This window comes from Streptomyces sp. NPDC033270 (assembly GCF_055576575.1).
This window is the reverse complement of the sequence record NZ_JBVIRA010000009.1, coordinates 1-114203: the sequence shown is the minus strand read 5'-3', so window position 1 is coordinate 114203 and position 114203 is coordinate 1. Positions and strand designations below refer to the sequence as shown.

The 114203-nt window shown below is 73.7% G+C and carries 85 protein-coding genes and 2 pseudogenes (1 of these 87 running past the window's edge); 31 read left to right on the top strand and 56 right to left on the bottom strand.

What is annotated here, in order from left to right:
• The 9 genes in view from ACZ5XZ_RS15480 to ACZ5XZ_RS15440 are tightly spaced (at most 22 nt apart) and all read right to left on the bottom strand, a layout consistent with a single transcriptional unit that may run on beyond the window.
• On the bottom strand, positions 1–43 hold the 5' portion of the coding sequence (locus ACZ5XZ_RS15480) for an MFS transporter (protein ID WP_468978026.1). 1223 nt of this gene lie to the left of the window's left edge; the window shows 43 of its 1266 coding nt (coding positions 1–43); the start codon lies at positions 41–43; its stop codon lies off the left edge, out of view.
• A gap of 22 nt (positions 44–65) precedes the next feature.
• The gene (locus ACZ5XZ_RS15475; protein ID WP_468978024.1) at positions 66–1220 is read right to left on the bottom strand and encodes an alkaline phosphatase family protein; all 1155 of its coding nucleotides are present in this window, start codon (positions 1218–1220) and stop codon (positions 66–68) included.
• Positions 1217–2209 (bottom strand): galactokinase, encoded by a 993-nt coding sequence (locus ACZ5XZ_RS15470; protein WP_468978022.1) that lies wholly within the window; start codon positions 2207–2209, stop codon positions 1217–1219. The genes ACZ5XZ_RS15475 and ACZ5XZ_RS15470 overlap by 4 nt, the downstream gene beginning before the upstream one ends.
• Entirely contained in the window at positions 2206–4080 is a 1875-nt protein-coding gene (locus tag ACZ5XZ_RS15465; protein ID WP_468978020.1) for a methyltransferase domain-containing protein, read from the bottom strand. Before ACZ5XZ_RS15465 ends, ACZ5XZ_RS15470 begins: the two co-directional genes overlap by 4 nt.
• 5 nt (positions 4081–4085) lie before the next feature.
• Entirely contained in the window at positions 4086–5348 is a 1263-nt protein-coding gene (locus tag ACZ5XZ_RS15460) for a glycosyltransferase (protein ID WP_468978019.1), read from the bottom strand.
• Positions 5345–6151: an alpha/beta fold hydrolase gene (locus ACZ5XZ_RS15455; RefSeq protein WP_468978017.1), complete on the bottom strand. Its 807-nt coding sequence runs from the start codon at positions 6149–6151 to the stop codon at positions 5345–5347. The genes ACZ5XZ_RS15460 and ACZ5XZ_RS15455 overlap by 4 nt, the downstream gene beginning before the upstream one ends.
• A 7-nt stretch (positions 6152–6158) precedes the next feature.
• Positions 6159–6476, bottom strand: coding sequence for a phosphopantetheine-binding protein (locus ACZ5XZ_RS15450; RefSeq protein WP_468978015.1), 318 nt, complete (start codon positions 6474–6476; stop codon positions 6159–6161).
• Positions 6466–11019, bottom strand: a complete 4554-nt coding sequence (locus ACZ5XZ_RS15445) for a beta-ketoacyl synthase N-terminal-like domain-containing protein (RefSeq protein ID WP_468978013.1) — start codon at positions 11017–11019, stop codon at positions 6466–6468. The genes ACZ5XZ_RS15450 and ACZ5XZ_RS15445 overlap by 11 nt, the downstream gene beginning before the upstream one ends.
• Entirely contained in the window at positions 11012–17980 is a 6969-nt protein-coding gene (locus ACZ5XZ_RS15440) for an SDR family NAD(P)-dependent oxidoreductase (RefSeq protein ID WP_468978012.1), read from the bottom strand. The genes ACZ5XZ_RS15445 and ACZ5XZ_RS15440 overlap by 8 nt, the downstream gene beginning before the upstream one ends.
• Before the next feature lie 395 nt (positions 17981–18375).
• On the opposite strand from ACZ5XZ_RS15440, the gene ACZ5XZ_RS15435 reads away from it, so the two are divergent.
• Both ACZ5XZ_RS15435 and ACZ5XZ_RS15430 read left to right on the top strand, forming a co-directional pair.
• Positions 18376–19269, top strand: a complete 894-nt coding sequence (locus ACZ5XZ_RS15435; protein WP_468978009.1) for a LysR family transcriptional regulator — start codon at positions 18376–18378, stop codon at positions 19267–19269.
• A 102-nt stretch (positions 19270–19371) separates the two neighbouring features.
• Positions 19372–20235 (top strand): hypothetical protein, encoded by an 864-nt coding sequence (locus ACZ5XZ_RS15430; protein WP_468978007.1) that lies wholly within the window; start codon positions 19372–19374, stop codon positions 20233–20235.
• A 4-nt stretch (positions 20236–20239) separates the two neighbouring features.
• Here ACZ5XZ_RS15430 and ACZ5XZ_RS15425 read toward each other — a convergent pair whose 3' ends face one another.
• Genes ACZ5XZ_RS15425 through ACZ5XZ_RS15405 form a run of 5 tightly spaced genes read right to left on the bottom strand, consistent with a single transcriptional unit; the run spans position 20240 to position 26346 of the window.
• Positions 20240–21283 (bottom strand): 2-hydroxyacid dehydrogenase, encoded by a 1044-nt coding sequence (locus ACZ5XZ_RS15425; RefSeq protein ID WP_468978006.1) that lies wholly within the window; start codon positions 21281–21283, stop codon positions 20240–20242.
• A 52-nt stretch (positions 21284–21335) separates the two neighbouring features.
• Positions 21336–21962: a histidine phosphatase family protein gene (locus ACZ5XZ_RS15420; RefSeq protein WP_468978004.1), complete on the bottom strand. Its 627-nt coding sequence runs from the start codon at positions 21960–21962 to the stop codon at positions 21336–21338.
• Positions 21959–23470: an FGGY-family carbohydrate kinase gene (locus ACZ5XZ_RS15415; RefSeq protein WP_468978003.1), complete on the bottom strand. Its 1512-nt coding sequence runs from the start codon at positions 23468–23470 to the stop codon at positions 21959–21961. Before ACZ5XZ_RS15415 ends, ACZ5XZ_RS15420 begins: the two co-directional genes overlap by 4 nt.
• Positions 23463–25034 carry an FGGY family carbohydrate kinase gene (locus tag ACZ5XZ_RS15410; RefSeq protein WP_468978001.1) on the bottom strand — a complete coding sequence of 524 codons (1572 nt, stop codon included), beginning with the start codon at positions 25032–25034 and terminating at the stop codon, positions 23463–23465. Before ACZ5XZ_RS15410 ends, ACZ5XZ_RS15415 begins: the two co-directional genes overlap by 8 nt.
• A 13-nt stretch (positions 25035–25047) precedes the next feature.
• A complete protein-coding gene (locus ACZ5XZ_RS15405) occupies positions 25048–26346 on the bottom strand; it encodes an MFS transporter (RefSeq protein WP_468978000.1) in 1299 nt (432 codons plus the stop codon).
• A gap of 237 nt (positions 26347–26583) precedes the next feature.
• Between ACZ5XZ_RS15405 and ACZ5XZ_RS15400 the strand changes: the two genes are divergently transcribed.
• Positions 26584–27366 (top strand): DeoR/GlpR family DNA-binding transcription regulator, encoded by a 783-nt coding sequence (locus ACZ5XZ_RS15400; RefSeq protein ID WP_468977998.1) that lies wholly within the window; start codon positions 26584–26586, stop codon positions 27364–27366.
• An 11-nt stretch (positions 27367–27377) separates the two neighbouring features.
• On the opposite strand, the pseudogene ACZ5XZ_RS15395 reads toward ACZ5XZ_RS15400, so the two are convergent.
• The 15 genes and pseudogenes from ACZ5XZ_RS15395 to ACZ5XZ_RS15325 all read right to left on the bottom strand — a co-directional run.
• A pseudogene (locus tag ACZ5XZ_RS15395) lies at positions 27378–27509 on the bottom strand (VOC family protein); the annotation flags it as partial.
• Between the two features lie 12 nt (positions 27510–27521).
• Entirely contained in the window at positions 27522–28703 is a 1182-nt protein-coding gene (locus ACZ5XZ_RS15390; RefSeq protein WP_468977997.1) for an acyl-CoA dehydrogenase family protein, read from the bottom strand.
• Complete coding sequence (locus ACZ5XZ_RS15385) at positions 28700–29662, bottom strand: 3-hydroxyacyl-CoA dehydrogenase NAD-binding domain-containing protein (protein WP_468977996.1); 963 nt, start codon at positions 29660–29662, stop codon at positions 28700–28702. Before ACZ5XZ_RS15385 ends, ACZ5XZ_RS15390 begins: the two co-directional genes overlap by 4 nt.
• 120 nt (positions 29663–29782) lie before the next feature.
• Positions 29783–30520: an acetoacetate decarboxylase gene (locus ACZ5XZ_RS15380; protein ID WP_468977994.1), complete on the bottom strand. Its 738-nt coding sequence runs from the start codon at positions 30518–30520 to the stop codon at positions 29783–29785.
• A 41-nt stretch (positions 30521–30561) separates the two neighbouring features.
• A complete protein-coding gene (locus ACZ5XZ_RS15375; protein WP_468977993.1) occupies positions 30562–31359 on the bottom strand; it encodes a crotonase/enoyl-CoA hydratase family protein in 798 nt (265 codons plus the stop codon).
• Positions 31360–31449: 90 nt separating this feature from the next.
• A complete protein-coding gene (locus ACZ5XZ_RS15370) occupies positions 31450–32622 on the bottom strand; it encodes a CaiB/BaiF CoA transferase family protein (RefSeq protein WP_468977991.1) in 1173 nt (390 codons plus the stop codon).
• A gap of 238 nt (positions 32623–32860) precedes the next feature.
• Complete coding sequence (locus ACZ5XZ_RS15365; protein ID WP_468978225.1) at positions 32861–33766, bottom strand: LysR family transcriptional regulator; 906 nt, start codon at positions 33764–33766, stop codon at positions 32861–32863.
• Between the two features lie 22 nt (positions 33767–33788).
• Positions 33789–34310 carry an acyl-CoA thioesterase gene (locus ACZ5XZ_RS15360; protein ID WP_468977990.1) on the bottom strand — a complete coding sequence of 174 codons (522 nt, stop codon included), beginning with the start codon at positions 34308–34310 and terminating at the stop codon, positions 33789–33791.
• A 41-nt stretch (positions 34311–34351) separates the two neighbouring features.
• Positions 34352–35029 (bottom strand): ABC transporter ATP-binding protein, encoded by a 678-nt coding sequence (locus tag ACZ5XZ_RS15355; RefSeq protein WP_468977988.1) that lies wholly within the window; start codon positions 35027–35029, stop codon positions 34352–34354.
• The gene (locus tag ACZ5XZ_RS15350; protein WP_468978223.1) at positions 35013–35933 is read right to left on the bottom strand and encodes an ABC transporter ATP-binding protein; all 921 of its coding nucleotides are present in this window, start codon (positions 35931–35933) and stop codon (positions 35013–35015) included. Before ACZ5XZ_RS15350 ends, ACZ5XZ_RS15355 begins: the two co-directional genes overlap by 17 nt.
• Before the next feature lie 62 nt (positions 35934–35995).
• Complete coding sequence (locus ACZ5XZ_RS15345) at positions 35996–36898, bottom strand: ABC transporter permease (RefSeq protein ID WP_468977987.1); 903 nt, start codon at positions 36896–36898, stop codon at positions 35996–35998.
• On the bottom strand, positions 36891–37847 hold the full coding sequence (locus ACZ5XZ_RS15340) for an ABC transporter permease (RefSeq protein ID WP_468978222.1): 957 nt from the start codon (positions 37845–37847) through the stop codon (positions 36891–36893). The genes ACZ5XZ_RS15345 and ACZ5XZ_RS15340 overlap by 8 nt, the downstream gene beginning before the upstream one ends.
• Before the next feature lie 47 nt (positions 37848–37894).
• Positions 37895–39505, bottom strand: a complete 1611-nt coding sequence (locus tag ACZ5XZ_RS15335; protein ID WP_468977986.1) for an ABC transporter substrate-binding protein — start codon at positions 39503–39505, stop codon at positions 37895–37897.
• 126 nt (positions 39506–39631) lie between these two features.
• On the bottom strand, positions 39632–40849 hold the full coding sequence (locus tag ACZ5XZ_RS15330; protein ID WP_468977985.1) for a S1 family peptidase: 1218 nt from the start codon (positions 40847–40849) through the stop codon (positions 39632–39634).
• 549 nt (positions 40850–41398) lie between these two features.
• The gene (locus ACZ5XZ_RS15325; RefSeq protein WP_468977984.1) at positions 41399–42748 is read right to left on the bottom strand and encodes a hypothetical protein; all 1350 of its coding nucleotides are present in this window, start codon (positions 42746–42748) and stop codon (positions 41399–41401) included.
• Between the two features lie 202 nt (positions 42749–42950).
• Here ACZ5XZ_RS15325 and ACZ5XZ_RS15320 point away from each other — a divergent pair, with 202 nt between their 5' ends.
• Positions 42951–43487, top strand: coding sequence for a hypothetical protein (locus tag ACZ5XZ_RS15320; RefSeq protein WP_468977983.1), 537 nt, complete (start codon positions 42951–42953; stop codon positions 43485–43487).
• A gap of 12 nt (positions 43488–43499) precedes the next feature.
• On the opposite strand, the gene ACZ5XZ_RS15315 is transcribed toward ACZ5XZ_RS15320, so the two are convergent.
• The 3 genes from ACZ5XZ_RS15315 to ACZ5XZ_RS15305 are packed head-to-tail and all read right to left on the bottom strand — an operon-like array spanning position 43500 to position 46869.
• Positions 43500–44693, bottom strand: coding sequence for an acyl-CoA dehydrogenase family protein (locus ACZ5XZ_RS15315; protein WP_468977982.1), 1194 nt, complete (start codon positions 44691–44693; stop codon positions 43500–43502).
• A complete protein-coding gene (locus ACZ5XZ_RS15310; RefSeq protein ID WP_468977980.1) occupies positions 44690–45874 on the bottom strand; it encodes an acyl-CoA dehydrogenase family protein in 1185 nt (394 codons plus the stop codon). The genes ACZ5XZ_RS15315 and ACZ5XZ_RS15310 overlap by 4 nt, the downstream gene beginning before the upstream one ends.
• The gene (locus ACZ5XZ_RS15305; protein WP_468977979.1) at positions 45871–46869 is read right to left on the bottom strand and encodes an NADPH:quinone oxidoreductase family protein; all 999 of its coding nucleotides are present in this window, start codon (positions 46867–46869) and stop codon (positions 45871–45873) included. Before ACZ5XZ_RS15305 ends, ACZ5XZ_RS15310 begins: the two co-directional genes overlap by 4 nt.
• Positions 46870–47086: 217 nt before the next feature.
• Between ACZ5XZ_RS15305 and ACZ5XZ_RS15300 the strand changes: the two genes are divergently transcribed.
• Positions 47087–47983, top strand: a complete 897-nt coding sequence (locus ACZ5XZ_RS15300) for a helix-turn-helix transcriptional regulator (RefSeq protein ID WP_468977976.1) — start codon at positions 47087–47089, stop codon at positions 47981–47983.
• On the opposite strand, the gene ACZ5XZ_RS15295 is transcribed toward ACZ5XZ_RS15300, so the two are convergent.
• Complete coding sequence (locus ACZ5XZ_RS15295; RefSeq protein ID WP_468977974.1) at positions 47927–49006, bottom strand: glycosyl hydrolase family 18 protein; 1080 nt, start codon at positions 49004–49006, stop codon at positions 47927–47929. The genes ACZ5XZ_RS15300 and ACZ5XZ_RS15295 overlap by 57 nt on opposite strands.
• A gap of 111 nt (positions 49007–49117) precedes the next feature.
• Positions 49118–49741: a winged helix-turn-helix transcriptional regulator gene (locus ACZ5XZ_RS15290; protein WP_468977971.1), complete on the bottom strand. Its 624-nt coding sequence runs from the start codon at positions 49739–49741 to the stop codon at positions 49118–49120.
• A gap of 113 nt (positions 49742–49854) precedes the next feature.
• Between ACZ5XZ_RS15290 and ACZ5XZ_RS15285 the strand changes: the two genes are divergently transcribed.
• The 7 genes from ACZ5XZ_RS15285 (at position 49855) to ACZ5XZ_RS15255 (ending at position 58183) form a co-directional block, all read left to right on the top strand.
• Positions 49855–51066 (top strand): pyridoxal phosphate-dependent aminotransferase, encoded by a 1212-nt coding sequence (locus tag ACZ5XZ_RS15285; protein ID WP_468977969.1) that lies wholly within the window; start codon positions 49855–49857, stop codon positions 51064–51066.
• A gap of 342 nt (positions 51067–51408) precedes the next feature.
• Positions 51409–52686: an ergothioneine biosynthesis glutamate--cysteine ligase EgtA gene (gene egtA, locus ACZ5XZ_RS15280; RefSeq protein WP_468977966.1), complete on the top strand. Its 1278-nt coding sequence runs from the start codon at positions 51409–51411 to the stop codon at positions 52684–52686.
• A complete protein-coding gene (egtB, locus tag ACZ5XZ_RS15275) occupies positions 52683–54005 on the top strand; it encodes an ergothioneine biosynthesis protein EgtB (RefSeq protein WP_468977964.1) in 1323 nt (440 codons plus the stop codon). The genes egtA and egtB overlap by 4 nt, the downstream gene beginning before the upstream one ends.
• 28 nt (positions 54006–54033) lie before the next feature.
• Positions 54034–54789 carry an ergothioneine biosynthesis protein EgtC gene (egtC, locus tag ACZ5XZ_RS15270; RefSeq protein WP_468977961.1) on the top strand — a complete coding sequence of 252 codons (756 nt, stop codon included), beginning with the start codon at positions 54034–54036 and terminating at the stop codon, positions 54787–54789.
• Positions 54786–55748, top strand: a complete 963-nt coding sequence (gene egtD, locus ACZ5XZ_RS15265) for an L-histidine N(alpha)-methyltransferase (protein WP_468977959.1) — start codon at positions 54786–54788, stop codon at positions 55746–55748. The genes egtC and egtD overlap by 4 nt, the downstream gene beginning before the upstream one ends.
• Positions 55749–55889: 141 nt before the next feature.
• Entirely contained in the window at positions 55890–56813 is a 924-nt protein-coding gene (locus tag ACZ5XZ_RS15260; protein WP_468977957.1) for a phosphatidylinositol-specific phospholipase C, read from the top strand.
• A 296-nt stretch (positions 56814–57109) separates the two neighbouring features.
• Positions 57110–58183: a trypsin-like serine peptidase gene (locus ACZ5XZ_RS15255; RefSeq protein WP_468977955.1), complete on the top strand. Its 1074-nt coding sequence runs from the start codon at positions 57110–57112 to the stop codon at positions 58181–58183.
• Here the strand turns inward: ACZ5XZ_RS15255 and ACZ5XZ_RS15250 are convergent.
• Positions 58155–59192, bottom strand: a complete 1038-nt coding sequence (locus ACZ5XZ_RS15250) for a phosphatidylinositol-specific phospholipase C domain-containing protein (protein ID WP_468977953.1) — start codon at positions 59190–59192, stop codon at positions 58155–58157. The two genes, ACZ5XZ_RS15255 and ACZ5XZ_RS15250, sit on opposite strands and share 29 nt — an antisense overlap.
• A 153-nt stretch (positions 59193–59345) precedes the next feature.
• On the opposite strand from ACZ5XZ_RS15250, the gene ACZ5XZ_RS15245 reads away from it, so the two are divergent.
• The gene (locus ACZ5XZ_RS15245; RefSeq protein WP_468977952.1) at positions 59346–59999 is read left to right on the top strand and encodes a DUF2165 domain-containing protein; all 654 of its coding nucleotides are present in this window, start codon (positions 59346–59348) and stop codon (positions 59997–59999) included.
• Between the two features lie 21 nt (positions 60000–60020).
• Here the strand turns inward: ACZ5XZ_RS15245 and ACZ5XZ_RS15240 are convergent, their stop codons facing one another.
• Positions 60021–61196, bottom strand: a complete 1176-nt coding sequence (locus ACZ5XZ_RS15240; RefSeq protein ID WP_468977950.1) for an FAD-dependent monooxygenase — start codon at positions 61194–61196, stop codon at positions 60021–60023.
• A 162-nt stretch (positions 61197–61358) separates the two neighbouring features.
• The gene (locus tag ACZ5XZ_RS15235; RefSeq protein ID WP_468977948.1) at positions 61359–64556 is read right to left on the bottom strand and encodes a cytochrome P450; all 3198 of its coding nucleotides are present in this window, start codon (positions 64554–64556) and stop codon (positions 61359–61361) included.
• Between the two features lie 105 nt (positions 64557–64661).
• Between ACZ5XZ_RS15235 and ACZ5XZ_RS15230 the strand changes: the two genes are divergently transcribed.
• The 4 genes from ACZ5XZ_RS15230 (at position 64662) to ACZ5XZ_RS15215 (ending at position 67930) form a co-directional block, all read left to right on the top strand.
• Positions 64662–65375: a PAS domain-containing protein gene (locus ACZ5XZ_RS15230; RefSeq protein ID WP_468977946.1), complete on the top strand. Its 714-nt coding sequence runs from the start codon at positions 64662–64664 to the stop codon at positions 65373–65375.
• Positions 65376–65479: 104 nt separating this feature from the next.
• The gene (locus ACZ5XZ_RS15225; RefSeq protein WP_468977944.1) at positions 65480–65941 is read left to right on the top strand and encodes a universal stress protein; all 462 of its coding nucleotides are present in this window, start codon (positions 65480–65482) and stop codon (positions 65939–65941) included.
• 85 nt (positions 65942–66026) lie between these two features.
• Positions 66027–66242 (top strand): dodecin, encoded by a 216-nt coding sequence (locus ACZ5XZ_RS15220; RefSeq protein WP_399145158.1) that lies wholly within the window; start codon positions 66027–66029, stop codon positions 66240–66242.
• Between the two features lie 236 nt (positions 66243–66478).
• A complete protein-coding gene (locus tag ACZ5XZ_RS15215) occupies positions 66479–67930 on the top strand; it encodes an amino acid permease (protein ID WP_468977942.1) in 1452 nt (483 codons plus the stop codon).
• 146 nt (positions 67931–68076) lie between these two features.
• On the opposite strand, the gene ACZ5XZ_RS15210 is transcribed toward ACZ5XZ_RS15215, so the two are convergent.
• On the bottom strand, positions 68077–68553 hold the full coding sequence (locus tag ACZ5XZ_RS15210; protein WP_468977941.1) for a hypothetical protein: 477 nt from the start codon (positions 68551–68553) through the stop codon (positions 68077–68079).
• A gap of 355 nt (positions 68554–68908) precedes the next feature.
• On the opposite strand from ACZ5XZ_RS15210, the gene ACZ5XZ_RS15205 reads away from it, so the two are divergent.
• Positions 68909–71287: a GH92 family glycosyl hydrolase gene (locus tag ACZ5XZ_RS15205; RefSeq protein ID WP_468977939.1), complete on the top strand. Its 2379-nt coding sequence runs from the start codon at positions 68909–68911 to the stop codon at positions 71285–71287.
• A gap of 85 nt (positions 71288–71372) precedes the next feature.
• On the opposite strand, the gene ACZ5XZ_RS15200 is transcribed toward ACZ5XZ_RS15205, so the two are convergent.
• The 6 genes from ACZ5XZ_RS15200 to ACZ5XZ_RS15175 all read right to left on the bottom strand — a co-directional run bounded on the left by ACZ5XZ_RS15200 (position 71373) and on the right by ACZ5XZ_RS15175 (position 78229).
• Positions 71373–71585, bottom strand: coding sequence for an EF-hand domain-containing protein (locus ACZ5XZ_RS15200; protein WP_468977937.1), 213 nt, complete (start codon positions 71583–71585; stop codon positions 71373–71375).
• 82 nt (positions 71586–71667) lie between these two features.
• The gene (uvrA, locus tag ACZ5XZ_RS15195; RefSeq protein WP_468977935.1) at positions 71668–74130 is read right to left on the bottom strand and encodes an excinuclease ABC subunit UvrA; all 2463 of its coding nucleotides are present in this window, start codon (positions 74128–74130) and stop codon (positions 71668–71670) included.
• 527 nt (positions 74131–74657) lie between these two features.
• The gene (locus ACZ5XZ_RS15190; RefSeq protein WP_468977933.1) at positions 74658–75935 is read right to left on the bottom strand and encodes an NAD(P)/FAD-dependent oxidoreductase; all 1278 of its coding nucleotides are present in this window, start codon (positions 75933–75935) and stop codon (positions 74658–74660) included.
• Positions 75932–76126: a ferredoxin gene (locus ACZ5XZ_RS15185; protein ID WP_018088471.1), complete on the bottom strand. Its 195-nt coding sequence runs from the start codon at positions 76124–76126 to the stop codon at positions 75932–75934. The genes ACZ5XZ_RS15190 and ACZ5XZ_RS15185 overlap by 4 nt, the downstream gene beginning before the upstream one ends.
• 89 nt (positions 76127–76215) lie before the next feature.
• Positions 76216–77436: a cytochrome P450 gene (locus ACZ5XZ_RS15180; RefSeq protein WP_468977931.1), complete on the bottom strand. Its 1221-nt coding sequence runs from the start codon at positions 77434–77436 to the stop codon at positions 76216–76218.
• Between the two features lie 172 nt (positions 77437–77608).
• The gene (locus tag ACZ5XZ_RS15175) at positions 77609–78229 is read right to left on the bottom strand and encodes a TetR/AcrR family transcriptional regulator (protein ID WP_468977929.1); all 621 of its coding nucleotides are present in this window, start codon (positions 78227–78229) and stop codon (positions 77609–77611) included.
• 194 nt (positions 78230–78423) lie between these two features.
• On the opposite strand from ACZ5XZ_RS15175, the gene ACZ5XZ_RS15170 reads away from it, so the two are divergent.
• Entirely contained in the window at positions 78424–79368 is a 945-nt protein-coding gene (locus ACZ5XZ_RS15170) for an aminoglycoside phosphotransferase family protein (RefSeq protein WP_468977926.1), read from the top strand.
• Positions 79369–79455: 87 nt separating this feature from the next.
• Positions 79456–80259, top strand: a complete 804-nt coding sequence (locus ACZ5XZ_RS15165; RefSeq protein ID WP_468977923.1) for an alpha/beta fold hydrolase — start codon at positions 79456–79458, stop codon at positions 80257–80259.
• A gap of 120 nt (positions 80260–80379) precedes the next feature.
• On the opposite strand, the gene ACZ5XZ_RS15160 is transcribed toward ACZ5XZ_RS15165, so the two are convergent.
• From ACZ5XZ_RS15160 to ACZ5XZ_RS15150, 3 genes are all read right to left on the bottom strand, one after another.
• A complete protein-coding gene (locus tag ACZ5XZ_RS15160) occupies positions 80380–82467 on the bottom strand; it encodes a restriction endonuclease (RefSeq protein WP_468977921.1) in 2088 nt (695 codons plus the stop codon).
• A gap of 168 nt (positions 82468–82635) precedes the next feature.
• Positions 82636–83874 carry an ROK family transcriptional regulator gene (locus tag ACZ5XZ_RS15155; protein WP_468977919.1) on the bottom strand — a complete coding sequence of 413 codons (1239 nt, stop codon included), beginning with the start codon at positions 83872–83874 and terminating at the stop codon, positions 82636–82638.
• A 195-nt stretch (positions 83875–84069) separates the two neighbouring features.
• Positions 84070–85632, bottom strand: a complete 1563-nt coding sequence (locus ACZ5XZ_RS15150) for an AMP-binding protein (RefSeq protein WP_468977916.1) — start codon at positions 85630–85632, stop codon at positions 84070–84072.
• Between the two features lie 320 nt (positions 85633–85952).
• Here ACZ5XZ_RS15150 and ACZ5XZ_RS15145 point away from each other — a divergent pair.
• Positions 85953–87781, top strand: a pseudogene (locus ACZ5XZ_RS15145) (alpha-L-fucosidase).
• A gap of 133 nt (positions 87782–87914) precedes the next feature.
• Positions 87915–88490: a TIGR03086 family metal-binding protein gene (locus ACZ5XZ_RS15140; protein WP_468977914.1), complete on the top strand. Its 576-nt coding sequence runs from the start codon at positions 87915–87917 to the stop codon at positions 88488–88490.
• Between the two features lie 52 nt (positions 88491–88542).
• Here ACZ5XZ_RS15140 and ACZ5XZ_RS15135 read toward each other — a convergent pair whose 3' ends face one another.
• Positions 88543–88713, bottom strand: coding sequence for a hypothetical protein (locus ACZ5XZ_RS15135; protein WP_384429709.1), 171 nt, complete (start codon positions 88711–88713; stop codon positions 88543–88545).
• 373 nt (positions 88714–89086) lie between these two features.
• On the opposite strand from ACZ5XZ_RS15135, the gene ACZ5XZ_RS15130 reads away from it, so the two are divergent.
• Complete coding sequence (locus ACZ5XZ_RS15130) at positions 89087–90511, top strand: lipase maturation factor family protein (protein WP_468977911.1); 1425 nt, start codon at positions 89087–89089, stop codon at positions 90509–90511.
• On the opposite strand, the gene ACZ5XZ_RS15125 is transcribed toward ACZ5XZ_RS15130, so the two are convergent.
• Complete coding sequence (locus ACZ5XZ_RS15125) at positions 90405–91493, bottom strand: tetratricopeptide repeat protein (protein WP_468977910.1); 1089 nt, start codon at positions 91491–91493, stop codon at positions 90405–90407. The two genes, ACZ5XZ_RS15130 and ACZ5XZ_RS15125, sit on opposite strands and share 107 nt — an antisense overlap.
• A 319-nt stretch (positions 91494–91812) precedes the next feature.
• Here ACZ5XZ_RS15125 and ACZ5XZ_RS15120 point away from each other — a divergent pair, with 319 nt between their 5' ends.
• The gene (locus ACZ5XZ_RS15120) at positions 91813–93024 is read left to right on the top strand and encodes a lactonase family protein (protein WP_468977908.1); all 1212 of its coding nucleotides are present in this window, start codon (positions 91813–91815) and stop codon (positions 93022–93024) included.
• 87 nt (positions 93025–93111) lie between these two features.
• On the opposite strand, the gene ACZ5XZ_RS15115 is transcribed toward ACZ5XZ_RS15120, so the two are convergent.
• A complete protein-coding gene (locus ACZ5XZ_RS15115; protein ID WP_468977905.1) occupies positions 93112–93882 on the bottom strand; it encodes a PaaX family transcriptional regulator C-terminal domain-containing protein in 771 nt (256 codons plus the stop codon).
• An 82-nt stretch (positions 93883–93964) separates the two neighbouring features.
• On the opposite strand from ACZ5XZ_RS15115, the gene ACZ5XZ_RS15110 reads away from it, so the two are divergent.
• The 4 genes from ACZ5XZ_RS15110 (at position 93965) to ACZ5XZ_RS15095 (ending at position 98379) form a co-directional block, all read left to right on the top strand.
• The gene (locus ACZ5XZ_RS15110; protein ID WP_468977904.1) at positions 93965–95629 is read left to right on the top strand and encodes an acyl-CoA dehydrogenase family protein; all 1665 of its coding nucleotides are present in this window, start codon (positions 93965–93967) and stop codon (positions 95627–95629) included.
• Positions 95629–96393, top strand: a complete 765-nt coding sequence (locus ACZ5XZ_RS15105) for a crotonase/enoyl-CoA hydratase family protein (RefSeq protein WP_468977902.1) — start codon at positions 95629–95631, stop codon at positions 96391–96393. The genes ACZ5XZ_RS15110 and ACZ5XZ_RS15105 overlap by 1 nt, the downstream gene beginning before the upstream one ends.
• Before the next feature lie 80 nt (positions 96394–96473).
• A complete protein-coding gene (locus ACZ5XZ_RS15100) occupies positions 96474–96980 on the top strand; it encodes a DUF1990 family protein (protein WP_468977900.1) in 507 nt (168 codons plus the stop codon).
• Between the two features lie 178 nt (positions 96981–97158).
• Complete coding sequence (locus tag ACZ5XZ_RS15095) at positions 97159–98379, top strand: metallophosphoesterase (RefSeq protein ID WP_468977899.1); 1221 nt, start codon at positions 97159–97161, stop codon at positions 98377–98379.
• A 53-nt stretch (positions 98380–98432) separates the two neighbouring features.
• On the opposite strand, the gene ACZ5XZ_RS15090 is transcribed toward ACZ5XZ_RS15095, so the two are convergent.
• Complete coding sequence (locus ACZ5XZ_RS15090) at positions 98433–100196, bottom strand: coagulation factor 5/8 type domain-containing protein (RefSeq protein WP_468977897.1); 1764 nt, start codon at positions 100194–100196, stop codon at positions 98433–98435.
• A gap of 565 nt (positions 100197–100761) precedes the next feature.
• Between ACZ5XZ_RS15090 and ACZ5XZ_RS15085 the strand changes: the two genes are divergently transcribed.
• Positions 100762–102933, top strand: coding sequence for a SpoIIE family protein phosphatase (locus ACZ5XZ_RS15085; RefSeq protein WP_468978221.1), 2172 nt, complete (start codon positions 100762–100764; stop codon positions 102931–102933).
• Between the two features lie 57 nt (positions 102934–102990).
• Here the strand turns inward: ACZ5XZ_RS15085 and ACZ5XZ_RS15080 are convergent, their stop codons facing one another.
• From ACZ5XZ_RS15080 to ACZ5XZ_RS15060, 5 genes are all read right to left on the bottom strand, one after another.
• Entirely contained in the window at positions 102991–104388 is a 1398-nt protein-coding gene (locus ACZ5XZ_RS15080) for an NADP-dependent succinic semialdehyde dehydrogenase (protein ID WP_468977894.1), read from the bottom strand.
• 853 nt (positions 104389–105241) lie between these two features.
• Positions 105242–107278, bottom strand: a complete 2037-nt coding sequence (locus ACZ5XZ_RS15075; protein WP_468977892.1) for a dipeptide ABC transporter ATP-binding protein — start codon at positions 107276–107278, stop codon at positions 105242–105244.
• 28 nt (positions 107279–107306) lie between these two features.
• The gene (locus ACZ5XZ_RS15070) at positions 107307–108194 is read right to left on the bottom strand and encodes an ABC transporter permease (protein ID WP_468977889.1); all 888 of its coding nucleotides are present in this window, start codon (positions 108192–108194) and stop codon (positions 107307–107309) included.
• The gene (locus ACZ5XZ_RS15065) at positions 108191–109141 is read right to left on the bottom strand and encodes an ABC transporter permease (protein WP_468977887.1); all 951 of its coding nucleotides are present in this window, start codon (positions 109139–109141) and stop codon (positions 108191–108193) included. The genes ACZ5XZ_RS15070 and ACZ5XZ_RS15065 overlap by 4 nt, the downstream gene beginning before the upstream one ends.
• Positions 109138–110937, bottom strand: a complete 1800-nt coding sequence (locus ACZ5XZ_RS15060; protein ID WP_468977886.1) for a peptide ABC transporter substrate-binding protein — start codon at positions 110935–110937, stop codon at positions 109138–109140. Before ACZ5XZ_RS15060 ends, ACZ5XZ_RS15065 begins: the two co-directional genes overlap by 4 nt.
• A gap of 203 nt (positions 110938–111140) precedes the next feature.
• Here ACZ5XZ_RS15060 and ACZ5XZ_RS15055 point away from each other — a divergent pair, with 203 nt between their 5' ends.
• Together ACZ5XZ_RS15055 and ACZ5XZ_RS15050 are read left to right on the top strand one after the other, a co-directional pair.
• Positions 111141–112310 carry an ROK family protein gene (locus tag ACZ5XZ_RS15055; protein WP_468977883.1) on the top strand — a complete coding sequence of 390 codons (1170 nt, stop codon included), beginning with the start codon at positions 111141–111143 and terminating at the stop codon, positions 112308–112310.
• Positions 112311–112351: 41 nt separating this feature from the next.
• A complete protein-coding gene (locus ACZ5XZ_RS15050; protein WP_468977881.1) occupies positions 112352–113893 on the top strand; it encodes a M81 family metallopeptidase in 1542 nt (513 codons plus the stop codon).
• Positions 113894–114203: the final 310 nt, after the last annotated feature.

Here is a 114203-nt window from a genome sequence, read left to right as displayed (position 1 = left end):
CACCCGCCGAGGCGTCGGCGGCGCGGCTGGACGAGAGGTACACGGACGTCTCCTCGTGCCGTGGGTCAGAACCAGTTGACGGTGAGCGGGAAGCGGGCCGTGGCGGTGGCGTTCGCGGCGTCGGTGGCGGTGGCGGTGATCTGGAAGGTGCCGGTCTGCCAGGGCTTGCCGGTGATGCGGCCGCCGGCCGTGTCGGTGGTCAGGCCCAGTGGCAGTCCGGTGGCGCGGTAGCCGATCGGGGCCTTGCCGCCGGAGGCGGTCAGCTGGAGGGTGCAGGGCTGGTTGAAGCGGCAGGTCTGCGGGCCGGGGGTGGCGAGCTTGAGGTCGCCGTCGGGCGGCTGGGTGCCGCCGGTGTCGAACACCTCGGTGACGGGCGTGGCGGTGGCGGCGTTGCCGGCGTGCCCGGTGCCGTACATGTCCTCGAAGGTCCGCAGCAGGTTGTAGTGGTTGTAGGCGCCGCCGACGCCGCCCTGTTTGACGTGGGCGCCGTGGAAGACGGTCGCGATCTGGTTGGAGCCCAGGTAGTTGTCCTCGTCCCAGGTGAGCACGAGCAGGCTGTTGTGGGTCCTGGCCCACTCGGCGTAGGAGGCGAGGTTGTTCTTGACCCAGGTGTCGCCGCTGCCGACGGCGCAGTCGTGCATGTCGTTGCACATGTCGGGGACGACGAAGGACAGCGTCGGGAGCTGGGTGAAGTCGTCCTTGGGGAACTGGGCGAAGGTCTTGCCGGTGCCCACCGGCACGTTCTTGAAGGCGAACCACGGGTTGTGCTTCTGCGCGTAGCGGCCGCTGGTGCAGGTCGTGGAGCCCTCGCCGGGCAGGCCCTCGTTGTAGCTGGCGAAGGTCTTGCCGGCGGCGATCAGTTCCTGGCCGAGGTTGGGGGCGTCCATCGACTGGGCGGTGTAGCAGCCGTCGCCGGTGATGCCCTGGGTGGCGCCGGAGAAGAGGTTGAAGTAGTTCGGCTGGCTGGGGTGGGTGAGCGCCTTCATGCCGGTCAGGCTGGCGCCGCCCTGGGCGAGTTGGTTGATGTAGGGGGCGTTGGCGCTGCCGATGATCTCGCCGTACTGCTTGTTCTCGAAGACGACGATCACGACGTGGTCGTAGGACGGCAGCGCGGCGCCGGTGCCGACACGGGCCTCGGCGGTGGTGGCGACCGCGATCAGACCGAGCGCGCCGAGAGCCGCGGCGAGCGCTCTGCGCAGGCGGTTGGGTCGGGGTTTCATCGGGTCTCACTCTCCTGGTCGGGGGGTGTGGGGGGTGGGGGTCGTCGGTCCTCGCGGCGGGCCGCGTCCGCGACGGCGATCCGCAGGAAGCGCGGCACGGGCAGCCCGCAGCGGCCGAAGGCGCCGGCCACCTCGGCCCGGACCGCCGCGCGCCGGTCCAGGGGCATCAGCAGCAGCACGCTGCGGCCCGGCCGGCGCCCGGGCCACCAGGCGGACCGGGCGCCGGCGCGCAGCGCCTCGCGGATCACCAGGGCGCCGGCGGTGGCGCCGCCGTCCTGGCTCCGGCATTCGGTACCGGCCGTACGGACCGCCACCAGCAGCAGGCAGGGGTCCGGGCCGCCACCGGGGGCCGCGAGCGGCCGGTGGGTGCTGCCGTCGGCCGCGAGGAGGTGGCCGGCCCGGGCGAAGAGCACGGCCCGGCGCAGCGCGTCATCACCGGGCACGGCGGAGCCCAGGAGTTCCGCCAGCTGTGCCCGGGTGGGCGGGCGGACGCCCGGACCGGCGCAGGCGTCCGCGACGGCCAGGGCGAGGGCGCACTCCAGCGGTTCGGCGACGGGCAGCCCCACCGAGTCGGGCAGGGTGGCGTTCAGCTGCAGATCGGCGCCGCCGTGGCCGATCCCGGCGGCGGCGAGCGCGCGCAGCGCCGCGTACGGGCGGGCCGCCCAGCGGGGGGCGGGGGCGGCCGGGCCGGTCAGCGGGAGCACGGCGCTCTCGGCCGGGTGGTTGAGCGAGCCGCAGTGCAGCATCCCGTCGGCGCGCGGGGCGACGGCCACCGCGAGGTGCCAGTTGGCCGCCGCGACCCAGTCGGCCGGTGGCGCGCCGCCACCGCGCACCGGGCCGGGGTGGACGGCGCGGCCGGAGAGGTGGAAGGCGTACGGGGCCCGCCAGACCACCTCGGGCGGGCGCCCGTTGGCCATGGTGAAGCCGTGGGCGAGCAGCCGCAGCACGGGGTCGGCCGCCGGGCGCCGGGCCAGGTCCACGGCTCTCACCCCAGTTCCTTGCGGGCGAGCAGCCGGTAGGCGTTGCCGCCGTCGGTTACCCGGGCGACCGCGGTGCGCAGGGCGTCGAGGGCGGCCGCGGCGCCGTAGCAGGGCAGGGCCAGGGCCTGTACGGCGCTGTGGGCGGCGCGACGGCCCGGGGTGGCGGGGGCGGTGGCCCAGGGGGCGCGCGGATCGGGGGCGAGCCGGTTGGCGGTGAGGGCGACGGCGCCGATGAAGTCGGCGTTCGCCTGGTGGGCGGCGCCGTGCTGCTCGGCGAGGATGGTGAACCCCCGCTCCGCCAGGGCCTGTTTGAGGTTGCCGGCCGGGATCAGATGCTGGTGCTGGGGCTGGAACCAGGGCAGCCAGTGGGAGCCGAGCAGCCGGGCGATACGGGACGTGGGGTCGGGCAGCTCGATGAGCAGATGCCCTCCGGGGGCCAGGACCTTGCCGGCCGCGTCGAGCTCGGCGAAGGGGTCCCGGGTGTGTTCGAGGTAGTGGTGCATGCTCACGGTGTCGTAGCGGCCGGTGAGCCGGTCGGCGAGGGCGGGGAACTGGCCCTGGTACGCGGCGGTGATCCAGCCCCGGCGCTCGGCCTCATGCACTCCGGCGCCCATGTCCAGCCCGTCGAAGCGGGTGGTGGGCCATACGTCGCGGGCGGCGTTGCAGAAGTGTCCCGCTGCCGTGCCGACGTCGAGCCAGGCCCTGGGGGTGGTGAAGGGTTTGAGCAGTTCGGCGCGGGCCCGGTAGGTGCCGTTCATCCGGCCCAGGATCAGGGCGGCGCCCTCACCGCCGAGCCCCTCGTAGAAGTCGCGGTAGTAGAAGTCGAGCCCGTCCACGGTGAGCCGGGGGTTTTGGAAGACGTGGCCGCAGCGCCGGCACTCTTCGAGGGTGAAGCGGCCGGGCTTGCCCTGCAGCAGGTCGGGCATGCGGACCCGGACGACCGGATCGGGTGCCGAGCACCAGGGGCAGTCGGTGCGTCGCGGCTCGAAGAACCGGTCGGTGCCGTCGGCGAGTTCGGCGGTGTACGCGGCGCGGCGCGCCGGGGCGTCGTCCGCGCCGGGCGCCTTAGCGGGCGGTGTCCGCAAGGTGTGCAGGGCGGTGGACACCGCCCGCAGCGGACGTGCCGCGGTGGTGCGGGCCAGGCCGGCGGGCCGCAGCCGACGGGCGGGGGCGGCGACCAGCGCGGGCTGGAGCCAGTACAGCGCGGCCGCCGCCGCTCCCCAACGCGGCGCGGAGTAAAGGCACTTGAGCAGCAGCGCGAGACCGGCGAGCTGGCCGGCCGACAGCAGGACGGGGGGCAGGCCGCGGGCGCGGAGCTCCTCGGCGCGCCGGCCGGGGTCGGGGGGCGGCGCCGCCAGACCGGGGGCGATGGCCCAGCCGGTGGCGTCGGGGGCGTACTCCTTGAGCTCGGCGAGGAGGCGGAGGAGGTCGGCGGCGGAGCGCGGTGGCGCCTCGGCGAGCCGGCCGGGGAGCTGGGCGCGGCGGTGGACCTCGTCGGCCACCAGCACGGCGTGGCCCGCGCCGTGCCCGGGCGCTCCCCGGTCCTTGCGGTGCGCCGCGGGGTCGAGCAGCCGGAGCAGGCCGAGGGCGCTCTCGGCGTCGAGCCGCGCCGGGATCAGGTCCAGCACGCGCAGCCCTTCGTGTGCGGCATGGGCGACGGCGGCGCGCAGGGTCGCCTCGTCGGCCGTGACGCCGGGCGCGGTGATCAGCTGCCAGCCCGCGAGCGGTGGCCGCGCGGTGTCGTACGGTTCGGCCGCCGCGTCGAGCAGGGGCAGCACGGCGAGCCGGCGGCGGGCGCGTACGGTGCCCGCGGCCAGGGCCAGCGCCGTGGCGGCCGCCGCGGTGCGGGTACCGGCACGGAAACGTTGTGCTGGTGCCATCTGCCTCACGACTCCTTCTCGGACGCGGTGCGGTGGTCGGTGCCGATGGGGTACGTGCCGGGGCCGAGCGGCAGCTTCTCCAGGCGGTCGGCCGCGGCGGTGGCACCGCCCGCCGCCGCGAAGGACGCCTGGATGCGGCGGGCCGCGCCGCGGTGGGCCGGGTCGTCGAGCACGGCCGTCAGGGCCTGTCGCAGCTCGTCGGTACGGGCCCGGCCGAAGCGCACCCGTACGCCCGCGCCGGCCTCGGTCACCTGGCGCGCCACGATCGGCTGATCGTCGCGGACCGGCGCCACGACCAGCGGCAGCCCGTACGCGAGCGCCTCGCACACGGTGTTGTGGCCGCCGTGGCACAGCACGGCGTCGAGGTGCGGGAGCAGTTGGAGCTGGGGGACGTACTCCTGGTGCAGCACGTTCGGCGGGAGGTCCCCGGCGAGGTCGCCGGGGGCGGCCAGGATCAGCTGCACGCGGTCGGCGAGGGCGGCCGCGGCGCGCAGCACCGCGGGGTAGAAGCGGGCCCCGGCCTCGCGGTTGAGCGTGCCCAGGGAGACCAGTACGCGGGCGCGTCCGGGATCCAGCCGACGCCAGGGGAAGTCGGCGGCGGGCGGGCGGGGGCCGAAGGCGGGGCCTACGAAGGCGTAGTGCGGGCCCCACTTTTCGGCCCCCGCCCCCACCCCCTCGCCCGCCCCTGACCAGCCCCCCTCCCCCACCAACTCGGGCGTCGAGAACACCAGCACCAGATGGGGCGAGAAGCGCGGGTCCCAGCCGGCGGGTGCGCCGCAGTCGGCGAGCAGGCCAGCGAGGCGCCGCGCCACCCACTCCCCCACCTTCGGGAAGCCGTCGAACGGCCTGGTGAACTCCGCCGAGGTGGTCGCCGAGGTCACCCAGGGCAGGCCGTGCCGGCGCGCCACCAGGGGTCCGGCGAAGGCCTGTTGGTCGGCCACCAGCACATCGGGCGTGAAGGCTTCGACGGCGGCGTGCACCCCGGGCAGCATCGCGTGGGCGAGCGGGACCAGCGCCTCCTCCCACAGGAAGCGCAGCGCCGCGACACCGCGCAGATCGCGCCATCGCCGGTGCAGTACGTCATAGCCGTCTGCCGCGCCCCGGTCTCCCGCCGAGTACAGCCGGGCGCCGGCCGGGAGCAGGGTCGCCAGGGCCGCGGCGGGGCCGGTCCAGGCGACCTGGTGTCCGCGTGCGGTGAGCTCGGCGGCCACGGCGAGCGTGGGGTTGACGTGCCCGGCGAGCGGCGGGACGACGAAGAGGACTCTCATCCGGCCACCGCCCCGGCCCGTACGCGCAGCCGCCCCAGTACGGCGTGGCACAGCCCTTCGGTGGCCTCCTTGAGCACCGTGTGCCCCACGTCCGGCAGCACACACAGCTCGCAGTCGGGCGCGATGGCCGCCAACTCCCTTGCTCCTGGGAGGAGTTCGGACTTCTCCCCGTAGACGGCGAGGACCGGGCGGCGCAGCCGGGCGAAGTCGCCGGCGGTGAAGGCACCGGCGGCCGCGATGTCCTCGATCAGCGTGGTGTGGTTGAGCAGGGCGTCCGCGCCGGCGGTCAGCCGGGCCTCCTTGCGCCGCCCGAGCGCGGCGAGCTGCTCGGTCATACGGCCGTCTTCGAGGCCGAGGGCGGCGGCGGTGAGGGTGTCGGTCATCTCCTCGACCCAGTCGCCGGTCAGCTGGGCGTCGATCAGCACGAGCGAGGCGACGAGGTCGGGCCGCAGGAGCGCGGTGTGCAGGGCCACGGCGCCTCCATGGCTGTTGCCGATCAGATGGACCGGGCCGAGGTCGGGCCCGACGGCGGCGAGCAGCGCGATGAGGTCGGCCGCCGCGGTGTCCCGGTCGTAGCCGGTGGGCGGGCGTTCGCTGCGGCCGTGCCCGCGCTGGTCGTAGAGGAGCACCTCGTGTCCGGCGTGGCAGAGCGGGCCGGCCAGGGTGCAGTAGAAGCTCGACAGGTTGTCCATCACCAGCCCGTGGAGGCAGACGACGGTGGGTCCGCCGGGCCGGGAGCCGGCGCCCCGGGCCGGCAGCCGTTGGGTGTGCAGGCGCAGTCCGCCCGCGTCGGTGTGGGCCATGGCGCGCTCAGCCCGCGCAGGCCCGGTCGGCGGTGGTGACCCGGTCGATGTGGACGGCGAGTTCGCCGACCGTCATGGCCAGGATCTGTTCGATGTCCTTCTCGGCGAGCAGGCCGAGGAGGTCCACCCCCGTGCCGTAGCGCTGCTGCAGCAGTTCGGCCAGGGCGACGAACTCGATGCTCTCCAGCGCCAGATCGTCGTTGAAGGTGGTCGCGGCGGTGATCGGCCCGACGACGAGGAGTTCCTCGCCGGCGACGCGCACCAGCATGTCGGTGATCTCGTCCAGGATCGGACGGATGCGCTCGGGGTGGGCGTCAGCTGGCATGGGTGGCCTCCGTGGGGGTGAGGGTGTCGGTGCCCGCAGGGTCCTCGGGACGCGGGCCGGTCCAGGCGACGACATGGCGCGCGGACCGGTCGTGGACGGAGTCGAGGTGGACGAGGTGGTCCCGGCCGTCGGGTGCGGCCAGCAGGAGCGCGCCGCCCGGTGCGGAGGTGACGGCCCACTCCTCCGCCCGGACCCCGGTGCCGCCGCGCGTCGCCCGGGCCGCCGCCCGCTTGGCGCACCACAGCGCGGTGAGCCAGTGGGCGCGGTCCCCGCCGGGCGGCGCCTCGCGGGCGAGGAGGGCGTCGGCCAGGCGGTGTTCGGCCGGGGTGAGGGCGAGCCGTCGCAGGTCCCGCGGATCGTCGGTGACGGTTTCGACGGCGATTCCGGCGGGGCCCGACCGGCGGGCGAGGGCGACCGCGAACCGCTCCCGGCAGGCGACGGCGAGCCGGATGCCGTCGGCGAGCGGGCCCTCCGGGCGGGGCCGGCCGCCACCGTCCTCGACGAGGGGGATCTCGACCGGGAAGACGGGCCCGGCTCCCGCTTCCCACAGCAGCTCGCGCACCGCGTCCTTGGCCGCGATCCGGCCCAGCAGCCATGCCGCGCGGTCCCGGGGCGCGCAGCGGTCATAGCGTGCGCGTTCGGCGGCGCCCAGATAGCGGCGCATGACCAGCTCCTGCGACGCCGGGTCCGGCCAGCGGCGCCGGGCCAGGGTCCAGCCGCCCGGCCGGGGTTCGCCGATGCCGCAGACCTCCGGTGTGAACTTCATCGGCCAGACCCGCTCGTCGGCGGCGAAGCGCCGGTACGTCCAGCCCTCCAGGTGCGCCCACACCCGGCCGTCGGCGCCGCACAGCTCGACGTCGCCGCGCACCGAACCGGGCCCCACCTCGCGGATCCGGGCGGTGGCCGTCAGCAGCGCGCCCTCGCGGGGCGGCGGCCCGTGGAGCCGTACCCGCTCTAGAGTCGCGGGGAAGACGAGCCGGTCGCCGCTCAGTTTCAGCTGCATCCAGTGGCCGAGGAGCTGCCCGGCGGCGTCCAGGAGGGCGCCCGGCGCGGGCAGTGCGCGCAGCGTTCCGCGGATGCCGTCGGCGGCGAGCGTGGTGACCTCGTGGACCCCGGCGAACGCCGGGCCGTGGAACATCCACCGGTCGCGGTAGAGGGCCTGGGCGCTGACCGGCGCGGGGCCGCCGGACGTCAGCGGCGCGGGGTCGGGGGCCGGCGGGGGCGGGTGGTGTGCGGCGAGGTGGACGGTGACGGCGGCGTACTCGCCGAGGTCCACCCGGATACGGCCGGGCCCGGCGGGGGTGGCGGTGACCGTCAGGTCGACGGGTGGGGCGACGGGCAGCCAGCGCAGCGCCCGTACGTCGGAGTAACCGGTGACGGTGTGCCCGGGGTCGGCGTCGCGGGCCGCTTCGGCGGCCAGCTCCAGCAGGGTGGTCATGGGGACCACGGGGAAGCGGTCGGCGGGCTCGGGCCAGTCGTCGGGCTGGAGGTAGACGCAGTGGTCGCGGACGTAGGGGAGGGTGTCGAGGGAGAGGCGGCGGACGCTGCGGCGGGGGCCGGGGCGGGGCGACGCCGCCGGGGCGGCCGCGGCGGCCAGCGCGCGGGTCGCGGCGGCCGTTTCGGCCAGGACGTCGTCCAGGGCGCGCCGGACGGGGTCCGCGGCGGGGGACGACGGTGGTGGGGACGACGGTGGTAGGGACGACGGTGGTAGGGGCGGTGGTGGGGACGGCGTGTCGGCGGGCGGGTGGAGCGGGGTGCGCGGCGCCGCGTCGCCGAGGCGGACGAGCGGGGTGCCGAGGTCCAGCCGGACCGCACCGGCCGCGCCCGCCCGCGGCGCGAGCCGGTCCCAGCGGGGGCTGAGCCCCTCGGTCCACAGCGCGGCGGCCAGGCGGCGCAGTTGCGCCCTTGCAGTGTGGCGGGGGTCGGCGGCCGCCACGGCGAGGTGGTCCCGGTCGTGCAGGGTGTCGGCCACGAAGCCGGTGAGGCTGCCGGCTCCGGCCTGGACGAAGACGCGGACGCCGGTGTCGTACAGCCGTCTGGTCAGTTCCTGGAAGCGGACCGGTTCCAGCAGGTGCCGCAGCACCAGGCGGCGCACGGCGGAGGCGTCGTGCGGGAAGGGGGCGGCGGTGGTCGCCGACCACACGGGCAGCCGTGGGTCCCGCAGCGGCAGGGCGTCGAAGGCGGCGCGGGCCTGGTCGAGGTAGGGCGCCCACATCGGCGTGTGGAAGCCGGAGCGGAAGGGCATCTCCTGGGCCCGTACGCCCTGGGCGGCGAGCCGGCGTACGGCCTCGGCCAGCTGCGGCCCGTCCCCGCAGATCACCGACTGGTGCGGGCAGTTGTCATGGCTGACCGCGACCCGCGCCAGGCCCTCCAGCGCCGCGGCGGCCTGCCGCGCACCGCAGCCCAGGGCCGCGTAGACCAGGTCGGGTACGGCGAGGGAGGTCGGCCGCAGCGAGTCGAGGAAGGTGTCCACGGCCTGCGCCGGATACATGCCGGCGCAGACCATGGCGGTCCATTCGCCGAGGCTGTGTCCGGTCAGCAGGTCGGGGGCGATGCCCAGTTCGGCCAGCGCGCGGGCGAGCAGCCGGCCGACGGCGACGCTGTCGACGGCCCGTTCGACCAGGCCGTCGCCGCCACTTCGCCGTGGGCGGGGCAGCCCCAGCTGGTCGGCGGCGTCGTCGACGCGGGGCGGCGGCTCCGCCTCCAGTCCCGGGAAGAGCAGGGCCAGCCGCGCCCCCGGCTCCTGGCCGTACGGCCCGAAGTACGGGCTGGGGGTGAACCAGATGTCGCCGCGGCCGCGCCAGGGCAGTGTCCGCGCCAGGACCCGGGCGGCCAGGGCGCGGCGCTGGGGGGTGGGGTCGATCAGGGCGAGGCGGCAGGGGGCGTGGCGGGGCGGGGTCGGCGCGCCGCTGTCCTCGTCCCGTGCGCCACTGTCCCTGTCACGTGGACCGCTGTCGGCCTCACGCAGGGCGTGTGCCAGTTCTTCCGGGGTGCGTGCGGCGAGCAGAACGGTGCGTTCCGGTTCCGCGACGCGCAGCGCCGCCCTGTGCGGCGGGGTGCTGGGCGGTGCGGGCGGCGGGGCGGCGGGGCTCCGGTGTCCCGGCGCCTCTTCGAGGACCGCGTGGGCGTTGATCCCGCCGAACCCGAAGGCGTTGACGCCGGCCCGCAGGGGGTGCCGCGACCCGGCGTCCCAGGGTTCGGCCTCGGTGACCGGGCGCATGCGGGTGGGGGCCAGGCCCTCGTGCGGCTCGTCCAGGTGCAGGGTGGGCGGCAGGGTCCGGTGGTGCACGGCGAGGGCGGCCTTGATCAGCCCGGCGATGCCGGCGGCCTGCATGGTGTGGCCCAGCATCGACTTCACCGATCCCAGGCCGACCGGCGTACGCCCCCTTCCGGCGGGCCCGAACACCCGGGCCAGGGTGTCGAGTTCCGCCGCGTCACCGACCGGTGTTCCGGTGCCGTGCGCCTCCAGCAGCCCGAGCGCCGCCGGGTCCTGCGGGTCGAGCCCGGCCTCGCGCCAGGCCTGCGTCAACGCGGCCACCTGGCCGTCCACCTGAGGGCTCATCAGGCTCGCGGTGCGTCCGTCGCCGGCCACTCCCACGGCCCGGACAACCGCGTAGACCCGGTCGCCGTCGCGCTCGGCGTCGGCCAGCCGTTTGAGGAGGACGACACCGGTGCCCTCGGACAGCAGGGTGCCGTCGGCCCGCCGGTCGAAGGGGCGGATGCGCTGGGTGGGGCTGAGGGCCCGCAGCTGGGTGAAGACGCTCCACAGGGTCGCGCTGTGGCAGTGGTGTACGGCGCCGGCGACCATCAGGTCGCAGCGGCCGGCGGCCAGCAGTCCGGCGGCCTGCTCCACGGCCAGCAGCGAGGAGGCGCAGGCCGCGTCGAGGGTGTAGGCGGGGCCCCGGAAGTCCAGCCGGTTGGCGGTCCGGGCGGCGGTGAAGCTGGGCACCAGGCCGATGGAGGCCTCCGGCTGTTCGGGACCCAGGCTCTCCTGGAAGGCCTCCCGGACCGCCCGGATTCTCGACTCGCCCAGTTCCGGGGCGAGTTCGCGCAGGGTGGCGGCGAGCTGGTGGGCGGTGCGGACGCGCTGGTCGAGCCGGGCGGTGGCCGCTCCCATGAAGCCGCCGCGGCCGAGGATCACGCCGATCCGGGAGCGGTCGGCGGGCAGCCGGCCCTGGCCGCCCGCGTCGGCGACGGCGGCGGCGATGGCACGCAGGGCGAGCAACTGGTCGGGCTCGGCGCCGGCGACGGCGGCGGGCATGATGCCGAAGCGGGTCGGGTCGAAGGCGGTCGGCCCGGCCAGGAAGCCGCCGCGCCGGCAGTAGAAGCGGTCGCTGCGGGCGGGGCCTTCGGCGCCCGCCGGGTCGTAGTAGACCTCCGGGTCCCAGCGGCCGGGCGGCACGTCGGTGACGCAGTCCGTGCCGGCCACCAGGTTGCGCCAGTACGCGGCGAGGTCGTCGGCGCCGGGGAAGATCGCCCCCATCCCGACGATCGCGGCGTCCGTGGGCCGGGGGCCGGCCCGGTGCCCGTTGCGCTCACTCATCGCCCGCCGCCTCGCCGGCCGCCTCCGCCGCCAGTACGACCTGGGGCGCTGTGCCATGGGCCAGTTCGTCCAGGAGGGCGGCGACCGCGGCGTCGGGGTCCAGCAGCGGGATGCCGCGGCGCGCGTAGGCGCGGGCCAGCTCCGGGGTGACCATGCCGCCGCCGGTGGCCGCCCACGGGCCCCAGTCGACGGCGAGCACACGGTGCGCCGTTCGGGCCGACCAGGCGCGCGCGAGGGTGTCCAGGGCGTCGTTGGCGGCGGCGTAGTCGGCCTGGCCCCGGTTGCCGAAGACCCCGGCGACGCTGCCGAAGAGGACGAGGAAGCCGGTGTCGTCGCCGGCGGCGGCGAGCAGATGGCGGGCGCCGTCGACCTTGGTGGCGAAGACCCGGGCGAAGGAGTCCGGGTCCTTGTCCCGCAGCAGCCTGTCCTCCAGCGTGCCCGCGCCGTGCACGATCCCGTCGAGGCGGCCGTGCCGGTCCCGGATGTCTCGCGCCACGGCGCGCACCGCCGCGGCGTCGGTGACGTCGGCGGCGTGGTAGCGCACGGAGGCGGCGTGCGGTTCCAGTGCGGCGAGCGTCGCGGTGATCTCGCGCCGGGCGAGGATCTCGGTGGCCGCCGCCTCGATCTCGGCGGGTCTGCGCAGCCCTTGGGAGATCAGCGCGGCGCGCAGGGTGATGCGGTCGGGGGCGTGGGCGAGGGCCGGGTCCTCGGGGGCCTCGGATCGGGGCGTACGTCCCAGGAGTTCGATGTGGCAGCCGTGGGTGCGGGCCAGCGCGAGGGCCGTACGGGCGGTGATGCCGCGGGCGCCGCCGGTCAGCAGCACCACGGAGCCGGGGCCCAGCGGTGTGCGGTCCGCGGCGGTGCGGGCCTCCGGCAGCGGGGTGCGCACGGTGCGCAGGGTGGTGCGGGTGCCGTTGGTACGGCCGACGACGACCGGCTCCCCGGGGGCGCAGAGTTCGTCCATCAGGTGGGCGGCGATGCGTTCCGGGCGGTCCTTGGGGTCGATGTCCACGGCGCGGATCAGGGCGTCGGGGTATTCGAGCGCGGCGGTACGGGCGAAGCCGCGCAGTCCGGCGCCCGGACAGGGGTCTCCCCTGCTCGAACGGAGTTGAGAGCTTGGGGAAGGGTCGGGGGCATGGGCGGCGTCGTCCTGCCCGAACGTGCCGCCGGCCGCGGTGGCGAGCAGCAGCCAGCGGGCGCCGCCGGTCAGGGCGGTGCGCAACCCCGCGTACTGTCCCGGCAGTACGGCGGTGCGGCCCGCCCGCAGCGCGCTGAGGTCGACCACCCCGTGCGCGGTGATCTGGGCCAGCCGCTCGGCGGGGACCGTACGCACCCGGGCCCCATGGCTCTCCAGCAGGGCGGTGAGCGCGAGCGCCACGCCCTGTCCGTCCTCCACCACGGCGAATTCGGCGCCCGCCACCATCTCGGCGGGCGGGCGGCCCGCGGGTGGGCCCAGCGGGGCGATGCCGACGAGGTGGCGGGTGGGGGGCCGCCCGGCTGCCGGGCCGGCGGCGGGCGCGGGGACGGCGGGCGGGCCCGGTACGGGTTCGGGGGTCGCGGACGGCCCCGGCGCCGGTTCGGGGGTCGTGGGCGGATCCGGCGCGGGTTCAGGGGTGGCGGCGGCGATCCGTTCGACGATGCCGCTGATGGTCTTGACCCGGGACAGCTCCTCCACCACCGACTCCACGGCCCCGTCCGCGTCCTGCGGCAGCCCGATCCGGTCGGCCAGCGCCCCGATGATCTCCACCCGCTTGATGGAGTCCACCGAGAGGTCGGCCTCCAGGTCGAGTCCGGCGTCGAGCATCTCCCGGGGGTAGCCGGTGCGGGTGTGGATGATCTCGCGTACCGCGTCGAGGAGTTGGTCGGGGGTCAGGCGCGCCGGCCGGGGGTCCGGGGCGGGCTCGGCCCGGGTGGCGGCTCCGGTCTCGGCCCCGGTGTCGGCTCCGGCCGGGTCGGTCCCGGCCAGGTCGGCCCCACCGTACGGCGGGAGCGGCCGCTCCGACGCGGGCGCGGTCCACGGGGCCGCGGGTGCGGTCCGCGGGGCCGCGGGTGCGGTCCGCGGGGCCGCGGGCGCCGTCTCGCCCAAGTACCGCAGCACCACGTCCCGTTGCGCCACCACCAGCTCGCGCGCACCGCGCAGATACTCCAGGACCGCGTCCTGCCGCGCCGCTTCCCCCGGGGCGGCGGGGCCGTCGTCCGGTGCCGCCGCCACCCGCCGCGCCGGACGCAGCCCGCCCGGCAGGCAGGCGCCGTCGGCGGTGCGCACCAGGTGCCCGTCCACCAGCCACCCGGGGCGGCGCGGCGCCTCCTCGGGCAGTGCGCGGGTGCGCCCGCGGAACAGCGCCTCCGGGTCGACGGGGACGCCCGCGGCGGCGAGCCGGGCCAGCACATACGGCAGCCGGGCCAGGCCGGGCTCACCGGGCACGTCCAACGCCACGGCGGTGTGTGGGCGTTCGCCCAGGATGCGGCCGACGAGACCGGTGAGCACCCGGCCGGGCCCGGCCTCCACGAAGGTGCGCACCCCGGCGGCGTACATGTCCTCGATCTGGTCCACGAAGCGCACCGGCGCGGCGACCTGCCCGGCCAGGGTGTCGCGGAGCGCGGAGGTCTCGCGGCCGTAGGGGCGGGCGGTGGCGCCCGACCAGACGGGGAACGCGGGCCCCGACAGCCGCGTGGCGCGCAGCTCCTCGGCCAGCTCCGCGCCCGCCGGCTCCAGCCGGGGGCTGTGGAAGGCGCAGGCGACCTGGATGCGCCGCGCCTCGGCGCCGGCCGCACACAGCGCCGCCACGGCCTGCTCCACGGCGTCGGCGGGTCCGGAGATCACGCTCTGTTCGGGCGCGTTGTGGTTGGCGACCACGACTCCGGGCGTGCCGCGGGTCAGCTCCCGTACGCGGGCGGGAGCGGCGGCCACGGCGGCCATCGCCCCGGGGTCGTCCCCGGCGGCCCGGACGATCGCCGCGGCACGGCGGTCGCTGAGCCTGAGCAGCGCCTCGGTGTCGTAGGCGCCGGCCGCCCACAGCGCGGTCAGCTCGCCGAAGGAGTGGCCCGCCGCGCAGTCCGGGCGCACCCCGAGCGTGGTGAGCAGCCGGTGCGCGGCGACGGAGGCGAGGCCCAGGGCCGGCTGGGCGACGCGGGTGTCGGTCAGGGCGGCGGACTGGGCCCTTCGCTGCTCGGCGGTGAAGGCGGTGGGCGGGAACATGGCCGCGACGCAGTCCGGGTCGGCGTCGTCCAGGAGGCCGCGCAGCGCGGGGAAGGCGACGAACAGTTCGCCCAGCATCCCGGTGCGCTGACTGCCCTGGCCGGGGAAGAGGAAGGCGACCAGGCCGGGGTCGGCGTCCTCCTGGCGCGGGTGGACGCCGTCGGTGGCCGCGTAGCGCCGCGCCGCGTCCAGCCGGGCGGCGAGCTGGTCGAGGTCCTCGGCGACGACACAGACCTGTAGGGGCGCGTCGGCCGCGGTCGCGGCGGTCGCGGCGGCCAGATCGCGCAGCGGCCAGGGCCGCCCGGCCGCGTCGTTGTCCGCCAGGCGCGCGGCGAGTCGGTCGATGGCCGCCATGGCGGCGGCGCGGTCGGCCCCGCGGAAGCAGAACAGCTCGGCGGGCCACTCCTGCAGGGTGTGGGCGGGCTCGTCGGCGCCCGGATAACCGGCGAGCACCGCGTGGTAGTTGGTGCCGCCGAAGCCGAAGGCGCTGACCCCGGCGACGCGGCGTTCGACGGGGGCCGTCCAGGGCCGGGCGCCGCCGGCCTCGAAGCGGAACGGCCCGGTGTCGGCCCCCGGCCGGGTCAGATGCAGGGTCGGTGGCCGCACCCCGGCGTGCACGGCGCGTGCGGTCTTGATGAGTCCGGCCAGCCCGGCCGCGCATTTGGTGTGTCCGATCTGCGACTTGACCGAGCCCAGTGTGCAGCTGCCCGGTGCGGCCCCCGCGGCCTGGAACAGGTCGGTGAGGACGGCGAGTTCGGTGGCGTCACCGACGACGGTGCCGGTGCCGTGCGCTTCGAGGAGGCCCACCTGGGCCGGGCTGATGCCGGCGCGGCGGTAGGCGCGTTCCAGGGCGCGGCGCTGTCCCTCGGGCCGTGGCGCGGTCAGGCCGAGCGACCGCCCGTCGCTCGCGCTGCCGACGGCCTTGACCACCGCGTAGATCCGGTCGCCGTCCCGCTCGGCGTCCTCGACGCGTTTGAGGACCAGCGCGCCGACGCCCTCGCCGAGCGCGATGCCGTCGGCGGCCGCGTCGAAGGGGCGGCACCGGCCGGTGGGCGACAGGGCGCGCACGGACGCGAACATCAGGTAGTCGTTGATGCCGTTGTGCACGTCGGCGCCGCCGCACAGGACCATGTCGGCGTCCCGGTCGCGCAGTTGGCGGCAGGCCAGGTCCAGCGCGGCGAGCGACGAGGCGCAGGCGGCGTCCACGGTGCAGTTGGCGCCGCCCAGGTCCAGGCGGCTCGCGATCCGCCCGGCGATGACGTTGGCGAGCACTCCGGGGAAGGAGTCCTCGGTCAGCCGGGGCAGTTCGGCGTCCAGGGCGGGCGGCAGGTCGCCCAGGTAGGCGGGGTGCAGTGCGCGCAGGCCGTAGGCGCCGGCCAGTTCGGTGCCGGCCTCGGCGCCGAAGACGACGCCGGTGCGGGCGCGGTCGAAGTCGCGGTCGGCGTATCCGGCGTCCGCCAGGGCCTTGGCGGACGCGTCCAGGGCGAGCAGCTGCACGGGTTCGATGCCGGTGAGGGAGGCCGGCGGGATGCCGTGGGCCAGGGCGTCGAAGGGGATGGGAGGCAGGAATCCGCCCCACCGCGAGGGGGTGCGCTCGCCCGCCCGCGCGGGGTCCGGGTCGTGGTAGGTGGCGGCGTCCCAGCGCTCGGCGGGCACCTCGGTGACGGAGTCGACGCCGGCGACGACGTTCGACCAGTAGCGGGCGGTGTCGGGCGCGCCCGGATAGCAGCAGGCCATGCCGACGATGGCGATGTCCAGCGGCGCCGCCTGCCGGTCCTGGTGCCCGGCGGGTGGCCGAAGCTGCTTCGCCCGGGCGTCGAGCAGTGCGCTCGCCCCTTCGGTGACGTCGGTGTGCAGCGCGGCGAGGGAGGTGGTGGCGCCGCGGGCGGTGGCGGCCTGGCCCAGCATGTACAGGCCCTCGCGCAGCTGGTCCGGCTCCCCCACCGGTGCCGGCGGACCGCCGTCGGTGTGGCGCAGGCCCTTGCTCGCGATCCGCAGCCGCCCGAGGTTGCGCCGCTCAAGCTCCTCCCACCGGGTCCGCGGGTCCACGCCGTCCGCCGCGAGCCGCTGCTCGGCCGCGGCGAACTCCGCGGCGTAGGCGGTCTCGGCGCAGCGCGTGGCGTGCCCGGGCGCGGTCCGCAGCAGTACGGTCCGCTCGCAGGCCAGCGCGGTGTCCTGGAAAGCCGGTTGGACGGCGCCGGTGGCCACGGCCTCCTCGGTGAAGAGGTAGGCGGTGCCCATCAGGACACCGATCCGGGCGCCGCGCTCGGCGAGCGGGGCGGCGGCGGCCGCGGCCATGGCGGCGGAGCGGGCGTCGTGGATGCCGCCCGCGAAGAGCACATCGAACTCCTCGGCGGTGCCGCGGTGCTCCCGGTCGTGGGCCAGCAGCCGCTCGATCTGCTCCTCCCACAGTGGGAAGCTGGCCCGGGGGCCGGTGTGGCCACCGCACTCCTGCCCCTCGAAGACGAATCTGCGGGCGCCTTCGGCCAGGTAGCGCTCCAGCAGGCCGGGCGAGGGGACGTGCAGGTAGGTCCGGGTCCCGGCGGCTTCGAGCGGCGCGGACTGGGCGGGCCGGCCGCCGGCGATGAGGGCGTAGGCGGGGGCGAACTCGGCGACCGCGGCGAGCTGGGCGCGGCGCAGTTCGGGCGGTGCGAAGCCGAGCAGGCCCACGCCCCACGGGCGCTCCCCCAGCCGCTCGGCGGTCTCGGCCAGCAGCCGGCGCACCTGCTCGCCGTCCATGACCGCGAGGGCGAGAAAGGGCAGCCCGCCCTCGGCGGCCACCGCGGCGGCGAACCCGGCCTCGTCGCTGACCCGGGTCATCGGCCCTTGGGCCACCGGGAGATGGCGGGCGGCGGGGCGGGGCGCGAGCGGCCGGATGCGGGCGGCCGTGGCGAGGTGACCGGTCAGGGCGGACCGTACGGCCGCAAGGATGCCGCCGGTGGTGCGGTGCCGCGCGGCGAGCCGGGCGGCGAACGCGCCGTCCTGGCCGACGGGGAGCGGGTCGGTGCGCAGATCCGGGCGGGTCAGGACGCGGTGGCCGTCGACGAGGGCGGGCTCGCTGCCGTCCATGGCCCGCAGGGCGGCGGCCAGCGCGCGGGGCAGCCGCTGTTCGCCCTCGGTGGTCAGCGCGAGCTGGGTGTCGAGCAGCACACCGGCCGCGCCGCCGGCGACGGCCGCGGCGGCGGTGTGCGGGCCGATGCCGCCGGCCGCGAGGACGGGGACGGTGGTGCCCGGGTCGGCGAGGACGCGCTGCAGCAGTACGCAGGTGGTGAGTTCACCGACCCGGCCGCCGGACTCATGGCCGCGGACGACCAGCGCTTCGGCGCCGGCGGCGCTGGCGGCCGCGGCCTCCTGGGGGCTGGTGACCTCGGCCCATACCCGGCGCCGGCCGCCGTCGGACCAGTCGTGGCGGCCCGCGGCCCCATGCCGCGCGGTGGCGGTGAACTGCCCCGGGTCGGCGAGCAGCACGGTGTCGACCGCGGCCGGCAGATCGCCGGGGGTCAGCGGGCAGCCCACCGGTACGCGTACGCCGTGCGGCCGCCGCAGCCGGCGGGCGAGCCCGGCGAGGGCGGTGCGCGCCGGGCCGGCGTGGCGGCCGAGGTCCAGCAGGCCGAGCGCGCCGGCGCGTTCGGCGGCCGCGACGATCCGTTCGTCCGGCTGCTCGAAGGGCGAGAGCGCGACGACGAGGTCGCGGCCGGTCGCGGCCGGCCGCGCGGATCTCGGACGGGGGGAGGTGCCGGAGTGAGGGGGGCGGGAGACCACGGGCGCTCCTTGTGCTGCGTGGGGGACGGACACGCTGACCACTGCCACCTGCGGTAACCAGCGGTATCCCGCTGATGCCGATGCATCGTGGGCCCACCCCCTTGCACTGTCAACGACCTTGCGTCAGGCGGTGGTTGATTCCGCCAAGGTCACCACTGCGGTGGCCGGGCGCCCCGCTTCGGCCCGCTCCCCCGGTCCCGACCTGCGCTTGTGCGCCGCGCGCCGCCCCGTATCCGCATACCGACGCGCCGGTCCGCGCCGCCCCGTCCCATGCCCGCCCGGCATGGTTCGGTGCCGAGCGGGTCTTGCCCCGTCCCCCGGCGGACATCGCCGCGCCATCGCTCCGATGCCCGCTGCGTCTTACGGGTTCACCCCGACCCGGCTACGGTCCGCGCATGGCCCTCACCCTCCAGCAACTGCGTTATCTGGTCGCGGTCGCGGACTGCCGGTCCATCACCGCCGCGGCCGCCGCCGTCTATGTGGCCCAGCCCGCGCTCTCTCGCGCCGTCCAGGCCCTGGAACGCGACCTGGACGTGGCGCTGGTGACCCGCAAGGGCCGTGGCGTGGAGTTGACGTGCGAAGGGGCCCGGGTGGTGCGCCTGGCCCGTACGGTGCTGGCCGCCGTGGACGCGATCGAGGACATCGGCGCGGCGCACGGCGGGGGTGCCCGGGAGAAGCTGTGTGTCGTCGCCACCCCGACCCTGGCGATCGATCTCGCGGCCGAACTGCTGCCGGCCTTCACCGCGCGCCACCCGGGGGTGGACGTCCAGCTGATCCAGCGCAGCAGCCGCGAGGCGCTGGTCGAGTGCGTGACCGGCGGCTCGGCGGAACTCGGCCTGGTGGACCTTCCGGTGGACCAGCAGCTGTCCTCGCACCATCTCCAGGAGCGCGAGGTGGTGCTGGTCTCGCCGGCCGGCTCCGGGCTGCCCGACCCGCTTCCGCTCCGGCGGCTGGACGGACTGCCGATGGTGCTGCCGACCCGGGGCACCGGCAGGCGGACCGAGCTGGAGTCGATGTTCAGCCGGCTGGGTGTGCGCCCGGTGGCGGCGCTGGAGGTGGACGAGCGGCTGGCGTGGGTGGCGAGTGTGCTCGGCGGGCACGGCTCGCTGGTCTGGTACCGCGACATGGCGTCACGCACCTTCGGCTCGCGCGCCGAGGTCCGTTCGTTCCGCCCCGCACTGCTGCGCCCGGTCGGCATCGTGCACGCCCGGAGCCCGTTGAGCCGGCCGGCCCGCTCCTTCCTCGCACAGGCCCAGCGCACCGCCCCGGTCCGCGAACCGTCGCGCTGAGGGACCGGCCGCCGCACGCCATACCGGCCCGTTATCGCTCCCATGCCCAACGGGTGGCCGGGCGGCCTTGGCGTCGTGACCGCCCGCCGCCACCTTGAACCCATGTCCCCCCTCTCCCAGCTCCCCTCCGTGCTCCTCGCGACCGCCGCGCTCGCCGCCCCGCTCGTCGCGCACCCCCAGGCCACCGCCGCGCCCCAGCGCGCCTGCACACTCCCCGCCGGGCTGCAGGAGCTCAGCGGTCTGGGCGTGAGCGTCAAGCACCCCGGTGTCCTCTACGCGGTCAACGACAGCGGCAACACCCCTCAGGTGTTCGCCGTCGACTGCTCCGGCGCGACAGGGCGGCTCAGGGCCACCTTCACACTGGGCGGTACGGCCAACACCGACTGGGAGGCGCTGGCCGTCGGCCCCGACGACAACGGGCTTCCCTCGATCCATGTCGGCGACATCGGCGACAACTTCGCCGGCCGCGCCGAGATCTCGGTGCACCGCTTCGCCGAGCCCGACACGCTGGCGGACGCGACGGTGTCACCGGCCACCTTCCGCTTCGCCTACGCCGACGGCAGACACGACGCGGAGTCGCTGCTGATCGACCCGACGTCCCGTCAGCTGTATGTGGCCAGCAAGGTGCTGGGCGCCAAGGGCCGGCTCTACAAGGCGCCGCTGCCGCCGCTGCCGGGCCGGGTCAACACCCTCACCCCGCTGCGCGACGGCCCGTCCTGGGCGACCGACGGCGCGTACTCCCCGAGCGGCCGGTCGTATGTGGTGCGCAGCGGCGGACCGTTCGGCCCGAACACCGGCTATGTCCAAGGCCCGGACGGCAACCGGCTCGCCGAGGTGGCGCTGCCCGCCCAGCGGCAGGGCGAGGCGGTGGCCTACGCCGACTGCACGACCCTGCTCGTGGGCTCGGAGAACGACCGCCAGATCTGGCGGGTACCGCTGCCGCCCGAGGCGACGCCCGGCTGCTGAACCGTCAGTTCCCCTTCAGCACCTCGGGGTTGGCGCAGTGCAGCAGCGGCTCGCCGCGCAGATGGCGGCCCACCTCCTCGGCGACGATCCGCGCGGCCTTGTGGGCGACCTGCTGGCTGCCGCCGGCGATGTGCGGGGTGAGCACCGCGCCGGGGGTGGTCAGCAGGCGGGAGCCGGCGGGCAGCGGCTCCTCGGGGAAGACGTCGAAGCCGGCGCCGGCCAGGTGTCCGGAGTCCAGGGCGTCGCAGGCCGCGTCGTAGTCCAGCAGCGCGCCGCGGGCGCAGTTGACCAGGATCGAGCCGCGGGGCATCGCGGCGATCTGCGCGCGGCCGATCATGCCCTTGGTCTCCTCGGTGACCCGGGCGTGCAGCGAGACGATGCGGGAGCGGCCGAGCAGTTCGCCGAGCGGGACCTGCTCGGCGATACCGGCCAGGGCCTCGGGGCGCACGTACGGGTCGTGGACGAGGACCTGGGCGCCCATGGCGGCGAGCACCTTGGCGACCCGGCTGCCGATGGCGCCGAAGCCGATCAGGCCGACGGTGGCGCCGTCGATCTCGATGCCGCAGTTGTCGTAGTCGTAGTAGTCGCCGCGCCACACGCCGCGGCGCAGGTCGGTGTGGGTGTCGCCGACGCCGCGGGCCGCGGCCAGCATCAGGGTCAGGGTGTGCTCGGCGGTGGCGGTGGCGTTGCGGCCGGGGGCGTAGCAGACGGCGACGCCGTGGCGGGTGGCGGCTTCGAGGTTGGCGTTGACCGGACCGCCGCGGCTGGTGCAGAACAGCTTCAGGTCGGGGCAGTCGGCGAGGATCCGCTCGGTGAGCGGACCGTGCTCGGTGACGCAGATCTCGGCTCCCTGGAGGGCCTCGATCATCTCGTCCTCGCTTCCGGAGGCCTCGATGACCTCGGCGACCGGGCCGAAGGGGGTGTGCGGCCAGTCGAACCGGATCTCGCGGACGTCCAGCGGTGTGTCCCCGGCGGCCGCGCGTACGGCCTCGGTGAACAGGCTCGGGCGGATGAAGTGGTTGCCGGCGACGAGGACGGTGGTGCTCATGGGTTCCTTCTCCTGAAGGGCGGTACGGGGCCGGGTGGGCGCGTACGGGCGGTCAGTGGAGCGCGGGGGCCTGGGTGAGGGCCGGCGCGTTGAAGCTCAGCAGCGCGGTCCGCCCCTGGTCGACGCGGATCTCGGTGAGGGCGCCGTTGTCCAGCCGGGGGAGGACCCGGCGGTAGTCGGCGAGCGGGATGCCCAGCAGATGGCAGAGCAGGACCCGCACGAGGGTGGAGTGCGCGACCACCAGGACCCGGCCGTCGGGTTGTTCGCGGGCGATGTCGGCGAGGCAGTCGGCGGCGCGCTCGGCGGCGTGGCGGGGGTGCTCGCCGTCGGGCAGGTGGTGCTCGACGGGGTCGGTGAGGAAGGCCGCCAGCCGCTCCGGGAAGCGTCGGCTCATCTCGTCCCTGGTCAGGCCCTCGCCCCGGCCGAAGTCGACCTCGTAGAGCCGTTCGTCGATGCGTGGGGTCAGCCCGCAGGCCTCGGCGGCGGGTGCGGCGGTGAGCCGGGCCCGGGAGAGCGGGGAGCTCCAGACGGCGGTGAGCCGGGCGGTGGCGGCCCAGGTGGCCAGGGCGGTGGCCTGTGCGCGGCCGTGGTCGGTCAGGGGCACGTCGGTGCGGCCGGCGTAGCGGTTCTCCGCATGCCAGACGGTCTCGCCGTGGCGTACGAGGATGAAGTCGGTCACTGCGCTGCCCTCCTGCGGGCGTGGTCGGCCACGTCCTGGCCGAGCCAGCCGCGGCGGGTGAGTTCGTCCACGAAGCGGAGGTGGACGGGGGTGTAGCGGGCGGTGCGGGCGGGTCTCGGGGCGATCTCCCGGTCGATGCGGACCATGGCGGCGGCCGCCTGTTCAAGGCCCGCTCCCGAGGAGGTGGCGGCGAGGACGGCCATGCCGAGGGCGCCCTCGGCCTGCTGCGGCAGGCGCACGGGGCGGCCCAGGACATCGGCGCGCAGCCGGCACCAGTAGGCGTTGCGGGCGCCGCCGCCGGTGAGGGTGAGCGGCCCGTCGATGGGCGCGCCGAGGTGGTCGAGGTAGTCGAAGCAGAGCCGTTCGAGGCAGGCGACGCCGAGGAGCCAGGCGTGGAACTCGGCGGCGCGGGTGGGCGCTTCCCCCAGGACGAAGGGTTCGGCGTCGGGTGCGCGGAAGGGGAAGCGTTCGCCTCCGGTGGAGACCAGCGGGTAGCCGACCGCGTCCGGGTCCAGGGCCGCGGCCTGCGCGGTGAGTGCGTCCAGGTCCGCGCCGTGGAAGTGCCGGGAGAGGACTCCGGCGCCGCTGCTGGAGGCGCCGCCCGGGAGCCAGGTCCCGCCGGGTCCGCGGTGGCAGTAGACGATGCCCGCCGGGTCGCGGACCAGGTGCGGGCTGGTGCCCTTGAGGACCAGGGTGGTGCCGAGCACCGAGTTCCAGGCGCCCGGGGCGAGGGCTCCGGCGCCGATCTGCGCGGCGCAGCCGTCGGTCATCCCGGCGACGACGGTGGTGCCCTCGGGGATGCCGGTGGCCGCGGCGGCCGCGGCGCATACGGTGCCGAGCACGCTTCCGGGGCGGACCACGTCGGGCAGCGTCCCTTCGGGGACGCCGAGTTCGGCCATCACCTCCTGCGGCCAGCGCTCCTCGACGAGGTGGTAGCCGGTCTTGAGGGCGTGGCTGGCGTCGCTCGGCACCTGGCTGCCCGTCAGCCGCCAGGTGACCAGGTCGACCTGGTGCAGCAGCCGGGTCCCGGTCCGCAGCCCGGGGGCGCTCGCCAGCAGTGCGACGAGCTTGGGCAGCGCCCAGGACGGCTGCATGCTGCGGTAGCCCAGCTCCTGCCAGACCGCCGCGCCGGCCGCGTTGACGGCCCCGGCGTGCTCGGCGGCGCGCCCGTCGTCGTACATCAGGCCCGGGGTGAGCGGGGTGCCCCGGGCGTCGGCGAGCAGGATCGTGCCGGAGGTGCCGTCGAGGGCCAGCCCGCGGATCCGCCGGGTGTCGATGCCCGCCAGGGCCTCCCGGCAGGCGGCGGCCAGTGCGCGCCACCACTCCTCGGGGTCCTGCTCGTGGCGGTTGCCCTGGCGTCGGCTGGTCAGCGGGCGGGCGGCGGTGGCCAGGACCTGCCCGGTGCCGTCGACGGCGACGCAGCGTGCGCTCTGGGTACCCAGGTCGAGGCCGAGCCAGATGCCGTCGAGGGGCTCGGGCGGGCCGCCGGGGTGGTGCGGGTCAGACAAGGGTGCCTCCAGGGGCGGTGCCGGTGGTGTCGACGGGGTGGCCGGTGGCTTCGGCCGGGCGGCCGGGCGCTGCCGGGCCGCCGCGCCAGGTCGCCCGGCCGCGCCAGCCCGCCTCCCGGGCGAGGCCGCGCCAGCCGAGGAAGTCCTCGTACAGCGCGGCGTAGAACTCCGCGCGCTGCGGCTCCGGCTCCCAGCTCCGCTGCATCCGGACGTACTTGGCGGCGGCGCTGTGCATGCTGGTCTCGGCGCCGGTGCGGACCAGGCCGGTGAGGAAGGCGCCCTTGGCGCCGAGTTCGGTGTCCGAGGAGCGCGCGGTGGGCACGCCCGTCGCATCGGCGATCAGCGCGCACCAGGCGTCGCTGTTGGCGCCGCCGCCGCACAGCCGCAGCTCGCCGACGTCCGTGCGGGCGGCGGCCAGTGAGTCGCGCAGCACCAGTGAGAGCCCGTCGAAGACGGCGCGCGCCAGGTCGGCGGGCCGGTGCTCCAGGGACAGGCCCCAGAAGGAGCCGCGGGCCCCCGGGTCGAGGAACGGGGCGCGCTCGCCGGCCGGGGAGAGGTAGGGCAGGAACATCAGCCCCCGGGCGCCGGGCTCGGACTCGAAGGCCAGCTGCGCCAGCTCCGGCGGGCCCGGCAGATGCAGCAGCCGCGCCGCCCAGCCGAGCACCTCGGCGCCGTTGAGGGTGGGGAAGGCGCGCAGCACCCGCTCGCGGCCGCGGTAGGCGATGTGGATGCCGGACGGCTCGCCGCTGGTGTCGATCTCCGTACGGACGATCTCGGTGCACAGTGTGGTGCCGAGGATGCTGCAGGCCTGGCCGGGGTTGACGACGCCGACGCCGCGGGCGGTGGAGGCGATGTCGTAGGGCGCCATCACGACCGGGAGCCCGGCGGGCAGCCCCAGTTCGGCCGCGGCGGCGGTGGTGATCTCGGCGATCCGCTGCGACTCCCCCAGGACGGTGGGCAGCAGCCGTTCGTATGCGCCGAGGCCGAACAGGTCGAGGATGTAGGGGTCGTATGCGCCGGTGGCGTGGTCGAGGAACGGGGCCGAGGCGTCGGACTCGTCGGTGGCGCGGACGCCGGTGAAGCGCAGGAAGAGCCAGCCGGCGGCGGTCAGTGAGGTGGCGGAGCGGGCCAGCCGGTCGGGGTCGTGGGCGGCGAGCCAGCTGAAGAGGGCGTTGGGCATCCCGGCGCAGGTCAGCGAGCCGTTGCGGCGGAAGGCCGCCTCCAGGACGCCGCCCTGCTGCCAGGCGCCGAGCTGCTCCCCGGCGCGGCCGTCGGACCACAGGATGGCGGGTCCGGTGGGGCGGCCGCGGTCGTCGACGAGCCAGGCGCCGTCGCCCTGGGCGGTGAAGGACACCAGCCAGACCGGGTCGCTCAGGCCGTCCAGCACTGTGCGGACGGTGTGGACGACGGCGTCCCAGACGGCGTCCATGTCCTGTTCCGCCCAGCCGGGGTGCGGGCGCAGGACCTCGGTGGCCCGGCGGGCGACGGCGATCTCGGTGCCCTGGTCGTCGAAGACCACGGACTTGATCACCGTGGTGCCCACGTCGATGGTGAGTACGGACATCAGTGGGGTCCTTTCACGCCGGCGCCGAGGCGGCGGCGGGCGCGGTGTCCGCGGCGCCGGCCGTGTCCTTGGCGCCAGGCTGCGGCAGCGTCAGGAAGTGGGCGAGTACGGTGCTCACCGCGTACATCCCGGCGAAGATCCAGACCACCCCTTCGACGCCGAGCGTCCCGACGAAGGCCGCGACGACGGCGGGGCCGACGAAGGTGCTGGCTCCCGCGCCCAGGTTGAGCGCGGCCAGTGCCTGCCCCTGGTGCTTGGGCTCCAAAGTGGGCACCAGCGCCGAAAGCGGTACATAACCTGCCAGCGTAGCGCCGTAGAACGCGGCGACCAGGAGGGCGAGCGGGAAGTTCGCGCCGGCGGCGTGCGGGACGTAGAAGAGCAGCAGGGTGCTGACCGTGCAGCCGGCGCCGCCGAACCAGGCGATGGTGCGGCGCCAGCCGAAGCGGTCGCCGAGCACGCCGAACAGCAGGTTGGCGAAGATGTTGGTGGCGAACATCGCGCTGAGCAGATGCAGCCACTCGGTGAGGGTGAAGCCGACCGTCTTGGTGAAGTGGATCGGCATGATCACGAAGAAGCCGAACTGCGAGGCGGTGTTGATGACCCGGACGACCGAGCCGACCCCGACCCGGGGGTTGCGCCACAGGATCGTGACGCTGCCGACCAGCGTGGCCACCGGCCCCTCGCCCGCACCGCGCGGCCGCTTGCCGCCGTGGTCGTCGCGCACCAGCAGCAGGGCGATCAGCCCGCCCGCGGCCACCAGCACCAGCGCGGCCCACAGCGTGGCGTAGGCGCCGATCTGCGGGATCAGCCCACTGGCGACCAGCGAGCCCAGGGTGGGCAGCCCGCCGGTGAAGGCGAACCAGAACCAGCCCATGGCCGTGCCGAGCCGGGCCCGCGGTGCCACGCCGGCGATCCAGACCAGGAAGCCGTAGGCGAACAGCGGATAGCCCAGGCCCCGCAGTCCGTAGCTGGCCATCATCAGCGGATAGCTGGTCAGGGGGATCGCGGCGGTCAGGAACAGGACCTGGAAGACGCCCCAGATGCCCAGCCCGGCCCACATCACGCGGCGCGGGCCCCACAGGTCGGACAGCACTCCGGACAGCCAGGCGGCGATGCCGGCGGCGATCCCGTAGACGGTGAAGAGCAGCGCGACCCGGGACTCGGAGAGGTGCTGGTCGATGAGGTACGGCGAGAGGTAGCCGGACTCGACCCCGTCTCCGATCATGAACAGGAGGAGTCCGAGGTATCCCCAGGCGAGGGTCGGCGGAATGCCCAGGCGGGTGATCAGCGAACGCGGCGGAGAGTTCGTCATCGAATCTCCCTTTCTGCGGCGGCGGGGCAGGGGGGCAAGGGGGGTGGACGGAGCGATGGAACAGCCGCGCAGAATCGGGCGTCAATGGCCCGTGGAATCTTCGCATCGGGGCCGCGACCAGCCGTGTTGCGTCGTACCGGAACCGCATGTGGACACCGCTGCCGCGGCGGGTGCAGTGTTAAATCCGTGCGAACATAACGCGGCGAATTCACGCGGAGCCGAGGGGAGAGCAGCGCGATGGACCGGGTCGAGGCCCAGGAGGAGCGGCGCCGCCGTATGCGCGAGACCGTCATCTCCCGCGGATTCGTGCGCACCGCGGACCTCGCCGAGGAGTTCGACATCAGCCTGATGACCGCGCACCGCGATCTGGACGCCCTTCAGGCCCAGGGCTGGCTGCGCAAGGTGCGCGGTGGGGCGACCGGGCTGCCCTCGGCGCAGTTCCACGGCAGCGTCGCGGAGCGGATGGCCACCATGGCGCAGACCAAGCAGCAGCTGGCGCGGGCCGCCGCGACGCTGCTGGTCTCCGGGCAGACCGTGCTGCTGGACGACAGCACGACCTGTCTGCTGCTGGCCCACCAGGCCGCCGAGCACACCCCGCTGACCGTGATCACCAACTCCCTGCCGGCCATCACCACGCTCGCCAAGGAGCCCGGTATCTCGCTGATCACGCTGGGCGGGGTGTACTTCCCGGCGTATGACGCGTTCATGGGCCCGCACACCGCGGACGCCGTACGGGCGTTTCGCGCCGATGTGCTGTTCATGTCCACCACGGCCGTCACCAACGGCCGCTGCTACCACACCTCGCCGGAGACCGTGCAGGTCAAGCGGGCCATGATGGAGAGCGCGGGGCGCCGCATCCTGGTCGCGGACCACACCAAGTTCACCAAGGGCGGCCTGTACGCGCTCGCCCCGCTGACCGACTTCGAGCTGCTGATCGTCGACGACGGCCTGCCGGCCGAGCAGGTCCGCGGCGTACGGGCGGCCGGCACCGAGGTGATGGTGGTGCCGGCCAGGCCGTGACGCCAAGGCGCTTATGGGCGGCCGGGCTCCGGTCCGGTCCAGCCGGCCACGCCGACACACGCCTCGTTCCCCTCGGGGTCGGCCAGCACCCAGTTCGACGGCGCGTCGGCGTCGTTCACCAGGCGGCCGCCGGCCGCGAGCGCCGTCATCGGCCCTCAGACGAAGGCGCTCTGCCCCGTGATCGCCTTGCCCACGATGAGGGTGTTCATCTCGCGGGTGCCCTCGAAGGAGTAGATGGCCTCGGCGTCGGCGAAGAAGCGGGCGACGTCGTAGTCGAGCACGATGCCGTTGCCGCCGAATATCTCCCGGCTCCAGGCCACGACCTCGCGCATCCGGCTGGTGACGAATGCCTTGGCCAGCGAGGAGTGTTCGTCGCGGAAGACGCCGGCGTCCTGGAGGCGGGCCAGCTGGACGAGCATGCCCCAGGAGGCGGTGATGTTTCCCAGGCTCTTGACGAGGAGGTCCTGCACCATCTGGAAGCGGGCGATCGGCCGGCCGAACTGCCGGCGCTCGCGCGCGTAGTCGAGCGCGAGTTCATAGGCGCCGATCATCACGCCGAGGGCCTGCCAGGCGACGCCGCCGCGGGTGGCCCGCAGGATCTCCGCGACGTCCCGGAAGGAGTCGACCCGCTGGAGCCGGTCGGCCTCCGGGACGCGGACGTCGGTGAGGGTGATGTCCGCGTTCTCGACGATGCGGAAGGCGGTCTTGTTCTCGATCTTGGTGGCCGAGAAGCCGGGCGTGCCCTTCTCCACCACGAAGCCCTTGACGTTGTCGTCGGCCTCGTCGCGGGCCCAGACGACGACCAGGTCGGCGAAGGTGCCGTTGCCGATCCACCGCTTGGCGCCGTTGAGGACCCAGTGGTCGCCCTCGCGCCGCGCGGTGGTGCGCATCCCGCCCGCCACATCGGAGCCGCCGAGCGGCTCGGTCATGGCGAAGGCGCCGATCTTGTCCAGGGCGGCCATCGCGGGCAGCCAGCGGCGCCGCTGCTCCTCGTCGCCACCGCGGTAGATGCTGTACATGGCCAGTCCGTTGTGGACGCCGAAGAAGGTCGCGGACGAGGCGTCGGTGCGGGTGTACTCCATCGTGAGCATCCCGACCAGCAGATGGCTGCCGGCGGGCAGCGGATCGCCGTAGCCCTCGTAGGCGACGCCGGCGAGCCCGAGTCCCCGGAACCTGTCGATCAGTTCGCGGGGGAACTCGCCCTTCGCCCAGGCGTCGTTGACCAGCTGCTTGACCTCGTTGCGCATGAAGTCGCGGGCCCGGAGCAGCAGTTCGCGCTCGTTGTCGGGCAGCAGGTCCTGGTAGCCGTAGAAGTCGGCGGTGAGCTGGTCGGTCATGACCGGGTCTCCTCGTTCGGTGCGGTGGGGGTGTCGGTGTTCAGGGCGGCGAGGACGGCGAGCTGCTTGTCGTCGCGCTCCTGGGCGAGTTCGCCGTACGGGCGCGAGCCGTAGGCGTCCTCGACGGCCGCGATGAGCCGTTCGGTCTGGGCGGGGCTCTGCTCGGGGCGGCCGAGGGAGTCCCACATCTGTCGCATCGAGGGGCCGATGTGCTCGGCCATGTGCCGGTAGCCGCCGGGGCCGCCGCCCAGGTGGGCGCCGAGGAAGGGGCCCACCGTCGACCAGCGCAGACCGAGCGAGTTCACCATGATCGTGTCGAGCTCGGACGGGGTGACCACGCCCTGCTCCACCAGGTGGATCGCCTCGCGGCTGAGCGCGTTCTGCAGCCGGTTGCCGACGAAGCCGGGGAGTTCCTTGCGCTCCACGACCGGGACCCGGCCGACCGAGCGGTAGAAGGCGACCGCCCGGGCCACGGCGTCCTCGGAGGTGCGCGCGCCGGGCACCACCTCCACCAGCGGCACGAGGTGCGGCGGGTTGAACGGATGGCCGATCAGGATCCGGCCGGCGTCGTCGAGCCCATCGGTGAAGGCGCTCGACGGGATGGCGGACGAGGAGCTGAGCAGGAGTGCGTGCGAGGGGGCTTCGCGGACCAGGGTGGCGAAGAGTTCACGCTTGAAGGCGGGGTTCTCGGGGCCGTTCTCCTGGACGACGTCGGCGTGGCGCACCGCGTCGGTGACGCCGTCGGCCAGCTGGACCCGGTCGGCGAGGCCCCGGACGTCGAGGCCCTGCCGGGCCAGTTGCACGGCGGCCTGTGCCAGCGCGGTGTCCACGGCTTCGGCCAGGTCGGGGCGCGGGTCGCTGACCCGTACCGCCAGGCCGTGGGCGGCGAACAGGGCGGTCCAGGAGAGCCCGATGGTCCCGGCTCCGATCACCGCCGCGGTGGTGGGTGGCTTGCTCATGAGGGATGCTTCTTTCGGTGCGTTCACTGCGACTTCGGTGTGGTTCTTGCCATGTCCGGTGCCTTCGCCGCGACTTCGGTGCGTGATGGCGATGTCGGTGCCGGTCTCGGCTGTGCGGGGTCAGCGCGCGAGGTAGTCGTGTACGGGCCGGACCGGAGCCAGGGTGAGGTCGGTCAGGACGTGGCTGGCCGAGACGATCTCGCGCACCGGCAGATCGGCCAGCGGAGCGAGGACGTGCGCGAACAGCTGCAGCCGGGCGGGCCCGCTCCAGGCGCCCTTCACCACCACGTCGCTGATCTCGGTGCGGACGAGCTGGGCCACCTGCGCGGTGCCGTCGTACCCCGGCACCAGCTTGAGCATGAAGGTCGGCACGGTGATCTGCGCGGCCGCCTCTTCGGGGTCCAGTTCGTGGTGCTTGTAGCCCATCGTCGCGGTCGCCACCCGGACGGTGCCGTAGTCCAGGACGCCGACGAGCGCACCGTGGTCCACATACAGGGCGGGCGATCCGGCGACCTTCGGATAGGCGCTGGCCTCCCGTCCGGACGCGGTGGCCGGGAAGTTGTCCAGGTACATGGCGTGCAGATACTCGCCGCGCTCGCCTTCGTGGCGGACCGGGATCGCCTGGCCGGCTTCGGTGTACGGCCCGTACCCGGTGACGTCGCCCATCCGCATCACCTCGAAGCGGACCAGCGGCTCATCGATCTCCAGCGGCTCGGGCACCACTGCGCGCAGTGCGTCGTGGTCGGTGCGGTAGACGATGTTGAGGTACTCGCGATCGGTGAAGCGCGGGACGACGGGCGGATACGCCGGGTTCATCAGGGGCGTGGCGAGGTGGTGGACGATGTCGTGCTGCCGCATGGCGGATGGCCTCTTCTCCTGCTTGTCCGTCGGGTGCGTGCCTACTTGCCCTGCCACACGGGGGCGCGGCGTTCGGCGAAGGCGGCCATGCCCTCGCGGACGTCGGCCGACGTGGCGAGCGCGGCCATCTCCCGGCGCTGGGCGGCGAAGGCGGCCGGTTCGGGGGTGCCGTCGGCGGTGCGGGCGATCCGCTTCACGGCGGCGAGGGCGAGCGGGGCGTTGTCCGCGAGCCGGGCGGCCAGTTCCAGTGCCACCGCCGCGGCCTGCCCGGCCGGTACGACCCGGTTGGCGATGCCGAGCCGGCCGGCCCGCTCGCCGGAGACCGGCTCGCCGGTCAGCAGCAGCTCCATGGCCAGGTGGTAGGGAATCCGCCGGGGCAGCCGGACGGCTCCGCCGCCGGCCGCGAGGAGCCCTCGCTTGACCTCCGGCAGGCCGAACCGGGCGTCGTCCGCGGCCACGATGAGGTCGCAGGCCAGGGCCAGTTCGAAGCCGCCGCCCATGGCCCAGCCCTCGACGGCGGCGATCAGCGGCTTGCTCGTCGCGGCCTCGGTCAGCCCGCCGAAGCCGCGGCCCGGGATCTCGGGCGACTCGCCCGCCAGTGCGGCCTTGAGGTCCATACCGGCGCTGAAGGTGCCCTGCGCGCCGGTGAGAACCCCGGCCCGCAGCGCCGGGTCGCCCTCCAACTCATCGATGGCATCGGCGAGTTGGGAGGCGACCGCGGCGTTCACCGCGTTCCGGGCGCGCGGCCGGTCGAGGGTGATGAGCAGAGTGGTACCGATCCGCTCGGTGCGTACGACGGGGGTGGCGCCGGCTGCGGTGGCGTCGGGTGTGCTGGGCATGGCCCGGGTCCTTTGCGATCGGGGTGCGGGTGCGGCACGGGTGGAGGAAGGCCGAAACCCGCGCGGAGTAAGGGGTGTTGAGGCGGGCGGTCAGCGGCGCCGGGGCGCGGCGAGCTCGTCGAGGACCTCGTCGGTGTGCTGACCGGGCAGCGGGGCGAGCCGCCGGACCGAGCCCGGGGTGGCGGAGAAGCGCACGGGGATGCCGACGGACCGGATGGGGCCCTCGCTGGGGTGCTCGACCAGGTCGAGGAGGTGGCCGTCCCGTACGTACGGGTCGTCGGCGGCGCGGTCCAGTTCGAGCACCGGCGCCATGGGGATGCTGTGCTTGGCGCAGACCTCCTCCCACTCCTGGGTGGTCAGCGTCGGCGCGCACTGGGCGACCAGCTCCATGAGCGGGTCGACGTCGGCGTCGTCGATGGCGGTGCCGGCCACCCGCGGGTCCCCGGCGAGATCGCCGCGGCCGGCGGCCGCGAAGAAGTCGCGGAAGTTCTGGGCGTGGTACGGCACGATGCAGGCCAGCCCGTCGGCGGTGGGCACGGCCCGGTGGCCGCGCTTCATCGACAGCGGGAACCCGGTGGAGCCGACCGGCGGCTCGTAGACGTGGCCCGCCAGGTGCTCGACGAGGTTGAAGGCGATCAGCGTGTCCGTCATGGGGATCTCGATGTGCTGACCCCGGCCCGTACGGTCGCGGTGCACCAGCGCGGCGAGCACCGAGTAGACGATGGTCAGCGCGGCGACCTTGTCACCGATGATCGTCGGCAGGTAGACCGGTCGGCCGAGCGCCCGCTGGGCCACGTCCACCAGCCCGGAGGAGGCCTGCACGGTTTCGTCGTACGCGGCGTGGCCCGCACGGTCGGAGTCGCTGCGGAAGCCCTGGGCGTGGGCGTAGACCAGGCCGGGGCTGCGCTCGGCGAGGTCCGCCCAGGTCAGGCCGAGCCGGGCCAGGGCGCCGGGCCGCATATTGGTGATCAGTACGTCGGCGGTGCCGATGAGCGCGAGGGCACGCTCGCGGTCGGCGTCGTCCTTGAGGTTCAGCGAGACGCTGCGCTTGTTGCGGTTGACGTTGAGGTTGAGCGGCGTCATCCCGGGGGTGGTGCGGTAGCGGCCCGCCCGTACGGTGTCGGACGGCGACTCGATCTTGATGACGTCGGCGCCGAGGTCTCCCATGATCTGGGCGGCGTAGGGCCCCATCACCACCGTGGACAGATCGATCACCCGTATGCCGTCCAGCGGGCCGGCGGCACTCTCGTTCGTGGCGTCCATGGTCACTCCTGCGGAAGGCGACTGAAGTAGATGTACTGCGAATGTTTCCGCCTTCGACATTAGGCGTGGAGTCGCCGAATGAGAACGATCAAGAAGCGAAGAAGGGTATGACCACAGCGGTCACACCACAGCAGACATACCTCGCCGAAAAGAGCGCGAGAAAAGGCGAAAGGAATACCGCGAAAAGCAGCGGACAGCGGCGAAAAGCAGCAGGCAGCGGTGGGATATCAGTGGGATATCAGGCGGCAAGCCGTTCGGCGAAGATGCCACGCGCCTCGGTGACCAGCTCTTCCAGGTCCCCGCCGGGCTCCGCCCGGTCCTTGCGGAAGAGCAGTGCGGTGCTCAGTTCGGCCGGGAAGTCCACCACCGGCAGCACGGTCACATTGTCCAGCCGGTAGAGATGCATCGGACTTTCCGAGGAGAGCATCGTCAGGGAGAAGGCAATTCCTCCGGAGACCAGTTCGGAGGTGCCCGCATAATCCGAGCTGTTGATGCGGATCCGCTTCCGCACGCCCGCGGAATTCAGCCGGGCGTCGATCTCGTCGAAGTACGCGGGCATCGCCTCGGGCGCGGTCGCCACATACGGCAGCTCCCGCAGATCGTCCAGGGTGACCGACTCCCGGCCCGCGAACCGGTCGGCGGGGACCGCCGCACCCAGCCGTTCCCGCATGACCTCGATGACGCCGAGCGCGGGATCGGAGACCGGCAGCCGGGCCAGTGCCAGCGCCAGCCGGCCGTCATGGACCGCTTCGACCAGGCCGTTGGACCGGCCGGGCCAGCGCTTGAGCTCGTACGCCGTACGGCATGCCGCCTCCAGCTGACGCACCCGGGCCCGCAGCGCGGGGTGGATTCCCGAAGGCATCCCGATGAGCAGGGTGGCCCGCTGCGGACGGACGGCCTCCCGCAGCCGCCACGGAATGGAGTTGACACGTTCCAGCACATCGCGGGCCAGCGGCAGCAGCGCGGCACCGGCCGGCGTCAACGCGACGTGGTGGGTGCTGCGCTCGAAGAGCGGCTGCCCCAGCTCCCGCTCCAGGTCCTTGACGCGCTGGCTGAGCGGAGAGGCCGCCATGTGCAACTTGCGTGCCGCCTGGGAGAAATTCAGCTCTTCGGCAACCGCCACGAAGTAGCGCAGGTGCAGCATGTCCACTCGGCCACACTACCCGTCAGTCCCGGGCGAGGCCGAGCGGTGCGGGGTCCTGTGCCAGCTCGCGGAAGACCGCCCGCGGGTCTGGGAGCAGCGTGCGCTCGGTGAGGTCCAGCAGCCCGCCCACGGCGCTCAGCTCGGCGGCCACCGTCCCGTCGGCCTTGCGGACGGTCTGCTCCACCCGGAACGTCCGACCCTCACCCCAGACGAACGCGCAGCTCACCTCGACCTCGTCGCCGGCGCGCAGCTCCCGCCGATAGCGGATGGTGGTCTCGAGGGTCACCGGGCCGACGCGCCGGTCCACCAGGTCGCTCTGCCGGATGCCGCTCGCCTGCAGCAGCGACCAGCGGGCGTGCTCGGCGTACTGCAGGTAGACGCTCTGGTTGAGGTGGCCCTGAGAGTCCGTCTCATAGCCACGGACGGTGACGGGGACGGCGAAGGCCGCGAACGACTCCGCCGGGCCCGTCCTGGCCGTGCGCCCCGCTCCGGCGACCGTGTCCCCGCCGGTTGTGCTCTCCGCTGCGTCCACCGCTTCTGCCACGATCTCTCCCCGTTCCCCGTGAGGCCCATGGGCCACCTGCCTCACATCGTAGGCGCCGCCGGTGCGCGGCTCAGCTCCGACCAGCCGATGGTGCGGTCGCACCAGCGCTCCAGGAGCGTACGGTCATGGCCTACCGCGAGGAGACCGGCGCCGGTCTCCCGGCGGTAGGCCTCGACGACGGCCACCAGGGCGGCGGTTGTCGAGGCGTCGAGCATCGCGGTCATCTCGTCGCAGATCAGCCAGCGGGGCCGCAGCACCAGCGCGCGGGCCAGGCAGGCGCGCTGCAACTGCCCGTCGCTGACCTGGTGCGGACGGCGGGCGAGGAGCTCCTGGCTCAGGCCCACGGTGGGTGCCAGGTCGGCGATCCGGTCCGGGATGCGGGTGCGCTGCCCGGTGGCCCGCAGTGGTTCGGCGATCAGGTCGGCCAGGCTCAGGCGGGGGTCGGCGGAGAGCCGGGGCTGCTGGAACAGCACGCCGTAGGCGGTGCGCTGGGCGCGGGGTGCGCGATGGCGCCAGCCCGCGGCCGGTGCGCCGTCCAGGACGACGGTGCCGGAGTCGGGGCGGTGCAGCAGTGCGGCGACCCGTGCGAGGGTGGACTTGCCGCAGCCGCTGGGGCCGAGGAGTCCCACCGCCTCACCGGGGGCGACGGCCAGCGAGACGCCGCGTACGACGGGGGCCCGGCGGTCGTATCCGGCGGTGATGTCACGCAGTTCGAGCATCGCCCGCCTCCCTCTGTGCCGCCAACGGGTGGTGGCAGGCGACGCCGTCGCGCGGTGCGGGCACCGTCTCGCAGACCGCGGTGGCCCGCTCGCAGCGGGCGGCGAAGGCACAGCCCGGCGGGAGATCGCCCAGTTCCGGCGGCATGCCGGGGATGGGCAGGAAGGCCCGGCCGGGGAGCGCGTCGAGCAGTCCACGGGCGTAGGGGTGCCGGGGGCCCGGCCGGCCGAAGAAGCCTTGTGCGTCGGCGAGTTCGACGATCCGGCCGGCGTACATCACGGCGACCCGGTCGGCGATCCGCTCGGCCGCCGCCAGATCGTGAGTGATCATCAGCAGGGCGCGGCCCGCGCGGGCCTGTGTGCGCAGCTCGTCGACGGTGCGGTCCACCAGGTCCCGGTCCAGCCCGGTCGTCGGCTCGTCGGCGAGCAGCAGCGGTGCGTCGCCGACCAGCGCGAGTGCGGTGGCCGCGCGCTGCGCCAGTCCGCCGGAGAGCTGGTGCGGGAAGCGGTCGAGGTGGTCGAGGGGGAAGGCGGCGCGCGCGGCGGCCCGCTCCGCCGCCGCCCCCAGGTCGCGCCTGGCCGTGCCGGTCAACTCCCGTACGGTCTCCTCCAGTTGGGCGCGCACACTCCGTACGGGCGTCAGATGCGCGGCCGGGCTCTGCGGTACGAGCCCGATCCGCCGCCCGCGGATCGCACCGGCGAGTTCCCGCTCGGACGCGGTCAGCAGCTCGGTGCCGCCCAGCCGCGCGGAACCGGCCGTCCGCGCGTTGCCGGGCAGCAGCCCGAGCAGCGCCGAGACCAGCACGGACTTGCCGCAGCCGCTCTCGCCGACCAGTGCCAGGCACTCCCCCGCGGCGAGGTCGAAGGCGGCATCGGTGACGGCGTCGACGTGGCGGCCGCCGGGCATCCGGAAGCGTACGGACAGTCCCCGTACGGACAGCACGGGGCGTTCGGCTCGCGAGGGCGCGCTCACCGCATCAGCTCCGATCGGCGCCGGGGGTTGATCCGCTCCCGCCAGACGCCGGCCAGACCGGCGAGGGCGAGGGTGGGGACGATGATGAACAGGCCGGGGAAGAGGGTCGGCCACCAGTCCCCGGCCAGCAGGGACCCGCGGGCGGTTTCGACCATGCTGCCCAGGCTCGCTTCGTGGGCCGGCAGCCCCAGGCCCAGGAACGACAGCGCGGACTCGTGCCAGATCGCGTGCGGGATCATCAGCACGGCGGCGAGCCCGGCCTGCGGCAGCACACCGGGCAGCAGATGACGCACCGCCACCCGGGCGCGCGAGGCGCCGCCGGCGAGGGCGGCGTCGACGTACGGGCGGGAGCGCAGCGAGAGCACCTCGGCGCGCACGATCCGCGCGGTCGACAGCCAGTGCGTCAGGGCGACGGCGACGACCACCGGCCCCATGCCCGGCCGGAACATCGCCACGACGAAGACGCCGAGCAGCAGGTGCGGCACGGAGGAGAACAGGTCCACCACGCGCATCACGGCGCGGTCGGTCCAGCCGCCGAGCGCCCCGGCCAGCGCGCCGACCGCGGTGCCGATGACGGTGGCGGCCACCGCCGCGACCACCCCGACCAGCAGCGAGACGCGCAGGCCGTACACGCAGCGCAGCAGCAGATCGCGGCCGACCTCGTCGGTGCCGAAGAGGTGTGCCCAGGACGGCGCCTGGAGTTTGGCGGACAGCTCGACGGCCTGCTCGTCCAGGGGGACGAACGGCGGCACGAGCAGCACCGCCAGGACGATCAGCGCGACCAGGGCGGCACAGGCCCGGACCCGCAGGGTGCGGAAGGCGCGGGCACCGGAGCGCCGGGTGCGCGCGGCGTGCCAGGCGGTGCCGTCCGCGGCGGACGCCTCGGTGAGCTCAGCCATCGAAGCCCACCCTCGGATCGGCGAGCCCGTACAGCAGGTCGGACAGCAGGTTGCCGACCAGCACCGCGGCGGTGGCCAGCACCGTGAGGGCCGCCAGCAGCGGGAAGTCGACGCGGGTGGCGGCGTCCACGGTGGCGGAGGCGATGCCCGGCCAGCTGAAGACGGACTCCACCAGCAGGGCGCCGGTGATCAGTTCGGGCACCCGGGAGCCGATCAGGGTCAGCACCGGGAGCAGTCCGGAGCGCAGGGCGTGGTGCAGCAGTACGGTGCGCTCGCTCAGCCCGCGCGCCCGCGCGCCGCGCACCGGGTCCTCCTCCAGGGCGTCGCCGACCCCTTGGCGTACGTAGAGCACGAACCAGGGGAGCTGGGAGACGGCGAGGACGAGGGCGGGCAGCACGACATGGCGCGCGAGCTGTCCGGCGGTGGCGACCTGGCTGCCGGTGTCGGTCAGGCCGCCGGCGGGCAGCACGCCGAGCTTGAGCGCGAAGAGCCAGACGGCCAGCAGTCCGAGCCAGAACGGCGGGGCCGCCTCCAGCGCGTAGGCGACGGAGGTGACGGCCCGGTCCAGCAGCGAGCCGCGGCGCCGGGCCGCGAGGACGCCCAGCACCGTGCCGAGCACGACGGCGAGGGCGAAGGCCAGTGCGCACAGCAGCACCGACCAGCCGATGCGCTCGCCGATGACCTGGGAGACCGGGGCGCGCAGCGTCGCGGAGTCGCCGAGGTCGCCGGTGAGCGCGCCGGTCAGCCAGTGCCACCAGCGGGCGGGCAGCGGCTGGTCGACGCCGAGGTTGTGCCGGATCTGGTCCAGGTTCTCCTGCGAGGCGGTCAGTCCCGCCGTGCCCGCGTACGCCTTGACGGGGTCGAACGGCGAGGCCGCCGCGAGGGCGAACACGCCGAAGGTGACGGCGAGGAGGACGGGGACGGCGAACAGTGCCCGCCGTCCCGTCATCCGCGCCATCGGCCCCCAGGGAAGGGACTTCGCCCTGGCTGCCGTGCTCACTTCTTGGGCTGCCAGTCCTCTACGTTCCACCACGGGCCGGAGGCCAGGCCGTGGTCGTGCGGCTCGACCTGGGTGGTCGGGCCGACGCCGCCGGTCTGCCACCTGTCGTTGATCACGTACAGGTGGTCGACGTGGGTGAGGAAGGTGTATGCCGGGTCGTCCACCAGCTCGCGCTGGACGGTGTCGTAGGCGGCCCTGCGCTTCTCGGTGTCGTTCGTGCGGCGGGCGTCCACCAGCGCCCGGTCGACCGTGTCGTCGGCGTAGCGCGACATGTTGTTGAAGCCGTCGCCGGCCATCGAGGAGTGCAGCAGCAGGTACTGGTCGAAGTCGGGGTCGGCCGGGCTGCCGCCGCCCGCGAGCACCGCGTCGTGCTTCATGTTCGGCTCGATGGCCTCCCAGGTGCCCGACTCGACCTTGGCCTCGATGCCCGCCTTCTTGACGTCGGAGGCGAAGGCCAGGGCGTGCTTCTGGCGCAGGGTGTCGCCGGTGAGGTACCAGAGCTTGAAGGAGGCGCGCTCGCCGTCCTTGGCGCGGATGCCGTCCTCGCCCTTCTTCCAGCCGGCCTCGTCGAGGATCCGCTCGGCCTGCTTCAGGTCGTGGGTGCGCTCGGTGCCCTTGGTGAACCAGGGGCTGTCGGTGGGCACCGGGCCGTAGGCGGGCTTGCCCGCGCCGTCCAGGATGCCGTCGACCATCGCCTTGCGGTCCACGGCCAGGTCCAGGGCCCGGCGTACGGCCCTGTCGCCGGTGACCTTGTTCGCGCTGGGCAGCGTGACGTTGCGGTAGTCGAAGGTCTTGGCGGCGAGGGTCTTCTTGCCCTTGGACGAGGTGAAGGTGGCGGCGAGGTTGGGCGGCAGGATGGCGCCGTCCAGGTCACCGGCCCTGAGCCGGGTGGCCCGTACGTCGTCGTCCTTGATGATCGCCATGGTGAGGTTCTTCACCTTCGGTGCGCCGCCCCAGTAGTGGGGGTTGGCCTTGAAGGTGAGCTTCTCGCCCTTGGACCAGTCGGCCAGGACGTACGGTCCGGTGCCGACGGGCTTGGTGGTGAAGGAGCCGCTGTTGATGTCCTGCTTGCCGGCGAGGTGCTTCGGGGCGATGGCCAGGACGGTGCGCTCGGCGAACGGCGCGTAGGGGTACTTCAGATGGAAGACGACGGTCTTGTCGTCCTTCTTCTCGACCTTGTCCAGGGCGTCCAGTTCGGCCTTGGAGGCGTTGTTGGTCTTCTCGTCCAGGATCGTGTCGTAGGTGAAGACCACGTCGTCGGCGGTGAAGGGCCTGCCGTCGGAGAACCGCACGCCCTGGCGCAGGGTGAAGGTGTAGGTCCTGCCGTCCTCGGAGACCTGCGGGAGCTTCGCGGCCAGCGCCGGCTGGAGCTTCATGGCCGCGTCGTGGGTGAGCAGCCCGTCGAAGATCTTGGAGTTGCCGTCCTTGCCGTAGCCGAGGAGCGGGCTGAGCGTCTCCGGCTCGTTGGCGATACCGACCACGACGGAGTCCTTGGCGCCACCGGCGCCGCCCGTGCCGTCGGTGGGCGTCGAGCAGGCCGCCGCCCCGAAGGCCACCGTGCCGGCCATCGCCGTGGCGACCCTTACCCGTATCGACCGGGCCGTCATGCCCACACCCCTAATGAAGATCGACTGTTATTGCGGTTCAGCGCTCTTGCAAAGCACTCGCAATTAAGCGATCCCATTAAACAGTACGTAAAGGGACGGCCATGAACCGGCCTCCGGCCGCCTGTGTCAGGAGGTACCCGTCTTCAGCGTCAGGTGCCACTTCGCCAGCGGCTCGCCGACCGGCTGGAAGATGGTGACGGTACTGCCGCCGTCGCCGTCGCAGCCGGAGGAGCCGCCGCCGGAGTGCACCCCGACGGCCATCGGGTTGTGGGGCTGGGTGACGTACGAGCCGCCCGAATCGCCGGCCGCGGAGCAGGCGTTGGTGTACGAGAGCCCCTCGATCACCACATTGCCGTAGTCCACCGTCTGGTCCACCCGGGTGATCTCGCCGCAGTGCCAGCCGCTGGACTGACCGGAGCGGCAGATCGACATGCCGACGAGGCCCTCCTGCGAGCCGGCGACGGTCACCGGCCTGCCGCCCTGGCCCGCCACGGTCGGGCTGAGCGTCCAGTCCGGCTGGTCGACCTCGACCAGCCCGAAGTCGCCCTCGCGCCCGTTGACGCTGTGCCTGCCGCCGAAGTTGGACGTGCCCAACCGGCTGCCGTCCTTGCCGTACGCGGCCTGCTTCGGGGTCAGGGTGCAGTGACCGGCCGTCACAAAACCCTGGAAGTCGTCCGGGCCGGTCACCGAGAAGCCGATGGAGCAGATCCCCTCGTTGCCGGGCATCCAGCGCTCACCGCCGATCACCCGGCCGCCCTGCTGGCGCGGCGACTGGTCGGTGTGCTCGACGGTGACCGGGATCTTCGCGCGGGTCCCGAAGCCTCGGACGGCCGTTTCGAACTCGTTGGTCCGCGTGGTGCGCTTGGTGCGGTCGACCCGGATCACCACGCCGTTGGACCGCTCGTCCACCCCCCAGCCGGTGACGCCCGGTACGCCCTTGCCGGCCCGGCCGTTGATCTGCCGCACCAGTGCGACGAGCGCGGCGTGGCTGTGCGGCACCGTCCTGGGCACCGCGCCCACCGCCCGCACGCGCTGTGCGTCGGCGGCGCCGGTGACCGCGACGATGAGCTTGCCGGTCGTCTTGTCGAACCACATCCCGGCGGGCGGGGTGCTCAGTGCCCGGCGCACGGCGGCCGCGGCACGGTGGGCGTCGGTCTCCTGCGCGAGCCGGATGCGCACCTGCTCCCTGGTCAGTCCGAGGTCCCGGCTCATCGCGTCGAACATGCCGCGCGGCTGGGGCGTCGGGTCGGGCCGCGGCGCGGCGTGCGCCGGGCTGAGCGAGCCGACGGCCGCCATGGCCGCGACGGTCGCGCCCCACAGGGCGGCCTTGCGAAAGCGTTGCATCGGGGTCTCCTCGCGGTGTCGAGTGCACGTCGGATCCGACGTGTCGAGCGTGCTTGACACCGCGACACGCGGCATGAGGGAGATCCTTTGCATGAGGGCCGGGCGACCCGCGAGACCCACTGCCAAATCCCCGCCCCCTGCGGCCCGACAGCGTCCGGGCGACTGCCCGCGGAGCTGCGCAAGGTGACCTGCTCGGGCGCCCGCCATCCGGGAGCGGGGACACCTGAATGCCCGGGCTGGTAAGTCGTGCCGTGCGGGTACGTCGTGCCGTGCGGGTACGTCGTGCTGGGCCGGGGCGGAGCCGTTGGTGGTTCAGGTCGGTACGGGGGGCCAGGTCGTCGGCGCCTCCCGGCGCGGTCGGGCCGTCCGCACCGGGCAGGAGGCCTTAGGGCGCTTCTGACGGATCTCCGCGGCGTCGCGGCGTCTGGCACGCACGCTCGCAGCGTTGCCGAAATGTCCCCATAGCTCCGCTATGAAGACATCCCGGCGCCTTGCGATCGCACGCACCAGACGCCGCTCCTTCCTCCGCGGAGATCCGTCAGAAGCGCCCTAGAAGCCGCCGTCGCCGCCGAAGCCGCCACCGCCGTCGAAGCCTCCGCCGTCACCGAAGCCGCCGCCGAAGTCGTCGGAGCTGAAGTCGGAACCGGAGTAGTCGCCGCCCTCGGCGCCGGCGGGCCCGCCGAAGTCCGCGCCGTAGGCGGGCGACGACATCATCACGTTGCCGAGCAGCGTGCCGACCAGGAGGCCGGGCAGCAGGCCGCCGCCGAAGTAGCCGCCGGCCCAGGGGCCGTAGGCCGGGCCGGCCTCCCAGTAGGGGCGGTCTCCGCGCTCGGTGCGGACCGTCCGGGCCAGCGGCTCGCGGCCGTCGTCCAGCCGGCTCTTGTCCGCGGCGCAGACCGGTACGGTGCGCTCCGCGCCGGCGGCCGGCGCCCAGGCGACATCGACGACGGACGGGCCGTGCCGCGGGTCGAAGAAGCACGGCGGCCGGCGCTCGGGCAGCGGCTTGCCCGCGCGGCGCGCGGCGAGCGTGGCCAGCGAGAACCGGCCGTCCTCCAGCGCCTGGGTCACGCCCCGCACATCGCCGGGGTGCTCGGCCGCCGCCATCGCCGACTTGGCCGACTCGTACGCGTCCAGCGCATGGCTGTAGTCCGCGCGCATCGCGTCGTCGGCGCCGGGCTCACCGGGGTGGAAGTCCAGCCGGTCCAACTCCTCGCCGAAGGCGGTGATGTCCTCGTCGACGACGACCCGCAGGTCCTCCAGCGCGGCCCGCTCCACCTCGGCCCGCCGCCTGCGGTTGCGGCGGGCGATGGCGTACGCGCCGCCGCCACCGACGGCCACCAGGACACCGAGGCCGATCGCCGTACCGGCGTCGAAACCGCCGGCCCCTCCGGTGTCGCCCCATGAGCTGGGGGCGTGGCCCCGCGCCGACTGGTCCGCGGTGTCGACGAAACTGTTCAGCCGCTCGGCGACGGTGTAGTCGGAGCGCTTGACCGAGCCGACGAGGTTCTTGACGGAGTCGCGTGACATCACGCGCGGGTCGGCGCCGGCGTTGAAGCCGTCGCCCAGTTCGACGGCGTAGACACCGCTGATGCCGACCTTGGTCCGCAGGTCCGCCAGCAGCGTGCCGGGCTGGTACTCGGCGGCTCTCGGCAGAACCGCGACGAAGATCGGCTTGTCCGCGTCCTTGATCTTCTTGGCCAGTGCATCCGCCTGACCTGCGGAGAGCTGGTCCGCGGCGCGCGGATCGACATAGACCGGGCCCTTCTTCAGGGCCGCCGCGGCCTCGTCGAGCCCGCCCGCGGCATGGGCGCCGGGCGCCAACAGCGCGGCCACCGCCACCAGCGCGGCCACCAGGAGGAGAACCGGTCCGATCAGCGCACGTCGAGTTGCGGTGTCCATGGGTTCGACGCTACCCGAACGGCACTTTCCAGACATCACCGGACGGATGATCGATCCGGTCCGGCCGCGGGATTGTCTCGTGCCCCGGGGGGTCTGTCGCGCCGGGAATGGCCATCCAGGTGGTCGCTCAGCGCGTCGTTTTTGGCCATCGACGTGCCGGGGATGCTCCGGCTCGTCCCTCCCCCGAGGAAACGAGAAGACGATGTCCAGGGCCGCTTGGGTAGCCACGAATCTGGCCGTCGCCGTCGCCGCCACCGCCGTCGGCTGCATGCTGGTGATCACGCTGGCGCCGGAGCGCGCCGGGCCGGACCGGCCGTCGCCCGCCGGTGCCCTGGCCGTCGTGACCGGGCACGGCGGCTCGGCCGGGCGGGCCGCCACCTCCGCGCTCGGCGCCGATGCCGTGCCGTCCGGCGCAGGCCGTCCGACCGCCCCCGTGACGGGGCGGATCGAGGTGACCGCGCCGCAGGGCGGTGTCGACTTCAAGCCGAACGGCAGCTTCGCCGTGGCCTGGAAGAACACCACGGGCGAGCAGGTGGACGTCTGGCTGCGCACGGATACCGGGCACGGCCGCTCGCAGCGGCTGGGGCTGGTCGCCACCCATGCGGGCACCAGGCCGGCCGGCGAGGTGCTCGTGACGCTGCCGCGGGTGTCGCCGGGCCCCCGCTACTTCCTGGAGGTGGCCACCACCGGTGACGGCGAGGTCCGCGGCCTGAGCAGGACCTTCGCCGTCACCGGCTGACCGGCCGGGTCCTCAGGGCGCGTCGAGACCGACCAGCTGCGCCAGGGCCTGCCGGTGCCGTCCCGGCGACCCCAGGGCGAGCTCGTCGCTCTTGGCCCGCTTGAGGAACAGATGGGCCGGGTGCTCCCAGGTCATCCCGATGCCGCCGTGCAGCTGGACGCACTCCTCGGCGGCGCGTACCGCCACCGGCGCGCAGTACGCCTGGGCGACCGCCACGGCCACGGCGGCGTCGGGGCTGTCGGTGGCCAGCGCGTCGGCGGCGTTGCGGGCGGCGGCGCGGGCCGAGGCGACCTCCAGCCACAGCGCGGCCATCCGGTGCTTGAGCGCCTGGAACGAGCCGACGGGGCGGGCGAACTGGGTGCGCTCGGCGGTGTAGCGCACCGTTTCGGTCAGGCACCATTCGGCGACGCCGAGCTGTTCGGAGGCGAGCAGCCCGGCCCCGGTGAGCAGGGCACGCTCGACGGCGGCGCGGGCACGGTCGCCGGTGGTCAGCAGGGTGCCGCGGGCGCCGTCGAAGGCGAGGTGCCCCAGGGGGCGGGTGAGGTCGAGCGAGGTGACGGCCTCGGTGCGCACGCCCTCGGCCGTGACGTCGACCGCGTACAGCGCCGGGCCGTCGGTCCCCTGGGCCCAGACGAGCAGCAGGTCGGCGGCCGCGGCGTCGGCGACCGAGGTCGCCCGGCCGGTGAGGACACCGCCGGCATCGGCCCGTACGGCCGGTTCCGGCAGCCCTCCGGGGGCGGTGGGCAGCGGGAGGGCGAGCACGCCGACGGTGCGCCCCTCGGCGAGCGCGGCGAGCGGCGCGGCGACCTCCGGCCGGTCGCACGGGCAGCCGAGCAGGGCCGTCACCGCGACGACCGCGCTGGTCAGATACGGCACGGCCGCGACGGAGCGGCCCAGTTCCTCCAGCACGACGGCGGCCTCGCGGGCGCTCGCGCCGGCCCCGCCGAGCTTCTCGGGGACCAGCAGCCCGGCGGTACCGATCTCCGTGGCGAGCGCGCGCCACAGTGCGATGGGGGCACCTCCCGGTCGAGCGGAGCCGAGAGTGGGGGAGTAGGCGCCCTCCGCCTCCAGGCTGGCGAGTACGGTGGCCGGATCGCTGCGGTCGGCGAGCAGCGAGCGTACGGCGGCGCGCAGCGCGTCCTCGTCCTGGGAGTACAGGAGGTCGGGGTCCGGGCCCACTGGCGCGGTGGTCTGCGGGTCGGTCATCGGGGGAGGTCCTTCCACGCGACGTCCTTGTCGGTGCGCGGCTCGGGCGGCAGCCCCAGTACGCGTTCGGCGACGATGTTGAGCAGCACTTCGGAGGTGCCTCCTTCGATGGAGTTCCCCTTGGCGCGCAGATAGCGGTAGCCGGCCTCGCGTCCGGTGAAGTCGACGCCGTCGGGGCGGCGCATCGTCCAGTCGTCGTAGGTCAGTCCGTCCTCGGCGAGGAACTCCACCTCCCAGCCGCTGATCTCCTGGGCGAGGCGGGCGAAGGCCAGTTTCATGCCGCTGCCCTCGGGCCCGGGCTGCCCCTGGGTGAGCTGCTGGCGCAGCCGCTCGCCGGTCAGCCGGGCGACCTCGGCCTCCACCCACAGCTTCAGCAGCCGCTGGTGCAGATCGTGGGTGCGCAGTTCGGGCCGGGCGCGCCAGTCGGCGGCGGCGACGCCGATCATGCCGCCCTCGCGGGGTGTGCGGACGCCGCCGATGGCGACCCGCTCGTTCATCAGGGTGGTCTGGGCGACCTGCCAGCCCTCCCCGACCGCACCGAGGCGGTGGGCGTCGGGGATCTTGACGCCGGTGAGGAAGACCTCGTTGAACTCGGCCTCGCCGGTGATCTGCCGCAGCGGGCGCACCTCGACACCGGGGGCGGTCATGTCGCAGACGAAGTAGCTGATGCCCCGGTGCTTGGGCACGTCGGGGTCGGTGCGGGCGATCAGGATCGCCCAGCGGGCCAGGTGTGCGCTGGACGTCCACACCTTCTGCCCGTCGACGATCCAGTCTCCGCCGTCGTCCCGGACCGCGCGGGTCGCCAGCGCCGCCAGGTCGGAGCCGGCACCGGGTTCGCTGAACAGCTGGCACCACACCTCCTCACCGGTCCACAGGGGCCGCAGGAAACGCTGCTTCTGCTCGTCGGTGCCGAACCGCAGGATGGTGGGCGCGGCCATGCCCAGGCCGATGCCGATCCGGCCCGGGTCGTTGCCGGGGGCGCCGGCCGCCTCCAGCTCGGCGTCGACGACCGCCTGGAGGGATCGCGGCGCGTCGAGTCCGCCGAGTCCCTCGGGGAAGTGGACCCAGGCGAGTCCCGCGTCGAAGCGGGCGCGCAGGAACTCCAGGCGGTCGGTCGTGGCGGGCGGGTGGGCGGCGAGCAGCTCGGCGGTGCGCCGGCGCAGGTCGGTGGCGTCGGTCATCGGGCCTCCCCCGCTCCGGGGACCACCACGAGCCGGCCGACGGAGGTGCCGTCGGCGACCTGCTGTACGGCGTCGGCGGCCGACTCCAGCGGTACCCGCCCGCCGATCAGCGGCTTGACCACGCCCTGCGCGGCGAGCTTGGTCAGCTCCTCGTGGCAGGCGTCGACGGCCGCCGGGTCCTTGGTGTTGTACAGGCCCCAATGCAGGCCCAGGATCGCGTAGTTCTTCACCAGCGCGTGGTTGAGGGCGGGGGTGGGGACGGCGCCGCCCGCGAAGCCGACGACGATGATGCGGCCCTCGAAGGCGATGCACTTGACGGACTTGGCGTACGCGTCGCCGCCCACGGGGTCGTAGACGACGTCGGCGCCCCGGCCGTCGGTGGCGTCCTTGACCGCGGCCACGATGTCGTCCGTGCGCCGGTCCAGGACGAGGTCGCAGCCCAGTTCGCGGGCGATGCGGGCCTTGTCCGCGCCGCCGGCCACCCCGATCACCCGTGCGCCCGCGGCCTTGCCGAGCTGGACGGCGGCGCTGCCGACGCCGCCGGCCGCGGCGTGCACCAGCAGCGTCTCGCCGGCCTGCAGCCGGGCCCGGCGGTGCAGTCCGAACCAGCCGGTCTGGTAGCCGACGTGCAGTGCCGCGGCCTCCGCGTCGTCCAGTGCCTCCGGGGCCGGGCGGACGGTCGCCGCGTCAACGACCGCGAGCTCGGCGAAGCCTCCGTCGGGCAGCGGCGGCTGGGCCAGCACCCGGCTGCCGACCTCGCCGGCCGCGCCCTCGCCCACGGCGAGCACCTCGCCGCAGATCTCCACGCCCGGCGTGAAGGGCAGCGGCGGCCGCACCTGGTACTGGCCCCGGCACAGCAGCGCGTCGGGGAAGTTGACGTTGGCGGCCCGCACCCGCAGCAGCAGCTGCCCCGGGCCCGGCTCCGGGTCCGGCACCTCCTCCAGCCGCATCACTTCACGCGGCTCGCCGTTCGCGTGTACGCGCCATGCCTTCACCTGGTGCCTCCACAGACCTTGGATACGCGGGTGGGGCGGAGGGCGCAGCGGCCCCTCGCCAGCGACATACTAAGCGGTCGGTATCGGCTAGGGAACCGTCGCCGGCGACTCCGCGCCACATCCCGGCGCCCGCCCCGCCGCCCGGCCCCGGCCACCCCGGGAACCTGGTACTGACAGGGTCAGGCACCACCCGGCCCGATGGCCGAGACTGGCCGGTATGGACTCACCCGCCACGGACACCCCCGCCGAATTGGGGAACTTTCTGCGCTCCCGCCGCGCCCGGCTCCAGCCGGAGGACGTCGGACTGGTCTCCTACGGGGCGCGCCGCCGGGTCCCCGGCCTGCGCCGCGAGGAGCTGGCGCAGCTGGCCGGCGTCAGCATCGCGTACTACACCCGCCTCGAACAGGGCCAGAGCCACAACGCGTCCGAAGGGGTGCTCGACGCGCTGGCCCGCGCGCTGCGGCTGACCGCCGACGAGCGGGCCCATCTGTACGTGCTGGCCCGCCCCACCCGGGCGCGCCGCCGCCCCGCGGTCCGCCACGACCGGGTCCGCCCCGGCGTGCGGCAGCTGCTCGGCGCCCTGGCGGACGTACCGGCCGTCGCGCTGGGACCGCGCTTCGAGATCCTGGCCTGGAACCGCCTCGGGCACGCCCTGGTCGCCGGGCACCTCGACTTCGACAGCCCCGACCGCCCGCTGGACCGGCCCAACGCCCAGCGGCTGCTCTTCCTCGACCCGCACACCAGGGAGCTCTACCGGGACCGCGACGAGGAGATCCGGCGGGCCGTCTCGGCGCTGCGGGTGGCCGCGGGCGAATACCCCGACGACCCCCGGCTCGCCGAGCTGATCGGCGAGTTGTCGATGAAGTCCACCGAGTTCAGCGGCCTGTGGTCCCGGCACGCCGTCAGCAACTGCACCTTCGGCACCAAGCGGTTCCACCATCCGCTGGTGGGCGATATGGAGCTGGACTTCGAGATGATGCGGACGCCGGACGGTTCCGGGCAGGGCGTGCTGATGTACACCGCGGCGGAGGGCTCGCCGTCCGAGGCGGCGCTGCGGCTACTCGTGGCGGAGCGCGCTCCAGAACTCCGGGTCCTCGAACCCGAGCGCCCATAGGCCGGTGCCCCGCACCCCGTACTTCCTGAGCAGCGGCAGCTGGGCCCGGACACCGCGCGCGTCCTGGTACCACACCTCGTGCTCCTCGTCGTCCCTGTAGTAGCGGAAGTACGGGGTGCCGGACTGCTCGTCGAAGCGGTACTCGGCGTCCGTCCGCTCACGCAGCGCCTCGGCCTGCTTCCAGGTCAGATGGGCCGCATGGCCCTTGACGCCGGTGACCCAGTCCCAGCCGTAGCCGGGGAAGGCCACCTCGACCTTGTGCCGCGGGATGGTGGCGGTGGCGTAGCGCAGAAACTCCTCGTACCAGTCCCGGGAGGAGAGCGGGCCCGCCTCGCCGCCCGACCAGTGCAGGTCGTACCCCATGATCCGGACCCGGTCGGCGTACCTGCCGAGCCACTCGTAGTCGAACGCCGTGCCGCTCCCGCGGACCCGGGCCAGCACCGTGACCACACACTGCTTGCCGAGGTCGTGCAGCCGCGCGCACAACTGCCGGACGAGCGCGTTGTATCCGGTCCGCACCCGCTCGCGGGCCTCCTTGTCGCCGGTGACCGCCATCGACTCGTAGTCCAGGTCGATCCCGTCGTACGCACGGCTCTCCACCACGTCCAGCAGCCGGTCGACGTGCGCCCCGCGCCGCTCGGGATCGTGCATCAGATCGCCCATCTCCTCGGCACCGAGGGTCTCGGTCACCGTGGGCACGACAGCGATCCCGGCGTCGTGCAGCCCGTCGATGATGCCGCGCCGCCCGGCGCCGGGGTGTCCGGTGATGGTGGTGTCGGAAGAGGCCTGGTACCAAAAGGGGCTGACGGTGTGCAGCTGGGAGGCGTGTCGCAGCGCGTCGCGGTAGGCGGCGTCGATGTTGCCCCAATAGGGCAGCCAGGCCGAGGCGGTGCGCCCGCGATCCCGTTGCCCCTCCGGCGCCTGCGCCGCCTCGGCGGCCGGGGCGAGCGGTCCGGCGAGCACCGCCACGGCCAGCAGAACGGAGAGTCCGGTGCGCGACCGGGATCCTGAGGGTTGGTCCATGCTCAAAGCGTCACCCGGCAGCGTTCATGACGCATCGTCAGTTCCACCGAACGGGGCGGCGGGTGGTCCGCGGCGAGATCGCCGGCCCCGGCGCGCCGGGCGTGGCGCCGGTCAGCCGCCGGACACCCCCTGGGACAGGGTGACCGCGATCCGGCCGGAGGCGATCGCCGCCGCGAGGGAGAGGCGGTCGTAGGCGATGTCGGCGCAGGTGGCGGTGTCCATCCGCAGCCGGGCGTCGGGGCGCTCGGCGGGTCCGTCGGCGTAACCGGGGCCGCCGTCGGCCGCGAGGAGGACATGGAACTCCCCCTCGTCGAGGGCGATGTCGATGACCTGGACGCCGTCGGTGAAGTGGTCGGCGAGCCGCGCGAGGAGCGGCACCGCGAACCAGTGGGCCCGCACCGCGTCCGTGGGGCGCCGCTCGTCGAGTGCGGGGGCGCCCCAGTCGGCGAGGGCGCTGAGCGCGGGCAGCAGCGCGCGGCCGCGGGCGGTGAGCTCGTAGACGTAGGCGGCTCCGGGCGGGGCGAGCCGGCGGCGGGTGACCAGGCCGTCGCGCTCCATGTCCTTGAGCCGGGAGGCGAGCATGTCCGTGCTGACGCCGGGCAGGTCGGCGTGCAGATCGGTGTAGCGCCGGGAGCCGCCCAGGAGTTCCCGGACGATCAGGAGCGTCCAGCGGTCGCCGACGGCGTCCAGGGCTCGGGCGACGGCGCAGTACTGGTCATAGCTTCGGCGCGGCATGGCACCAGCATAGACAGAAGTTGGACTTTCCAAGTCGCTACTTGGTAAAACCAAGTACGGTGTGACGAATGCTGCCGCGCCGCGCGGTGAGCGAGGGACCGGGAGGCCACCGCATGCAGTTCAAGCAGTCCAGCAAAATGGCCGACGTCTGCTACGAGATCCGCGGACCGGTGATCGAGCACGCCGACGCGCTGGAGGAGGCCGGCCACAGCGTGCTGCGGCTGAACACCGGCAATCCGGCGCTGTTCGGCTTCGAGTGCCCCGAGGAGATCCTGCAGGACATGATGCGCAATCTGTCCCGCGCGCACGGCTACACCGACTCCCGTGGCATCCTCTCGGCCCGCCGCGCGGTGGCCCAGCGCTACCAGCAGGCCGGGCTGCCGGACGTCGGCGTCGACGACGTCTACCTCGGCAACGGCGTCTCCGAGCTCGTCTCGCTGGCCGTACAGGCGCTGCTCGACGACGGCGACGAGGTCCTCATCCCGGCCCCCGACTACCCCCTGTGGACGGCGGTCACCACTCTCGCCGGCGGCAAGGCCGTGCACTACCTCTGCGACGAGTCCGCCGACTGGCTGCCGGACCTCGACGACCTCGCCTCGAAGATCACCGACCGGACCCGGGCGCTGGTGATCATCAACCCCAACAACCCGACCGGCGCGGTCTATCCGCGCGAGCTGCTGGAGGGCATGCTCGACCTCGCCCGACGCCACCAGCTGATGGTCTTCGCCGACGAGGTCTACGACCGGATCGTCTACGACGACGCGGTGCACCACCACGCCGCGGTGCTCGCCCCCGACCTGGTGTGTCTGACCTTCTGCGGGCTGTCGAAGTCCTACCGCGTGGCCGGCTTCCGCTCCGGCTGGCTGGTCGTCACCGGCCCCAAGGAGCACGCCGCCGACTATCTGGAGGGCCTGGGCACCCTCGCCTCCATGCGGCTGTGCCCGAACGCGCCCGCGCAGTACGCCATTCAGGCGGCCCTCGGCGGCCGGCAGAGCATCCAGGACCTGGTCCTGCCGGGCGGGCGGCTGCACGAGCAGCGCGATGTGGCCTGGGAGCGGCTCAACGAGATCCCGGGCGTCTCCTGCGTCAGGCCCAAGGGCGCGCTCTACGCCTTCCCCCGTCTCGACCCCGCCGTACACAAGATCCACGACGACGAGAAGTTCGTCCTGGACCTACTGCTGCGGGAGAAGATCCAGGTCGTCCAGGGCACCGGCTTCAACTGGCCGCGCCCGGACCACTTCCGCATCCTCACCCTCCCGCACGCCGACGACCTCGACGCGGCGATCAGCCGGATCGGCCGCTTCCTGGCGGGCTATCGCCAGTGACGCCGGGGCGCCCCGGCGCCCGCGCCCCACCCCCCTTTCCCGCCACTCCCCCTCTCCCCTCCCACCTCACCCGACCTCACCCGAACGGGCGCACCCCCGCCGCTCGCCCACCCGCCGCTCCCCGGTGCGCGCCGGGGTCCCGTCCACAGGCGGGAAGGCCTTCCGGGCGGCGCGGGGGCGCCGCGACACCGCGGGGAAGCCCCCCACCCCAAAGGGCGCGCTCTCCCGGCGGCGGGCCGTCCGGGCGCTCCGCCGCGCGAACGCGCCCTTGAGCGGATCGCCCGCAGCAGATTAGGTGGAGGGCGGCATTCCTGCCGCGACCCCACAAGGGAGGGGAATTCCATGCCGGTACGGCCCGCAGAATCGGAAGCGGAACTCGAGGCTCACCTGCACGGCATATGCTTCAAGACCGGTCCACCGCGCCGTATCGGCGTCGAGATCGAGTGGCTGGTCCACGACGCGCGCAACCCCCGATGTCCGGTCGAACCGGACCGGCTGCGCCACGCGGCCGGCGCACTGCGCGCCCTGCCCCTCACCTCGCTCCTGACCTTCGAACCCGGCGGCCAGCTGGAGCTCAGCTCGCTGCCCGCCACCTCCCTGACCGAGTGCATCGAGGCCGTCACGGCCGATCTCGCGCTGGTCCGCCCCGCCATGCTGGCGATGGGCCTGGGAATGGCCGGCCACGGCCACAATCCATGGCACCCCCCGCGCCGGGTACTGACCGAACCGCGCTACAACGCCATGGAGGCGTACTTCGACCGCTGGGGCTCCGCCGGGCGGGCCATGATGTGCGCCACCGCGTCCGTGCAGGTCTGCGTGGACGCGGGACACGAGGAGCCGGGGCCGTTCGGACTCGGCCGGCGGTGGCAGCTGGCCCATCTGCTCGGCGCGGTGCTGACCGCGGCGTTCGCCAACTCGCCGACCAGCGAGGGCTGCCCCACGGGCTACCGCACCACCCGCCAGGTCGTCTGGTCCCAGCTCGACCCGGGCCGTACGCTCGCCCCGCCCCAGGGGCCGGATCCCCGCACCGCCTGGGCCCGCTACGTCCTGGACGCGCCGGTGATGTGCATCCGCAACGAGGACGGCCCCTGGGACGCGCCGGAGGGGCTCACCTTCCGCGAGTGGGTCCGTACCGGCGTCCCCAGACCACCGACCCGGGAGGATCTGGACTACCACGTCACCACGCTCTTCCCGCCCGTGCGGCCGCGCGGCCATCTGGAGCTGCGCATGATCGACGCGCAGTCCGGCGACGGCGGATGGATCGTGCCGCTGGCCGTGACCGCCGCCCTGTTCGACGACGCGGAGGCCACGGAGCGCGCCTACCGCGCCGTCAAACCCCTCGCCGACACGGCCGGTTCCCGTCCCGCGCCGCGCAATCCGCTGTGGCGGCGCGCGGCCCGCGGAGCGCTGACCGACCCGGAGCTGCACTCCGCGGCGGTGGCCTGCTTCGCCGCCGCGCAGGAGGCCCTGCCACGGCTCGGCGCCTCCCTGGAGGTGCGCACCGCGGTCGCGGAGTTCACCGACCGCTATGTGGCGCGCGGACGCTGTCCCGCGGACGACCATCTCGACGCCCTGTACGCCGCGGAGGGCGCTCTCCTCCTTGGGAAGGACGGCCAGTGACCCACGACCCCGAACTCCTTCGCGAACGGGCGGCCTCGGCACTGCGCACCGCCCGCGACCGCACCCGCCTGCTGACCACCTGCGTCGAGCACCCCGATCTCGTCGCACAGCACTCCCCGCTGATGTCCCCACTGGTGTGGGACCTGGCGCACATAGGCAACCAGGAGGAGCAGTGGCTGCTGCGCACCGTCGGTGGCCGCGACGCCCTGCGGCCGGACATCGACTCCGTCTACGACGCCTTCGAGCATCCCCGCGCCGAGCGCCCCGCACTGCCGCTGCTGGCACCGGACGAGGCGCACCGCTACGTGGCCGAGGTCCGCGGCCGAGTGCTGGACATCCTGGAGACCGCCCCGCTGCACGGCGGTCCGCTGCTGGACGCGGGCTTCGCCTTCGGCATGATCGCCCAGCATGAGCAGCAGCACGACGAGACCATGCTCATCACGCATCAGCTGCGTGCGGGTCCCCCGGTGCTGAGCGAGGCGGAGCCGTTTCCGGTTGCTGTCGACGAAACGCTGGTCGACGAAGTCCTGGTGCCCGGCGGGCCGTTCGCCATGGGGACGTCCACCGAGCCCTGGGCACTGGACAACGAGCGGCCCGCGCACCACCGGCTGGTGCCGCCCTTCCTGATCGACACCACACCGGTCAGCAACGGTTCCTACCAGCGGTTCATCGAGGACGGGGGCTACCGCGAGCCGCGCTGGTGGGCCGCGGCGGGCTGGGCGCAGGTGCAGGAGAACAAGCTGCGCGCACCGCTGTTCTGGAAGCGTGACGGCGGCCAGTGGCTGCGCCGGAGATTCGGGGTCACCGAGCCCGTGCCGCCGGACGAGCCGGTGCTGCACGTCAGCTGGTACGAGGCGGACGCCTATGCGCGCTGGGCCGGCCGGCGGCTGCCGACCGAGCCCGAATGGGAGAAGGCCGCCCGGTACGACCCGGAGACCGGCCGGTCGATGCGCTACCCCTGGGGGGACGAGGACCCCACGCCGGCGCACGCCAACCTCGGCCAGCGGCATCTGCGGCCCGCCCCCGTCGGCAGCTACCCGGACGGCCAGTCGCCACTGGGCGTACGGCAGCTGATCGGCGATGTGTGGGAGTGGACGGCGAGCGACTTCCTGCCGTATCCGGGCTTCGCCGCCTTCCCCTACCGCGAGTACTCCGAGGTGTTCTTCGGCGATCAGTACAAGGTGCTGCGCGGCGGGTCGTTCGCCGTCGACCCGGTCGCCTGCCGGGGCACCTTCCGCAACTGGGACCTGCCGGTCCGGCGGCAGATCTTCTCCGGGTTCCGGACCGCCAGGGACGCCGCCCCGGCGGCGGACGCATGAGCCCGGCGACACGGGAGGGCCCGCGCTGATGTGCCGTCATATCGCCTATGTGGGGCCGCCGATACCCTTCGGGCAGATCGTGCTGGACCCGCCGCACGGCCTGTACCGGCAGTCGTGGGCGCCGCGCCGCCAGCGGCACGGCACGGTCAACGCGGACGGGTTCGGCGTCGGCTGGTACGCGCCCGGCGACCCGGTGCCCGCCCGCTACCGCCGGGCCGGGCCGATCTGGGCCGACGAGCAGCTGCCCGACCTGGCGCGGGTGGTGCGCACCGGCGCGCTGCTGGCCGCCGTACGGGACGCCACCACCGCCGGTGCGGACGCCGAGGCGGCGGCCGCGCCGTTCGCCGGCGACCGCCACCTCTTCAGCCACAACGGCGCGGTGACCGGCTGGCCGGACTCCCTCGCCCCGCTGGCGGCCGAGCTGCCGCCGACCGAGCTGCTGCGGTTGCAGGCCCGCTGCGACGCGGCGTTCGTGTGGGCCCTGGTGCAGCACCGACTGGCCCGCGGTGACGAACTGGGCGAGGCGCTGGCCGACACCGTCACGGCCGTCGCCGCGGCCGCGCCCGCCTCCCGGCTCAATCTGCTGCTGACCGACGGCACCTCCATCGCCGCCACGACCTGGGGCGACACCCTGTTCCACCTGGCGATTCCCGGCGGCGGCCGGGTCGTCGCCGCCGAACCGTACGACGATTCCCCCCACTGGACCGAGGTCCCCGACCGCACCCTGCTGCGCGCCACCCGCACCGGAGTCCACCTCGCCCCGCTCAAGGAGCCCACCACGTGAGCACGCTCAGCATCACCCGCACCCTCCCTGCCGACGCCACCGCGGCCGCGCTGCGCGCCGACGTCGCCCAGGGCCTGTCCGACACCCCCAAGCAGCTGCCGCCCAAGTGGTTCTACGACGCCCGCGGCAGTGAGCTGTTCGAAGAGATCACCAGGCTGCCCGACTACTACCCGACCCGCGCCGAGCGGGAGATCCTGCTCACCCGCGCCGACCACATCGCCGCGGCCACCAACGCCCGCACCCTGGTCGAGCTGGGCTCCGGCTCCTCCGACAAGACCCGCCATCTGATCGGCGCGCTGACCGGGCTGCACACCTACCTCCCCATCGACGTCAGCGAGTCCGCGCTGGCCGCGGCGGGCGAGGCGCTGCTGGCCGAGCACCCCGGCCTGACCGTGCACGCCCTGGTCGCCGACTTCCAGCAGGGCGTCGAACTCCCGGACACGCCCGCTCCGCGGCTGCTCGCCTTCCTCGGCGGCACCATCGGCAACCTGCTCCCCGAGGAGCGCGCCGCGTTCCTGCGCTCCGTCCACGCCATGCTGTCCCCGGGCGACGCCCTGCTGCTCGGTACCGACCTGGTCAAGGACGAGGCCACACTGGTCGCCGCGTACGACGATCCGCAGGGCGTGACGGCCGACTTCAACAAGAACGTCCTCCAGGTCATCAACCGCGAGCTGGACGGCGACTTCGAGCCGGCGGACTTCGACCATGTCGCGCTGTGGAACGCCGAGCAGGAGTGGATCGAGATGCGGCTGCGGGCCCGCAAGGAGCTGACCGTGAAGATCCCCGGAGTGGATCTCGCGGTGACCTTCGCGGCCGGCGAGGACGTCCGCACCGAAATCTCGGCGAAGTTCCGCCAGGACGGCGTACGGGCCGAACTGGCCGCGGCCGGGCTGGAGTTGACCAACTGGTGGACCGACAGCGCGGACCGCTTCGCGCTGTCACTGTCCTTCCGCGCCTGACCGATCGTCGATTCCCGGCCGGTGTGCCCTCGGGCGCGCCGGCCGGGTCCCCTGTTCGGCGCCGGTGTGGTTCGATGCCCCGATCACACGTTCGCACCGGGCGGGCGCACCGCGCGCGGAGTCGAGGGGCAGGGACGCGACATGGGGCAGGGGCTGGATCGGCGGAATTTCCTCAGGGGCGCGGCCGGTCTGTCGGCCGCCGGCGTACTGGCGGGGGCGGGCAGCGGAGGGTTCACGGCCGGGGCGGCGGGCCGCCGGCCGCTCTCCGTCCAGGACTGGATGTCGGCGCTCGCCGACGACACCCCCCTGCCACGCCTGACGATCCCCGGCACCCACGACTCCGGTGCCCGGATCGGCGGCCCCTGGGTCGCCTGCCAGAACACCTCCGTCGATGCCCAGCTCAGCAGCGGAATCCGCTTCCTCGACGTCCGCTGCCGGGCCGTCGACAACGTCTTCGCCATCCATCACGGCGCCTTCTACCAGGAGCTGATGTTCGGCGACGTGCTCAACGCCTGCCGGGCGTATCTGCGGGCGCACCCGTCCGAAACGGTGCTGATGCGCCTCAAGCAGGAGTACTCGGAGGTCGGCGCCGAGGAGTTCCGCCGGATCTTCGGCAGCTACCTGGACGACAAGGGCTACCGCTCGCTCTTCCGCCTGGAGGGCGACCTGCCGACGCTGGGCGGGGCGCGCGGCAGGGTCGTCCTGCTGGCGGACTCCGACGGCCTCGGCGGCGTCCGCTACGCCGACCCCTCGCTGTTCGACATCCAGGACGACTACATGGCCGAGCCGTTCGGGAAGTACCCGAAGATCGAGGCCCAGTTCCGCAAGGCCGTCACCGAGCCCGGCAAGCTCTTCGTCAACTACGTCAGCACCGCCGCCCTGCTCCCGCCGCGCTCCAACGCGGACCGCCTCAACCCGCAGGTCAAGGCCCTTCTGGAGGGCTCGGAAGGCAGTTCCTGGACGGGCCTTGGCATCGTCCCGATGGACTTCCCGAACGCCTTCGGCCTGGCGGAGACCCTGATCCGGCACAACGCGGCGGTACGGGACGCACGGCTGACGCGGTGAGCGCCGGGCCCACGGCCCGTGGTCACCCGGATGGGCGAGTCGGCCGCGTTCCGGCGGTCGGGGGCGGTGCGGCGCCGCCGCCGGCCGCGCCATGGCCGCCGGGCCGGGGGCCATGGGCGTCGCGAGGGTCGCCCTACGGGCCGCGCCCAGCATGATCTCGTCCACCGCGTGCGGTGATCCGCCCTCGGTGATCAACCAACACGGTCCCCCCTGCATCAGACTGAGTGAAATGTCTGGTTCCGGTGGCGATCCGGCGTCCTGCGGACGCCCCGGCTGATGCGGCGAGGCGGCTGTTGGTGGAGACGAGCGAACGCGGGACCGCGCCGGCGGCGTACGGCGTGGGCGCGGCGGCCGAGGCCTGCCCGGGTCCCGGCGGGCCGACCTGCAGGGGTCGGGGCCGGGCCGGCGTTCCGCTGCGCGCGACGATGGCGCTCGGAGTCCTCACCGTCGTGCTGGGCAGCACGGCACTGGCGCTGAGCACGCCCCCGCGCGATCCGTTCCTGGCCGCCGGGGACAGCACCACCGGCTCGTACCTCGCGACCCGCGCCGACGGCGACCAGGCCGCCGCCTCCGTGCTCGCCGGGCCGTACGCGGAACGGCCCGGTCCGCCCGTGACGCTCCGGCGCGGCGGCGGGACGACGGCTCCCCTGCCGGTGTCCCGGCCGCTGCAGGCGGCCCCGGCGGCGCCCTCACCGGCGATCGGTGCGCTCTTCTCCCCCGGCGACGACGGTGACCCGGCGCACCACTGCACAGCGAGCGTGGTGCACGCCCCCGCCGGCGATCTGGTCGTCACCGCCGCGCACTGTGTGCACGACGGCGGCTTCCGCACCCGGCTCGTCTTCGCGCCCGGTCTCCAGGACGGGATCGCACCGTACGGCCTGTGGGTGCCCACCCGGATCCACGTCGATCCGCGCTGGATCAGCGACCGGGACCCCGACCACGATGTGGCGTTCCTGCGGGTGCGCAGACCGGGGCGGGCCGGCGGCCGGATAGAGGACCTGACGGGCGCCGAGCGGATCCGGTTCGACGCGCCGCCCGGGCGCCCGGCGCTGCTGACCGGCTACCCCTCCGACCGGGACACCCCGATCGGCTGCCGGCACACGGCGGACGCCCAGGGCCCTTCCCAACTGCGCTTCCGATGCCCGGGGTTCCCCAACGGGACGAGCGGCGGGCCGATGCTCACCGACCTGGACCCGGCCACCGGCACCGGCTCGCTCATCGGGGTGGTCGGCGGTCTCGACGAGGGCGGCGACGACCTCGTGTCGTACAGCAGCCGACTCGGCGCGGACGCCGCCGCCCTCTACCGACGCGCGACCGCCGAGCCGGCCCCGGCCCCGCCCGTCAGGCCCCGCGCGGCACCACGGTCTTGAGGACCGACGGCAGCGGGTACCAGTCGGCGGTGGCGAAACTGGCGTGTGCGGCGGCCAGCTGGTTCACCCGGGCCAGCGCCTCCGTCTCGGTCGGGCGGGTGCCGTCGATCGCCGGAGGCACGTGGTGCGCGTCGGTCATGATCAGGAGGTAGTGGCGGGTGTCGTACCAGGCGGTGTCGATCGAGCCGTTGAGGTACGTCGCGGCGTCGCCGTCGAAGACCACGAACCAGGGGCGCAGCGCCGGATCCTGGTAGCGCTCACGGGGGTCGCCGGGAGCCGCCCCGTGCACCGCGGGGAAGGCCGTGGACTGCGCCAGCCGCCCCTGCCCCGCGAGGTCCTTCAGATGCCGGGCGTACTCGACATCGGTCCACAGCTTGTCGAGCGGGTTGTTCTCCTCCAGCGTGCCGGGTATCAGCTCGAACAGGAACTTTCCGGCCAGGTCGGCGCGCGAGGGCCAGCCGCCGGCCCGCACCGCCTCGTCGGGCGTGGCGTGCCCGGAGGTCAGGTCGCCCGGCCCGTAGACCGCGTCGCCCAGCTTCTGCCGTATCAGCGCGTCGAACTCGGCCGGCCCACGCCCGCCCTTGGCGTTGAATCCGTCCTTCATCTCGACCTTGACCAGGATGGGGCGGTGGCCGGGGTGCGCGTCGTGCCAGGCCTTCATGTCGGCGAGGCAGCCGCCGAAGTCCTTGTTGCGGTCCTTGGTGCGCAGCTCCGACGCGTGTGCGGCGCCCTCGCAGTTGTTGTTGTTCCCGAGCGGGTTGCTGTGCGAGACCCGCCAGGACCGGCCCAGCCCGTTGGACCAGAGGTCGAGTTCGAGCAGCGCGGCGCCGGAGTCCAGCGCGTCCGCGAAGTAGGGATACTTCTCCTTGTCGTAGGCATTGTGGACGCCCACGGACGTGCTGGTGCCGTACGTCATGGCGGCGGCCGGCTCGGCACCCGCCGGTCCGGTCACCGCCATCATCGCCGCCGCCGCGGCGGCAACCGTCCCCACACACCGCTTCCCGTTCATGAGCCCCGCTTCCCCTAGGTCCTCGGCCGGTCGGTCGCCCGGTCGATCGGGCGCCAGCGTACGGGAGTTGGCGGCGGTGGGGATCACAGGGTGGGTGCAGCGGACGCACACGGCGCACGGCACCGGCCAACACCGGCCAGCACAGGAGGACGTATGACCGACGCAAACACCAACGCAAACGCCAACGCACACCCGCACACCGAGGCGGGCGCCGACACCGGCACCGGCACCGATGCGGCGAGCACGTCAACGGGAACGGGAACGGACGGAAGGGGAACGACGACCAGGAAGGCCCCGCGCACCGGCCTGCCGCTCGCGGCGGCCGTCCTCACCGGAACGGTCGCGCTCTACATCGCGCTCGTCGCCTTCGGCAATATCACCGACTTCGGCACCAACCAGCAGTTCGTCCGCCATGTCCTGGCCATGGACACCACGTTCAAGGATCCGGACCTGATGTGGCGGGCCATCACCTCACACCCCCTTCAGGACGCCGCGTACGTGGCGATCATCGTCTGGGAGACGCTCGCCGCGCTGGTGCTGATCGCCGCCACCGCCCTGTGGACCGTCGCCCTGCGGCGCGGCGACGACCTCGCCCGCGCCCAACGGACCAGCACCCTGGGCCTGCTGATGATCCTGCTGCTGTTCGGCGCGGGCTTCATGGCGGTCGGCGGTGAGTGGTTCGCGATGTGGCAGTCGGAGACCTGGAACGGCCTGGAGGCGGCGGCCCGCAACATCACCGTCGCCGGGATCGCGCTCGTGGTCGTCCACCTTCCGGTCCGGAGCGGACGCCGCGGAGGCGGGGAGTAGCCTCCTCGGCCGCCGCCCGCCTCACCACGCGATCCGGTACCCCGTCAGCCAGTCGTCGGCGCCGGCGCTGCCGCGCTCGGGGGCGCCGTCCGGGCGCGAGGGGCGGCCGGTGGCGCCCGACGCGGTGAGTTTGGCCATCCCGGCACTGGCGGCGACGACCTTCTCCACCCGCTCCCGGCGCAGCTCCTCGTACGCGACGAAGGCGCTGCGCGGATCGGGCCGGTCGCGCAGGCACTTGGCGAGGACCACGCTGTCCTCGATGGCCATGGACGCGCCCTGGGCGGCGTTGGGAGCGGCGGCGTGTGCGGCGTCGCCGAGGACGACCATGGTGTCGGTGTACCAGGCAGGGGTGGTGGCGATGTCGTAGGCGTTGGAGGCGATGACGCGGTCGCCGGTGGCGCGGACGATGGCCGCGGCCGGAGTGTCGTCGTCGGAGAAGAGCCCGGCGACCCTGGCGCGCCAGGTTTCGGGGGTGGTCATCGGCGCTTGGGTGCGGTCCAGTTCGGTGCCCGGCACGTTGGCGAACCACCAGACCTCGCCGTCCGGGGCGCGGGTACAGCCGAAGAAGGCCCGCTTGCCGAAGATCATGGTGTAGGTGTCCGGTGCGAGCGGGACCTCGGCGTCGCGGGTGTATCCGCAGACCGTGTTCTGGCCGGTGTAGCGGGGCCGCGGCGCGGCCGGGTCGATGAGGGTGCGGGTGACGGAGTGCAGTCCGTCCGCGCCGATCAGCAGATCGCCCTCGGCGCGGCTGCCGTCGGCGAAGGCCGCGACCACCCGCCGGCCGCCCGCGCCGTGCACGGTCTCGGCGCCGACCAGCCGCTTCCCGTGCCGTACGGCGATCCCGCGGCGCGCCGCCTCGGCGTGCAGCACCTGGTAGAGAGTGGCCCGCCGCAGGGTGCGCGGGCCGAGGTCGGTGCCCTGTTCGGTGCCCGCGATGGGGCGCTCCCCCAGCCGCGCACCGTCGTTGCCGAGGAACTCCACCCGCTGCGCCGGGAAGGAGTTCTCGACGACCGGACCGTGGGCGTCGATCACCCGCAACGCTTCGAGGCCGTTGGCGAAGACCACGAGAAAGGCGCCGACATCGTCGGCGCCGGTCGGGTACGCCTCGAATATCTCCGAGTCGATGCCCGCCTTGTGCAGGGCCATCGCGGTCACCGCCCCCGCGATGCCGCCTCCGATGATCAGGGCTTTGGTCATGCCGGTGTCCCCCCAGTCGGGCCGCCGGCCGGGTCATGGCCGACGGACGGTGCGGCCCGTGTCGGCCGCACCGTCCCACCTTGTCCCCAGCGGGCCGGAAGATCCAGTCCGCCTGCTCGCCCGAGGCGGGGGCAAGCACTCGCGAAGCGGGCGGACCGGCCGTCAGCCGCCCGCGTACACGTCCTCGATGTAGCGGCCGGAGGCGGTCAGTTCGCGCAGCCAGGCCTCGGACTCCTGCGGGGAGGCGCCGGTGTGGGCGGCGTGCAGCGCGCGGAAGGCGTCCCGTACGCCGGGCGCCATCCGGCTGCCGTCACCGCAGACGTACACCCGCGCACCGGCCTGCAGCAGCTCCCACACCTCGGTGCCCTCGGCGGCGATCCGGTGCTGTACGAAGCGGTGGCCGTGCTCGGGGCGGGCGCTGAAGACCGGGCGTACGGAGACCGCCCCGGCGGCCTCGGCGGCGGCGAACTCCGCGGCGTGCAGGAAGTCCGCGGTGGGGTCGTCGCAGCCGAAGTAGAGCCGGGCGGGCCCCTGCCGGCCCGCGGCGACGCGGTCGGCGATCGCGCCGCGGAAGGGTGCCAGGCCCGTGCCGGCGGCGACCAGGATGACGGGCGTGTCATCGGCCGGGTCGAGGCGGAAGGCCTCCCGGCAGGGCTGGATGCGGGCCAGGACGGTGTCGCCGGGCCGCAGGGTGTGCAGATGGGACGAGCCGGTGCCGCCGGGCAGCAGCGAGACCATCAGATCGGCGTGCCGGGGGTCGGTGGCGGGCGAGGAGGACACCGAGTAGTGCCGGATGCGCAGCGGCGGCAGCAGCTCCAGGAGAGTCGGCCAGGACAGTGCGCCGCGCAGCGCCGGGTGCGCCTCGACCAGCTCGATCAGGGTGCGCGGATCGTCCTTCGCGAGTGCTTCGAGAGCGTGCCGCTCGGGCGGGCAGGGGTTGTGCGCGGCGAGCACCGCGACCTGCCCGGGTGTCGGCCGCATGCCCAGTTCGAGGTGGTGGGTGAGGAGTTGGCGTACGGACACCGGCCGGTCCAGGGGCAGGGTGTCGCGGCCGGGGCGGTTGCCGGCGTGCAGCGCGAGGACGGTGTCGAGGTCGACGCCCAGGGCCCGGGCCGCCCGCTCGACGGCCTCGGGGGCGTTCGCCGGCAGCACCGCGAGGTGGTCGGCGGTGCGGTACTCGACGCCGTCCGGCAGCGCGAGCCGCAGGAAGCGCTTGGGCCGCGGCCAGTCCCGCGCGGTCAGGTCGTAGGCCTCGGTCACGGTCATCGGGGTGAGGTCGTGCCGGGCGGCGAGCGCGTCGAGCGGGCCGCCGGTGACCTCGGTGACGGTGTAGCCGGTGTCCTGGGCGCCCGGGGTGCTCGCGCCGGCGCTGGCCGGGTCGCCGTACCGGGCCAGCAGCCGGGTCCGCAGCGCCGCGGTGAACTCCTGGACGGTGCCGTTCAGATCGCCGGAGGCGTCGGCCTCGGCGCGCGGCAGCAGCCGGTGGCCGCCGAGCGCGTCGAGCCGGTCGTCGACAAGGGTCGGTATGTGCTGGTAGGTGGCGGCCCAGTTGCGGTCGCCCACGCCGAGGACGGCGAACGGGACGTCCGCGGCCGCGCCGTCGGGCGCGGTGTTCAGCCAGCGGACGAAGGCGGCCGCGTCGTCGGTGGGCTGGCCGTTGTAGGAGGCGGCGACGATGACGACGGGCCGGTCGGCGGGCAGCGCGCCGGCGTGGGCGTCCAGCGGCGCCACCTCGGCGGCGAAGCCCAGGCCGGTGGCCTCGTCGCCGAGTCGTTCGGCGAACTCGCGGCAGGTTCCGTAGTTGCTGCCGTGCAACAGCAGCAGCCCGGTGCCCTGCGGGACCCGGGTCGGCAGCTGCTCGTCGGCCGCCGGGTCGCCCGCGCCGCCGGCGGCGTTGCCGGAGAGTCCGGGGAGCCCGTCCAGTGCGGCGCGCACCGCGGCACGGTCGGCGGGGGTACGGGCGGCCAGGGTGAGCGTGAACCCTTCCGGCTTGAGCGTCAGCGTCTCCTTGACGCGCAGCCGGTAGCCGCGGTGGTCGATCAGCCGGTAGCGGTGCACGAGCAGGGCGAGCAGCATGGTCGCCTCGTGCAGCGCGAACTGCCGCCCGATACAAGCGCGTTCACCGGTCCCGAACGGCTTGTAGGCATGCGGGGAGCGGGCCGCCTCGGCCGCCGGGCTGAAGCGGAAGGGGTCGAACAGCTCGGGGTTGTCGCCCCAGGCCGGATCGCGGTGCAGCATCGGGGTGAGCACGGTGACCAGGTCGCCGGCCTTGAGCGGGTAGCGCCCGCCGAGCAGGGTGTCCTCGGCGGCCTGGCGGGTGAAGGCGGCGGCGGTCGGCCACAGCCGCAACGCCTCGTTGAGGACCTGCCGGGTGAACGGCAGCCGCCCGATGTCCTCGAAGGCGGGGTCGGGGTCGGCCTGGTCGCCGAAGAGTTCGTCGGCCTCGCGCTGGACCATGCGCAGCGCGAGCGGGTCCTTCAGCAGGTGGTAGAGGGCGAAGGAGAGCGCGCCCGAGGTGGTCTCGTGACCGGCGATCAGGAAGGTGATGACCTGGTTGCGGATGTTGGCGAGGTCCAGGCGGGGACCGCTCGGCTCCGCCTCGCCGCCCTGGTCCCGGGAGCCCAGCATCAGGCCCAGCAGGTCCTCGTCGCCGCTCTCGCCGCTCGCCGTACGGGCGGTGATGACCTCGTCGACGACGGAGGCGAGGTAGTCCGCGTCGGCCCGGAACGCCGCGTCCTCGGCCGAGTGGTCGGCGTCCGGGTCACGGGAGAACTTCTTCCCGCTCCATTCCAGGCAGCGCACCATCGCCTCGACGAACGGATGCGCGCCCTCGCCGCGGGAGAACGACTCGAAGTCGAAGCCGAATCCGGCGAGCCCGATGGTGTCCAGCGTCATCCGGGTCATGTCCTCGGCGACCTCGACGGGCGTGCCGTCGGCCACCCGCCGGTCCCAGGCGGCCATGACCCGGCGGGCGACCTTGAGCATGGCCGGGTGGTAGGTGCGCATGGAGCCGAGCGCGAAGGCGGGCATCAGGACCTCGTGGGCCTTGGCCCAGTTCGGCTCGTCGTTGTAGGCGGTGAACAGACCGTCACCGGCGAACTCCCTGACGTTCTCCAGGATGAGCGACACGCCCTTGGCGAAGCGGTTCTCGTCGGCGACCTCGGTGACCAGGTCGAGCGAGGTCAAAAAGAGCGTCTCGCGGTCGCCGAGCTTGCGCCGGAAGACGGGGCCGTGGATCCGGGCGAGGTCCATGGCCTGCTGGATGGGCGTCTTGGTGATACCGGCCGCCGTGATGTCGGCGACCGGAATGCCGTCGTCGGCGACGCGTTCGTCGCTGTGGAGCGCGATGGTGTCGGTCATATCTCCAGCGTGAGGGGCCCGGCGTGCCGCTCGCGCCCCGGCAACTGCATGATTGTGCAGTGGTTTTTCGCTGCTCGCTCTTGCGCGCGGACCTGAGAAGGGGCAATGAACGACGGGACTGCCGACGACATGCCGGGGGCGGACCCGCCCGCCGGGCACAAACCGCCGTGTGCGCGCGGCCCTGTCGCCGACCACTCCGGGCCGTACACGGGCGGCCCGTGGCGCAACTACTTCCTGATCCTGCTCGACCGTATCCCCACGCCGACCGCGGTGTGCCGGGCGGACGGCGAGGTGCTGATCGCGAATCCGGCGATGGCCGGCCAGTGGGGCGTGGCGCCCGGGCAGCTGCGGGGCCGCAACCTGCTGGATCTGTTCAAGCCCCGGGCGGCGGAACAGCTGCGGCGGATCGAGGAGGCCGTGCGGCTGGGCCACCGCTCGCGCTATCCGGTCGAGGTGCACTGGCGGGCCGGGTCCGACGGGGCGGAGCGGGAAGGGGAACTGACGGTGGATCCGGTCGGCGATCCCTCCGAGCAGCCGCCCGCGCTGCTGGCCCTGCTGCGCGTCCGCGAGACCGCCCCGCCGCCGGCGGCACCGCGCGGCACGGCGAGCCCGGTCGAGGCCCGGATCCTGGCGCTGGCCGCCGGCGGCGCGACCACGGCGGCGATCGGCACCGCGCTGGGACTGACGGTCGACGGGGTGAACTACCACCTCGCCCGGCTGTCCCGGCGCTGGCGCGTCCAGGGCCGTACCGCGCTGGTCGCCAGGGCGTATGTGCTGGGCGTGCTGTCGGCGGACAGCTGGCCGCCGGCGCCCGCCTGAGCCGTCCGGGCGTACGGGCCGCGGCGCGCGGACCCGGGAACCCGCGGGCCGCGTCCCGGGGGGCCAGCGGCCGCCGGCACACATGTGCGGATAACCTCGCCGGTGTGGAGGAGAACGCAGCCGCGCGGTTCGAGCGCGGAACGGACGGCCCGAAGGTGATCGTCGTCGGCATCGACGGTTCCGACTCGTCGTGGCGCGCCGCCGCGTATGCGGCCGGACTGGCCCGGCGCCAGGGCTCCAAGCTCGTCCTGGTCTACGTCCAGCCGGTGCTGCCGGCCGGGGCGGCGATGGGCGCGCCGGTGGTGGACGCGACGAACGAGGTGGCCGAGGAGCTGATGGCGGAGATCCGCCGGGCGACCGAGCGGCTGCAGGGGATATACGACGTGCGCTGGGAGTTCCACACCCTGCGTGGCGATCCGTACAACGGCATGGTGCAGATGGCCGACGACCTCAAGGCCGACGCGGTGGTGGTCGGCGCCTCGGAGTCGGCCGGGCACCGCATCATGGGCTCGGTCGCGGTCCGCCTGGTCAAGGCCGGACGCTGGCCGGTCACCGTCGTCCCCTAGGGCCTGTCCGCTGGTGGGGCGGGCTGCCCTGAGGCACGGTGGGAGGTGGACGGGCGGAGCGCCGCCCCGGCCGAGGGAGAGCACCGTGACCGACCGCACGTACCGCGTGACCGAGATCGTGGGGACGTCCCAGCAGAGCGTGGACGCCGCGATCCGCAACGGCATCAAGCGCGCCTCGCAGACCTTGCGCAACCTCGACTGGTTCGAGATCACCCAGGTCCGCGGGCATCTCGTCGACGGCGAGATCGACCACTACCAGGTCGGTCTGAAGGTCGGATTCCGGCTGGAGGACTCGGAGTGAGCCCCGGGTGACCGGGAGACCCGGCCGCCGGCTCGAACGCCGGGAGGCACCCGGCGGGCCCGCCGGCAGGACGACCGGCCCGGGCCCCGATGTGCGGCCCGATGGACACCCCTCACGTGTATGTATCCCGGCGAGTCCCCGGCAGTACTAGGGAGTCGCCTTCCGTAGGCGCCCGCGAGGGTCCATGATGATCCGCCGTCGGACCACGACGGAGCGATCCTACGGAGGGTTGACGCATGGGGCTGCGCGCGGGACAGGGCGTATGGCGCCGCAAACCGATCGAACACATTGAGGAGCCGGAAGGCACCGCCAGCCAGCAGCTGACCCGGGCGCTCGGCCTGTGGCAGCTGACCGCCATCGGCGTGGGCGGCATCATCGGCGCGGGTATCTTCACCCTGGCCGGCACCGTCGCGAACGGAAAGGCCGGACCCGCGGTCCTGATCTCCTTTCTCATCGCGGGCATCGCGAGCGCCGCCGCCGCCTTCTCCTACGCCGAGTTCGCCGGGCTGATCCCGAAGGCGGGCTCGGCCTACACCTACGGCTACGCGGTCCTCGGGGAGCTGGCCGGCTGGTTCATCGGCTGGGACCTGCTGCTCGAATACACCGCGATCGTCGCGGTGGTGGCCATCGGCATCTCGGGCTACTTCGGCTTCCTGCTCGGGGAACTGGGCCTGGACCTGCCCGCCTGGATGCTGGGCGCGCCCGGGACGGGGCCGGGCCACCGCGTCGACCTGTTCGCGGCGGTGCTCTGCCTTCTGATCGCCTATCTGCTCACGCTGGGCATCAAGAACGCCGCGCGCTTCGAGACGATCGTGGTGGGCCTGAAGGTCCTGGTGGTCGTGGTGGTCATCGCCGTCGGCTTCTTCCACATCGACACCGGGAACTACCACCCCTTCTTCCCCTTCGGCGTGAGTGGCGCGTTCACCGGAGCGGCCACCGTCTTCTTCGCGGTGTTCGGCTATGACGCCATGAGCACCGCGGCCGAGGAGTCCAAGGACGCCCAGCGGCATATGCCCAAGGCCATCATGTACTCGCTGGTGATCTCGATGGTGCTGTACGTGCTGGCCTGCCTGGTGCTGACGGGTATGCAGGACTACAAGTCCATCGACCCGGAGAGCGGCTTCTCGTCGGCGTTCAAGGCGGCGGGGCTGACCGGGCTCGCGGACGTCATCGCGGTCGGCGCGATCATCGGCATCCTGACCGTCATGTTCACCTTCATGCTCGGGGTGACCCGGGTCTGGTTCTCGATGAGCCGGGACGGCCTGCTGCCGAAGTGGTTCGCCAAGACCAGCCCCAAGCACCATGTGCCGACCCGGGTGACCTGGATCGTCGGCTTCGCCTCCGCCCTCATCGCGGGCTTCCTGCCGATCGGTGAGGCCGCCGAGCTGACGAACATCGGCATCCTGCTCGCGTTCGTGGTGGTCTGCGTCGCGGTGATCGTGCTCCGCTACAAGCGCCCCGACCTGCCGCGTACCTTCCGTACGCCCGGGATGCCGGTGGTACCCGCGATCGGCGTGTGCTTCTCGATCTGGCTGATCACGTTCCTGGCGTGGCAGACGTGGGTGCGGTTCGCGGTCTGGTTCCTGATCGGCCTCGTCGTCTACTTCGCGTACTCCTACCGGCGCTCGAATCTGGCCCGGGAGGGCAGCGAGAGCTCCGGCGGCGAGGGCGCCGGCGGGCCGGTCTGAGCCGGCGGTGGCGGTGGACCAGATCCGGTGAGGCGGAGGACCGGCGGGGCGGCGTAGCCCCGCCGGTCCTGTGCCGTCGGGCCGACAGACCGACGGGCCGTGCGGGATCGGATCAGGTAGCTCGGAATCGGACCGGCCGAGCGGGATCAGAAGACGAACGGTCCCGGGGACTGCGCCGAGGTGGCGTTGCAGGTGGCGGTGATCCCCAGGACCACGACCTTGAGTGACTTGCCCTCCAGGCTGTCGCCCGCGGCGACGGTGCCGCTGAGCGGTCCGGTGGAGACCTCGCCGCCGGCCGGGATGGCCGGGTTGGAGCCGCCGCTGAACTCGGTCGTCTCCGAGCCGTTCTTGGTGAGCGTCAGCGTGGACTTGACCGAGTTCGCCCCGAGGTCTATCGGCGATTTGATCGCCGAGGTGGACACGCTGATGGTGGCGGCCGTGCCGTCCTGAGTGGCGGTCAGCGTCGCCGTACCGGAGCCGTAGGAGCCGCAGTCGAACGAGAGGGTGGCGGTGTCGGGGGTCACCGCGGTCGCGGCCGGTGCCATCGCGAGCGTGCCCGCGGCGGCGACGGCGACGCCGAGCGCCGTACCGATGCCGAGCTTGCCGGATCTGACGTGCCTCATGGGGTACCGCCTTCGTGTGGGGGGTGGCAGGTCCGTGACGCCGGCCGTCGTGGGGTGTGCGAGGGGAGGGCGGGCGGTCGCGCGGGGCCCGGGGGGAGCCCGTGCCGACCGACCGCCCCAGGTCTGCCGAAGACAGATCTGATGGGGGGTCAGCGAACCTGAATCGCTGCCCATTGAGGCATGCCCCCCTGAAGACAGCAAGACAGACACCTCATGATTTTTGACGTGTCAACGCCAAATAGGCGGTCCCGAGCCAACTGGCGCACACCGCGGCACCCCTTGACGCGTACCTGCCCGCCCTCAAGAATGAGCGCGCCCTGACAACGTTGTCGGCCCACTTCGGAGGTCCGGATCCATGCCATGGCTCAGAGGTTCCCGGCTGCGCACCGCGGGCGCGGTACTGGCGGCCACGCTCCTCGGGAGCGCGCTCGCCGCCCCCGACGCGCGGGCCGAACCGCCCGGCGGCGCGCTCACCGACCTGGTCAACCCGTTCATCGGCAGCCGACACGACGGCAACACCTACCCGGGCGCCGCCGTCCCGTTCGGCATGGTGCAGCTCTCCCCCGACACCGGCCACACCACCGGCTACGGGTACGACGACGACCACATCCGCGGCTTCAGTGCGGTGCACATCTCGGGTGTCGGCTGCGGGCTCGGCGGAGATCTGCCGGTGCTGCCCACCACGGGCGACATCAGCGAGACCGACTATGCGAAGTACGCGGCCGCCTACCGCCATGACGGTGAGTCGGCCCGGCCCGGCTACTACCGCGTCGGGCTGACCTCGTACGGCGGCATCACCGCCGAGCTGACCGCCACCGCCCGCACCGGCAGGCAGCGCTACACCTTCCCGGCCACCGACAAGGCCAATGTGCTGCTCAACACGGGCCAGTCGCTGCACCGGACCGTCTCCACCCGGGTCGAGGTGCTGGACTCCCGCACCATCCGCACCGCCCTCACCGGCCGCGGCTTCTGCCAGGACACCGAGCCGTACACCCTCTACACGATCACCCGCTTCGACCGGCCGTTCGCCGCGTACGGGACCTGGGACGGCGACGTGGTGACCCCCGGCGCCAAGAGCTCCACCGCGAGCGGGCGGCACGGCGCGTACGCCCGCTTCGACACCCGCGGGGACCGCACGGTCGAGGCGACCACCGCGATCAGCTATGTCGACGCGGCGGGCGCGGCCCGTAATCTGCGTGCCGAGGGCGGGCGCTCCTTCGACCGTACGAAGGCCGCGGCCGACGCCGCGTGGGAGCGGCGGCTGGGCCAGGTGCGGACCACGGGCGGCGACCCGGCGCTGCGTCGGACGTTCTACTCCTCGCTCTACCGGTCCTTCCTCGCGCCCAATATCGGCAGCGATGTGGACGGGCGCTATACGGGGTGGGACCAGAAGGTCCACCGGACCGCCGACTTCGGCGGGTCCGCGTACTACCAGAACTGGTCCCTGTGGGACACCTATCGCACCCAGGCTCAGCTGCTGGCACTGCTGGCGCCGCGGGAGTCCCGCGACATGGCGCTGTCGGTGCTGCGGATCGACAAGGAGAGCGGCTGGCTGCCCAAGTGGGGATACGGGACGGTCGAGACGAACATCATGACCGGCGACCCGGTCACCCCGTTCCTCACCAACGCCTATCAGCAGGGGCTGCTGACAGGCCATGAGCAGGAGGCGTACGCGGCGCTGAAGAGGAACGCCGACGGGGTGCCGCCGGTCGCTTCACCGGCGGTCGGGCGGGAGGCCAACGCGCCGTACCTGAAGGACGGCTTCGCCCCGTACATCAAGGGCCGGCCGCATCACAAGCCCGGTGACTCGGACTTCGACCACGGCGCCTCGGCGACCCTGGAGTACGCGCTGTCGGACGCGATGCTGGCGCAGATGGCACGCGATCTGGGACATACGGCGGACGCCGACCGGTACGCGGCCCGTGCGCAGAACTACCGGAAGATCTTCGACGCCTCGACCGGTTTCTTCCGGGCCAGGGACGAGCGGGGCGCGTTCACCGGTCCGGCGGACCCGGCCAAGAGCGAGGGGTTCCACGAGGGCACGTCCTGGCAGTACCAGTGGCTGGTGCCGCAGGACCTGCCGGGGATGCTGAAACTGATCGGCGGCCGGGACCGGGCCGACGAGCGGCTGGACGCGTTCTTCGCCTATCAGAAGCTGCTGACGGACCCGCAGAGGACGGCCCGTGAGGTGTGGGTCAACGGCCCGTACGACTACTACAACGCGGACAAGTACAACCCGCAGAACGAGCCCGATCTGATCGCGCCCTACACCTACCTGTCCACCGGCCGCCCCTGGAAGACGACGGATGTGGTGCATGCGGCGCTGACGCTGTTCACCGACACCCCGTCCGGCCTGACCGGCAACGACGACCTGGGAACGATGTCGGCGTGGATGGTGCTCTCCTCGATCGGGGTCTTCCCCGTACAGCCGGGCACCGACAGCTGGGGGCTGAGCACACCGGTCTTCGACCGGGTGGAGCTGACCCTGGACCGGCGCTACTACCCGGCCGGGCGTTTCACGATCACCGCGCCCGGTACGTCGTCCACCGACCGCTATGTGCAGTCCGTCCGGCTGGACGGGGCGGACCGGGACCGTACGTACCTGACCACCGGCGAGCTGCGCTCGGGCCGTGAACTGGCCTTCACCGTGGGCGCGACGCCGTCCGGCTGGGGCACCGGCGACGATGCCGCGCCGCCGCCGGTGGGCACCGCGGCCGGGTCCGGCAGGCGGTAGCGGTCGGCGTCGGCGGGCGGGCGGCGGCACGCGGCCGGCCCGCCGGCGCACGGGGCGGCGACGGGGTGCGCAGCTGCGGGGCGGGTCAGTCCTGCAGGGCCTGCCAGAACTCCTCGAAGGACATCTTGCCGTCGTGGTCGGCGTCCTTGGCCTTGATGACCGCCTCGGCGACCGGGCCGGTGACGAATCCGTCGCCCATCTCGGCCATCGCGCGCTTGAACTCGTCCGGCGTGACCTGTCCGTCGCCGTCCGCGTCGAACCGGTCGAACGCCGCCCTGGCCTTCTCGACGTCTGCCATGAGAGATGCCCCCTTCGTGGTGCTGCGCAGTACTGCGCGGTGGTGTTACCTGGTGATCTGACCTGCGTACATTAGCGGACCGTCAAGAAGCCTCCGGTCGCGCCCTCCGCCGGGCCAGATACGGGGCGGTACGGCTGCCGGGGGCCGCCGCGACCTCGGCGGGCGTTCCGGTGGCCACGATCCGGCCGCCGTCCGCGCCGCCACCGGGCCCGAGGTCGATGACGTGGTCGGCACCGGCGACCACCCCCATGTCGTGCTCGACGACCACGACGGTGTGCCCGGCGTCGACCAGGCCGTGCAGCTGGCGCAGCAGCACCTCGGTGTCGGCGGGGTGCAGCCCGGTGGTGGGCTCGTCGAGGAGGTAGAGGGTGTGGCCCCGGCGGGTGCGCTGGAGTTCGGTGGCGAGCTTGATGCGCTGGGCCTCGCCGCCGGACAGCTCGGTCGCGGGCTGGCCCAGCCGCAGATAGCCCAGGCCGACGTCCTTGAGGGTGCGCAGGCTGCGGGCGGCGGCCGGGATGTCGGCGAGGAAGTCGGCGGCGGTGTCCACGGTCATGCCCAGGACCTCGGCGATGGTGCGGTCCCGGTAGGTGATCTCCAGCGTGTCGGGGTGGTAGCGCGCGCCGTGGCAGGCGGTGCAGGGCGCGTAGGTGCCGGGCAGGAAGAGCAGCTCCACGGCGACGAAGCCCTCGCCCTGGCAGGTCTCGCACCGGCCGGCGGCGACGTTGAAGGAGAACCGCCCGGCGGTGTAGCCCCGGGCGCGGGCCTCGTCGGTGGCGGCGAAGACCTTGCGTACCGCGTCGAACAGCCCGGTGTAGGTGGCGAGGTTGGAGCGCGGGGTGCGGCCAATGGGCTTCTGGTCGACGCGGACCAGCCGGTGGACCGCGTCCAGGCCGTCGGCGCCGGCCAGTTGGGCGCGGGCCGTCGGGCCGGCCTCGCCCCCGTCCGCCCCGCCGTCGCCCTGCTGCTCGTCGCCGGTGCCGAGGTGCTCGCGTACGGCGTCCGCGAGGACCCGGGTGACCAGCGTCGACTTGCCCGACCCGGAGACGCCGGTGACGGCGGTGAAGACGCCGAGCGGGAAGGCGGCGTCCACCGCGCGCAGGTTGTGCAGGGTGACGCCGCGCAGCGTCAGGGTGCCCGAGGGGCTGCGCGGGGTGCGCTCGGCGGGCGGTTCGGTGGCGAACAGGAAACGGCGGGTGGCGGACCGCTCGGCGTCGGCGAGCGCGGCGACCGGGCCGCTGTGCAGGATCTGCCCGCCGTGCTCCCCGGCGCGCGGGCCGACGTCCACGATCCAGTCGGCGCGCCGCACCACGTCCATGTCGTGCTCGACGACGAAGAGCGAGTTTCCGGCCTCCTTGAGCCGGCCGAGCACGGTGAGCAGGGACTCCGTGTCGGCCGGGTGGAGCCCGGCGGACGGCTCGTCCAGGACGTAGACGACGCCGAAGAGGCCGGAGCGCAGCTGGGTGGCCAGCCGCAGCCGCTGCAGCTCGCCCGCGGACAGGGTGGGTGCGGGCCGGTCCATGCTCAGGTAGCCGAGGCCGAGTTCGGTGAGCACCTCGATACGGGCCACCAGGTCGCGGGCGAGCGCCGGGGCCACCTCGTCGTCCGCCCCTGCGGCGGTGGGGCGCAGCAGCTCGGCGAGGGCGCTCAGCGGCAGGCCCGCGAGGGTGGCGATGTCCCGGCCCTCGAAGGTGACGGCCAGCGCCTCGGCGCGCAGCCGCCGCCCGGAACACACCGGGCAGGGCTCGGCGACCATGAAGCCCTGGACGCGCTTGCGCAGCGTCTCGCTCTTGGAGTCGGCGAAGGTGTGCAGCACATAGCGTCGGGCGCTCATGTACTGGCCTTTGTAGGGGCGCTGGATGCGGCCCGCCTCACGGACCGGGTGGACGGTGACGACCGGCTGCTCCTCGGTGAACAGGATCCAGTCGCGGTCGGCCCGCGGCAGCTCCCGCCAGGGCCGGTCGATGTCGTGGCCGAGGGCGGCGAGGATGTCGCGGAGGTTCTTGCCCTGCCAGGCACCGGGCCAGGCGGCGATGGCGCCGTCACGGACGGAGAGGTTCGGGTCGGGGACGAGGGAGTCCTCTGTGACCCGGTGGACGGTGCCCAGGCCATGGCACTCCGGGCAGGCGCCCGCCGCGGTGTTGGGCGAGAACGCGTCGGAGTCGAGCCGCTCGGTGCTGCCGGCCGGATAGTCGCCGGCGCGGGAGAACAGCATCCGCAGGGTGTTGGAGAGGGTGGTGACGGTGCCGACCGAGGAGCGGGAGGTGGGCGCGGAGCGCCGCTGCTCCAGCGCGACGGCCGGCGGCAGCCCGGTGATGTCCTCGACCTTGGGCGCGCCGACCTGGTGGATCAGCCGCCGGGCGTAGGGGGCCACCGACTCGAAGTAGCGGCGCTGCGCCTCGGCGTACAGGGTGCCGAACGCAAGGGAGGACTTACCCGATCCGGACACCCCGGTGAACGCGACCAGGGCGTCCCTCGGGATGTCCACATCGACGGTGCGGAGGTTGTGCTCACGGGCGCCGCGCACCCGGACGTACGAGTCGGCCATACCTCCATGATCGGACACCGTCCTCCAAGACCGGAGACCGTCCCCCGTGCGGCGGCACCTCTGCACGGGGGGCGCTACCGGGCGCCTCAGCGCGGCCTGGCCCGTCCCGGCCCGGCCTCCGCCTGGACACCCGCCTCCGCCGAGCCGCCGCACCCTGCGAGTGGACGGAGACACTCCCCCCTACGCAAACGATCTTTGACCAGTTTGACCACACAGAAGATGTGCCAGAGTTGCCGGCCCCACAGCGGCACCAGTGGGATAGCGGCATGGCAAACAACCAGACCCGCCGAACCGCCACACCCTCGTTCGAACTCCGTTGGGGCGGACTGCACTTGACCATTCAACGCACCCCGCATGGTTGATCACGGTCGCGACAACGGCTGCCGCTTCAGGGGCGGCCTGGTGGACGAGCCGTTGAAGCAGGCCGGGGAGGAGGCAAGCGGTCCCGGCCGAATCGAGCCGGCGCCGTCCACCGAGACCGGACACCGTCCCCATGGCGGCAGCGCCCCGCGCGGCGGGAGTCACGGTCAGGCGGCGGCCGTGGCGGCCCGGATCCGGTCGCGTGCCTCCTCCCAGGGGACGGGGGTGGCGACCACCGCGCGCAGGGCCCGTATCTGACGCGGCGGCAGGGCGCAGGCCAGCACGCCGACGGCTCGGCCGGCGCGGCCGTAGAGGGCGACGGCGCGGCGGGCCTCCCGGTCCAGGACGGTGGTCTCCACCTCGTCGGCGCCGGTGGTCAGGCCGTACGCCTGGAGCTTGAGGCCATACTGGTCGGACCAGAAGTAGGGCACGGGGGCGAACGGCCGGCGCTCCTGCGGCTCCGTGCCCGCCGCGGCGGCCACGGAGCCCTCGGCGGTGAGTTCGGCGACGAGGTTGCGGGCGGCGGCCATGGCCTGTTCGGTGGCGTTCATCCGGTGCTCGAAGCGGAGTGGGCGGCCGTGCACGGGGTGCTCCCAGCGGGCCACGTCGCCCGCGGCGTAGATCCCGGGGGCGGCGGCGCAGTAGGCGTCGCAGCCGAGCCCGTCGGTGGTGTCCAGGGCCGGGTCGCCCAGCCAGCCCACGGCGGGCTCGGAGCCGATGGCGAGCAGGACCAGGTCGGCGGGGAGCCGGCTGCCGTCGGCCAGCAGAACGCCGCCGACCTGCGCGGCCGCGCCGTCCCCGGTGGTCTCGAACTCGGCCACCTGCCCGGTCACCAGGCGGACGCCGCGGCCCTGGTGCTCCTCGGCGAGGAGCTCCCCGATGCCCGCGCCGACGGCGGCGGCCATCGGCACCGGCTCCAGGCCGACGAGGGTGACCTCGTGCCCCAGCTCCCGGGCGACCGCGGCGGCCTCGCAGCCCAGAACGCCGTTGCCGACGACCACCAGGCGCCGGGCACCGCCGGTCAGCCGGTCGCGCAGCGCCAGCGCGTCGTCCAGGGTGCGCAGGGTGTGCACACCGGCGACGCGGTCGGCGCCGGGCAGTGTGCGGGCCGCGACGCCGGTCGCGATGATCACGCCGGCGCAGGCCATGCGCTCGCCCCCGTCGAGGGTGAGGGTGCGGCCGGCCACGTCGAGTCCGGTGGCCCGGGTGCCGAGCCGCAGGTCCAGGTCGAGGGCGTCGAGCTGCTCCTTGGTGCGCAGCAGCAGCTTCGCCGGCTCCCAAGTGCCGTGCAGCAGCTGTTTGGACAACGGCGGCCGGTCGTACGGCAGATGGGGCTCGTCGCCGATGAGGGTGAGCGGCCCGTGCCAGCCGAAGCGGCGCAGCGCCTCGGCCGCGGCGATGCCGGCCGCCGAGGCGCCGACGACGGCGATCGGCCGGGCGGTCATGCGTGCACCTCGATCACGGCGGCCGGGCAGATGGCGGCCGCCTCACGGACCGCGTCGTGCTGCCCGGCGGGCGGTTCGGCGTCGAGCAGCACCACCACGCCGTCCTCGTCGCGCTGGTCGAAGACCTCGGGGGCGATCAGTACGCACTGGCCGGCGGCGCAGCACTTGTCGGCGTCAAGGGTGATCTTCATGGCAGAAGGCTCCGTGGGATCGGCTTGCGGTGGGTGGAGTTGACGGGTGGTCGGGGCGGGTCCACGATCGCCCGGCGGCGGCCCCGCTGTCACCAGGTGACCGGCAGGGCGTGGCAGCCGTAGATCGACATGTCGGTGCGGAAGGGGATCTCCCCGAGGGGTACCGCGGGCCGCATCGTGGGGAAGCGGCGCAGCAGGGTGCCGAGGACGACCTGGAGTTCGACGCGGGCCAGTGCCTGGCCGAGGCACTGGTGGATGCCGTAGCCGAAGGCGACGTGGTGCTGGGCGTTGGGGCGGGACACGTCGAGGCGGTCGGCGTCGGGGAAGACGCTCTCGTCGCGGTTGGCGGACGGTACGGCCACCACGACGCCCTCGCCGGCCCGGATGAGGTGCCCGTCGATCTCGATGTCGGCGGTGGCGACCCGGCGCGGCCCGTTGCGGATGATGCTGTGGAAGCGCAGCAACTCCTCGACGGCGCCGCGCAGGAGCGCGGGCTCCCGGCGCAGCCGCTCGGCGGTCTCGGTGTCGCGCATCAGGGTCAGCGCGCTCAGGCCGATCATGTTGGCGGTGGTCTCGTGCCCGGCGATCAGGAGCAGGGCGGCGAACGCGGTCACCTCGTCGTGGGTGATCTCGCCGGTCCGCTGCTGTTCGACGATCAGCCGGCCGAGGATGTCGTCGCCCGGGTCCGCCTCCTTGGCGGTGACCAACCGGTCGAGGTAGTCGGCCAGTTCGCGCCGGGCGGTCTCGCGCTCGGCGTCGGGCAGGGTGCGGGAGAGCAGCTTGCCGGTGAGCCGCTGGAAGATGTCGTGGTCGTCGTACGGGACGCCCAGCAGCAGGCTGATGACGAGCGACGGTACGGGCAGCGCCAGCGCCTCGACGAGGTCCACCGCGCCCCGGTCGCGCCCCTCGGCGCGCTCCATCGCGTCGCAGAGTTCGTCGGTGATGCGCTGGATCCGCGGTCGCAGCGCCTCGACCCGCTTGACCATGAACTCCCGGGTGACCATGCGGCGCAGCCGGGTGTGCTCGGGCGGATCCCGGCGGATGAAGCCGCGGTTGCGGGTGCTGGGGCCGCCGGTCATCCCGCTGAGCGGGTAGCCGTGGACGGTGGTGTCCGAGCTGAAGCGGGTGTCGCCGAGGATCGCCCGGATGTCGGGGTAGCGGGTGGCCAGCCACGCCCAACTGCCGTCCGGCAGCGAGATCCTGGAGATCGGCTGCTCGGTGCGCAGGGCGCCGAAGGCGGCCGGCGGATCGAAGGGGCAGCCGCTGGGGGGCTCGACGGGCAGGGGCGCCGGGGAGGTGGCAGGGGTCATCTGTCTCATCTCACTCATCGGGCTTCGCGCGCACTCCGGCAGGGGCGTGCGCCGTGAGCCGGACGTTCGCCTAACAGCCGTAAACTTACATGTGTAATGCACAGGTAGATGTGTGGGGGGTGGTGATGAGGGTGCGGAAGGGGTGCGGAATCGGCCGCGCGTCGGGCGCGGCTCAGTGCTCCAGCAGCAGCTGCAGCATCTCGTCCACGAACCGGTCCAGCCGCCGGGTGTCCTTGTGACTCGGCATGACCTGCCAGAGCATGACCCGGCCGTGCACCGACGACCACAGCACATACGGTGCCTCGGACCGCGAGCCGCGCACCCGCCACCCGGCGTCCTCGCACGCCGCCAGCGCCCGCTGCAGGCTGCGCACCAGCAGCCCGGCCGGGTGCCCGGCGAGCCGCTCGGGGCCGACCGGGGTCTGCCGGGTCTCGTAGAGCAGGCGGTAGGTGGCGGGGTGGGCGACGGCGTAGCGGCAGTAGGCGCGCAGCTGGGCGCGCAGGTGCGCCACCGGATCGTCCGCGTCGGCCTTCGCGGCCGCCTCGGTCATCGCCCCCGTCAGCCGCTCATAGCTGACTTCGAGGGTCGCCCAGACCAGCTCGGTCTTGTCGGCGAAGTGGCGGTAGATGCTCGGCGCGGCGACGCCGGCCGCGCGGGCCACCGCCCGCAGCGACAGCGCGTCCTCGCTGCCGACCTCCTCCAGGAGCCGCTCGGTGGCCCGCAGCAGCTCCTCCCGCAGCCGCTCCCCCTGTCCCCGCGGGTTACGGGCCCGGACGGCCGCACCGTTCGTCACTGCCCTCCGCCTCCCTTCCCTGGACCGGCTCCTGCGCTTCCCACCAGCGTTTCACACCGGCCCGGCGCGTCCTACGGGAGGACGGCCCGGCGGTGCGCGCCGGAAGCGGGCGAGGGCGCGCCGCGGGCCTGGTCCACGGCGCCTCGGCCGGCGCTCGCACGGGCCGTCGCACGCCCCGCGGTTACGCTACCCAGATGGTGCGCACCCTCGACGACGACCGTTTCCCCGCCGGGCTGCCGGTGGTCGCCCAGATGGGACGGACCGCGTCCGGGCGGGCCTGGCTGGCGCGGCTGCCGGGGCTCGTCCGGGACCTCGAGGAGCGCTGGGAGCTGCGGCTCGGCGCCCCGTTCCACGGCGGCAGCTGCTCCTGGGTCGCACCGGCCGAGCAGCCGGACGGCACCCCCGCCGTGCTCAAGGTGACCTGGCCGCACCGCGAGGCCGACGGCGAGGGCCCGGCGCTGGACGCCTGGGGCGGCAACGGCGCCGTACGGCTGCTGCGCCGGTCGGGCGAGCAGAGCGCGCTGCTGATCGAGCGGTGCACACCGGGCACCGAGCTCGGCCGGGCCCCGCTGCCGCCCGCCGAGCGGCTCGCCCTCGCCGCGGGCCTGCTGCGGGAGCTGTGGGACGCGCCCGTTCCGCCCGACGGCCGACTGGAGCGGCTGGACGCGGTGTGCGCCGAGTGGGCCGACCTCCTCGAAGAACGGATGCGGCGGCTGCGACCCGGCTACGACCCGGGGCTGGTGGCGCTCGGCGCCGATCTGCTGCGCGGGCTTCCGGCGACGGCCGCCCGCGAGGTCGTCGTGCACGGCGACTTCAACCCGGGCAACGTACTGGCGGCGCAGCGACGGCCGTGGCTGGCCATCGATGCCAAGCCGATGGTCGGCGACCCGGCGTACGACCCCTGGCCGCTGCTGGCGCAGATCGACGACCCCTTCGAGCACCCCGACCCCCGGCCGGTGCTCCGCGAGCGGTACTCCCTGGTCGCCGAGGCGCTGGGCGAGGACCCCGCACGACTGTTGGCCTGGTCGGCGGCGCGCGGCGTGGAGAGCGCGCTGTGGAGCGCCGCCCACGACGACGCCGAGGGCGGCGCCGAGGAGTTGGCGGAGGTTCGGGTACTGGCGGAGCTGGCCGGGCTGTGACCGGCTCGTGGACTTCCGCGCGCACCGCTTCACGGGCTTTCGCGGTCCGGTCACGGACTCGTCGGCCGCGGCCTACGCTGGGCACCCATGAACACCGAACCGCTCGGACAGCGTGAACCGGTTCATGTGACGGTGTGGGACGAGGCGTTGCCCGGTGCACCGCGGGTCGTGCTGGTGCACGGCACGATGAGCTGGGGCACGGAGTGCTTCGCGGGACAGCGGCCGCTGGCCGCGATGTTCCGCCTCGAAGTCGTCGATCGGCGGGGCTTCGGCGACAGCCCGGACATCGCGCGCAGCGACTATGCGACCGACGCCGAGGACGTCGTCGAACTGCTGGGTGACGGCGCGCACTTGGTCGGCCACTCCTATGGCGCGGCCGCCGTGATGCTGGCCGCCTCGGCCCGCCCGGAGGCGGTGCACTCGCTCACCCTCATCGAGCCGTCGGCGCTGCGCACCGCGGCCGCTCACCCCACCGTCGCGGCGGCGCTGGAGCGGATGCGGGCGGCGTTCGGGGAGTCCGGCCGGGAGGTGAGCCCGCAGGAGCATCTGCGGCGGTCCACCGAGCCGTACGGGCTGCCGGTGCCGGAGCCGACCCCGAGGATGCTGCGCGCGGTGCGCTCGGCGCTGCGTGAACGCCCCGTGTGGGACGCGGAGCTGCCGCTCGGGCCGCTGGCCAAGGCCACCCTGCCCAAGACCGTCGTCAACGGCACCTGGGAGACCGCACACCCCGACTACCGGGAGTTCACCGGCACGGCGCTGATGGCCTGCGGGGAGTACCTCGCCGAGGCGATCGGCGCCCGCCACGTCCAGGTGCCCGGCGCGGACCACCTCCCGCACCGCGACCGCCCGGACGAGGTGAACGCCGTCCTAGCGCGGCTGTGGCAGAGCTGAGATCCGGCTGCCGGGCGGATGCCCCGTGTGGCCTCGGTCCGCCGCTCGCTGCCGAGGCCGCGGCCGGACCCGCTGCCACCGCCACTGCGACTGCGACTGCGACTGCGACTGCGACCACCCTCAGGCGACCTCGATGCCGTACTCCTGGACCAGCGCCTCCAGGCCGCCGGGGTAGCCCTTGCCGCCGATCACGAAGTCCCAGTCCCCGCCCGCCCGTTGGCGGAACGAGCCGAGTACCAGCGCGGTCTCGCCGCGACGGCCGTCCGAGACCTCCAGCTGCCCCAGTTCCTGCCCCGCGGCGTCCATCAGCCGGATGCGGGCGTCGGTGAAGCCGGAGAGATCGGCGTCGGGGTCGGCCTGCGGGTCGATGGCCGCGACCAGGACCAGCCGGTCGGCGTCCGCCGGCAGCGCCTCGAAGTGCACCTGCATCGCGGCGCGGTCGGGGGCGAAGCCGGGCAACATCCGCACCGAGCCGTCCGGGGTGCGGGGGTTGTTGTAGAAGACGAAGTGATCGTCGCTGAGGACCGTGGTGCCCTTGCACACCAGTGCGCAGACGTCGAGGCCGACCTGGCCGGACCAGTTCATGCCGAGGATGTTGTGGTCCCCGGGCTCGTCGGTGGCGGGGGCGCCGGGCCGGTCGGCGGTGCCCAGCCGGCCGCGCAGCCCGTACCGGCCGAGCAGGTCGACGAGTTCGGGGCCGGCGATGAGACTGAGCGGCTTGCCGTTGGCGAAGGTGTGCGCGCCGGGGCCGAAGCGGGAGGTGGTCACCAGCACGCCCTTGTTGGCGCCTTCGGACTGGACGGTGCCGTAGAGGTCGCGGACGGCGGTCGGCGGGACGGTGTTGCGGTAGCGCTTGACCTGCACGACGATCTTGCCGCCGCGGATCGGGTCCGGGTCCAGGGCGTCCACGTCGACCCCGCCGTCGCCGGAGCGCTGGGTCGTCACCGCCTGCATGCCCATGGCGCGGAACAGCTCGGCGATCAGGTTCTCGAAGACGATCGGGTCCATCTCGTACAGGTCCGGCTCGCTGTCGGTGCCGTGCGAGACGATGGTGGCGCCGCCGCCGACGTCGCCCGGCAGCCGGCCAGGCCGGACCGCGGTCCGCTGGTCGGGGCGCGCGGAGAGCTGCCCGCGCAGCCCGTCGGTCAGACACTCCACGGCGCCGACCTGCTCCAGATGGAAGGAGTCGAAGGCGCGGCGGGGTGCCATGACGGACGCGAGGTACACCTGGGCGGGGCGGCCGGTGGCCGGGTCCACCGCGTCGACGAAGCCGTTGAGCGCCACCGATTCCAGCGCGCCGTAGGTGTCGGCGGCGAAGAGGTCGCGCAGGACCAGCAGCATGCTCTGGGCCAGCACCTCGCGGTAGAGCGCGCGGCGCTGCGCCGCGGGCCGTGCGGTCTCCTTCTCCTGGTCGGCGGTGGACAGGTACCGGACGGATTTGTTCTCCGGGACGACGGCGTAGCCCGGCAGCTCCCAGTCCAGGACGAGCTGACGGGCCGTCGGGTCGTAGGCGGCGGCCACCTGGCGGGGAAAGCCCTCCGGCCAGGCGGTCGAGGCGTACAGCGCGGCGGAGAAGTACTCGACGGCGGATTCCGCGTCGCCGCCGCGCAGGCCGGAGAGCAGCTCCTCGATACCGGCGTTGTGCTGCCGGATCCCGTCCAGTGTGGCGGCGGCCCACTGGTCGTACTGCCGGCGGTAGGCGGCGAGCTGGGCCTGGCGCCGGCTCTCGGCGGCCTGTGCGGCGTACCAGTCCTGCTCGTAGCGGGCGCGGGCCTCCCCCTGGGCGCGGTCGCGGCGGGCGGCTCCGGCGTGCCAGCCGCCGGTCGGCGCCTGATAGCGGGCCGGGTCGGGCATCGGCACCGGGGTGGCCAGGGCGCCGGGCGCGAACTCCTCGATCCGCTCGGAGCGCAGCAGCGCGCCGGCGGTGAAGGCGGGGGCGCGGCAGCCCTCGGCGAGCAGACCGGTCAGTGCGGCGACCCGGGCGTCCAGCTCCTCGGTCCGCCGGCGGGCATCGGCCTCGCGCTGCTGGCGGTAGGCCGCCTGCCGCTCCCGGTGCATCCGCGCCATCGCCCGCTCGGCGTCCCTGGCCTGCCGCTCCTGGTCGCGTCGGTGCTGTGCGTACGCGCGGCGCTGGGCTTCCTCCCGGCGCTGCTGCTGGCGCTGCGCCTCAGCCCAGACGGCCATTAATCCATGGGAACGGCGGCTCATGTCGAACTGTGTCCTCCCCCCGGGGCGGCTGCTGCCCCCGGAACCCTGTGGAAGCGGTTTCACCTGCGCTGTTGACCCGACTTTAGCGGGGGCGGCGGACCGGCAACCGGTCAGAGGGAGAGATTCCGGCCGGGGCCGGGCGGGGAGCCGGTCCGCTCCGCGTCCGGGTCAGGCGACGGTGCCGCCGGCCGCGAGGAAACGCTCGGCGGGCAGCGTCGCGGCGCCCAGCGCCACCGCGTCCGGGCCGAGCCGGCAGAGCTCGACACTGGTGCGCTCGCCGGGATGCCGTAGCGCCTGACCGGCCACCGCCGCACGGATCTGCGGGAGCAGCCGGCCGCCGAGCAGCAGCCCGGCCCAGCCGCCGAGGATGATCCGGCGCGGGTTGAAGAGATTGACCAGGTTGGCGATGCCGGCACCGAGGTAGACGGCGGTCTCGTCCAGGACCCGGCGGGCCGCGGCCGAATCCTCCGCGGCGGCGAGGAGGGCCGTCAGCGCGGACTCCTGGTCCGCGCCGGGCGCCGGGCGGCCGCGACGGGCCTGGCGGTAGCGGTCCAGGACGCCCTCGGCGCCTGCGTAGGCCTCCAGGCAACCGCGGGCGCCGCACCGGCAGCGCCGCCCGCCGACCTGGACGACGGTGTGTCCCCACTCCCCCGCGCTGCTGGTGGCGCCGTGGTAGAAACCGCCGTCGGCCACGACCGCGGCGCCGATGCCGGAGCCGATCAGCGCGATCACGGCGTGGTCGGCCCCGCGCCCCGCACCGAACCACATCTCGGCCTGCCCCAGCGTCCTGGCACCGTTCTCGATGTGCAGCGGGAGGTCGGTGCCCGGGTGGGCCGCGGTGCCTTCGCGCAGCATCCGGCCCAGCGGTACGGCGCGCCAGTCGAAGGTCTGCCCGTGCACCAGTGCGCCGCCCTCGCCGGCGGCGACGCGTTCGACGACGCCGGAGACCGCCACACCGACCCCGAGGATGTCGCCGCGGTCGACGGCGGCGGCCGTGATCACCTCGTCGAGGCCGTCGAGGATCCGCTCGACGACCGTGCCGGCGTCGTGCCGGCCGCGCTCCAACGGCCGGTCCGCACGGGCCCGTTCGTTCATGCTCAGGTCGTACAGCCCGACGCGCACCCTGGTCTCGCCGACGTCCACACCGATGACGCGGCGCCGGCCGGCGTCGACCCGCAGCAGGATCCGCGGCCGTCCGCCGTCGGAATCGACCGTGCCGGCCTCCACCACCAGGCCCTCGCCGAGGAGTTCGCCGACGACGGTGGAGACGGTGGTCAGGCTCAGCCCCGTGCGCGCGCCGAGTTCCTGACGGCTCATCGGCCCGTCGAAGTAGAGCGTCCACAGCAGTACGGAGCGGTTCCCGCGCCGCAGGTCCCGGGTCGTGGCACGTCGCTGGGCAGCGACCATGGGCGTCTCCTGTCCCTCGGCCCCCGGCGGCACATAATTCGAGACCCGCGATAAGCCTGTCAAGGACTTGGACCGGACCAATCATCCAAGCCGTCCGGTCAGTCGTCCGCGTCGTGCGGACCCCTCGCCCGGACGGTGAACGGCACAGTCGTCGGCCGCCGAGCAGGGCGACCTGCGAACGAGGTGATCACCGGCTCAGATCGCGCCGTCGTGGCCCGCCCAGTACGGGTCCCGCAGCTGCCGCTTGAAGAGTTTGCCCGACTCGTCGCGCGGCAGCCGCTCCTCGAAGACCACCGCCCGGGGGACCTTGTACCCGGCGAGGCGTTCGGCGACATGGGCGCGCACCTCCCCGCCGCCGAGCGACACTCCGTGTTCGGTCTCCACATGCGCGGCGAGGACCTCGCCGAACTCCTCGTCGGGGATGCCGAACACGGCCACGTCGCGCACCCCGTCGAGGGACAGCAGGCAGCCCTCGATCTCCGCGGGGTAGATGTTGACGCCGCCGGAGATGACCAGGTCGTTGCGGCGGTCGCTGAGGTAGAGGTAGCCGTCCTCGTCGAGATGGCCGATGTCCCCGATGGTGACGTACCCGGGCAGGCCGGACGCTTCCATGGCGGCCCGCTTGTCCGGGTCGCCGAGGTAGGTGAACTGCGGCCAGGCGTCGGCGGGTTTGAGGTAGATGTCACCGGCGGCGCCGGCCGGCAGCGGCTGGCCGTCCGGGCCCAGGACCGCGACGGCGGCGGTCCCCCTGGGCCGTCCGACGGTGCCGGGGTGGGCCAGCCACTCGGGGCTGTCGCACCATGTCACGGCGCCGGTCTCGCTGCCGCCGTAGTACTCCCGCAGCACCGGTCCCAGCCAGTCGATCATGGCGTGTTTGATGTGCGGCGGGCAGGGGGCCGCGGCGTGCACGACGGAGGTGAGCGAGGACAGGTCGTAGCGCTCGCGGACGTCCTTGGGCAGCCGGAGCAGCCGTACGAACATCGTGGGGACGACCTGGACCTGCTCGATGCGGTGGCGCTCGATCAGCCGCAGGAACTCCTCCGCGTCGAAGTGCGGCATCAACGTGATGTCCAGACCGGCCGCGAGCGCGAGGACGGCATGCTGGCTGGGGGACGCGTGGTAGAGCGGGGCCGGGATGAGCGTACGGCCGCCCGGGGCGACGGCGAAGTACTCCAGGAACAGCCGCACCGCCTCCGCCAGCCGCTCCGAGGCGACCGGTTCGCGCAGAACTCCCTTAGGGCGGCCGGTGGTTCCGGAGCTGTAGATGACCGTGGGCGGGCGCTCGGCCGCGGCCCCGTCCAGGGGCGGGTGGCCGGCCAGCCACGGGTCGAGCAGCGGGTGCGCCCCGGTGGGCGGTGGTGCGGCGAAGCCGCAGGCGGCCGCGACACCGGCGGGAACGGCGGCCTCGATGACCCGTACGCCCTCCGGGAGCACCGCGGTCACCCCGGCCAGCAGGTCGCTGTGCGCGAAGACCACCTTGCTGCCGCTGTCGGTGAGCACATGCCGCAGCTCGTCCTGCCGGAAGTGCCAGTTGACCGGGACGGCACAGGCGCCGAGCAGGGCCGCTCCGGCGGTGATCTCCAGATGGGCGGGCTCGTTGCGCAGCACGACGGCGATCCGGTCGCCCGGCTCGACTCCGGCCGCGCGCAGGCCCGTTGCGATCCGCGCCGCCCGTTCGAGGAAGGCCGGGTAGTCGCGTTCCGCACCCGCGCAGCGGATGGCCGGAGCGCCGGCGGCGGGTGGGGCGACGGCTTCCATGGTGCCTCCCATGAGTGCGGCCCGGGCCGCTCATTGAACCGGCAATCGCGGATCGTCGCCAGAGTGCCGCGGGGGCGCCGGGGCGTGCGGGGCGCCGACCGCGCGCATTCGGCCAACTGCTCCTGACAGGTCATGAGGTCCGAGGTATCCGGGCTTCCTGTCCGTCAACTCCGGTAGTTCCCCGGCAGATTCAGCGAGGTGCTCCGATGTTTGTGGCGTCCAGCATCTTCCGGTCGGGGTGCGCGGACTGCACCATGCGGGAGGCACAGGAGGCACGCGTACGACCGACCGACGGGGACACCCGACCCGAGGAGCGCGCGATGCACAGCCGCACAAGACCGTTCCGCCTGCCGGTGGTCGTGGCGGCGCTGGGCGCCCTGCTGCTGGCCGGTGGCGGCCCGGTGGCCGCCGCGAAGCCGCCGCCGCGGCCCGCCGCCGGACCCGGCACCAACCATGCGACCGACGACCCGTTCACCGCGTCGCGCACCGCGTGGTGGCGGCAGGACCGCTTCGGGATGTTCATCCACTTCGGCGCGTACGCGAACCTGGAGGGCGAGTACACCCGGCCGGACGGCACGGTCTGCCGCAACGCGGAGTGGATCCAGCGCGAGTGCGCGATCCCCAAGGCGGAGTACGAGAAGCGGGCGGCCGCCTTCGACCCGTCCGCCTTCGACGCCGAGGCGATCGTCAAGGCCGCCAAGAACGCCGGGCAGCGCTATGTCGTCATCACCTCCAAGCACCACGACGGCTATGCGAGGTGGCCGACGCGGCAGAACACCTGGAACCTGCGCGACCACTCCTCCTTCGACCCGCACCGCGACATCCTCGCCGAGCTGAAGAAGGCCGCCGACGCCGCCGGCATCAAGCTCGGTTTCTCCTACTCGATCTGGGACTGGCACGACCCGGACTTCGCCGACCCGGCGACCTTCCCGCGCTACAAGAAGCGGATGTACGGCCAGCTGAAGGAGCTGATCGACCACTACGACCCGGCGCTTTTGTGGTTCGACGGCGAGTGGGACGCGGACCACCCCACCAACCGCTGGTCCCGCCGGGACGGCGCCGCCCTCCAGGCGTATCTGCACGGCCTGAAGCCCGGCCTGATCGTCAACAACCGCGTCGGCAAACGCGAGGTGGTCGACGGCGACTTCGGCACGCCGGAGCAGGAGATCCCCGCCGAGCCGGTCGACGGGCAGCTGTGGGAGAGCTGTATGACCCTCAACGACCACTGGGGCTTCGCCAAGTACGACACCCACTGGAAGGCGCCGGCGACGGTCGTGCACCACCTGCTGGACGTGGCGAGCCGCGGCGGCAACTACCTGCTCAACGTAGGGCCCGACAGGCTCGGGCGCATCCCGCGGCCGTCCGTGGACCGGCTGCGGGAGGTCGGCCGGTGGCTGGGGAGCAACGGCCGGGGCGACGCGGTGTACGGGGCCGGGCACACCGGGCTGGTCGCCGACCCGCCCTGGGGCGCGGTCTCCCAGCGCGGCGACGCGCTGTACGCCGCCGTCACCTCCTGGCCCGGGACGGGCGGCTCCCTCCACCTCACCGCCAAGGGCCCCTTCGAGATCACCGCGGCCCGGGTGTTGGGCAGCTCCCAGCGGGTGACGGTCACCCGGGCCGGCGACGGCTTCGACCTCACCCCGTCCGGTCCCGCCCCGATCCGCTCGCCGGCGTCGTCCGGCTCACGATCAGGCCGCCGGCCGCGACGCCCGTCGGCGAGGGCAGTGGGCTGACGGCGCGGAGCTGGGCGAACGACTCCTTCACCGGCCCGCCCGCGGCGGTCGGGGTGGACCCGACGGTGAACGAGTCCTACCGCTTCGACGGCTCACCGGACCCGAAGATCCCCGCCGATCACTTCGCCACCCGCTGGACCGGCACCCTCCAGCCGCGCTTCGACGAGACCTACACCCTCACCACCGTCTCCGACGACACCGTGCGGCTGTGGATCGACGGCCGGCAGGTGATCGACGGCTCGATCCCGCACGGCCCCAGGGTCGACAAGGCGACCGTGACCCTCAAGGCCGGGCACCGGCACCGCATCCGGATCGACCACACGGAGCGCACCGGCGAGGCGCATCTGAAGCTGCTGTGGTCCAGCCCGAGCCAGGAGCAGCAGATCGTGCCGCGGAGCCAGCTCTACGCGGACTGACCGCGGCCGCACCGACGGTACCGGCCGGGCGGGCGGGGGTGCCGGGAGCCGCGGGAAATCTCCCGCCGCCGGCTGGGCCGTTCGGGTCAGGCGCGGGGGCGGTTGTCGGTGCCCGCTCCTATCCTCGGGGACCATGAGCGACGACGAGATCCTGCGGACCCATGGCGAGGCCCTCGCGCTGTTCGGCAGCCGGGTGCACGCCGTCCGCGACGACCAGTGGGACGGCCCGACGCCGTGCTCGGAGTGGTCGGTGCGCGATCTGGTGAACCACCTCACCGCAGAGCAGCTGTGGGTGCCCCGCCTGGTGCGGGACGGCGCCACGATCGCGGAGGTGGGCTCGGACTTCGACGGGGACGTGCTGGGCGACGACCCGGTCGCGGCGTGGGACCGCGCGGCGGTGGCCTCCGTGGCGGCGTTCGCGGAGCGCGGGGCGCTGAGTCGCACGGTCCCGCTGTCCTACGGCTCCAGCCCGGCCGACGCGTACTGCGCGCAGATGATGGCCGACGCGGTGGTGCACGCCTGGGATCTGTCCCGTGCGATCGGGGCCGACGAGCGGCTGCCCGGCCGGCTGGCGACGGCGGCGCTGCGCGAGGTGGAGCCGTATGCCGCGGGGCTCGACGCGTCCGGGCTGTTCGCTCCGGCGGTGGACGCCCCGGCGGACGCCGACGATCTCACCCGGCTGCTGTGCCTGCTCGGGCGTCGGCCCTGACCCGGAGGGGTAACACCCCCGGGGCAGGGCCGACGCCCGAGTGATCGGTTGATCAGTCGATGCCGCGGATGATGTACGGCTCGGCGGGGTCGTCATCGCAGCCGGCGAGGCGCACCGGCGCGCAGCGATCCCAGACTTCGAGATTACGGACTTCCCTGATACGACCCGGTCGCTCGCCCCGCTTCAAGCGGGGCTGCTTGTGTTGAGCCTTGTGCATTGCCACCACGCACTCCTTCATCGAGGTATCGGTCCGACGCGGTGGCGCCTTGTTCACAAACCGGGAGGTCGGCCAAGGTTTGTGGCGTTCCCGCGACGGGCCAATTGGTGTTGGCGTCTCCCAGAAAGGTCGTCCGTCGCCCCTCAGATTAACGACGCCGCACCCGGCGCGCTCGACGTTTTCCGGCGAGATGGCCGTGCCGTCGGAAGGCGGGGATTCCGCCCCTTGTGGTGACGGGGAAATCGGGCGAGATGTGTGATGCACATCACTCACCCGAATGGCCCCGGCGTTGCTGCATTTGCCCCGATCCGCACGCTGGAGAGTGACCGCGCGGAGGGAGTGTTCCCACCCGCGCGGCCGCGGTGCTACCCATGGGCGAGTGGCATGGTTCTCGGATTCCGGATACTGGCTCGGGCGGCTCGTCTTCCAGCGGACGCTGGCGGTGCTCTATCTGGTCGCGTTCCTCGCGGCGGTGCGGCAGTTCCGGGCGCTGATCGGGGCGCGCGGCATGCTGCCGGTGCCCGCGTTCGTGGCGCGGGTGCCGTTCGGCGCGTCGCCCTCGGTCTTCCACTGGCACTACTCGGACCGCTTCTTCGCCCTCTGGTCGTGGTCGGGCGCACTGCTGGCGACGGCCGTGGCGGCCGGGGCCGCGGATGCCGTGCCGCTGTGGGCGTCGATGGTGATGTGGGCCGCGCTGTGGGCGATGTATCTGTCGATCGTGAACGTCGGGCAGACCTGGTACGGCTTCGGCTGGGAGTCGCTGCTGCTGGAGGCGGGCTCGCTCGCGGTGTTCCTCGGCAACGCCGAGACCGCTCCCCCGGTGCTGATCATGTGGCTGCTGCGCTGGGTGCTCTTCCGGGTCGAGTTCGGCGCCGGGCTGATCAAGATGCGTGGCGACCGCTGCTGGCGGGATCTGACCTGCCTCTACTACCACCACGAGACCCAGCCGATGCCGGGGCCGCTGAGCTGGTTCTTCCACCATCTGCCCAAGCCGCTGCACCGGGTCGAGGTGGCCGCCAACCACTTCGCCCAACTCGCCCTTCCCGTCCTGCTGTTCACCCCCCAGCCGATCGCCGGATGGGCGGCCGCCGCGATGGTCGTCACCCAGCTGTGGCTGGTGCTCTCCGGCAATTTCGCCTGGCTGAACTGGGTGACCATCGCGCTGGCGATGTCGGCCGCCGCCCCGCTGTGGGCCCGGCCGTCCCATCCGCTCGCCCCGCCCCCGGTGTGGTTCGAGGTCCTGGTGCTCCTGGCCACCGCCGGGGTCCTGTGGCTCAGCTACCGGCCGGCGCGCAATCTGCTGTCCCGGCAGCAGATGATGAACACGTCCTACGAGTCGCTGCATCTGGTCAATTCGTACGGCGCCTTCGGCTCGATCACGCGGGTGCGCCGGGAGATCGTGGTGGAGGGGACGGCGGATGCCGTGACCGGGCCCGGCACGACCTGGGTGGCGTATGAGTTCCACGGCAAGCCGGGCGATGTCGGGCGGCTGCCGCGCCAGTTCGCGCCATACCATCTGCGGCTGGACTGGCTGATGTGGTTCGCCGCGCTGTCGCCGGCCTATGCGCGGGCCTGGTTCGTTCCGTTCGTGGCGCGGCTGCTGGAGAACGACCGGGACACGCTGCGGCTGCTGCGCACCAATCCGTTCCCCGATCTGCCGCCGGCCAGGATCAGGGCCCGGGTCTTCCGCTACCGCTTCACGACCTGGCGGGAGCTGCGGGAGACCGGAGCGTGGTGGCATCGCACCGAGGAGCGGGAGTTTCTGCCGCCGGTCGCGCGGTCAGCTCTGCGCGGAACGCGATGACCATGTCCCGGGCGTGGCGCAGCCCGATGCGGACGAAGTCCCGTTCCAGCGTGGCCAGTTCGCTCAGTGTCGCCTCCCGGTCGCGGCCCAGGCGGGCGCGGGACTTGGCCAGCCCGAGGCGGGAGAGCGCGACCCCGCGCGGCTCCTGCATCTCGCCGAACTCCTGCAGCGCGAGGGTGTAGGTGTCGCGCGCGGCCTCGTACCGGCCCGCTCGGTACAGGACGTTGCCGCGCATCTTGTGGTTGTAGGCGAGCGCCGACGCCAGGTCCATCGTGCGGCAGATGCCCTCCGCCTCGGACAGCAGCTCCAGCGCGCGGTCCGTCTCTCCCTGTACGGACAGCACGTCGGCTATCCCCCGCAGCGACCAGGCGCGGCCGCGGGCGTCCTCCCCGGCTTCGGCGATCCGGGCGGACTCCTCGAACAGCTCCAGGGCCTTGGCAAAGTCGCCGGTGTTGCGGTGCATCTGGGCTATGCCGGACATCGCCCAGACCATGTGCCGGGCCTCGCCGTGCGCCCGGCCCTGTTCGAGCAGCTGCTCGTGGAGCTCGGCGACCGCGGCGTAGTCGCCCTGTATGCGGCCGGTCTCGGCGAGGCCGGCGAGCGAGTAGCCGTGGGCGAGGCGGTCACCGCCGGTGTCGGCCAGGGAGACCGCGTGGGTGAGCAGCCGGCGGGCCAGCGGCAGGGTGCCGCACTGGCGGGCCAGGGTGCCGCCGCTCCACAGCGCCCAGGCCATGGCGCCCGCGTCACCGGCGGCGCGGGCGCTGCGGTAGCTCTCCCGCCAGGCGGCGCCGGCCTCCGTCACCCGGCCGAGGCGCCGGTTGGCCTCGGCGACCGCGAGCGCGGCCCGCGCCCGCTCCAGCGCGGTGTCCGCCCGGTCGTGTGCCCGGCTCGCCTTCGCCAGCACCTCCTCGTAGGAGGAGTTCACGCCCAGCGCCGAGCCCAGCTCGCCCTGGTACTCCGGGGCGAATGCCTTGCCGTACATAGATCCGTGGCCTCTCGATCATTTCCGTGCCTTGATCACGAAACTACGAGCGGCAGGGGGCCCGGCGAATCAGTCCGCGTATGGGTTGTGCCGTACGACTGGAGTGCTACGCGAAGGTTCATGGTCATCATGCGGATGTACGCGCTCATCAGGGTCGTAGGGCCGAGAGCCGGGCCTGAGCGGCTCCAGCACGGCGCAGGGCGGCCTCAGGGACGACTCAGGGGGCCGGCGCCGGAGAGGCTCCGCCATCGCGTTGCACATGCTGCACCCTGCGTTGCGGCTCTTGCCCGGGGTGGACGCGGCGGGCCACCCTGCTGCCATGACAGCAGCGGGTACGGGAGCGCGGTCCGGGGCCGGGGCGGACCGTCGGCGGTTTCTGCGGACCGTCGTGGCGGGACTGACCATGACGGCCGGGGTGGGGCTGCTGACGGCGGCGGACCACGGCCCCGCGCGGGCCCGGACCGGACGCCTCACGAGCCCGCCCGCGCGCCGCTCCCGTCCGCTGTACCTGGGGACCTACACCTCGAAGGACGGCGGCGGCACCGGCGTCGGACTCGCCGCATACGACACCACGACCGGGCGGATCACCGCCACCGGCGTGGTGGCCGGGGTCGCCGATCCGTCCTATCTCGCCCTCGCACCGGGCGGGCGCACCCTCTACGCCGTCGACGAGCGGGAGCGGGGCGGGGTGACCGCCCTCGCGCTGACGCCCGGCGGCCCGCCCCGGGTGCTGGGCACCCGGTCCACCGGCGGCGCCGGGCCCTGCCATCTGTCCGTGCACCCCGGCGGACGCTGGCTGCTCAGCGCCAACTACCTGTCCGGCAGCGTGGCCGTCCACCCGATCGACCGGGCCACCGGCGCCCTGGGCGAACGCACCGACCTCGTCACCCACTCCAGCCCGCCGCCCGGCCCCGGCCAGGACGGGCCGCACGCCCACCAGATCGTCACCACCCCCGACGGCCGGCATGTGCTGGCCGTCGACCTCGGCAACGACACCGTCTACACCTACCGGCTGGACGACTCGGCCGGGCGGCTCACCCAGGTGTCGTACGCGGCGCTGCGCCCCGGTGCCGGCCCCCGCCATCTGACCTTCCACCCCTCCGGCGGCTTCGCGTATCTGGCGAACGAGGTCGACAACACGGTGGTGGTCTGCGGCTATGAGCGCGAAAGCGGGCGGCTGACGCCCGGTGCGCCGCAGTCCACGGGGACCGGCCCGGGGACCAGTTACCCGGCGCAGCTGCTCGTCACCCGCAACGGCCGCTTCGCGTATCTCGCCAATCGCGGTCACAACAGCCTCACCCGCTACGCCGTGGAGGCCCGCGGGGCGCGGCTGCGGCTGCTGGACACCGTGCCGGTGGGCGGGGACTTCCCCCGGCAGATCGCGTTCTCGCCGGATGAGCGCTGGCTGTTCGCGGCGAACCAGAAGTCCGGTTCGGTGACGGTGTTCTCGGTGGACGGACGGACCGGGGCGCTCAAGAGCTCGGGGGAGCCGCTCGCGGCGCCGGTCCCGGTGTGTGTGCTGCCGCGGTGAGCCGGGCGGGCCGCTCCGGCCGAGGCGCCGCGACAACAGCCGGGCGGGGGCCTGCCGGTGAGTACCGGTCAGGGCGCCGGGCGGGGCTCAGCCGGCCAGGTACTGCCGCAGCAGATCGCTCAGTTCCCGCTCGAAGTCGTCGTAGCGGGCGCGGAGCCGGTCGCCCGGCCAGTCGGGCGGCAGCAGCGCGTCCGGCAGGAGCGGGTCGGCGAGGAGATGGCGCAGGGCGGCCGCCGCGACCGTGAAGCGCCCGGCGGGCGCCTCGGCGCGGTCCAGGGCGGACGTCAGGGCGCCGGCCCGCGCCGCCCAGCCGTCCAGGTCCCACAGGCGGGCGGCGAGCGCGGCCGGATCGTCGTCCGGAGTGCCGCTGAGCCAGGTGCACTGCTCGGTGACGACGGGCGGGCGGGCCCGGTCGAGGTTGGCGGGGCGCAGCCAGCTGCCCTCGCGGAGTTCGGCCAGCCGCAGCGCCGCCATCGCCTGGCGCAGTGCGGTGCGCTCGGCGGCCGGCCGGCCTTCCGGGGTGGTGACGACGGCGATCTCCCAGTCCCCGTGCCAGGCCCGGGTCCGGGGGGAGCGGCTCTCGTCCTGACGGGTCTGGCGCGCCAGCAGGCGGGCGGTCAGCTCGTAGGAGCCGTCGGTCTGCCGCAGGTCGCCGGCGGCCACCATGCGCGAGAGCGCGACCCGGACGGTGCCCTCGGCGATCCCGAAGAGTTCACCGACCCGTACCAGGGCGCGGACGGGCAGTCTCGGCGGATGGTGGCCGAGCAGGGTGCTCAGCACGATGGAGCGCGCGGTGAGGGGCCGCAGCGCGAGCGCGGCGGTGCCGTCGGGGTCGTGGTGGGTGCCGGGGTCGTTCATATGTGCAGGAAATTCTAGGGCGTGGAGCGGGGGCGATATTACGCTCTTCCCACGGCTGTTCTGTTTCTGTAACGTCGAGGGCATGACCGTCACCCATGAAGTCGTGAACCAGGCCCCGCCGCTGACCGGGTTCAGCACGGCGGACGAGCCGGCCCTGCTGGAGGCGCTGCGCCGGGACGGCGCCGAGTGGGGCGTGCCGGAGGTGGCCGAGCTCGGCGCGCTGGCCGGTTCGGCGGCGGTGCAGGACCAGGCCCGCTGGGCGGAGCAGCAGCCGCCCCGGTTGCACACCCACGACCGGTTCGGGCACCGCGTCGACGAGGTGGAGTTCCATCCGGCCTGGCATCAGCTGATGACCGTCGCAGTGGAGCACGGGCTGCACGCGGCGCCGTGGACCGACGACCGCGCCGGGGCGCATCTGGTGCGGGCCGCGAAGTTCTACGTCTGGTCGCAGGCCGAGCCGGGCCACGGCTGCCCGGTCTCGATGACCTACGCCGCCGTCCCCGCGCTGCGCGCCGCCCCGGACCTGGCCGCGCGGTACGAGCCGCTGCTGGCGTCCCGTACCTACGACTTCGGGCTGCGGGCGCCGCTGACCAAGTCGGGTCTGATCGCGGGCATGTCGATGACGGAGAAGCAGGGCGGCTCCGACGTACGGGCCAACACCACGCGTGCGGTGCCGGCCGGCGACGGCACGTACCGCATCACCGGCCACAAGTGGTTCACCTCCGCCCCGATGAGCGATGTGTTCCTGGCGCTGGCGCAGACCGAGGAGGGGCTGAGCTGCTTTCTGCTGCCGCGGGTGCTGCCGGACGGCACGCTCAACGGGATGCGGCTGATGCGTCTGAAGGACAAGCTGGGCAATCGCTCCAACGCGTCCTGTGAGATCGAGTACGACGAGGCGGTGGCCTGGCCGGTCGGTGAGCCGGGTCGCGGGGTGCGCACCATCGTCGAGATGGTGAACATGACCCGGTTGGACTGTGTGCTGGGGTCGGCGGCCGGGATGCGGGCGGGGCTGCGGCAGGCGCTGCACCACACCGCCCATCGGCGGGCGTTCGGGCGGGAGTTGGACCGGCAGCCGCTGATGCGCTCGGTGCTGGCGGATCTGGCGGTGGAGTCGGAGGCGGCGACGCTGCTGGGCCTGCGGCTGGCCGCGGCGGTGGACCGGTCGCAGGCCGGGGACGCCGGCGAGTCGGCGCTGCGGCGGCTGGCGCTGGCGGCCGGCAAGTACTGGGTGTGCAAGCGGGGCAGCGGCCATGCGGCGGAGGCGCTGGAGTGCCTGGGCGGCAACGGCTATGTCGAGGACTCGGGCATGCCGCGGCTGTACCGGGAGGCGCCCCTGCTGTCGATCTGGGAGGGCTCGGGCAATGTCGCGGCGCTCGACGTGCTGCGGGCACTGGGCAAGGAGCCGGCCGCGCTCGATGCGTTCTTCGCCGAGGTGGAGACGGCCGCGGGCGCCGACCGGCGGCTGGACGCGGCGGTGGCCGGGGTGCGCAAGATGCTCGGCGGCCTGGCCTCTCCGGAGCGTGCGCAGCTGATGGCGCGGTCGCTGGCGGAGCGGATGGCGCTGGTGCTGCAGGCCTCGCTGCTGGTGCGGCACAGCCACCCGGCGCTCGCCGACGCGTTCTGCGCCTCCCGGCTCGACGGGGAGTGGGGCAACGCCTACGGCACCCTGCCGGCCGGGGTCGATCTGACGGCGATCCTGGAACGCGTCCGGCCGTCGGCGCCGGGCGCATCCGGGGGCGCGGCCTGATGTCGGTACGGATCGAGCGGGCCGGGCCGGTGACGACGGTGGTGCTGTCCAGGCCCGCGTCCCGCAACGCCGTGGACGGCCCGACGGCACGCCAACTGGCCGATGCCTTCCGGGAGTTCGACGACGACGACGCGGCGCGGGTGGCCGTGCTGTGGGGCGAGGGCGGGACGTTCTGCTCCGGCGCCGGCCTCAAGGCGATGGGCACCGAGCGCGGCAACCGCGTCGCCCCGGACGGCGACGGGCCGATGGGACCGACCCGGATGCGGCTGGGCAAGCCGGTGATCGCGGCGGTGGCCGGTCATGCGGTGGCCGGCGGGCTGGAGCTGGCGCTGTGGTGCGATCTGCGGGTGGCGGAGCAGGACGCGGTCCTCGGGGTGTTCTGCCGGCGGTGGGGGGTGCCGCTGATCGACGGCGGTACGGTGCGGCTGCCGCGGCTGATCGGTGCGAGCCGGGCGATGGACCTGGTTCTGACGGGGCGCCCGGTCCCGGCGGCGGAGGCGCTGGACATCGGGCTGGTCCACCGGGTGGTGCCGACCGGGACGGCGCGCGCCGAGGCGGAGCTGCTGGCGGCGGAGATCGCCCGTTTCCCGCAGGCGTGTCTGCGCAGCGACCGGGCCGCCCTGCTGGACCAGGAGGGCCGGGACGAGGCGGCCGCGCTGGCCGCGGAACTCCGGTACGGGCAGACGGTGCTGACCGAGGCGATGACGGGCGCGGCGCGCTTCGCGGCGGGCGCGGGGCGGCACGGGGAGCCGGACCGGCAATAGGGCCGGCCCGACGGGTCGGGGTCGGACAGGCCCTGGCACCGAAGCGGTCACCGTGTCCCCGGAGTGACACCATGCGCCCCATGAGCGATGTGAACTACCCCGAGGCGGGCGGCACCCGGCGCACCCCGCTGCCGCCCGGCTACCACCACCTCCACGAGGAGCTGCCGATCGGCCGCGGCCTCGAGGTGCTGACCGCGGCGGGCGAGGCGATCACCACCTTCCGGCTGCACCGCGCGGCGGGCACCGGCATCCGCGCCGACGCCCCGCGGGCCGCGCCGGGGGTCGCCGTCGAGGTCTCGTTGGGCATCGGCCCGCTGCGGCTGCGGGCCCCGTGCCGGGTGGTGTGGACGGTGGCCGACGAGGGCCGCGTCGGCTTCGCCTACGGCACACGCGACGGGCACCCCGAGTGCGGCGAGGAGGCGTTCGTGGTCGAGCTGCGGGCGGACGGCTCGGTGTGGTTCACCGTGACCGCCTTCAGCCGCCCGGCCCGCGCCGTCACCCGTCTCGCGGGCCCCCTGGTCCCCGTCTTCCAGCGGCTGTACATCCGCCGTCTCGGCCGCACTCTGCGCCGGCTGGCGAACCGCTGAGCCACGCCCCGACGGCGGGCCGGCACCCCCTCGGCCCGGCGCTTTTCTCACGCCCTGACGCCGCGCGGAGACGCGTAGTTACCGACGCGTAGCAATGTCGCCGCTGATCGCCATACGTCCACTTGCGCTTCATCTTTTCGTCACCACCTCCCCTGGCGACCGTGAGAGAAATCCAGCCATGTGTGACGATGAACTGATCCCGCCGCAGGCGGACATGACCGAGCGGGAGTGGCTGCGGGCCGGCTCGGACGCAGCGGCCGGGGCGCCCCCGATGCCCACGACGGGGCGCGTTCCGCAGTGGGTGAACCGGCGGACGCTGCTGGGTGGCGCGATGGCCGGTGCGGCGCTGGCGGTGCTGCCCTCGCAGGCGCAGTCCCCCGCCTCGGCCGCGACCCGCCCGGGCACCCCGGGGGCCTTTCCGTTCCCCGAGCACCCCAACGGCAAGGGCGAATTCGCCATCCTGGTCACCGGTGACGCCGGCACGGGCGACGAGGCGCAGTACGCGGTGGCGGCCGCGGCGCGGGATGTCTGCCGGACCGAGCGGGTGGGTCTCGCGGTCGGCCTCGGCGACAACATCTACGAGAACGGCCCGGAGTCCGCCGACGACTCCGAGTTCCAGGACAAGTTCGAAAAGCCCAACAGCGGCATCGACGTGCCCTGGCTGATGGTGCTGGGCAACCACGACTGCTCGGGGCTGATACCCGGCAGCGGCGGCGACCCCTCGCGCGGTGACCGCGAGGTCGCGTACGCCAAGACCTCCAAGCGCTGGTACATGCCCAGCCGTTACTACAGCGTCCCGCTGCCGGCGGCCGACCCCTTGGTGGAGTTCTTCGCCATCGACACGATCCCGTGGTCGTCCTATGTCGCCCAGCTCGACCCGTACTACCGCTGGGACGGGCCGTACATGCGCGAGCAGCAGCGTTGGCTGGACGGTGCGCTGAAGGCGTCGCGGGCCCGTTGGAAGGTCGTCATCGGCCACCACCCGTACCTCAACAACGGCAAGCACGGCAGCGCCGGTTCCTACGACGGGTTCGAGATCGGGAACTACACCAGCGGCGTCCATCTCAAGGACATGTACGAGAAGGTGGTGTGCGGGCGGGCCGATCTGATCCTCTCCGGTCACGATCACACGCTGCAGATCCTGGAGCCCACGGCGCGGACCGGCGGCACCCGACAGGTCGTCTGCGGGGCATCGGCCAAGACGGAGGACGGCACGGCGCACTTCGGGCACCCGGCCGCCTGGCAGAACTTCTCCGACAACGGGTTCATGGTGCTGAAGGTGTCCGGCGCCCGGCTGACCATCGACGCGTACACCGTCGACGTGGCGACGCGGACGGCGACGCTGCGGCACCGGACGCGGCAGACCGCGCCGGTCGCGGCGGCGCGGGCGCACGCCTGACGAGGTGGGCCGTCCTGGTGCGCGCTCGCCCAGGACGGCCCGCCCCGCTCGCCTCACTGCGGATAGCCCACCAGGTTGGCGACGTTGTGCTGGGCGTCCGAGGGGCCACCCGCCCCGTTGACGACGTGGTGGATCGTGCCGGTGCCGCCGAGCGAGACCGTCACCATGTCGTGGAGGCGGACGCCGGGGGTGTCAGGCACCTCGAAGGCGTGCTCGGCGGCGACGTCGCGGTTGACGTTGAAGAAGCAGTAGCTGCCGAGACCCCACGCCTGGTGGCTCTTCACCCCGTCACCGACCTTGTAGGCGGCGTAGCCCTGGGTGCCGCCGTTCATCCAGGAGCCCTGGTCCGGCGGGTCGTAGGGCATCTCGTTCTGGTAGAAGTACGTCCGGCCGCGCTCGCCGTTCCAGACCGTCTGGTGCTGCTGGTAGTGCTCGACGAACAGGCCGTACATGGTGACGTCGTCGCCGTTGACGGTCAGGCCGTTGGCGGCGGTGTTGGTGTTCCAGCCGACGCCCTCGCCGTGGTCGGCGCGCCAGATCCACAGATGGTCGCCGATGACGTGGGAGCTGTTGACGACCAGGCTTCTGGCGGCCTTGCCGGGGCCGGCGCCGCCGACGCGGAAGAACACGTCGTGCAGCGAGGTCGGGTCCTCGGCGTGGCTCGCCGAGGAGTTCTGCGGGCCGACCTCCATCAGGGCCGGCGAGCTGGTGGTGCCCGCGTCGATCAGCAGTCCGGCGATCCGGACGCCGTCGACGTCGGCTACGGACACCGCCGTGACGCCGTGGTCGGGGATCAGGGTGGCCAGGCCCAGGCCGAGCACCACGGTGTCCGGCCTGGTGATCCGCAGGGTCCGGTCGAGGTGGTAGACACCGGGCGTGACCAGCAGGTGCTTGCCGGCGTCCAGGGCCGTGTCGATCTGCTCCGCGCTCGCCCCCGGCTTGACGACGAAGAAGTCGCCCAGCGGCAGTGAGCCGCCCCGCGGGTCGCCCGAGGACCAGCTGGTGCCCTGGGAGTCCTTGCGCAGGGCCGGTACGAACACCCGGTAGTCGCCGGCGTCGTCGACGTACAGGAAGGGCTTCTCGCGGGAGACGGGGGTGGTGTCGACGCGGGTGTAGGGCGGGGCGGGGAAGTCTCCGGCCGGGGCGTTCTTCGCGCCGACGAAGACCATGTTCCAGTTGGCGCCGCTCCAGCCGCCCCATTCGGTGTTGCGCGACAGCCACTGCTGCTGGGAGCCGGAGCGGACCTGACCGTCGACCTTGGTGTCGGCCAGCAGCCCGCCGCTGGACCAGCCGCCGTCGTCGAGCTGCAGATCGCCCTTGAGGTGCATCCGGCGGTACGGCGCCGCCTGCGAGACCGCCCAGCGGTCGGCGCCACCGGACGGGTTGACGGCCAGGTTCTCCGCCGACCGCCAGAAGTTCTGGGTGGCGTTGCCGTCGAACCAGTCGGCCTCGGCGTGCACCGCGCCGTTGACGGTGGTGTCGTCCGGCGAGCGGCCGAGGCCGGCGATCTGGGTGTAGAAGCCGATGTTGGCGTCGATGTCGTACGAGCCCGGCTTGAACAGCAGCGCATGCCGCGCCGTGCCGAACTGGTTCTTCTCCTGCTCCTTGAAGACGTCGTCGACGGCGCTCTGGATCTGGCCCTTGGGCGTCGAGGGGTCGAAGATCTGCACGTTCGGGCCGAGGTCGGGATCGGCCGCGGCGGCGTCGGCCCGTGGGAGCGAGAGGGTGGCGGCGCAGGCCGCGAGGGCGACGGCGAGGAGGGTGGCGCGGCGTGGCAGCCGCGCTCTGCGGTGCCCGCGGGTGCTGGCGGGTGTCATCTGTGGGGGTCTCCTACCAGGTGAAGGTGGCCGGGGCGCCGGCCGGGAGGTGGCAACCGAGGCGTTGCCCGGCCCCGTTGGGGTCGGGGGCGGTGGCAGTGGTGTCGCAGCCCGCTGTGCGGTCCGCCCTCCTGTGACGAGGGCAGGCGGGCGCGTACGCCTCAGCTCCGCCCTGCGGACCGGTGTGGACACGGTCCCGCTGCTGTTTGTGGCCGGTGTGGACACGGCCGACGGCTCGGCATCATGTTTCGGGACTTGAACATGCCACGTCAAGACTCCTGCACGGGTGAGGTGTTGGCGCGACCGGATTCCACCGTGTGCGTTCACTGCCTGAACGCATGCGGTGCCCGGGTGGCGTACCGCGACATGCGGCGTCCCCGACCCGCGCCTAAGGTGTTCGCATGGCCGCGTTCCGGTGGGTATCGGCCCCGGTCAACGACGACCCGCGGCCGAGGGCACGGGAGGCGTCCGCCGCGTCGCCGCCGGCCCGCGCCCGGACGCGCCGCCGCCTTCAAGGTGTGGGCCCGCCGTGCCCGAGCTCCAGGACTCCGCGGCGCGGCACCCCATGACCGGCCCGGCCCCCGCGGGACCGTCCCCCGATCCGTCCGACCAGGGCCATGACCCCCGCTCCGGCCGGGACCGGCCCCGGGCCCAGGAGGACGTGCCCGGGGTCTCCCACCATGAGCCCATCGGGCTGCGCGAACGGCTCTCGCTCAACCGGACGGGCACCTTCGACTGGGACCTGGACCGCGGGCGCATGGCCTTGGACCCCGGCGCCCTGGAGGTCTTCGACCTGCGCCCCGACGAGTACGACGGCGCGCCGATGTCCCTGATCTCACGGGTACCGCCGGAGGAGGGCCTGCGGCTGGACGAGGCGCTCTCCCAGGCCCTGCAGGACGGCCGGCCGTCGTACGGCGCGTACTTCCGCGTCCACTGCCGCGACGGAAGCCGCCGCTGGACGCACTCCCAGGGGCGGATCCTGCACGACGCGGACGGGATGCCGTACCGGGTCGTCGGCATCGTCCGGGAGGCGACCGGCGAACTGGCGGACTCCGCGCTGCTGCGCTCGCTCCAGCAGGACCGGCAGCGGCAGACCGTGATGGTGCAGCAGACCACCGCCGCGCTGGCCCGTGCGCTGTCCGTCCAGGACGTCACACGGGTGCTCGGCGGTACCGGCGGAGCGCGGCGTTTCGGCGCCGACGGGCTGGTCCTCGGGCTCGTCGACAACGACCGGTTCAAGGTCATCGCCACCGCCGGGCTGGCGGGCGAGGTGCCCGAGGAGATGGTGACCTCGCGGCTGGACGACACCCTCCCGCTGGCCGACGCGGCGTGCTCGCGGCGGCCCGCCTTCCTCAGCACCCGTGGCGAGCTGATCGCCCGCTACCCGCGGCTGCGCCCGTACACCGGCCTGCTGCCGACCGGCAGCGCGGCGTTCCTGCCCCTGGTCGCACAGGACACCGTGATCGGGGCACTGGGGCTGTTCAACGCCGAGCCGGCCGTGCAGTCGCCGGAGGCCAGGAACCTGGCGCTGGCGCTGGCCGGGGTGGTGGCGCAGTCGGTGCAGCGGGCGACGCTCTTCGACCAGGAGCGCGAGTTCGCCACCGGGCTGCAGGAGACGATGCTGCCGCGCCGGCTGCCGGCCATCGCGGGTGGCGCGGTCACCGTGCGCTACCACCCCGCGAGCGTCGGCCGGGACGTGGGCGGCGACTGGTACGACGTGATCGCGCTGCCCCAGGGGAGGACCGGCCTGGTGGTCGGTGATGTGCAGGGCCATGACACCCATGCGGCCGCCGTCATGGGCCAGCTGCGGATCGCCCTGCGGGCGTACGCCGGCGAGGGGCACACGCCGGAGACCGTGCTGGTGCGGGCCTCCCGCTTCCTGGCCGAGCTGGACACCGAGCGCTTCGCGACCTGTACCTACGTCCAGGCCGACCTGCAGTCCGGGGCGCTGCACGTGGCGCGGGCCGGCCATCTCGGACCGCTGATCAGCAACAGCTCCCGGCACATCGACTGGCCCGAGGTCTGCGGCGGGCTGCCGCTGGGCCTGGCCACCGCCTTCGGGCACGACCACTTCCCCGAGACCCAGCTGTTCCTGGAGCCGGGTTCGACGCTGCTGCTGTGCACCGACGGCCTGGTCGAACAGCCCGGCCAGGACATCTGCGCGGGCATCGACGCGCTCTCCGCGGCGGTCCGCGACGGCCCCGCGGACCTGGAGGCGCTCGCCGACCGGCTCTCGGACCGCCTGTGGGCCGACCCCGGCTCCGAGGACGACATGGCCCTCCTGCTGCTGCACCGGCTGCCCGGCCCCGGCGGCGCCGACGCCACCCCGCGGCTACGGCTGCATGTGCACCAGGCCGACCCGCAGGGCGCCGCGGAGGTCCGCTCGGCGCTGCGCCGCACGCTGGACCAGTGGCGGGCGGGCAGCGTCCTGCACAACGTCGAGGTCGCCGCCTCCGAGCTGATCGCCAACGCCCTGACCCACACCGAGAGCGGCGCCCTGGTCTCCGTGCAGCTGCTGCCCGGCGCCCCGCGCCGGATCCGGCTGGAGGTCGAGGACCGCTCCAGCCGCTGGCCGCGCCGCCGCAGCCCCGGCGAGACCGCGACCTCCGGCCGCGGGCTGATGCTGGTCGAGGCCCTGGCGGACCGCTGGGGCGCGGAGCCGCGCGGCGCGGGCAAGGCGCTGTGGTGCGAGTTCGTCGTGCCGGACGGGCAGTACGGGCCGGACGCGGCGCGGTAGCACCACCCCGTCCGACGGCACCCGCACCGCCCGGCCGCCGCTGGTCCTCCGGCCGGCTCAGTCCTCCGGCCCGTACCACAGCGTGGTCATGTTGCAGAACTCCCGAATGCCGTGCCCGGAGAGCTCCCGGCCGTAGCCGGAGCGCTTGGCCCCGCCGAAGGGCAGGCCCGGGTGGGAGGCGGTCATACCGTTGAAGAAGACACCACCGGCCTGCAAGTCCCTTGCCAGCCTCTCCTGTTCACCGGGGTCACGGGTCCAGGCATTGGAACTCAGGCCGAACGGTACGTCGTTGGCGAGCCGCACCGCCTCGTCCAGGTCGGCGACGCGGTAGAGCGTGGCGACCGGGCCGAACGCCTCCTCGCGATGGATGCGCATGCCAGGGGTGACACCGGCGACCACGGTCGGCTCGTAGAACCATCCGGCGCGGTGCTCGGGCGGCCGGCGGCCGCCGCACAGTGCCCTCGCGCCCTGGTGGACCGCGTCGTCGACGAGCTCCTCCAGGTCCGAGCGGCCCTGCTCACTGGAGAGCGGCCCGACCTCGGTGTGCTCGTCCATCGGGTCGCCGACGGTCAGCGCCGCCATCCGGTCGGTGAACCGCTCGGCGAAGGCGTCGTAGACGTCGTCGTGCACGATGAACCGCTTGGCCGCGATGCACGACTGCCCGTTGTTCTGCACCCGCGCGGTGACCCCGACGCGGACCGCCTTGTCGAGGTCGGCGGAGGGCAGTACGACGAACGGGTCGCTGCCGCCGAGTTCGAGGACGGTCTTCTTGACCTCGTCACCCGCGATCGAGGCGACCGAGCGGCCGGCGGGCTCGCTGCCGGTCAGCGTCGCCGCCGCGACCCGCGGGTCGCGCAGGACGTCCTCGACCGCGCCGGATCCGATCAGCAGGGTCTGGAAACAGCCCTCCGGGTAGCCGGCGCGCCGGAACAGCTCCTCGATGTAGAGCGCGGTCTGCGGGACGTTCGAGGCGTGCTTGAGCAGTCCGGTGTTGCCCGCCATCAGCGCCGGCGCGGCGAACCGTACGACCTGCCAGAGCGGGAAGTTCCAGGGCATCACCGCGAGGACGGTGCCCAGCGGGCGGTAGCGGACCACCGCGCGCACCGCGCCGGAATCGCGCACGTCGGCCGGGTCGGGGTCCTCGTCGGCCAGCAGCTGCTCGGCGTGGTGGGCGTACCACCGCATGGTCTTGGCGCACTTCGCGGCCTCCGCGCGGGCCTGTACCAGCGGTTTGCCCATCTCGGTGGTCATGGTGCGGGCGATGCCGTCCTGGTCGGCGTCGAGCAGATCGGCGGCCTTGAGCAGCAGCTCCGCCCGGCGCGCGAAGCTCGTGGTGCGGTGCTCCTGGAAGGCCTGTTCCGCCCTGACCAGGTGGTCTTCGATCTCGCCCGCGTTCAGCGCGTCAAAGGTCTTCAGGGTCTCGCCGGTGGCCGGGTTGACCGTGGCGATGGCCATGATCAGCACCTCCTAGGAGAGCGGTGAGGGGGACGGAGAGGGGTCCGGGACGGGATCCGGTCCGGGCGGACGGGGGATCGGCTCCGGCTCCGGCGGTATCGGTTCAGGTGGCGCAGGCGGGACCGGCGGGCCGGGAAGGGGTTCCGGGACGGGGCTCGGGGACGGACCTCCCGGGTCCGGGGGCGTCGGCTGCGGTTCGCGGTCGAGCGTGCGCTCACCGCGAGACAGTGGGTGAGGATGCGGTTGCCGCTGCACGGCGGGCCTCCAAACGACGGCTGGTGGCACATGTGCACATGTGCCCCCGTACCCGAGTTTGGCTTGTGTATGGCGTCGTCGCGATCCCGCTGCGCTTGGGGCTGCTTCCCACGTTGTCGGCTGCGCCTTGCTGCTTCCCACGTTGTCGGCTTTCCCGCCGTGGGGGTTTCGCTTTTTTCGCCTGCGGCGGGCTGGTGCCGCTGCGCGGGGCGTTTACGGCAGCGGGTGCGCCCCTCCGGACTCCGTCCTGCGGTCCACCCCCTCCCGTGAGTGGGGGGAAGGAGACCGGTGGGCCTGAACGTCAGCGTTCGTGTACCGGTAGTCGACGGACGGGGCCCGCCCCCACCGGCCTGTTCACCATCCACCCACGGGAGGGGACAGACCGTAGGACGAAGTCCGTAGGGCTGTCACCGCACCCGACAACCCACGCCCGCCGCAGGCGCAACGGCGAGACGGCACGCACGGGGCCGCACCCGACAAACAACCGCCCGCCGCAGGCGACACGGCGCGAAAGCCAGACAAGTCGGCGGCAGCAAAGCGCAGCGGAGGGGCCGCAGGCGACACGGCGAAAAACCACCACGGCGGGACAGCCGAACGATCACAGAAAGTGACATGCCGCCCTATGCCCGGCCGAACCCGGTTCGGCCGGAGGTGGCTCTGTGGTCGCGCAGACGGCCCTCGCCAGGGGGCAGCGCGTACGGAAGCGGCAGCCGGAGGGCGGGGCGGCGGCCGAAGGTGTCTCGCCGGCGAGCGGGGCCTCGCCGGCGCGTAGCAGGCCTTGCGTGTACGGATGCAGCGGATGGGTGAAGACCCGCTCCGCGGGGCCGGTCTCGACGAGTTTGCCGAGGTACATCACGCCGACCGAGTCCGCGAGGTGCCGCACCACCGCCAGGTCGTGCGAGATGAAGAGGTAGCTCAGCCCCTTCTCGCGCTGCAGCTCCCGCATGAGCTGGAGGATCTGCGCCTGGACGGAGACGTCGAGCGCGGAGACCGGCTCGTCGGCGACCACCAGCGAGGGGGCCAGGGCGAGGGCACGGGCCAGGCCCAGGCGCTGGCGCTGGCCGCCGGAGAACTCGTGCGGGTAGCGGTCCACCGCGCCGCGGGGCAGCCCGACGTCGTCCAGCAGCCCGGCGATCCGCCGCCGCTGCTCCGCCCGGTCGCCGATGCGCTGGATGACCAGCGGTTCGCGCAGCACGGCGCCCACCCGCATCCGGGGGTCCATGGAGGTGGCGGAGTCCTGGAACATCAGCTGGACGTCGCGCCGGTGGGCGCGCAGTTCCCGTTTGGTGAGGCCGGCGAGGTCGCGGCCGGCGAAGTGGACGGCGCCGCCGCTGGGCGCCTCCAAGCCGACGGCCATCCGGCCCAGGGTGGACTTTCCGCAGCCGGACTCCCCCACGATGCCGAAGGTCTCGCCGCGCCGGACGGTGAGCGAGACGCCGGCCACCGCGCTGACCTCGGCGGCCTGCCGGGTGCCCGGCCTTCGGCGGGCGAAGGGGCCGCCGTGCAGCCGGTAGCTCTTGCTGACGTCGGCGAGCCGCAGCAGGAGTTCCTCCGTACGCACCGGGGGTGCGGCCGGCGCGCGGAGGGTGGCCGTGGCCGGAGGGCGGGAGGGGGCCGCGGAGGCCGGGCCGGTGCCGGGGGCCGGTGCGGCGGGGTGGAAGCAGGCGAAGGCGTGGGCGGTGGCGGCGGGCGCGGTGGCGTGCAGGTCGTCGGTGAGTTCCGGCTCGGCGGCGCGGCACAGGTCGGTGGCGTCACCGCAGCGCGGGGCGAAGCGGCAGCCGGTGGGGCGGGTGAGCAGGGACGGCGGCAGGCCGGGGATGCCGGCCGGCGGCCGGGCGGTGGCGAGGGCGCGTTCGGGGAGCGCGGCGAGGAGGGCCTGGGTGTAGCGGTGCCGTGGGGTGGCGAACAGCGGCCGCACCGGGGCGCGTTCGACGATCCGGCCGCCGTACATCACCGCGACCCGGTCGACCCGGCGTGCGACCACTCCCAGGTCGTGGGTGACCAGGATCATCGCCATGCCGAGGCGGGCGCGCAGTTCGTCGACGAGTTCGAGGATCTGGTGCTGGGTGGCGACGTCGAGGGCGGTGGTCGGCTCGTCGGCGATCAGCAGCCGGGGTTCGCAGACCAGCGCCATGGCGATCGCGACGCGCTGCCGCATCCCACCGCTGAGCTGGTGCGGATAGCTCCTCAGCCGCTCGGCGGGGCGCGGCATCCCGACCAGCCGCAGGGTCTCCTCCGCCTTCGCCCGGGCCTCGGCCCGACTCAGCTTCCGGTGCAGCAGCAGGGGTTCGGCTACCTGGGCGCCGATGGTCAGGGTGGGGTTGAGCGAGGTCATCGGGTCCTGGAAGACCATGCCGACGGTGTTGCCGCGGACGTTGCGCAGGACGGGCTCGGGGGCGGCCGCGAGATCGGTGCCGTCACACAGGATCCGGCCGCCGGTGACCCGGCCTCCGGGCGGCAGCAGGCCGAGGACGGCCAGCGCGGTCATGGTCTTGCCACAGCCGGATTCGCCGACGATGCCGAGCGATTCGCCGGGCGCGAGGTCGAGGTCGATGCCGTCGAGGGCGTGCACGGTGCGACCGCGGCCGGCGATCTCGACGCGCAGGTCCTCGATCCGCAGGAGCGGGTCGGTCATGGTGCGGGTCCTTCCTTCCGGCAGCGCGTCAGTTCTTCACAAGGCGTACGTCGAAGGCGTCGCGCAGACCGTCCCCGAGGAAGTTGAAGGCGGCGACGACCAGCACGATCGCCAGGCCTGGCGGGAAGATCAGCCACCAGTAGCCGACCTGGGTGTAGGTGATGCCGGCGGAGAGCAGCGAGCCCCAGTCGGCGGCGGGCGGCGGGATGGACAGGCCGAGGAAGGAGAGGTAGGCGACGTAGAGGATGGCGTCGGCCACCTGGAAGGTGGCGTTGACGATGACGGTGCCGACGGCGTTGGGGAGGATGTGCCGGCAGACGGCCCGCCCTCCGCCGCCGCCCATCAGCCGCATGGCGTGGACGTAGTCCCGGCTGCGCAGCGCCAGCGCCTCGCCGCGGATGAGGCGGGCCGGGGAGAGCCAGGCGACGGAGGCGATGATCAGGATGAGGACGGGCTTGCTGGGGGTGACGATCGCCGCGACCACGACGAGCAGGAAGAGCGCCGGAATGGCGAGCGCGGCGTCGGTGATCCGCATCATCGCGGCGTCCGCCCAGCCGCCGCAGTAGCCGGCGACCGCGCCGTAGACCGTGCCGAAGAGGGTGGCCAGCAGCCCTGCCGCCAGGCCGACTTCGAGGGAGGTGCGGCCGCCGTACATCAGCCGACCGAGCAGGTCGTAGCCCAGGTCGGTGGTGCCCAGCGGGTGTCCGGCGCCGGGGGCGCGGTTGGCCTGGGAGAGGTCGGTGTGGATCTGGTCGGTGGGGTGGATCAGCGGCCCGAGGAAGCAGAAGGCGAGCAGGGCGAGGAGGAGCAGGGCACCGGTGAGGGCGAGCTTGTTGCGGGCGAAGACGGCGAGCGTGCGGCGGGCGAGACCGGGGGTGGCCGCGTCCGGCCCGGTGTCGAGGGCGGTGGGCGTCACGGCACGCTCCTGATGCGCGGGTCGAGGACGGCGTAGGCGAGGTCGGTGAGCAGCGAGCCGAGGACGGTGGCGACGCCGACGACGAGGGTGACGCCGAGCAGCACGGGGAAGTCGGAGCTCTGGGCCGCGTTCCAGAACAGCAGCCCCATTCCCGGGTAGTTGAACATCGACTCGACGACGAGGGTGCCGCTGAAGAGGGTGGGGAGGTGGAGGCCGAGGAGGGTGGCCAGCGGGATGAGCGCGTTGCGCAGGACGTGCCGGGCCATGATGCGGGCGCCGGACTGGCCCTTGGCGCGCGCGGTGCGGACGTAGTCCTCGGCGAGGTTGTCGAGGACGGCCGAGCGCATATAGCGGCTGAAGGCGGCGATGATGCCCAGCGCGGTGGTCGCGACGGGGAGCACGAGGGCCGGTGCGTCGGCGAGGATGCCGCCGACGGTGTCGGCCTGCGGCGCCTCGGCGGGCAGCAGTCGCAGCTGCTGGCTGAAGACGAGGATGAGGACCAGGCCGAGGAAGAACACGGGGGTGGCGTAGGCGAGGAAGGCCGCGCCGGTCAGGACGTAGTCGGCGGCCCTGCCGCGCCGTACGGCCTGGAGGATGCCGAGGGGGACGGCGAGGATCGCGGCCAGGGCGAGGGACAGCCCCGCCAGCAGGGCGGTCTTGGGCAGGCGCTCGCTCAGCAGGGAGGCGACGCTCTGGTTGAGCTTGTAGGACTCGCCGAGGTCGCCGGTGAGCAGCCGGCCGAGGTAGATCACATACTGCTCGGGCAGCGAACGGTCGTACCCCTGCTGGTGGTTGAAGTGCGCGACGGCCTCCGGAGTGGCCTGCACGCCGAGGATGGCGCGGGCCGGGCCGCCGGGCAGCAGATGCAGCAGGACGAAGACGATGACGGAGACCAGCAGCAGCACGACGAGGGCCTGCCCGAGGCGCTTGACGAGGAAGCCGGTCATCCGGCGGCACCGCCCTTCTTCACGAAGTACCAGTTCTGCGGTGCGAGGGAGAGCGTCGGGTTCTGGTCGACGCCTCGTAGGTCGTTGCGGATGGCGGAGACCTGGTAGGCGGGGTTGGGGGCCCACAGGACCGGGAGCCGGCGGGCCACCGTGCGGCCGTAGTCGCGCATCGCCGCCCGGTCGGCGGAGTACTCGGTGGCCCGGATCAGCCGGTCGGTCTCCGCGTCGGACCAACTGCCCATGTTGGAGGGCGCGTTGCTGGCGAAGATCTTCTCTCCGCTGGGGTCGGGCGGGAAGTACCAGCTGCCCTGGGTGCCGAAGAAGCCGAGCTGCCACTGCGCGCAGAGCGGCTCGTCCGTCGTGCAGGGGACGGTGGTGCCCAGGACGGTGTTCAGCGGCTGCTGCCGGATGTCGAGGGCGACGCCCGCCTTGCCGAACTCGGACTTGATGGCCTGCATGGTGTTGGAGGTCTCGGTCGAGCCGGACTGGGAGAGCAGCGAGAGCCGCAGCTCCTGGCCGCGCTCGACGCCCGCGCCGCAGGTGTGCGCGCCCCGTCCGGGCCGTACGCAGCGCAGCGTGCCGTCCCTGGCGGCCCAGCCGTGGCCGGCCAGTAGCGCCTTCGCCCGCCGTGGGGCGTACGGATAGGGGTCGCGCTCCAGGAGGCCGGCGGGGACCGGGCCGAGGGTGGGCGCGGCGCTGCCGTGCCAGATCACCCGGGAGATCGACTTCTGGTCGATGAGGTGCTGGAGCGCCTGGCGCAGATAGGCCTGCCGCAGCAGCGGTCCGGCCGTGGGGTGGTGGAAGTTGAGGACGATATAGGTGACCGACCAGCCCTCCCACGGGTCGATGCGATAGCCCATCTTCTTGAATTGCGCCGACTGCGCCATGACGGACGGCGGAAGGTAGCCGTAGTCGACACCACCGGCGCGCAGCACGTTGAATTCGGAGTCCGCGGTGGTGAAGGGCTTGAGGATCACCCGGTCGAGATGTGGCCGGTCCGGCCCTCGGTAGTGGCCGTTGGGGACCAGGGAGACCTGCCCGGAGGTGGTCCATTTCTCGATCCGCCAGGGCCCGTTGACCGTCTTCCACAGCGGATCGGTGGCGAACCGGGAGAACTGTCTGGCGTGTCGCATCAGCCGGGCGAAGGCCCGCTTCGGGTCCTCGTGGCGGGGGTTCCAGGCGTGTTCGGGAAGGGCGACGAAGTCCTGGAGTTCATTGGCGGTGAACCACGCCGGGTTGTAGGCGCGATCCAGTCGGAGCCGGAAGGTGCGGTCGTCGACGAGCTCGAACGCCCTGACGTCGTCCGGCATGAGCCGTGGCGAATATCCGGCCCATTCCTGCTTGTTGTGCTTGATCAGATCGAACCAGAACTTCACATCGCGCGTGGTGACCGGTTTTCCGTCGGACCAGCGATAGCCCTTTTTCAGGGTGATGCTGACGGTTTTGTTCCCGTCGCTGTAGCGGGGCATCTCCGCGAGGCTGCGCGGTGAGTCCAGGGTCAGTGCGTCGCCCTTCGGTTCGGGCAGGAACAGCCGCAGGAAGAGCAGGTCCTGGATGGCGCTGTTGTAGGAGGCCAGATAGCCCGGGGCGCCGATGGGGAAGATCCAGTTGGGGGTGGAGGCGGGCGGCAGTGCCATGGTGACGGTGCCTCCCTCGACGGGTGTGCCCCCTGTGGCGCCCAGCTCGGTGACAACGTTGCCAGTCGGGCCGCAGCCGACGAGCGCGAAGGCGGCGAGCGGGACGGCGACCGCGATCCTCCCCAAGGGCCCGCGTTTTCGGGTGCTGCGCAGACCCATGCTGCCTCCGAGGTGGTCGACCGGTCGAAGAGTGCGAGCAAACTACGGACGGCCGGGAAAAGAAGTCAAGACCTTGGCGAAAGAGCGCCAACCGGGTTCTACTGTCAGCGAGTTGGACCGGCACCTTCCTTCGATGGCCGAAACAAGTCGCCCCTGCCGCTCTCCTCCCGCAGCCCCTCCCCCGTCCCGGCGAAAGGCGCCCGATGACCGCCTCCGACGAGCCGCCCGGCTCGGCCGCGCACGTCCTCGAACTCGTCGCGAACGGCTCCGCCAGCTCCCGCGCGGACCTCGTGCGCGAGCTGGGGCTCGCCGCGTCCACCGTCTCCACCCGCGTCCAGGAACTCGTCGAGGCCGGGCTGCTGACCGAGTCCGGCGAGGGCGTCTCGCGCGGCGGCCGCCGCCCTCGGCTGCTGCGGATCGCCGACCGGGGCGCGGTCGCCCTCGCCGCCGACCTGGGCAGCCGGCACATCCGCACCGGCGCGGTCGGCCTGACCGGCGACTGCTTCGACACCGACGACCACCCCTTCGATCCGACCGCCGGGCCCGAACCCGCCCTGGAAGCGCTCGCGGAGCGGCTGGAGCTGCTCGCCGAGCGACAGCGCGCGGCCGGCCGTACGGTCCGGGGCGTCGGGGTCGGCTTCCCGGGCCCGGTCGACGCGGACGGCGCGCGGATCATCGCGCCGTCCCGGATGCCCGGCTGGCATCTGTTCCCGCTGCGCGACCGGCTGGCGGACCGCCTCGGACTGCCGGTGCTGCTCGACAACGACGCCAACATGATGGCGCTCGGCGAACACCGCGCCGCCCACCCGGCACGGCGCCATCTGGTCGTGGTCAAGGCGGGCCGCGGCATCGGCTCCGGCGTCATCAGCGACGGCCGGCTGCACCGCGGAGCCCGGGGCTCGGCCGGCGACATCAGCCATGTCCGGGTGGACGAGGCCGCCCACCTGCCCTGCTCCTGCGGCAACATCGGCTGTCTGGAGACGGTGGCGAGCGGTGCCGCGATCGCCGCGGCGCTGCGCGGCAAGGGCCTCTCCGTCGACTCCGCGGGCGAGATCCTGCGGCTGGTCGAGAACGGCGAACCGCACGCCACCACCCTCGTACGGCAGGCCGGCCGCGACATCGGGGCGGTGCTCGCCGTCGTCGTGAACTTCTTCAACCCCGAGGCGGTGGTCCTCGGCGGCGCGCTGGCCGGCGCGCAGCCGCTGGTCGCGGCCGTACGCGGGACGCTCTACGAGCGCTGTCTGCCGATGGCGACCAGCGAACTCACCATCGACGCCGCCGCCTGCGGCCCCGACGCGGGACTGCTGGGCGCGGGCCAGGCCGTACTGCGCCGAGCGGCCGCACACTCCCCGACGTCACCCGCCGCCTCCTAGGAAGCCCGTCCGCACGCCCCTCCGACGGAAAGCGAGGCACCGTGCCCGCAGCGACCAGCCCCCGTCCCGGCCCGCGGCGCCGGCTGCGCATCGGCATCGGCGGTATGGCCATCGAGTCCAGCCAGTTCTGCCCGCACCGCTCGACATACGACGACTTCCGCGTCACCCGGGAGGACGCGCTGCTGGACCGCTACACCTGGACCCGTCCGGACGACGAACTGGCCGAGCTGGTCGAGTGGGTGCCGTTGGTGCACGCCGTCGCGGTGCCCGGCGGCCCGGTGGAGCGCGCCACGTACGACCGCATCAAGGGTGAACTGACCGACCGGATCAGGGCGTCGGGACCGCTCGACGGCCTGGTCTACGACATCCATGGAGCGATGAGCGTGGTCGGGCTCGACGACGCCGAGGCCGACCTCACCGACGCGGTGCGCGCCGCCACCGGTCCCGACACCCTCATCTCGGCCGCCATGGATCTGCACGGCAACGTCTCGCGCCGCTTCGCCGAGCGCCTCGATCTGCTGACCGCGCACCGTATGGCGCCGCACGAGGACGCCTGGGACACCCGGGAGCGGGCCGCCCGCAAGCTCGTCGGGCGGCTGGTCGCCGGGAAGGGGCGCCCGTACCGCGCCTGGGTGCAGATCCCCGTCCTCCTCCCCGGCGAGAAGACCAGCACCCGCCTCGAACCGGCCAGGTCGCTCTACGGGCGGCTGGCCTCGGTCGAGGCGCTCGACGGGGTCGTCGACGCGGCGATCTGGGTGGGGTACGCCTGGGCCGACGAGGAGCGCTGCCGGGCCGCGGTGGTGGTCACCGCGGACGATCCCCGGCTCGCCGCCACCCAGGCCGAGTCGCTGGCCCGCCAATACTGGTCCGTACGCCGCGACTTCACCTTCGTGGGGCCGACCGGCGATGCCGACAGCTGTATCGCCCGCGCCGTCGCCTCCCCCGCCCGCCCCTTCCTGATCAGCGACTCCGGCGACAACCCCACCGCGGGCGGCGCGGGCGACCTCGCCCATATGCTCGGCCGGCTCCTGGCGCACGAGGAACTGGCGAGCGGCCGGGTCACCGCCCTGCACCCCGGCATCACCGACCCGAGGGCCGTCGCCGTCTGCTTCGAGGCGGGGGTGGGCGCGGAGGTCACGCTCGACGTGGGCGGCCGGTTCAGCGCGGGCACCGGCCCGCACGCCGAACCGTACGAGCTGACCGGTACCGTCACCGCCCTCGACGACCCGCCCGGTCGGGGCTCCGGCGCGCCACGCGGCAATCCGGCGTACGACGGCGGCGGCCGGTCCGCGGCCGTCGCCCGCGGTGGTGTGACGGTGGTCCTGACCGAACGCCGCAAACCGTTCCACACCCGCGCCGACTTCGGCCCACTGGACCCGCTCGCCTACGACCTGCTGGTCGTCAAGATCGGCTACCTGGAACCCGAACTGCACGCCATGGCCGCCGACTGGCTGCTCGCCCTCACCCCCGGCGGCGTCGACCAGGACCTCCTCCGCCTCGGCCACCACAAGGTACGGCGCCCGCTCTACCCGTTCGACGACGCGGACTTCGAGGAGACGGAGCTGAGTGCGGTGGTGCTCTAAGGGCTTGCGGCCCACGTTTTCGGCTTTCCCGCCGTGGGGGTTTCTCGCCGTTGCTCCCCCACTGCCTTAAGGGCGTGGGAGGTACCCCCACGGCGGGCGTGTGTTTGTCGGCTGCGGTGACAGCCCTACGGACTCCGTCCTACGGTCAGTCCCCTCCCGTGGGTGGGTGGGAAAAGAGGCCGGTGGGGGCGGGCCTGCTCCGTCGGCTGTGCCGGCCTAAGGGCTGTCCCGTAACTGCTGGTCACGGGTGAGATGATCTTGGTGTGGCTGGTGTGATCACGGCGTCGGAGCCGTCCTGGATAGCCCCGTT

What these genes read in the sequence shown, in the direction of transcription:
- ACZ5XZ_RS15475 (WP_468978024.1), bottom strand. Translation starts at nt 1,220, where the DNA reads ATGAAACCCCGACCCAACCGCCTGCGCAGAGCGCTCGCCGCGGCTCTC.
- ACZ5XZ_RS15465 (WP_468978020.1), bottom strand. Translation starts at nt 4,080, where the DNA reads ATGGCACCAGCACAACGTTTCCGTGCCGGTACCCGCACCGCGGCGGCC.
- ACZ5XZ_RS15460 (WP_468978019.1), bottom strand. Translation starts at nt 5,348, where the DNA reads ATGAGAGTCCTCTTCGTCGTCCCGCCGCTCGCCGGGCACGTCAACCCC.
- ACZ5XZ_RS15455 (WP_468978017.1), bottom strand. Translation starts at nt 6,151, where the DNA reads ATGGCCCACACCGACGCGGGCGGACTGCGCCTGCACACCCAACGGCTG.
- ACZ5XZ_RS15450 (WP_468978015.1), bottom strand. Translation starts at nt 6,476, where the DNA reads ATGCCAGCTGACGCCCACCCCGAGCGCATCCGTCCGATCCTGGACGAG.
- ACZ5XZ_RS15445 (WP_468978013.1), bottom strand. Translation starts at nt 11,019, where the DNA reads ATGAGTGAGCGCAACGGGCACCGGGCCGGCCCCCGGCCCACGGACGCC.
- ACZ5XZ_RS15435 (WP_468978009.1), top strand. Translation starts at nt 18,376, where the DNA reads ATGGCCCTCACCCTCCAGCAACTGCGTTATCTGGTCGCGGTCGCGGAC.
- ACZ5XZ_RS15430 (WP_468978007.1), top strand. Translation starts at nt 19,372, where the DNA reads ATGTCCCCCCTCTCCCAGCTCCCCTCCGTGCTCCTCGCGACCGCCGCG.
- ACZ5XZ_RS15425 (WP_468978006.1), bottom strand. Translation starts at nt 21,283, where the DNA reads ATGAGCACCACCGTCCTCGTCGCCGGCAACCACTTCATCCGCCCGAGC.
- ACZ5XZ_RS15410 (WP_468978001.1), bottom strand. Translation starts at nt 25,034, where the DNA reads ATGTCCGTACTCACCATCGACGTGGGCACCACGGTGATCAAGTCCGTG.
- ACZ5XZ_RS15405 (WP_468978000.1), bottom strand. Translation starts at nt 26,346, where the DNA reads ATGACGAACTCTCCGCCGCGTTCGCTGATCACCCGCCTGGGCATTCCG.
- ACZ5XZ_RS15400 (WP_468977998.1), top strand. Translation starts at nt 26,584, where the DNA reads ATGGACCGGGTCGAGGCCCAGGAGGAGCGGCGCCGCCGTATGCGCGAG.
- ACZ5XZ_RS15390 (WP_468977997.1), bottom strand. Translation starts at nt 28,703, where the DNA reads ATGACCGACCAGCTCACCGCCGACTTCTACGGCTACCAGGACCTGCTG.
- ACZ5XZ_RS15385 (WP_468977996.1), bottom strand. Translation starts at nt 29,662, where the DNA reads ATGAGCAAGCCACCCACCACCGCGGCGGTGATCGGAGCCGGGACCATC.
- ACZ5XZ_RS15380 (WP_468977994.1), bottom strand. Translation starts at nt 30,520, where the DNA reads ATGCGGCAGCACGACATCGTCCACCACCTCGCCACGCCCCTGATGAAC.
- ACZ5XZ_RS15375 (WP_468977993.1), bottom strand. Translation starts at nt 31,359, where the DNA reads ATGCCCAGCACACCCGACGCCACCGCAGCCGGCGCCACCCCCGTCGTA.
- ACZ5XZ_RS15370 (WP_468977991.1), bottom strand. Translation starts at nt 32,622, where the DNA reads ATGGACGCCACGAACGAGAGTGCCGCCGGCCCGCTGGACGGCATACGG.
- ACZ5XZ_RS15365 (WP_468978225.1), bottom strand. Translation starts at nt 33,766, where the DNA reads ATGCTGCACCTGCGCTACTTCGTGGCGGTTGCCGAAGAGCTGAATTTC.
- ACZ5XZ_RS15355 (WP_468977988.1), bottom strand. Translation starts at nt 35,029, where the DNA reads ATGCTCGAACTGCGTGACATCACCGCCGGATACGACCGCCGGGCCCCC.
- ACZ5XZ_RS15350 (WP_468978223.1), bottom strand. Translation starts at nt 35,933, where the DNA reads ATGCCCGGCGGCCGCCACGTCGACGCCGTCACCGATGCCGCCTTCGAC.
- ACZ5XZ_RS15345 (WP_468977987.1), bottom strand. Translation starts at nt 36,898, where the DNA reads ATGGCTGAGCTCACCGAGGCGTCCGCCGCGGACGGCACCGCCTGGCAC.
- ACZ5XZ_RS15340 (WP_468978222.1), bottom strand. Translation starts at nt 37,847, where the DNA reads ATGACGGGACGGCGGGCACTGTTCGCCGTCCCCGTCCTCCTCGCCGTC.
- ACZ5XZ_RS15335 (WP_468977986.1), bottom strand. Translation starts at nt 39,505, where the DNA reads ATGACGGCCCGGTCGATACGGGTAAGGGTCGCCACGGCGATGGCCGGC.
- ACZ5XZ_RS15330 (WP_468977985.1), bottom strand. Translation starts at nt 40,849, where the DNA reads ATGCAACGCTTTCGCAAGGCCGCCCTGTGGGGCGCGACCGTCGCGGCC.
- ACZ5XZ_RS15325 (WP_468977984.1), bottom strand. Translation starts at nt 42,748, where the DNA reads ATGGACACCGCAACTCGACGTGCGCTGATCGGACCGGTTCTCCTCCTG.
- ACZ5XZ_RS15320 (WP_468977983.1), top strand. Translation starts at nt 42,951, where the DNA reads ATGTCCAGGGCCGCTTGGGTAGCCACGAATCTGGCCGTCGCCGTCGCC.
- ACZ5XZ_RS15315 (WP_468977982.1), bottom strand. Translation starts at nt 44,693, where the DNA reads ATGACCGACCCGCAGACCACCGCGCCAGTGGGCCCGGACCCCGACCTC.
- ACZ5XZ_RS15310 (WP_468977980.1), bottom strand. Translation starts at nt 45,874, where the DNA reads ATGACCGACGCCACCGACCTGCGCCGGCGCACCGCCGAGCTGCTCGCC.
- ACZ5XZ_RS15300 (WP_468977976.1), top strand. Translation starts at nt 47,087, where the DNA reads ATGGACTCACCCGCCACGGACACCCCCGCCGAATTGGGGAACTTTCTG.
- ACZ5XZ_RS15295 (WP_468977974.1), bottom strand. Translation starts at nt 49,006, where the DNA reads ATGGACCAACCCTCAGGATCCCGGTCGCGCACCGGACTCTCCGTTCTG.
- ACZ5XZ_RS15290 (WP_468977971.1), bottom strand. Translation starts at nt 49,741, where the DNA reads ATGCCGCGCCGAAGCTATGACCAGTACTGCGCCGTCGCCCGAGCCCTG.
- ACZ5XZ_RS15285 (WP_468977969.1), top strand. Translation starts at nt 49,855, where the DNA reads ATGCAGTTCAAGCAGTCCAGCAAAATGGCCGACGTCTGCTACGAGATC.
- egtA (WP_468977966.1), top strand. Translation starts at nt 51,409, where the DNA reads ATGCCGGTACGGCCCGCAGAATCGGAAGCGGAACTCGAGGCTCACCTG.
- egtC (WP_468977961.1), top strand. Translation starts at nt 54,034, where the DNA reads ATGTGCCGTCATATCGCCTATGTGGGGCCGCCGATACCCTTCGGGCAG.
- ACZ5XZ_RS15260 (WP_468977957.1), top strand. Translation starts at nt 55,890, where the DNA reads ATGGGGCAGGGGCTGGATCGGCGGAATTTCCTCAGGGGCGCGGCCGGT.
- ACZ5XZ_RS15250 (WP_468977953.1), bottom strand. Translation starts at nt 59,192, where the DNA reads ATGAACGGGAAGCGGTGTGTGGGGACGGTTGCCGCCGCGGCGGCGGCG.
- ACZ5XZ_RS15245 (WP_468977952.1), top strand. Translation starts at nt 59,346, where the DNA reads ATGACCGACGCAAACACCAACGCAAACGCCAACGCACACCCGCACACC.
- ACZ5XZ_RS15240 (WP_468977950.1), bottom strand. Translation starts at nt 61,196, where the DNA reads ATGACCAAAGCCCTGATCATCGGAGGCGGCATCGCGGGGGCGGTGACC.
- ACZ5XZ_RS15235 (WP_468977948.1), bottom strand. Translation starts at nt 64,556, where the DNA reads ATGACCGACACCATCGCGCTCCACAGCGACGAACGCGTCGCCGACGAC.
- ACZ5XZ_RS15230 (WP_468977946.1), top strand. Translation starts at nt 64,662, where the DNA reads ATGAACGACGGGACTGCCGACGACATGCCGGGGGCGGACCCGCCCGCC.
- ACZ5XZ_RS15215 (WP_468977942.1), top strand. Translation starts at nt 66,479, where the DNA reads ATGGGGCTGCGCGCGGGACAGGGCGTATGGCGCCGCAAACCGATCGAA.
- ACZ5XZ_RS15210 (WP_468977941.1), bottom strand. Translation starts at nt 68,553, where the DNA reads ATGAGGCACGTCAGATCCGGCAAGCTCGGCATCGGTACGGCGCTCGGC.
- ACZ5XZ_RS15205 (WP_468977939.1), top strand. Translation starts at nt 68,909, where the DNA reads ATGCCATGGCTCAGAGGTTCCCGGCTGCGCACCGCGGGCGCGGTACTG.
- ACZ5XZ_RS15200 (WP_468977937.1), bottom strand. Translation starts at nt 71,585, where the DNA reads ATGGCAGACGTCGAGAAGGCCAGGGCGGCGTTCGACCGGTTCGACGCG.
- uvrA (WP_468977935.1), bottom strand. Translation starts at nt 74,130, where the DNA reads ATGGCCGACTCGTACGTCCGGGTGCGCGGCGCCCGTGAGCACAACCTC.
- ACZ5XZ_RS15190 (WP_468977933.1), bottom strand. Translation starts at nt 75,935, where the DNA reads ATGACCGCCCGGCCGATCGCCGTCGTCGGCGCCTCGGCGGCCGGCATC.
- ACZ5XZ_RS15185 (WP_018088471.1), bottom strand. Translation starts at nt 76,126, where the DNA reads ATGAAGATCACCCTTGACGCCGACAAGTGCTGCGCCGCCGGCCAGTGC.
- ACZ5XZ_RS15180 (WP_468977931.1), bottom strand. Translation starts at nt 77,436, where the DNA reads ATGACCCCTGCCACCTCCCCGGCGCCCCTGCCCGTCGAGCCCCCCAGC.
- ACZ5XZ_RS15170 (WP_468977926.1), top strand. Translation starts at nt 78,424, where the DNA reads ATGGTGCGCACCCTCGACGACGACCGTTTCCCCGCCGGGCTGCCGGTG.
- ACZ5XZ_RS15165 (WP_468977923.1), top strand. Translation starts at nt 79,456, where the DNA reads ATGAACACCGAACCGCTCGGACAGCGTGAACCGGTTCATGTGACGGTG.
- ACZ5XZ_RS15160 (WP_468977921.1), bottom strand. Translation starts at nt 82,467, where the DNA reads ATGAGCCGCCGTTCCCATGGATTAATGGCCGTCTGGGCTGAGGCGCAG.
- ACZ5XZ_RS15155 (WP_468977919.1), bottom strand. Translation starts at nt 83,874, where the DNA reads ATGGTCGCTGCCCAGCGACGTGCCACGACCCGGGACCTGCGGCGCGGG.
- ACZ5XZ_RS15150 (WP_468977916.1), bottom strand. Translation starts at nt 85,632, where the DNA reads ATGGAAGCCGTCGCCCCACCCGCCGCCGGCGCTCCGGCCATCCGCTGC.
- ACZ5XZ_RS15140 (WP_468977914.1), top strand. Translation starts at nt 87,915, where the DNA reads ATGAGCGACGACGAGATCCTGCGGACCCATGGCGAGGCCCTCGCGCTG.
- ACZ5XZ_RS15125 (WP_468977910.1), bottom strand. Translation starts at nt 91,493, where the DNA reads ATGTACGGCAAGGCATTCGCCCCGGAGTACCAGGGCGAGCTGGGCTCG.
- ACZ5XZ_RS15120 (WP_468977908.1), top strand. Translation starts at nt 91,813, where the DNA reads ATGACAGCAGCGGGTACGGGAGCGCGGTCCGGGGCCGGGGCGGACCGT.
- ACZ5XZ_RS15115 (WP_468977905.1), bottom strand. Translation starts at nt 93,882, where the DNA reads ATGAACGACCCCGGCACCCACCACGACCCCGACGGCACCGCCGCGCTC.
- ACZ5XZ_RS15110 (WP_468977904.1), top strand. Translation starts at nt 93,965, where the DNA reads ATGACCGTCACCCATGAAGTCGTGAACCAGGCCCCGCCGCTGACCGGG.
- ACZ5XZ_RS15105 (WP_468977902.1), top strand. Translation starts at nt 95,629, where the DNA reads ATGTCGGTACGGATCGAGCGGGCCGGGCCGGTGACGACGGTGGTGCTG.
- ACZ5XZ_RS15100 (WP_468977900.1), top strand. Translation starts at nt 96,474, where the DNA reads ATGAGCGATGTGAACTACCCCGAGGCGGGCGGCACCCGGCGCACCCCG.
- ACZ5XZ_RS15095 (WP_468977899.1), top strand. Translation starts at nt 97,159, where the DNA reads ATGTGTGACGATGAACTGATCCCGCCGCAGGCGGACATGACCGAGCGG.
- ACZ5XZ_RS15090 (WP_468977897.1), bottom strand. Translation starts at nt 100,196, where the DNA reads ATGACACCCGCCAGCACCCGCGGGCACCGCAGAGCGCGGCTGCCACGC.
- ACZ5XZ_RS15085 (WP_468978221.1), top strand. Translation starts at nt 100,762, where the DNA reads ATGACCGGCCCGGCCCCCGCGGGACCGTCCCCCGATCCGTCCGACCAG.
- ACZ5XZ_RS15080 (WP_468977894.1), bottom strand. Translation starts at nt 104,388, where the DNA reads ATGGCCATCGCCACGGTCAACCCGGCCACCGGCGAGACCCTGAAGACC.
- ACZ5XZ_RS15075 (WP_468977892.1), bottom strand. Translation starts at nt 107,278, where the DNA reads ATGACCGACCCGCTCCTGCGGATCGAGGACCTGCGCGTCGAGATCGCC.
- ACZ5XZ_RS15065 (WP_468977887.1), bottom strand. Translation starts at nt 109,141, where the DNA reads ATGACCGGCTTCCTCGTCAAGCGCCTCGGGCAGGCCCTCGTCGTGCTG.
- ACZ5XZ_RS15060 (WP_468977886.1), bottom strand. Translation starts at nt 110,937, where the DNA reads ATGGGTCTGCGCAGCACCCGAAAACGCGGGCCCTTGGGGAGGATCGCG.
- ACZ5XZ_RS15055 (WP_468977883.1), top strand. Translation starts at nt 111,141, where the DNA reads ATGACCGCCTCCGACGAGCCGCCCGGCTCGGCCGCGCACGTCCTCGAA.